Origin of the sequence: Roseovarius sp. MMSF_3298, from assembly GCF_030733705.1 — a bacterium.
Classification (GTDB): domain Bacteria; phylum Pseudomonadota; class Alphaproteobacteria; order Rhodobacterales; family Rhodobacteraceae; genus Roseovarius; species Roseovarius confluentis.
This window is the reverse complement of the sequence record NZ_JASHIN010000010.1, coordinates 56,201-148,198: the sequence shown is the minus strand read 5'-3', so window position 1 is coordinate 148,198 and position 91,998 is coordinate 56,201. Positions and strand designations below refer to the sequence as shown.

At 64.1% G+C, this 91,998-nt stretch carries 88 protein-coding genes and 1 pseudogene (1 of these 89 running past the window's edge); 50 read left to right on the top strand and 39 right to left on the bottom strand.

Annotated features, from left to right (window positions below; genetic code table 11):
* Positions 1-913 (top strand): glycosyl transferase family protein (locus RBB18_RS11305; RefSeq protein ID WP_306112072.1); only part of this gene is annotated, 913 nt, incomplete at its 5' end.
* Between the two features lie 12 nt (positions 914-925).
* Entirely contained in the window at positions 926-2,371 is a 1,446-nt protein-coding gene (gene cysG, locus RBB18_RS11300; protein WP_306112071.1) for a siroheme synthase CysG, read from the top strand.
* A 171-nt stretch (positions 2,372-2,542) separates the two neighbouring features.
* On the opposite strand, the gene RBB18_RS11295 is transcribed toward cysG, so the two are convergent.
* Positions 2,543-3,376 carry a helix-turn-helix transcriptional regulator gene (locus RBB18_RS11295; RefSeq protein ID WP_103763829.1) on the bottom strand — a complete coding sequence of 278 codons (834 nt, stop codon included), beginning with the start codon at positions 3,374-3,376 and terminating at the stop codon, positions 2,543-2,545.
* 543 nt (positions 3,377-3,919) lie between these two features.
* Between RBB18_RS11295 and RBB18_RS11290 the strand changes: the two genes are divergently transcribed.
* The 9 genes from RBB18_RS11290 to RBB18_RS11250 all read left to right on the top strand — a co-directional run bounded on the left by RBB18_RS11290 (position 3,920) and on the right by RBB18_RS11250 (position 12,483).
* Positions 3,920-4,093, top strand: coding sequence for a Flp family type IVb pilin (locus RBB18_RS11290; RefSeq protein ID WP_170067227.1), 174 nt, complete (start codon positions 3,920-3,922; stop codon positions 4,091-4,093).
* Positions 4,094-4,222: 129 nt separating this feature from the next.
* Complete coding sequence (cpaB, locus tag RBB18_RS11285) at positions 4,223-5,203, top strand: Flp pilus assembly protein CpaB (RefSeq protein ID WP_274593790.1); 981 nt, start codon at positions 4,223-4,225, stop codon at positions 5,201-5,203.
* 10 nt (positions 5,204-5,213) lie between these two features.
* Positions 5,214-6,749, top strand: a complete 1,536-nt coding sequence (locus RBB18_RS11280) for a pilus assembly protein TadG-related protein (RefSeq protein ID WP_103763826.1) — start codon at positions 5,214-5,216, stop codon at positions 6,747-6,749.
* A gap of 14 nt (positions 6,750-6,763) precedes the next feature.
* The gene (locus RBB18_RS11275; RefSeq protein WP_245890500.1) at positions 6,764-7,261 is read left to right on the top strand and encodes a TadE/TadG family type IV pilus assembly protein; all 498 of its coding nucleotides are present in this window, start codon (positions 6,764-6,766) and stop codon (positions 7,259-7,261) included.
* Positions 7,258-7,905, top strand: coding sequence for a TadE/TadG family type IV pilus assembly protein (locus RBB18_RS11270; RefSeq protein ID WP_274593791.1), 648 nt, complete (start codon positions 7,258-7,260; stop codon positions 7,903-7,905). The genes RBB18_RS11275 and RBB18_RS11270 overlap by 4 nt, the downstream gene beginning before the upstream one ends.
* Positions 7,902-9,119, top strand: coding sequence for an AAA family ATPase (locus tag RBB18_RS11265; RefSeq protein ID WP_274593792.1), 1,218 nt, complete (start codon positions 7,902-7,904; stop codon positions 9,117-9,119). Before RBB18_RS11270 ends, RBB18_RS11265 begins: the two co-directional genes overlap by 4 nt.
* Before the next feature lie 11 nt (positions 9,120-9,130).
* Positions 9,131-10,510 carry a CpaF family protein gene (locus RBB18_RS11260; RefSeq protein WP_274593793.1) on the top strand — a complete coding sequence of 460 codons (1,380 nt, stop codon included), beginning with the start codon at positions 9,131-9,133 and terminating at the stop codon, positions 10,508-10,510.
* Positions 10,511-10,512: 2 nt separating this feature from the next.
* Positions 10,513-11,481 (top strand): type II secretion system F family protein, encoded by a 969-nt coding sequence (locus RBB18_RS11255; protein WP_306112070.1) that lies wholly within the window; start codon positions 10,513-10,515, stop codon positions 11,479-11,481.
* 123 nt (positions 11,482-11,604) lie between these two features.
* The gene (locus RBB18_RS11250) at positions 11,605-12,483 is read left to right on the top strand and encodes a type II secretion system F family protein (RefSeq protein WP_306112069.1); all 879 of its coding nucleotides are present in this window, start codon (positions 11,605-11,607) and stop codon (positions 12,481-12,483) included.
* 336 nt (positions 12,484-12,819) lie between these two features.
* Here the strand turns inward: RBB18_RS11250 and RBB18_RS11245 are convergent, their stop codons facing one another.
* Together RBB18_RS11245 and RBB18_RS11240 are read right to left on the bottom strand one after the other, a co-directional pair.
* Complete coding sequence (locus RBB18_RS11245; protein ID WP_306112068.1) at positions 12,820-13,881, bottom strand: extracellular solute-binding protein; 1,062 nt, start codon at positions 13,879-13,881, stop codon at positions 12,820-12,822.
* Positions 13,868-15,601 carry a chloride channel protein gene (locus RBB18_RS11240; protein WP_306112067.1) on the bottom strand — a complete coding sequence of 578 codons (1,734 nt, stop codon included), beginning with the start codon at positions 15,599-15,601 and terminating at the stop codon, positions 13,868-13,870. Before RBB18_RS11240 ends, RBB18_RS11245 begins: the two co-directional genes overlap by 14 nt.
* Positions 15,602-16,248: 647 nt before the next feature.
* On the opposite strand from RBB18_RS11240, the gene RBB18_RS11230 reads away from it, so the two are divergent.
* Positions 16,249-17,145, top strand: coding sequence for a LysR family transcriptional regulator (locus RBB18_RS11230; RefSeq protein WP_306112065.1), 897 nt, complete (start codon positions 16,249-16,251; stop codon positions 17,143-17,145).
* A 77-nt stretch (positions 17,146-17,222) separates the two neighbouring features.
* Here the strand turns inward: RBB18_RS11230 and RBB18_RS11225 are convergent, their stop codons facing one another.
* Positions 17,223-18,338, bottom strand: a complete 1,116-nt coding sequence (locus tag RBB18_RS11225; RefSeq protein WP_306112064.1) for a 2Fe-2S iron-sulfur cluster-binding protein — start codon at positions 18,336-18,338, stop codon at positions 17,223-17,225.
* Positions 18,326-18,526 carry a hypothetical protein gene (locus RBB18_RS11220; RefSeq protein ID WP_306112063.1) on the bottom strand — a complete coding sequence of 67 codons (201 nt, stop codon included), beginning with the start codon at positions 18,524-18,526 and terminating at the stop codon, positions 18,326-18,328. The genes RBB18_RS11225 and RBB18_RS11220 overlap by 13 nt, the downstream gene beginning before the upstream one ends.
* Before the next feature lie 136 nt (positions 18,527-18,662).
* Here RBB18_RS11220 and RBB18_RS11215 point away from each other — a divergent pair, with 136 nt between their 5' ends.
* Positions 18,663-20,606, top strand: coding sequence for a TonB-dependent receptor domain-containing protein (locus tag RBB18_RS11215; protein WP_306112062.1), 1,944 nt, complete (start codon positions 18,663-18,665; stop codon positions 20,604-20,606).
* 468 nt (positions 20,607-21,074) lie between these two features.
* Here RBB18_RS11215 and RBB18_RS11210 read toward each other — a convergent pair whose 3' ends face one another.
* Positions 21,075-21,362: a DUF2218 domain-containing protein gene (locus RBB18_RS11210; protein ID WP_306112061.1), complete on the bottom strand. Its 288-nt coding sequence runs from the start codon at positions 21,360-21,362 to the stop codon at positions 21,075-21,077.
* 125 nt (positions 21,363-21,487) lie between these two features.
* Between RBB18_RS11210 and RBB18_RS11205 the strand changes: the two genes are divergently transcribed.
* The 5 genes from RBB18_RS11205 (at position 21,488) to RBB18_RS11185 (ending at position 27,134) form a co-directional block, all read left to right on the top strand.
* On the top strand, positions 21,488-22,375 hold the full coding sequence (locus tag RBB18_RS11205; protein ID WP_274593801.1) for a siderophore ABC transporter substrate-binding protein: 888 nt from the start codon (positions 21,488-21,490) through the stop codon (positions 22,373-22,375).
* A gap of 24 nt (positions 22,376-22,399) precedes the next feature.
* On the top strand, positions 22,400-23,332 hold the full coding sequence (locus RBB18_RS11200) for an ABC transporter permease (protein ID WP_306112073.1): 933 nt from the start codon (positions 22,400-22,402) through the stop codon (positions 23,330-23,332).
* A complete protein-coding gene (locus RBB18_RS11195) occupies positions 23,322-24,266 on the top strand; it encodes an iron chelate uptake ABC transporter family permease subunit (RefSeq protein ID WP_103763814.1) in 945 nt (314 codons plus the stop codon). The genes RBB18_RS11200 and RBB18_RS11195 overlap by 11 nt, the downstream gene beginning before the upstream one ends.
* Entirely contained in the window at positions 24,263-25,015 is a 753-nt protein-coding gene (locus RBB18_RS11190; RefSeq protein ID WP_306112060.1) for an ABC transporter ATP-binding protein, read from the top strand. The genes RBB18_RS11195 and RBB18_RS11190 overlap by 4 nt, the downstream gene beginning before the upstream one ends.
* Before the next feature lie 163 nt (positions 25,016-25,178).
* A complete protein-coding gene (locus RBB18_RS11185) occupies positions 25,179-27,134 on the top strand; it encodes a TonB-dependent receptor domain-containing protein (RefSeq protein WP_306112059.1) in 1,956 nt (651 codons plus the stop codon).
* Positions 27,135-27,349: 215 nt separating this feature from the next.
* Here the strand turns inward: RBB18_RS11185 and RBB18_RS11180 are convergent, their stop codons facing one another.
* The 5 genes from RBB18_RS11180 to RBB18_RS11160 form a co-directional block, all read right to left on the bottom strand.
* The gene (locus tag RBB18_RS11180; protein WP_306112058.1) at positions 27,350-28,405 is read right to left on the bottom strand and encodes a siderophore-interacting protein; all 1,056 of its coding nucleotides are present in this window, start codon (positions 28,403-28,405) and stop codon (positions 27,350-27,352) included.
* Positions 28,402-29,622: an MFS transporter gene (locus RBB18_RS11175; protein WP_306112057.1), complete on the bottom strand. Its 1,221-nt coding sequence runs from the start codon at positions 29,620-29,622 to the stop codon at positions 28,402-28,404. Before RBB18_RS11175 ends, RBB18_RS11180 begins: the two co-directional genes overlap by 4 nt.
* 3 nt (positions 29,623-29,625) lie before the next feature.
* Positions 29,626-31,719 (bottom strand): TonB-dependent siderophore receptor, encoded by a 2,094-nt coding sequence (locus tag RBB18_RS11170; RefSeq protein ID WP_306112056.1) that lies wholly within the window; start codon positions 31,717-31,719, stop codon positions 29,626-29,628.
* A gap of 263 nt (positions 31,720-31,982) precedes the next feature.
* Entirely contained in the window at positions 31,983-32,696 is a 714-nt protein-coding gene (locus RBB18_RS11165) for an anti-sigma factor (RefSeq protein WP_306112055.1), read from the bottom strand.
* Entirely contained in the window at positions 32,693-33,217 is a 525-nt protein-coding gene (locus RBB18_RS11160; protein ID WP_103763807.1) for an RNA polymerase sigma factor, read from the bottom strand. The genes RBB18_RS11165 and RBB18_RS11160 overlap by 4 nt, the downstream gene beginning before the upstream one ends.
* 182 nt (positions 33,218-33,399) lie before the next feature.
* Here RBB18_RS11160 and RBB18_RS11155 point away from each other — a divergent pair, with 182 nt between their 5' ends.
* From RBB18_RS11155 to RBB18_RS11140, 4 genes and pseudogenes are all read left to right on the top strand, one after another.
* The gene (locus RBB18_RS11155; protein WP_306112054.1) at positions 33,400-34,740 is read left to right on the top strand and encodes a S8 family serine peptidase; all 1,341 of its coding nucleotides are present in this window, start codon (positions 33,400-33,402) and stop codon (positions 34,738-34,740) included.
* A 71-nt stretch (positions 34,741-34,811) separates the two neighbouring features.
* Positions 34,812-35,156, top strand: coding sequence for a hypothetical protein (locus RBB18_RS11150; RefSeq protein ID WP_274593810.1), 345 nt, complete (start codon positions 34,812-34,814; stop codon positions 35,154-35,156).
* A gap of 132 nt (positions 35,157-35,288) precedes the next feature.
* Positions 35,289-36,431 carry a PqqD family protein gene (locus RBB18_RS11145; protein ID WP_306112053.1) on the top strand — a complete coding sequence of 381 codons (1,143 nt, stop codon included), beginning with the start codon at positions 35,289-35,291 and terminating at the stop codon, positions 36,429-36,431.
* Positions 36,432-36,445: 14 nt separating this feature from the next.
* Positions 36,446-36,559: pseudogene (locus RBB18_RS11140) on the top strand (IS3 family transposase); the annotation flags it as partial.
* A 96-nt stretch (positions 36,560-36,655) separates the two neighbouring features.
* Here RBB18_RS11140 and RBB18_RS11135 read toward each other — a convergent pair.
* The 3 genes from RBB18_RS11135 to RBB18_RS11125 form a co-directional block, all read right to left on the bottom strand.
* Positions 36,656-37,792: an ABC transporter substrate-binding protein gene (locus RBB18_RS11135; RefSeq protein ID WP_306112052.1), complete on the bottom strand. Its 1,137-nt coding sequence runs from the start codon at positions 37,790-37,792 to the stop codon at positions 36,656-36,658.
* Positions 37,793-37,814: 22 nt separating this feature from the next.
* Positions 37,815-38,051: an Lrp/AsnC ligand binding domain-containing protein gene (locus RBB18_RS11130; RefSeq protein WP_103763804.1), complete on the bottom strand. Its 237-nt coding sequence runs from the start codon at positions 38,049-38,051 to the stop codon at positions 37,815-37,817.
* 85 nt (positions 38,052-38,136) lie between these two features.
* Positions 38,137-38,562 carry a tellurite resistance TerB family protein gene (locus RBB18_RS11125; protein WP_103763803.1) on the bottom strand — a complete coding sequence of 142 codons (426 nt, stop codon included), beginning with the start codon at positions 38,560-38,562 and terminating at the stop codon, positions 38,137-38,139.
* A gap of 113 nt (positions 38,563-38,675) precedes the next feature.
* On the opposite strand from RBB18_RS11125, the gene RBB18_RS11120 reads away from it, so the two are divergent.
* On the top strand, positions 38,676-40,250 hold the full coding sequence (locus tag RBB18_RS11120; RefSeq protein ID WP_306112051.1) for a lysine--tRNA ligase: 1,575 nt from the start codon (positions 38,676-38,678) through the stop codon (positions 40,248-40,250).
* 61 nt (positions 40,251-40,311) lie between these two features.
* Entirely contained in the window at positions 40,312-40,710 is a 399-nt protein-coding gene (locus RBB18_RS11115; protein ID WP_306112050.1) for a cytochrome c, read from the top strand.
* Here RBB18_RS11115 and RBB18_RS11110 read toward each other — a convergent pair.
* The 5 genes from RBB18_RS11110 to RBB18_RS11090 form a co-directional block, all read right to left on the bottom strand.
* Positions 40,707-41,390: a hypothetical protein gene (locus RBB18_RS11110; protein WP_306112049.1), complete on the bottom strand. Its 684-nt coding sequence runs from the start codon at positions 41,388-41,390 to the stop codon at positions 40,707-40,709. The two genes, RBB18_RS11115 and RBB18_RS11110, sit on opposite strands and share 4 nt — an antisense overlap.
* Positions 41,391-41,811: 421 nt before the next feature.
* Complete coding sequence (locus tag RBB18_RS11105) at positions 41,812-42,297, bottom strand: hypothetical protein (protein WP_306112048.1); 486 nt, start codon at positions 42,295-42,297, stop codon at positions 41,812-41,814.
* The gene (parE, locus tag RBB18_RS11100) at positions 42,294-44,252 is read right to left on the bottom strand and encodes a DNA topoisomerase IV subunit B (protein ID WP_306112047.1); all 1,959 of its coding nucleotides are present in this window, start codon (positions 44,250-44,252) and stop codon (positions 42,294-42,296) included. The genes RBB18_RS11105 and parE overlap by 4 nt, the downstream gene beginning before the upstream one ends.
* Before the next feature lie 75 nt (positions 44,253-44,327).
* On the bottom strand, positions 44,328-45,239 hold the full coding sequence (locus tag RBB18_RS11095; protein ID WP_306112046.1) for a glucokinase: 912 nt from the start codon (positions 45,237-45,239) through the stop codon (positions 44,328-44,330).
* Positions 45,239-46,006 carry an HpcH/HpaI aldolase/citrate lyase family protein gene (locus RBB18_RS11090; RefSeq protein ID WP_274593819.1) on the bottom strand — a complete coding sequence of 256 codons (768 nt, stop codon included), beginning with the start codon at positions 46,004-46,006 and terminating at the stop codon, positions 45,239-45,241. The genes RBB18_RS11095 and RBB18_RS11090 overlap by 1 nt, the downstream gene beginning before the upstream one ends.
* Positions 46,007-46,142: 136 nt before the next feature.
* Between RBB18_RS11090 and RBB18_RS11085 the strand changes: the two genes are divergently transcribed.
* On the top strand, positions 46,143-46,742 hold the full coding sequence (locus tag RBB18_RS11085) for an HdeD family acid-resistance protein (protein ID WP_306112045.1): 600 nt from the start codon (positions 46,143-46,145) through the stop codon (positions 46,740-46,742).
* A 139-nt stretch (positions 46,743-46,881) separates the two neighbouring features.
* On the top strand, positions 46,882-47,439 hold the full coding sequence (locus tag RBB18_RS11080) for a DUF2585 family protein (protein WP_306112044.1): 558 nt from the start codon (positions 46,882-46,884) through the stop codon (positions 47,437-47,439).
* Positions 47,440-47,789: 350 nt separating this feature from the next.
* On the opposite strand, the gene RBB18_RS11075 is transcribed toward RBB18_RS11080, so the two are convergent.
* Complete coding sequence (locus RBB18_RS11075; protein ID WP_306112043.1) at positions 47,790-48,710, bottom strand: manganese-dependent inorganic pyrophosphatase; 921 nt, start codon at positions 48,708-48,710, stop codon at positions 47,790-47,792.
* A gap of 25 nt (positions 48,711-48,735) precedes the next feature.
* On the opposite strand from RBB18_RS11075, the gene RBB18_RS11070 reads away from it, so the two are divergent.
* Genes RBB18_RS11070 through RBB18_RS11060 form a run of 3 tightly spaced genes read left to right on the top strand, consistent with a single transcriptional unit; the run spans position 48,736 to position 51,024 of the window.
* The gene (locus RBB18_RS11070; protein ID WP_338020429.1) at positions 48,736-49,476 is read left to right on the top strand and encodes a DUF2161 family putative PD-(D/E)XK-type phosphodiesterase; all 741 of its coding nucleotides are present in this window, start codon (positions 48,736-48,738) and stop codon (positions 49,474-49,476) included.
* Positions 49,469-50,167, top strand: coding sequence for an SGNH/GDSL hydrolase family protein (locus RBB18_RS11065; protein WP_306112042.1), 699 nt, complete (start codon positions 49,469-49,471; stop codon positions 50,165-50,167). The genes RBB18_RS11070 and RBB18_RS11065 overlap by 8 nt, the downstream gene beginning before the upstream one ends.
* Before the next feature lie 5 nt (positions 50,168-50,172).
* Positions 50,173-51,024, top strand: coding sequence for an MBL fold metallo-hydrolase (locus RBB18_RS11060; protein ID WP_306112041.1), 852 nt, complete (start codon positions 50,173-50,175; stop codon positions 51,022-51,024).
* Positions 51,025-51,211: 187 nt separating this feature from the next.
* Here the strand turns inward: RBB18_RS11060 and deoD are convergent, their stop codons facing one another.
* A complete protein-coding gene (gene deoD / locus RBB18_RS11055) occupies positions 51,212-51,916 on the bottom strand; it encodes a purine-nucleoside phosphorylase (RefSeq protein WP_306112040.1) in 705 nt (234 codons plus the stop codon).
* Between the two features lie 73 nt (positions 51,917-51,989).
* Between deoD and RBB18_RS11050 the strand changes: the two genes are divergently transcribed.
* Positions 51,990-52,517, top strand: a complete 528-nt coding sequence (locus RBB18_RS11050) for a DUF4329 domain-containing protein (RefSeq protein ID WP_306112039.1) — start codon at positions 51,990-51,992, stop codon at positions 52,515-52,517.
* A gap of 15 nt (positions 52,518-52,532) precedes the next feature.
* On the opposite strand, the gene RBB18_RS11045 is transcribed toward RBB18_RS11050, so the two are convergent.
* The gene (locus RBB18_RS11045; RefSeq protein WP_306112038.1) at positions 52,533-52,973 is read right to left on the bottom strand and encodes a GNAT family N-acetyltransferase; all 441 of its coding nucleotides are present in this window, start codon (positions 52,971-52,973) and stop codon (positions 52,533-52,535) included.
* A 148-nt stretch (positions 52,974-53,121) separates the two neighbouring features.
* On the opposite strand from RBB18_RS11045, the gene RBB18_RS11040 reads away from it, so the two are divergent.
* Positions 53,122-53,658, top strand: coding sequence for a DUF4168 domain-containing protein (locus RBB18_RS11040; RefSeq protein WP_306112037.1), 537 nt, complete (start codon positions 53,122-53,124; stop codon positions 53,656-53,658).
* 75 nt (positions 53,659-53,733) lie between these two features.
* Here RBB18_RS11040 and RBB18_RS11035 read toward each other — a convergent pair whose 3' ends face one another.
* Positions 53,734-54,120 (bottom strand): nuclear transport factor 2 family protein, encoded by a 387-nt coding sequence (locus RBB18_RS11035; RefSeq protein ID WP_306112036.1) that lies wholly within the window; start codon positions 54,118-54,120, stop codon positions 53,734-53,736.
* On the bottom strand, positions 54,117-56,096 hold the full coding sequence (locus RBB18_RS11030; protein WP_306112035.1) for a protein meaA: 1,980 nt from the start codon (positions 56,094-56,096) through the stop codon (positions 54,117-54,119). The genes RBB18_RS11035 and RBB18_RS11030 overlap by 4 nt, the downstream gene beginning before the upstream one ends.
* A 291-nt stretch (positions 56,097-56,387) precedes the next feature.
* Here RBB18_RS11030 and RBB18_RS11025 point away from each other — a divergent pair, with 291 nt between their 5' ends.
* The 8 genes from RBB18_RS11025 (at position 56,388) to RBB18_RS10990 (ending at position 65,142) form a co-directional block, all read left to right on the top strand.
* Positions 56,388-57,764: a 1-acyl-sn-glycerol-3-phosphate acyltransferase gene (locus RBB18_RS11025; protein ID WP_306111416.1), complete on the top strand. Its 1,377-nt coding sequence runs from the start codon at positions 56,388-56,390 to the stop codon at positions 57,762-57,764.
* 133 nt (positions 57,765-57,897) lie between these two features.
* The gene (ccrA, locus tag RBB18_RS11020) at positions 57,898-59,190 is read left to right on the top strand and encodes a crotonyl-CoA carboxylase/reductase (RefSeq protein ID WP_306111415.1); all 1,293 of its coding nucleotides are present in this window, start codon (positions 57,898-57,900) and stop codon (positions 59,188-59,190) included.
* Between the two features lie 382 nt (positions 59,191-59,572).
* Positions 59,573-60,298 (top strand): autoinducer binding domain-containing protein, encoded by a 726-nt coding sequence (locus tag RBB18_RS11015; RefSeq protein ID WP_103763785.1) that lies wholly within the window; start codon positions 59,573-59,575, stop codon positions 60,296-60,298.
* 95 nt (positions 60,299-60,393) lie between these two features.
* Entirely contained in the window at positions 60,394-61,029 is a 636-nt protein-coding gene (locus RBB18_RS11010) for an acyl-homoserine-lactone synthase (protein WP_306111414.1), read from the top strand.
* Positions 61,030-61,150: 121 nt separating this feature from the next.
* Positions 61,151-62,686, top strand: a complete 1,536-nt coding sequence (locus RBB18_RS11005) for an AAA family ATPase (protein ID WP_103763783.1) — start codon at positions 61,151-61,153, stop codon at positions 62,684-62,686.
* Entirely contained in the window at positions 62,683-63,393 is a 711-nt protein-coding gene (locus tag RBB18_RS11000; RefSeq protein ID WP_103763782.1) for an SDR family oxidoreductase, read from the top strand. The genes RBB18_RS11005 and RBB18_RS11000 overlap by 4 nt, the downstream gene beginning before the upstream one ends.
* Positions 63,394-63,647: 254 nt before the next feature.
* The gene (locus RBB18_RS10995) at positions 63,648-63,992 is read left to right on the top strand and encodes a DUF2794 domain-containing protein (RefSeq protein WP_103763781.1); all 345 of its coding nucleotides are present in this window, start codon (positions 63,648-63,650) and stop codon (positions 63,990-63,992) included.
* An 85-nt stretch (positions 63,993-64,077) separates the two neighbouring features.
* Positions 64,078-65,142, top strand: coding sequence for a pyridoxal phosphate-dependent aminotransferase (locus tag RBB18_RS10990; protein ID WP_306111413.1), 1,065 nt, complete (start codon positions 64,078-64,080; stop codon positions 65,140-65,142).
* A 37-nt stretch (positions 65,143-65,179) separates the two neighbouring features.
* On the opposite strand, the gene RBB18_RS10985 is transcribed toward RBB18_RS10990, so the two are convergent.
* The 8 genes from RBB18_RS10985 to RBB18_RS10950 all read right to left on the bottom strand — a co-directional run bounded on the left by RBB18_RS10985 (position 65,180) and on the right by RBB18_RS10950 (position 73,038).
* A complete protein-coding gene (locus RBB18_RS10985; RefSeq protein WP_306111412.1) occupies positions 65,180-65,635 on the bottom strand; it encodes a GNAT family N-acetyltransferase in 456 nt (151 codons plus the stop codon).
* Positions 65,636-65,702: 67 nt separating this feature from the next.
* Positions 65,703-67,049, bottom strand: coding sequence for a S41 family peptidase (locus tag RBB18_RS10980; RefSeq protein ID WP_306111411.1), 1,347 nt, complete (start codon positions 67,047-67,049; stop codon positions 65,703-65,705).
* Positions 67,050-67,057: 8 nt separating this feature from the next.
* Positions 67,058-68,185 (bottom strand): murein hydrolase activator EnvC, encoded by a 1,128-nt coding sequence (locus RBB18_RS10975; RefSeq protein ID WP_306111410.1) that lies wholly within the window; start codon positions 68,183-68,185, stop codon positions 67,058-67,060.
* Complete coding sequence (gene gpmI / locus RBB18_RS10970) at positions 68,182-69,699, bottom strand: 2,3-bisphosphoglycerate-independent phosphoglycerate mutase (RefSeq protein ID WP_306111409.1); 1,518 nt, start codon at positions 69,697-69,699, stop codon at positions 68,182-68,184. The genes RBB18_RS10975 and gpmI overlap by 4 nt, the downstream gene beginning before the upstream one ends.
* Positions 69,700-69,854: 155 nt before the next feature.
* Positions 69,855-70,325 (bottom strand): 23S rRNA (pseudouridine(1915)-N(3))-methyltransferase RlmH, encoded by a 471-nt coding sequence (rlmH, locus tag RBB18_RS10965; protein WP_103763776.1) that lies wholly within the window; start codon positions 70,323-70,325, stop codon positions 69,855-69,857.
* Complete coding sequence (gene rsfS, locus RBB18_RS10960) at positions 70,326-70,697, bottom strand: ribosome silencing factor (protein WP_245890497.1); 372 nt, start codon at positions 70,695-70,697, stop codon at positions 70,326-70,328.
* Between the two features lie 229 nt (positions 70,698-70,926).
* The gene (locus RBB18_RS10955; protein WP_274593840.1) at positions 70,927-71,595 is read right to left on the bottom strand and encodes an FAD-binding oxidoreductase; all 669 of its coding nucleotides are present in this window, start codon (positions 71,593-71,595) and stop codon (positions 70,927-70,929) included.
* Positions 71,596-71,628: 33 nt separating this feature from the next.
* A complete protein-coding gene (locus RBB18_RS10950; protein ID WP_103763879.1) occupies positions 71,629-73,038 on the bottom strand; it encodes a mechanosensitive ion channel family protein in 1,410 nt (469 codons plus the stop codon).
* Between the two features lie 181 nt (positions 73,039-73,219).
* Between RBB18_RS10950 and RBB18_RS10945 the strand changes: the two genes are divergently transcribed.
* Entirely contained in the window at positions 73,220-74,146 is a 927-nt protein-coding gene (locus tag RBB18_RS10945; protein ID WP_103763773.1) for a histone deacetylase family protein, read from the top strand.
* A gap of 135 nt (positions 74,147-74,281) precedes the next feature.
* The gene (locus tag RBB18_RS10940) at positions 74,282-74,854 is read left to right on the top strand and encodes a GNAT family N-acetyltransferase (RefSeq protein WP_170067218.1); all 573 of its coding nucleotides are present in this window, start codon (positions 74,282-74,284) and stop codon (positions 74,852-74,854) included.
* An 84-nt stretch (positions 74,855-74,938) separates the two neighbouring features.
* Here the strand turns inward: RBB18_RS10940 and RBB18_RS10935 are convergent, their stop codons facing one another.
* Positions 74,939-75,868, bottom strand: coding sequence for a LysR substrate-binding domain-containing protein (locus tag RBB18_RS10935; RefSeq protein ID WP_103763771.1), 930 nt, complete (start codon positions 75,866-75,868; stop codon positions 74,939-74,941).
* Positions 75,869-76,071: 203 nt separating this feature from the next.
* On the opposite strand from RBB18_RS10935, the gene RBB18_RS10930 reads away from it, so the two are divergent.
* The 4 genes from RBB18_RS10930 (at position 76,072) to RBB18_RS10915 (ending at position 82,547) form a co-directional block, all read left to right on the top strand.
* Complete coding sequence (locus RBB18_RS10930; protein WP_371931634.1) at positions 76,072-77,013, top strand: ABC transporter substrate-binding protein; 942 nt, start codon at positions 76,072-76,074, stop codon at positions 77,011-77,013.
* A 91-nt stretch (positions 77,014-77,104) separates the two neighbouring features.
* Positions 77,105-78,142 carry a glycine betaine/L-proline ABC transporter ATP-binding protein gene (locus RBB18_RS10925; RefSeq protein ID WP_306111407.1) on the top strand — a complete coding sequence of 346 codons (1,038 nt, stop codon included), beginning with the start codon at positions 77,105-77,107 and terminating at the stop codon, positions 78,140-78,142.
* Positions 78,135-80,141, top strand: a complete 2,007-nt coding sequence (locus RBB18_RS10920; RefSeq protein ID WP_274593843.1) for a proline/glycine betaine ABC transporter permease — start codon at positions 78,135-78,137, stop codon at positions 80,139-80,141. Before RBB18_RS10925 ends, RBB18_RS10920 begins: the two co-directional genes overlap by 8 nt.
* A gap of 33 nt (positions 80,142-80,174) precedes the next feature.
* Positions 80,175-82,547: a DUF1989 domain-containing protein gene (locus RBB18_RS10915; RefSeq protein ID WP_103763767.1), complete on the top strand. Its 2,373-nt coding sequence runs from the start codon at positions 80,175-80,177 to the stop codon at positions 82,545-82,547.
* A gap of 470 nt (positions 82,548-83,017) precedes the next feature.
* Here the strand turns inward: RBB18_RS10915 and RBB18_RS10910 are convergent, their stop codons facing one another.
* Complete coding sequence (locus RBB18_RS10910) at positions 83,018-84,679, bottom strand: DUF6504 family protein (RefSeq protein ID WP_306111406.1); 1,662 nt, start codon at positions 84,677-84,679, stop codon at positions 83,018-83,020.
* A gap of 145 nt (positions 84,680-84,824) precedes the next feature.
* Between RBB18_RS10910 and RBB18_RS10905 the strand changes: the two genes are divergently transcribed.
* Genes RBB18_RS10905 through RBB18_RS10895 form a run of 3 tightly spaced genes read left to right on the top strand, consistent with a single transcriptional unit; the run spans position 84,825 to position 86,792 of the window.
* Positions 84,825-85,154, top strand: coding sequence for a metalloregulator ArsR/SmtB family transcription factor (locus RBB18_RS10905; RefSeq protein WP_057793175.1), 330 nt, complete (start codon positions 84,825-84,827; stop codon positions 85,152-85,154).
* Positions 85,144-86,136 carry a DUF563 domain-containing protein gene (locus RBB18_RS10900; RefSeq protein ID WP_306111405.1) on the top strand — a complete coding sequence of 331 codons (993 nt, stop codon included), beginning with the start codon at positions 85,144-85,146 and terminating at the stop codon, positions 86,134-86,136. The genes RBB18_RS10905 and RBB18_RS10900 overlap by 11 nt, the downstream gene beginning before the upstream one ends.
* A gap of 20 nt (positions 86,137-86,156) precedes the next feature.
* Positions 86,157-86,792, top strand: a complete 636-nt coding sequence (locus tag RBB18_RS10895; protein ID WP_306111404.1) for a hypothetical protein — start codon at positions 86,157-86,159, stop codon at positions 86,790-86,792.
* Here RBB18_RS10895 and RBB18_RS10890 read toward each other — a convergent pair whose 3' ends face one another.
* From RBB18_RS10890 to RBB18_RS10880, 3 genes are all read right to left on the bottom strand, one after another.
* Positions 86,793-87,671, bottom strand: a complete 879-nt coding sequence (locus tag RBB18_RS10890) for a DMT family transporter (protein WP_306111403.1) — start codon at positions 87,669-87,671, stop codon at positions 86,793-86,795. It abuts the gene before it with no gap.
* A complete protein-coding gene (locus tag RBB18_RS10885) occupies positions 87,668-88,549 on the bottom strand; it encodes a LysR family transcriptional regulator (protein ID WP_306111402.1) in 882 nt (293 codons plus the stop codon). Before RBB18_RS10885 ends, RBB18_RS10890 begins: the two co-directional genes overlap by 4 nt.
* Positions 88,550-88,681: 132 nt before the next feature.
* A complete protein-coding gene (locus RBB18_RS10880; RefSeq protein WP_211286156.1) occupies positions 88,682-88,969 on the bottom strand; it encodes an I78 family peptidase inhibitor in 288 nt (95 codons plus the stop codon).
* 202 nt (positions 88,970-89,171) lie between these two features.
* On the opposite strand from RBB18_RS10880, the gene yghU reads away from it, so the two are divergent.
* Together yghU and RBB18_RS10870 are read left to right on the top strand one after the other, a co-directional pair.
* Entirely contained in the window at positions 89,172-90,041 is an 870-nt protein-coding gene (gene yghU, locus RBB18_RS10875; protein ID WP_306111401.1) for a glutathione-dependent disulfide-bond oxidoreductase, read from the top strand.
* Positions 90,042-90,106: 65 nt separating this feature from the next.
* Entirely contained in the window at positions 90,107-90,823 is a 717-nt protein-coding gene (locus RBB18_RS10870) for an NYN domain-containing protein (RefSeq protein WP_103763759.1), read from the top strand.
* 45 nt (positions 90,824-90,868) lie between these two features.
* Here RBB18_RS10870 and RBB18_RS10865 read toward each other — a convergent pair whose 3' ends face one another.
* Both RBB18_RS10865 and dapA read right to left on the bottom strand, forming a co-directional pair.
* A complete protein-coding gene (locus tag RBB18_RS10865; protein ID WP_306111400.1) occupies positions 90,869-91,354 on the bottom strand; it encodes a flavodoxin family protein in 486 nt (161 codons plus the stop codon).
* Between the two features lie 10 nt (positions 91,355-91,364).
* A protein-coding gene (gene dapA, locus RBB18_RS10860) for a 4-hydroxy-tetrahydrodipicolinate synthase (RefSeq protein ID WP_306111399.1) crosses the window boundary here: on the bottom strand, positions 91,365-91,998 show its 3' portion. The gene runs 242 nt beyond the window's last position; the window shows 634 of its 876 coding nt (coding positions 243-876); its start codon lies beyond the right edge, outside the window — the gene reads right to left on this strand; its stop codon occupies positions 91,365-91,367.

The window sequence follows — 91,998 nt, the reverse complement described above, 5'->3', positions numbered from 1 at the left end:
CCCGGGCCGCGCACGCAGCCTGACAAAGGACGAGTCGCGTGAGGCCATGACGCTCATGCTGTCTGGTGATGCTGCGCCGGAAGCAGTGGGTGCCCTGCTTATGCTCTTGCGCATGAAAGGGGAGACCGCGGAGGAAATCGCAGGCTTTGCCGAGGCGGCGGCCAGCTCTGCGCTTGCATTGCCGCCTGTCGATCTCGACTGGCCAAGCTATGCCGCCGGACGGACACGGGGCCAGCCTTGGTTCCTGCTGTCTGCGCGCCTTGTGGCGGATGCGGGGCATCGGATCTTGCTGCATGGCTGGAACGGGCCGGACAGAAAGGTACGTGACGGACTTGCAGAGGCGGGGATCGGACTCGCAGAGGACCCGGAGGAGGCCGCCCGCCTGCTGGACCGTGATCGCATTGCCTACATGCCGCTGGACTCCCTTCATCCGGGCCTGTTTCGCCTTCTGAACCTGCGGGACGTTCTAGGTCTGCGCTCCTGCGTCAATACGGTTTGCCGGATGCTCAACCCCGCCCGCGCCGCGGCCAGCGTTCAGGGCGTTTTTCACCCCTCCTACCGCCAGCTTCAGGCGGACGCCGCGATACATCTCGGCTGGCAGGCATTGAGCATCATCAAGGGGGCCGGTGGAGAATTCGAGAGCAATCCGGCCAAGGACATTGCCGCTTTCGGGCTTCGGCAAGGGCGCCCCTGGCAGGAAACGCGGCCTGCGTTGCGCGATGAAACCCGCAAGCTCAATGCCGAAGGCGACCTTGCGTTGTGCGACCTCTGGCAGGGCCGCCGCCGCCCGCCTTTTGAGACCGACCTCGTTGTCACCACCACCGCCCTCGCCCTCGATACGCTTGGCCATGCCAATCCGGTGCGGCAGGCAGACTTGCTCTGGCAGAACCGCGCCCGACTTTGCGCCGCCTGAAAGGAGACCCGGATGAAGGCATTTCCCATGTTCATACGTACCACCGGGCGCCGGATCGTCGTCGTCGGTGGCGGCGAGCAGGCGGCGCAAAAGGCGCGTCTGATGCTGAAGACAGATGCCAGCCTGGTTCTCGTCGCTGACAGCCTGGAAGATGAACTGCGCATGCTGGTCGACGACGGCCGCGCCACGCATGAGACGCAGCTCTCGGCCTCTGTCTTCGAGGGGGCGGCCATGGCGCTGATCGGTACCGGTTGCCCGGGGCTTGATGCGGCCGCCCATGCGCTGGCGAAATCCGTGCGCTGTCCGGTCAATGTGGTCGACCAGCCCGACCTCTGCGACTTGACCACGCCGGCGATCGTTGATCGTGATCCAATCGTCGTGGCCATCGGCAGCGAAGGCACGGCGCCGGTCCTGACCCGCGACATCAAGACCCGCCTGGAACAGATGCTGCCGCAAACGCTCGGCGGCTTGGCGGCGCTGGCAGGGCGCTTGCGCCCGGCGGTTGAACGGCAGGTGCCCCGTGCAAATAGACGTGCGCTCTGGGCCTGGGTTTTCAAAGGGGCGCCCCGCGGCGCCTGGATCCGTGGCGCGGAACGCGACGCCGCGCGTGTGATCAAAACCGCCATCGAGGCAGGCGGCGCGCCAGAGGGGGCCGGTTCCGGGCAGATCAGCCTCGTCGGGGCTGGCCCCGGGGCGCGCGACCTGCTTACGCTTCGCGCAGTAGAACGCCTCCAAGAGGCCGATATCATCTTCTACGACCGTCTCGTGGATGCGGAGGTGCTCGAACTGGCCCGCCGCGACGCGGAACGCGTCTTCGTTGGCAAACATGTGGGTGCCCATGCCTGGCCCCAGGAGCGGATCAACCAAGTGATCGTGGCGGCCGCGGCCAAGGGGCAACGCGTCGTTCGCCTGAAATCCGGTGATCCCGGCATATTCGGCCGCGCAACAGAGGAAATCGAGGCCGCTCGCGCCGCCGGGATCCCCGTTGAGCTTGTGCCGGGCGTGACGGCGGCCTCTGCGGCCGGCGCGATGTTGTGCCAGAGCCTGACGGAAAGAAACGTCGCCGACACCCTTGTCCTGACAACGGGGTCCGGCTGTGCCGACGATCCTGTGCCCGATAGCACGCGTCACTCAGGCCCGGGGACGACGACGGCTTTCTACATGGCGGTGCGTCATGCCGGACGCCTCGCCGACGACCTAATGAAAAAGGGGTTGCCAGCAGACGCTCCAGTCGACATCGCCTGCGACGTTTCCAAGCCGGATCAGCGACACATCACAACCACCATCGGGGCGATCGAAAGAACCTTGGACAGCAACAAAGTGCATGGTTGCGCCGTGCTGCTGGTAACCTGGCCAAAGCGATGTGCTGAACAGTCGGCCAACGGCCCGGTTCTGGCCAGACTTGCACCAATGGCGGAAAGGACTGTGATTTCCCTGCAGGACTCGAAGGTCGGATAGTCTTTTATAGACATTCGGAAAACCAACGGATGCTGCTCGTGCAAGACAAATTGTCCGGTTATGAGGAAATACGCGAAACTCGGCGGACAAACCGATGGGGCAAATGATCCATATCGACGAAGCGCGCATTCGCGATCAATAATGATGTAAGAGCGAGCATACGCGCTTTGCCTAGATAGAGCGCCGGTTCGCCACTTCGGCGAACAATGCTTTCTGTCTGTTAAGCTTGTGCAGCAGTTCAACCTGATTGGAGGTTCCCGTCTTGGAAAAGACAGAACTGAGATGCGTGCGGACCGTAGCTGGCGCAATCGACAAGGACTCAGCAATTGCGCAAACCGTCATTCCTTCTTTCAACAGGGTGCAGACACGGAATTCGGACCTACTCAAATGTGCCGGGTTCTCGCAGTCCAGCAAGGGAACATCGCTGTCGTATGGCGCCTCGACGCAACTCAGTTTCCGTCCCCGCACCAGCGTTTTTGCAATTACGCCGGAGACCCTGCTGCCCCAGCATGACGAGAGTGTTCCGATCAGAGTCACGACCAGATCAAGATCGTGCTGCGCCGGACTATGCAGGTACTGCAGCTCGAGAACATCGACACTGGCATGCCCCTTCCACAAGGGGATCGCGATGATTTCCGCGAACTTGCCCGCCTGCGGTTCCCGGTGGCCATGCAGGCTTGCGCCTTCGCGGCCTTCAGCCTCCGACAGCTTCCAGATCGATCCGGTCCTGGCCATACGCAAGCAGTCGCCCAAAAGGTCGACGGTAAAAGCGCGTGGTTGAGTCGGCCAGACCTCGCCCTTGCGAAGAGTGCAGCGTGCGATGTACCTGCTTTTCGAATCTTTCAGGCAAATGCGGGTGATCAGCGCGGCATCGGCCCGGACCAGCCGCATCAATTGCTCAAGACATTCGGCAAGATCGCCATTGCCGTTCAGAGCATTCGCCCACCCTGCCACCAATCCGAAACTTTCAGACGAGCGATCACGACCATAAAAATTGGTCCCCATTACTCCAACCCCTTTCCAACCCCAAAATGCAGGCCGGAAAAAATATCCCCAAAACGTCGTTAATATTCTGGGGATAAGGTTCAAATGGCAAGAAATATGGCGGGATTACGGCAACTTCTGTTCCGAGATCGCCATCAAGAAAGGCGCAACATACTGAATTATATGCACTTTTATTAACTGGCGCAGTTCTTGAAAATTTGCTTCAGAATTTGTCTTGGTTTTTCCGGATGTGGATAAAACCTTAAAATCGCCGTGATTGGAGACAATTTATGTCCCAAAGCAAAATGGCCACGCACCCGATTTGAACGCCAACCGATTCGTGCTCAAGAATCCGCCGGGTCCCACGGCGTATGAACTTATCGCGCGGAACAAGAAGCTAGCCAAAAAATCACTACCTTAAGCGGAATTTACACGCCGTTTGATGGAAGCGTAGCCAATACTCATTCCTATACGCTGGATTTCGAGCTGAGGCAGAGCCTTGCCAAGCTTGCGCCCCGGCATGTCGCCAGGGGTTAATTTCAAAAAATCCTTATGGGGGATAACATGATCAAACTCTTCAAGAAATTCGCCAAAGACGAAAGCGGCGCAGCCATGGTGGAATACGGCGTCGCGCTTATGGTGATCGCGGCCATTGGCACCACGGCCATGACAGCTTTGGGTGACGGTGTCGAAGCCAACGTTTCAACTGCCTGCTCAGCAATTGGCACGACGTGCTGAAGCTAGAAGCTTTCTAAGAAACAAAAAATCTGCGCCACGCTCAAATGCGTTGGCGCAGATATAACAGCCGCCGGAAAATCTGACGATGTCCCGGCCTTCGTTCAAAGAAACATATTTTTGGAGACGACCATGCGTGCCAAGCCGATACTAACGACGCTATTTGGAATTGCGATCGCGGGCGGGTCCGTTTTCGTGGCCAAGGATCAGCTTCTGAATGGAGCTCGTAACACGACCACATCACCGAACACCGAACTGGTCGAGATCTATGTCGCACGCTCGGAAATCGCGTTCGGCCAGGAAATCGAAAGCCATCTCGTCACCCTGCACAAATGGCCACGCGAAGCCCTGCCATCAGGGGCGTTCTTCGATCTTGTCAATCTTGTGCCCAACGACCGCGTGCAGCTGCGCCGCGCGAAGGGCCGGTTCTTTCCGGGCGAAGTGATGCTGGCCTCAAAGGTGTCTGCCTTCGGCGAAAGGGTGACACTGGTCCAGAAGCTGGGTGAAAACACCCGCGCAATGGCGATCAAGGTCGACGCGGTGACTGCCGTCGGCGGTTTCGTCACGCCCGGCGACTTTGTCGATATCGTTTTGACGCAAGGTGCCCAGATGGAATTGCGGGCCGTAACCATTCTGCAAAACATCCGTGTGATCGGCGTCGACCAGCAATCCGAGGAGCTCAATGACACGCCCGAGGTTGCGCGCACGATCACGGTCGAGGTCACGGCCGAACAAGGCCAACGCCTCGCACTGGCCCAAAAGGCCGGAACGCTCAACCTGACGCTTCGAACCCTGGACGGGGTCGAGGACAAACCGATGGAAATGGTGCGCCTGCGCGACCTGCTGCAAGAGGAGGGTCCGGCGGAAAAGGTCGAGAAGCAACCGACGATACGGGTGCGTCGCGGGACTGTATCCGAGGTTGTCACCATTCCACGCAGCAGTCTGGAGTTGGTACCAGCGGCAGAACCTTCGGTGACGCTGGATCCGGTGCAGCCCATCGCACCGGCCGTGGAATCCGAGACCCCGACAACCCGCGATACCGATGATATCGAACGTTCGCCCGTGACGACCGAAAACGGCAACGTCGATGTCACGCAAGTGATCGGGCAATAGGATCCATCCCATGCGGCCCCATCGCATCATAGCAAGGTTTTCCCAAGACCAGGACGGCACGGTCGCCGTTTTATGGGGCACGTCGCTGATCGCCTTCCTGGGGTTTCTTGCGATCACGCTCGATATTGGCCGGCTGGGCTCCACCCAGGCAGAGATGCAGGCCTTCGCCGACCACGTCGCCTTGGCAGCGGCCGGCGAACTCGATGGCCGCAGCGATGCTATCACCCGCTCGACGAACGCGGCGGCGAATATGATCAGCGACAGCCAGACATTCACCACCGGGTCAGGCACGTTGTCCGGCGCTGCCGACTACACGCTGACCTTTCACTCTTCCCTCCCTGCATCGGACCTTACACCGCTTGGCGCGGATGCCACGACAGATCCCAACAAGGCCAAGTTCGTCCAGGTGGTCCTGACGCCGAAATCCCTCAGTATGACCCTCGCTTCAGCACTCGACAAACTGCTGGGCGGAAACGGTTTTGCCACGACGGACCTGTCGGCCGAGGCTGTGGCCGGCTTCACGCAGGCGGCCTGTGATATCTCACCCCTGATGTTCTGCCTGCCTTCCGACTGGGAGACGTCCCTCGATATCGGAGACCAGATCCTGCTGCGCAGCGGCGGAAACGGCTCGGCCTGGGGCCCCGGCAATTTCGGTTTCATCGACCTCGCCGCTTTCGAAGACAGCTCGGGGGTCTGTGCCGACGAAGGCGGCAACAAGCTGGCCTGTCTGATCGCCGCGCAAAAGCAGATCACCCAGTGCATTCTGACCAACGGCATAGATACCGAGCCCGGCCAGAAGGTCGGCATCACAAACGCGGCGTTCAATGTGCGGTTCGACATCTACCGCTCCGTACTGAACGGAGAAAAGAGCAACGAGGATTTTGCCCCGGCGCCGAACGTCATCAAGGGGATCAAGAAGAACGGCGGTGGTGCTTGCATCCAGGGCAATGAAGAGCCGACCGGCGACACGACGGCCTTGGGGCGCGACCTGTGCATGACCACGGGAAGCTGTGGCGGAAACAACAGGTTCGGGGACGGCACGTGGGACCGTGCCGGATATCTTAACAAGAACCACGACCTCGCCGACGGCATCGCGGACGGCATCGGTAGCGACACCCACCTGCCTGCCCTTACCGGGACGAACACGCAATATGCCGGCACACGCTTTGGCATGTACCTGCGCGAGATCGCGTATGGAAATGAGAATCCGCACGGTCCCGGCTCGAACGCCATACTTGATCCTTCCCTGTCCGAAACCGGGCGCCCGATATGCTCGACCGCGTCGCCGGGCGGCCCCGAGCGGCGGGTCATCACGGCCGCCGGCGTCGATTGCGGTAAGACTGCCATCTCGGGCGCCACGAGCGGCGTGCCTGTGTCGAAATTCGTTAGCGTCTTCCTGACCGAACCGGTTGGGGATGACGGCGGTTCACCGCCCAGTTTCGACATTCACGGCGAGATTGTGAGCTTTCCCGATACCGTTGGCGCCGGTGCAGGCACCGATGGTTTCGGCGGCATCTTCCGCGACGTCGTTCAGTTGTATCGATAGCGAGGATTGGACCAGTGAACTTTCGGCCAACCCTTTGGATAAAGCGCTTCACGTCGGGCGAACACGGCGCCGTGCTCGTGGAATTCGCGATTGTCCTGCCGATCATGCTTCTGTTTTTTGCGCTGACCACCGAAGCGGCCCGCATGATGTGGTCCTACCAGACCGTAATCGCAGGCGTCAGGGATGCCGGGCGGTACATGGCCCGGGTGGTCCCCGCGGATATTTGCGACGCGGGTGGCAGCGTCACTGCCCTGTCTACAACACTCAAGGACATCGTCGAGAAGGATATCGGCGGCGCATCCCTCTTCCCGTCAAAGGTCACCGTCAACTCGGTGACCCCAAGCTTTTCGTGCGTCTCGGGAACCTACCGCGTCAGCCCGGCACCGGTCGGCCGTGTCACCGCCAACGTGACGATCCAGTTTCCGATGGGCGGGGTCCTCGATCTTTTCGGCAGCGCGCTCTCTTCCGTGACAACCGACGTCGCGGACAACGCCCGGATATTCGGCCAATGACGCGGCGGTGGCATACGGCCCGGGCCGCGGCCCGACGCGCGATCGGGTTCTCGCAGGACCAGTCGGGTGGCGTTCTTGTCGAGTTCGCAGTCGTGATTGCGCTCTTCCTGTTTATCTTCATGGGCCTGCTAGATTTCGGACGGCTTTCCTATAGCGGCGTGACCGCGCAAAGCGCGTCTCAGATCGCGGCACGGATCGCCATCGTTCGCCCTCCGGCCTGCGCGGGTGTTCCACAAGTCCACGTCCGCGGTAGCGCCTCGCCCCCACCCCGCTTCGGAACCTCGTGCAGCGCAGCCAGCGGGGTGTGCGCCTCCGTCGCGACGGTCACGTGCCAGGGCTCCGCTTCGAACGCGACCGCATCGGAAATCTGGGCGCGTATCAGTCCACTTCTGCCGCCGGGCACAAATATCGACGCGCTTCGGTTTTCCTACGCGTTTGATCCCAAACTGGGATTCCTCGGGGGCCCCTACACGCCCATGCTGACCGTCGAGTTGGCCCTCGACGATTTTCAATTCGTCTCGCCGCTGGCCAGCCTTGCCAACGCAGCGGGTTCAGGCGGCAGCGGCATCGAATCTTCTGTGACGTATTCCAGTTTCAGCGTCTCGCTGCCCGCAGAGGATCTTGCATCAGGAGAGTCAGGATGAAGACACAATCGCACTCCAGATCACTGTTGGTCGTGTCGGCCAGGGAAGCCTTTGTCGAGGTTATCAGCGAAGTGTTCCCCGCATCGGAGAACCACAAGGTCACGAGTTCCAGCGAAACATTCGCGGCCATGAACGGACGTGCCGTGAACCTGGTATTCAACCACGACGTGGTCATCATCGAGGCGGATCCCGATGATGAGACCGAAGTGAACGCCATCAAGGAACTGATGTCGGAACGTGAAGGCGACACCGTGTTCCTGGCGATAACGCACTCTGACGTGTCGATCTCCAAGGCGCGCAAGCTCCGCGATATCGGCATGGACGAGGTGCTGCCGATTTCGATCGACAGCGAAAGCCTGAAGGCCGTCGTCGACGAACAGTTGAGCCGGCGCCAGGTCCCCGCGCAATCCGTGCATGACGGGCCTGCAGCCCTCGGCAAAATAATCCCCGTTACCCAGGCCCACGGCGGCGCCGGTGCGACGACCGTTGCAGTCAATCTGGCCTGTGCGCTCGCGTCCGACCGGTCCACCTTCTTCAGAAAGGCCGAAAGCAACCGCGTCGTGCTGCTCGATTTCGATCTGCAATTCGGCAATGCCAACGTATTCGTCGACCTTGAGGATAACGGGGGCTTTCTCCAGTTAATCGGGTCGGCGGAGGAGCCCGACGACCACTTCCTGATGTCAACGCTGCAAAGGCATGCGCAAGGGTTCGATGTACTGTGCGCGCCGACACCCATCGTTCCGCTTCACTCGCTTCGCGCCGAAATTGTCGAGACCATGATCGCCCTGCTCAAAAGGCGCTATGATTACATCGTCATCGATCTACCCCGCGCGGTCGTCGAGTGGGTAGAACCGATATTGAAGCAGGCGACCCAACTCGTCCTTGTTGCCGATACAAGCGTGCCGAGCATCCGCCAGGCGCGTCGTCTGATCGACCTTTACCGCGAAGAAAATGTCGGGCTGCCGGTCGAGATCGTGATCAATCGCGACCAGAAACCGCTCATCAAGTCCGAACACATGCGAGAGGCCGAAAAGGTCCTCGAAACGCGGCTTCTGCACTGGTTGCCGTACAATCCAAAGGTGGCACGAAGCGCCGTGAATCTAGGGCGCCCTGTTGTCGAGATGAAACCGCGCTCCGACCTGGGCAAGGCCCTTGCAAGGGTGTCGGCCGAGATCTCAGCCAAAGAACAAGTCAAAAGAAAAATCAGCCGATAAGGGGAATTGCCGTGTTCAAGGAATATCGCTCGCGGCGTGCGGAGGCACAGCCAAACGTGCTCAAGCTCGAACGCAAAAACGAGGCTCCGAAAGATGCAGAAGCTCCCTCGGAGGATCTGGAGCTTAAAGCGCATCTCGATCTGAAGAACCGCCTGCATGGCGAACTGCTGGACCGGCTGAATCTGACCATGATCGACAAGGTCGAGCGGTCGGAACTCAAGCGCCAGATTGCATCGCTCGTCACCAGCCTGATCGAGGCCGAAGGCGTCTATATGCGTTCCGAAGCTTTTTCGTCGTTGGTCGAGGAACTGATCCACGAGGTAATGGGCCTCGGCCCTCTGGAACCTCTGCTCGAAGACCCCACCATCAACGACATTCTCGTGAACTCCTTCGACAAGGTCTATGTCGAACGCCACGGCCTTCTGGAAAAGTCGAAGGTTCGCTTCCGCGACGAACGGCACCTGCTGCGTGTCATTGACAAGATCGTCAGCAAGGTTGGACGTCGGATCGACGAGTCGCAGCCCTGGGTCGACGCCCGCCTCGAGGATGGCAGTCGCGTAAATGCGATCATCCGCCCCTGCTCGGTGGATGGCCCAGCGCTTTCGATCCGTAAGTTCTCACGCGTGCCCCTGACGCTGCAACGGCTAGTCGAACAGGGCGCGCTGAACCAGCAGGCGGCAGGCCTGCTCAAGGCGCTGGTCGACGCGCGCCTCAATATCCTTATCTCCGGCGGAACCGGCTCGGGCAAGACGACCCTGCTGAATGCCGTCTCGTCCTTCATTGATACCCGACATCGCATCGTCACGATCGAGGACGCGGCCGAGCTACAACTGCAACAGGAACACGTGGTCCGGCTGGAAACGCGCCCCCCCAACGCCGAAGGAGAAGGCACTATCTCTCAGCGCGACCTAGTGCGCAACGCTCTTCGCATGCGCCCCGACCGCATCATCGTTGGCGAGGTTCGTGGCGCCGAATGTTTCGACATGCTGCAATCGATGAACACAGGCCACGACGGTTCGATGACGACGGTGCACGCTAACTCCGCGCGAGATGCCCTGGGTCGGATCGAACAGATGGTAACGATGATGGGCGCCGAACTCCCGCTAAAGACGATCCGATCGCAGATCGCCTCGGCCATTCATATCGTCGTGCAACTCAGTCGGATGAGCGACGGAAGCCGCCGCATCCTCAGCATCTCGGAGATCACGGGGATGGAGAATGACACGATCACCATGCAGGACATCTTCGTCTACAAGCGCCGCGGCAGGGCCGAAACGGGCGCCGTCATGGGCGATTTCGTGCCGACCGGCATCCGTCCCCACTGCTTTGATCAACTCGTGGCAGCCGGCGTCGATGTGAATGCCGACTTGTTCAAGCGCCTGGAGGTGTAACGATGTTCGAGCTTCAACCCCATACCATCGATATCATACTCTATGTCTGCATCTTCCTCGGTGTTCTGGTGGCTTACGATGGCGTGCAACAACTCCTGTTCCGCCGCGAGACGCAATCGGAGGCGCGTAACCGGCGGATGCGTGTCATCCAGCAAGGTGGCTCGACAGAGGACACCCTGAAACTGCTGCGCGACTCGGCCCTGCTCGGCCCCGATAAGAAGGGCGGCGTGTACGTGCGATTACGCAGGTTGCTGGTCCAGGCCGGCGTTTCCGTCAGGCCCTTCTGGGTGTTCCTTTGCATGGCGCTGATCGGAATGGTCGCTTATGCCGCGACCACGCGCTTCGTGCCACCGGGTATGGCTGTCGGATCGAGTGCCGGCATTGCGATCGGCCTCCCTCTTCTGGTCCTGATGCAGATGAAACGCGACCGGGTCAAGAAGCTGAACGCGCAATTGCCGGATGCCCTCGATCTCATGTCGCGGGGGCTGAAGGTTGGCCATCCTGTCGCCGTCACTGTCGGCAAAGTTGCGACCGACATGCCCGATCCGGTCGGTTCGGAGTTCGGCATCATCGCAGACCAGATCAACTTCGGCGATGATCTGGGCACCGCTTTCCACGACTTTGCCAAGCGCGCGGCGACCGAGGACGCCAGGTATCTGGCCGTGGCCATAAGCATCCAGCACGGCACGGGCGGCAATCTCTCGCGGATCCTCAATGTTCTGTCCCAGGTCATCCGTGACCGGCACATGATGCAAAAGAAGATCAGGGCGGTTTCCGCCGAAGGACGCCTCAGTGCGGTCATCCTTACCTGCCTGCCGGTGCTCATTTATCTCTCGATCGAGTTTACGACGCCGACATTCTACGGTGACGTGCGCGGCGACCCGAGGTTTCAGTATTTCGCCATCGCCATCATTAGCCTTGTTGTATTGCAGGGTCTTATCCTGAACCGGCTTGTGAAGTTCAAATTTTGAACGGGAGTGATTTCCATGGACATCCTGAACAACATCCTGAGCGACCTGGCCACCTCGCCGGACTACCTTGTCCTTGCGGGGATCGGTCTCAGCGCCTTCGCGATCGTCTACGGCCTTATCGGGATGTTTGCCGCAGAGGCGCCCGAGACGCTGCGCATGCGCGCGGGCTCGCTAAGCCGTGCCCGTGGCGAGGATTTCGACCTAATCCAGGGCGACGACAGCGATCCGCACGGATTACTGCAAGCCTTCGTGCCCTCCTCCAAGGAGGAGCGGTCGAAAATCGGAAGTCAACTGAAGCGCGCAGGTATCAAGCGGCCGAACGCGGTCAAAAGCTTTTATGCGTTCCGCGCGATCGTCGGGATAACACTGCCTGCCCTTTTTATCGCGATCATGGCGCTTTCGCCTGAAAATCAGGCGAGATTGCATGTCGACCGGATCATGATGAATCTGACTTGGCTGCATGCGGTGCAAATCGTGACCGCTCTTTTGGTCGTCGGGTTTTACGGCCCGATTCTGTGGCTGCGGGCCCGGATCAGGAAACGAACCAAGGCGATCGAACACAGCCTGCCAAATGCGCTGGACCTTTTGCAGGTCGCCATTGAAGCGGGCCTCGGGTTCGATGCCGCGATGGTGCGGGTCTCGCATGAACTTGCCTATGCCGCACCGGAAATTTCACAGGAATTCATGATCCTTCAGCTGGAGCTTCAGGCGGGCAAGGAGCGGCAGGCGGCCCTTCTCGACATGGCCGAACGCGCAGGCGTGAGCGAACTTGCCTCATTTGCCAATGTCCTGCTTCAGTCGAACCAATTCGGGACAAGCGTGTCGACCGCACTGGAGCGGTTTTCCAAGGACATGCGTGTAGACCGAGAGTTGCGTGCGCAGGAAAAAGCCAATCGACTTCCTGTACAAATGTCTGCAATCATGGCTCTTTTTATGATGCCGGTGCTCTTGATGATTTGTCTTTCACCAGTGCTTATCCGATGGATGGACATGTTCGGATAAGATTGGCTCCGCTATGAAAAGGCGGCCAATGGGCATCATATTGGCTCACGGCGATTTGGTGAGGCTGGGTGCGCCGCTCGGAGGTTTTGCGGAGTTCGCGGGGATAAAGTGCAGTAGAACCATGGATGGAACGCCGCGCCGCGGCCCGTCGATGCGCGGCAACAACGAACACCCGTCTACTCTGTCCGCAGTTCGGTCATAGTCCCGTTTTTCGTCAAGGTCTGCTTGCTCGGTCGAAGCCGCCGTTGGCAAATCTCGTTCAGGCTATCGGCCGTGACAATTCTGGCAAGGTCACCATGGATTGTCACGGCGATTCCGTCTCGGGCGTTGCCCGGCTCAGTCGTCATCGCCAAGCCAGTCGCGAAATCGGCGTTGGCGCAGGTCCTCGGTATTCGCGTACCAGCCGCTGTCGCGCACGAGCGCCCGGCCCACGTGTTGCGGAGCGTTCGGCAGATGGGCGCGCATCGGCACGCCCAGGTCCCGGTTGATCCCGATCCTGTCGAAGGCCGAGCGACGGGTCGGGCCATATGGGATTTGCGTCGCAAGGCGTGCCATCGTGGCCGGGTCCGCCGCGTGCTGCACAAAGGCCCTTGCGGCGTCAGGCGCGTCGGTATCGGCGGCGATGGCCCAGACCTCGATCCCGATGACGCGACCGTCCCAGACGATGTCGATCTGTGCGCGCTCACGCTGCGCCATGTCGAAGAACCGGCCGTTGAACCCCGCCGCCATCACGGCGCGGCCGTCCGCCAGCATCTCGGCCGGTGTCGCCGGGTCCTGCCACCAGACGATGTCGTCGCGGATGGTGTCGAGCTTTCTGAAGGCCAGGCGCAGGCCGCGGTCGGTGCTGAGCAGGCCATAGACCTGTTCCGGGGGGACGCCTTCGGCCAGCAAGGCCCATTCCAGGATCCCGTCCGGGCTGCGCTGAACGGCGCGAGGGCCGGGAAAGCGGTCGGTGTCGAAGAAATCCTCGATCCGGGTCGGTTTCACCCCCGAAAACGCGCGGTCGTCAAAGGCCATGACGCGGGCGTAGGCGTTTTGCGGCACAGCGCACCCATTCGGCGCGAAGGGCGTGAAATCCGCCAAGGCCTCGGGCGCAAACAGCGCGCCAGGGTCGGTCTTCAGCAGCAGACCCTGCGCGCAAGCGACACGGGCCTGATCGGCCAGCATGTCGATCACGTCCCAGCCCTCGGGCACGCCGCGCTCGGCCAGGGCCGTCCAACTTCCATCGTAGACGACCACCTCGACATCGAGGCCGGTCTCCGCGGCGAAAGGCGCGATGACGGCCTGGTTTTGCGCGGTTTCGTAAGCACCACCCCAGGACACGATCGTCAGATCGTCGGCGCGGGCCGGGGCCGCGATCATCGCGACCATCAGAAGGACGAGATCAGATCGACGCATTTTCTTCCTTTCGCAGCCGCGCGCCTTCGTCCAGCCAGGCCGAGACCAGATCCGCTTCCGACACCGCGCCGAGGTAGCGCCCCGTTTCGCCGCAGACAACCGGCACCGCGTCGCCGACGAAACCGCGCAGCCGCTCCATCGCGTCGGCGAGGTCGGTCTCGTCATCAAAGACCAGTCGGGCCGGGGCAAGGCCTTGCGCCAACCGGGGCGGATCCTCTTGGGCGCCGGGGCTGAACACACCCAGAAGCCGGCCCTCGGCGTCGAGCACGAACGCCTCGCGCCAGCCCTGCGCGCGCAGACGCTCGGCCACGTCCGCGGGCCTGTCATCGGCCGTGGCGGTCACCGCCTGCGGTTGCAGGAAATCGACGACCTTCAGCGCCGCGAAATGCGCCCGGTCCCGTCCGAGGGAAAAGTCGATGCCCCGGCGGGCGAGTTGCACGTCGAAGAGCGACCGGCCAAAGGTGCGATGGGACACGAGGTTGGAAAAGACCACGGCCACCATCGCGGCAATGGTGACGTCGTAATTGCGGGTCAGTTCAAACACGATCAGGATGCAGGTCAGCGGCGCGCCGATGACGGCGCTGGCAAAGGCCATCATACCCCCGATCGCGTAGATCGCCGCGCCCGAAGTCGGCACGCCCGCCAGGCCCGAGACGAGCGTCCAGAAAAGGACGCCGATCAGGCTCCCGATCAGGAGCGACGGGCTGAACGCGCCGCCCGAGAACCCTGCGCCGATGCACAGCGCGGTCAGGAATATCTTGGCGGCGATCAGCACGATCAGTTCGCCAAGCCCGAAGGCGCCGTCGATGGTGGCGAAGCGCAGGGTCGAGGTGCCGATCCCCAGCACGTCGGGCAGCACGAGCGCCGTCAGCCCGACCGCCAGGCCCGCCATTGCCGTGCGCGCCTCTGGCCACCGGATGCGCTGCGCGAGGGCCGGTCCGATGGCCAGCAGCAGGCGCATGAACACGATTGCCGCCAATGCTACGAAAAGGCCGAGAATGGCAACGAGGCCAAACTCGTAGCCATGGGCGACGCCCGGAAACTCGATCCTGAACAAGGCGGGCCGTTCAAAGATCACGTTGGCGATGACATAGCCCGCGACCGACGCGACCGTCACCGGCGCAAAGGCCCGGGTGGCGTAGTGGCGCAGGACGACCTCGTGCGCGAAGAGCACGCCGGCGATCGGCGCGTTGAACGCGGTCGAGATCGCGGCGGCCACGCCGCAGCTGACGGCGATGCTTGCCAGATTCGGCACGCCCAGGCGCAGCCGATGCGCAAATCCGCCGAAGATCGCGCCGAGATAGACCATAGGCCCGTATTGGCCGACCGAGGCCCCGGTGCCCAGCGACAGCGCTGCGGTCAGGGTCGAGACCAGCCCGCTGCGCAGCTCGGGAAGCGGTTTGTGGAACTGCACCGCCTCGATCACGTCGGGCGGGCCAAGCGGCCGTCCGGCCGGTGACAAGTGCCGGTGGATGAGTCCGACGATCAGACCGCCGAGCGTGGGCACGAGGATCGTCATCACGGCCACCAGGCCCGGAACGCTTTCCCATTGCACCCGCGCCCTGGGTTCGACCAGCAGAACCGTATTCAAAAGTGCAACAAGGTCGACAAGCGCAATCGCCGCCATCGACGCCGCCCCGCCGACAGTCAGGGCGATGCCGGTGAGAATGAGCATTCGCAAGGGCGCAGGCGCCGTGTCGCTTTGCGGTCCGAGGGTCATTTCCGTGGATCATCGACCGGATCAGCGCATGACGCAACAGCGAGGACAGGGGCAGCGGCGCCCGCTCATGACGCGGTCACGCAGTTTGGCGTCGGCATTGCAAGTAAGAAAGCCTGACGCGACATGCGCAAGGACTCGTCTGCCGCACGACCATTTCTGCGGGTTCTGGGGAAAACGTCCGTTTGAACGCGTGCCGGGTCAGACCGCACCTATTACCGAATGGTAGCTTTGAATGTGCGCCGACCGACTCGGCGTATGCAAACAATCCGCCCTGTCAGCCTTGATTTGATCGCATTTCTGGAGCTCGCTTTTTGATTGTATTGAGCAGTCATGGCTTCGCTGCCGGGACAGAGGGGCAAAGTCATGAAGTGGTCCGGCGTTGTCCATCGTCGATACGTGTGACCCATCCTCGGCCGGATCGAGGCCCGAGCGATTGGGATCGCGTGTCATGACGGTATGGCCTTTATATCTCAGCCGGGCCTCGGCAAGGCGCGTAAGGGCGCCGATAAATGATTGCGGCTCCGGATGCGCATGAACAATGTGGGTGTGCATCTGTAAAGCGTTCCTTGTTTCTACGTCGTGGGCCTAACGCTGAGTTTTCAAACCTGTTATTTCACGGGGCAATTTGGAAACTTGGAATTGCACGGATGAACAGCAAGCTTGACTGGAGCGACTACCAGACGGTCCTTCGGATCGCCGAGGCGGGCTCTCTTTCCGGGGCGGCGCATCGGGTCGGCGCGAGTCATCCGACCATGTTTCGCAGGATCAATGCCGTGGAGGAAAAGCTCGGTGTGCGGCTCTTCGAACGATTTCGCACCGGCTATCGGCTCACGGCCGCGGGGGAAGAGGTCGTGGCGACCGCGCGCGAGATGGAGGAACTCACGAACGAGACAGAAAGACGCGTGTCTGGGCGCGATCTGAAGCCTTCGGGTGTTGTGCGGGTCGCGACGACGGACACGCTGCTCTGTGGCCTGCTGGCCCCCGAGGTCGCCCGCTTCAGGCTCGCGGAACCCGGCATCACACTCGAGTTTGTCATTTCGAACGAGATATCTGACCTGGCCTTCCGCGAAGCGGACATCGCAATCCGCCCAGCGACGGCACCCGAAGAACACCTTGTCGGACGGCGGCTGGGCCGCATAGAGCAGGCTGCCTATGCGCTACGGGCACTCGATCTCGGCCGCGACGACCGACCGGAATGGGCGACGCTTCCGTGGATCGGCCCGAGCCCTTCCATGACCTATCCCCAGCTTCACGCGTGGTTGCGCGATGTCGGGTGCGAATGCGCCTGCGTCTGCACGATGAACAGTGTCCTGAGTATGCACGCCGCGGTTCTTGCCGGTATCGGCGTCGCAGTCCTGCCCTGCTACCTGGCCGAGTCCGATGGTGAATTGCAACGCCTTGGACCGGCAATCGAAGAGCTGGCCGTCGACCTATGGTTGCTCACGCATCCCGACCTGCGCCACACCGCCCGCGTGCGCGCAGTTCTGGAGTACTTTGGGAGCAAGCGGAAGATGTTGTTGCCGACAGCGAACGGCACCAAGTAGTCCCGTCCTGCTTGTTCCAATGGTCTTCAGACGTCTACTGAAACCTTGCCGATAGGGTGCGAACAGCAGGCAAGTATCTAGCCTTCCGCGATGTCGTCCTCGGAAATGCCACCGTTATGCACCATGTGCACCTCGCCAGCGCTCTTGCGCACCTTGCAGGTGCCGCACACGAAGGTGCAGCCCGACGGGATGTTCAGGCCGTTGGCCCGCGCTGCCGACAGGATGGTGTCGGTTTCCGTGACATTCGCGCTGACGCCGGAAAGGGCGAACTCGACCTCTGCCTGTGCGGCCTCATCGGGGACGACATCTTCGATATCGGGGATCTCGGCCTCGGTGGCCGCCGACGCGTGAAAGCTTTCCTGGTGGTAATGTGCCATGTCAAAGCCGAGACCTTGAAGCGCTTCGCGCACCGCCTGCATGAAGGGCTCGGGGCCACAGCAGAACACCTCGCGTTCCAGGTAATCCTGGGCCATCAGTCCCAGCATCAACTGGTTGAACGTGCCGCGGTAGCCGGTCCAGGGTGCATAGCGGTGAGGGGCTTCGACCACCCAGTGCAGGTCGATGCCCGGCACGCGGCTGGACATGTGTTCCAGCCGTTCGCGAAAGATGATCTCGCCGGGGCGACGGGCGCAGTTGATGAAGACGATATCGGGTTCCGTTCCGAGGTCGAACATCCATGTCGTCATCGACATCATCGGCGTGATGCCGGAGCCAGCCGAGATGAACAGGTACTTCTCGGCGGGGTGATCGAAATGGGTGAAGAGGCCCGAAGGCCCTAGGGTCTTGATCCGAACGCCGGGCACGAGGTTGTCGAGCATCCAGCGCGTGCCCGCCGTGTCGTCCCTGACCCGACCCAGCCATTTCGACACAGCCGGCTTGAGGTCCATGGTGAAGCTCTTGGCACCGGGCAGCAGCGGCATCCGCGCGAGGCGGTATTGCATGTCGTCCGACATGCGGAACCGCGACGGGACGCCCTGTGCCTCCAGCCGGTCGAAATGCGCCTGAAGATGCGGCGGGGTGACGCCGTCCTCGATGCCGGTCACGGTGGGGTCGTCGGTGAACGACCAGCAGAGGCCGGGATGGTTGCCGCCGCAGTGATAGCACTTGCGGTTGTTCTCCGACACGAGTTTCCAGTTGCCGTTCTCGACGATGGAGGTCTCGAAGGCGACCTTGGCTTCGGTCAGGTCATGCACCTGCAGGTAGGGGGGGGCAACTCGGCGAATGCGTCGAATTCGGGGGCGTCATCGGCCAGGCAGATATAGACCAGCCCTCTGAGGATGCGGCAATGCACCGGCTTCAGCCCATGTTTGGTGGGGTCAAAGTCGGGGCCCATTTCGCGCGCCCACAGAAGCCGCCCGTCCAGTTCGTAGGAACGACACAAGGCATCTGTGCTTCCCCTGGTCTCGGTGCGCCGCGCGCCGTTCTGAATTGCAATTCTGACCGACATGTGAAATGGGTCAGAGATAGGCAGCCGATGATCCGCTACCCAGAAAAACCAAATCTACTGGGGAATGGATATGCGCACTGTCACGCCGTTTGCGTCGGCTATTTTCATTATCGGCACCGGAAGCGCGTTCGCGCAAGCTCCCGAGCCCTTCGTTCTGGGCACGATCTATATCGGGTCGGATGCCACCACCTCCATCGGGATCGACAACGAGGACCTGACGCGCACGACGCCGAAGGACCTGCAGGAAGTCTTCAAGTCCGAGCCGTCGGTGTCGGTGGGAAGCTCGCTGCCGATCTCGCAGAAGATATTTGTGAACGGCGTCGAGGAGAATAACCTGAACGTCACCATCGATGGCGCGCGGCAGAACAACCGGATCTTTCACCACAGCGCTACGACCTATATCGACCCCGAACTACTGAAGGCGGTACGGGTGGACCCCGGCGTGGGCCCGGCGGATGCGGGGCCGGGGGCGATGGCCGGTGCGATCGCGTTCGAGACGAAGGACGTGCAGGACCTCTTGGAGGAAGGACGCACGTTCGGCGGGCGCTTCATCACCGAGTACCAAAGCAATGGTGATGTCTTTACCAACAGCCTGGCGCTCTTCGGCGTGTCGGGGCGGTTCGAATACCTGGCCTTCGGGAAATACGCCGACGGGGGCCTCCGCGAGGACGGCTCCGGCATGGATATCACCGGATCGGGCACGGGGCTGACCAGTGGCCTGGCCAAGGTGGCATTCAACGCCGACAATGGCGGGCGGCTGGAATTGGGATACGAGATCGTGCGCGACGATGCGCAGCGGCCCCTGCGGGCGGATTTCGCGGGCTTGCGTGGTGTGTTGGCGACGCGGACCTATACGCTGGAGCGCCAGAACCTGGTACTGTCCTACGAGTTCGGAAATACCACCGCGATGTGGAACCCTTCTGTGCAGATCGCCTACAACTCGACCGATCTATATACCGGGCCAATGCCGGGCGCGACCGACGCCTATTCGGGCGAGACCACGAGTTTCACAGGCAAGATCCAGAACGAATTCCAGGTGGCGAACGGCACCGTCAACGCGGGTCTCGATTTCTACAGCGACGTGGCGGATATCAACGGCGAAGGCACGGCCGTGTTCTTTGCCGAGGAGAAGGCCACCAATATCGGCCTCTTCGTGCAGGCCGAGTTGGACCTGACGGAGCGGTTCCGCCTGTCCACGGGCGCGCGCTATGATTTCCAGGAGTTCGAGGGCGTCGACGGCACGACCTATGACAATGACGGGCTGTCGGCGAACATCGCCGGGGATTTCGACGTGACCGATGCGATCACGGTCAGCGCCGGGGCCTCGCGCGTGTGGGGCGGTATCGCGCTGGCGGAAAGCTTTCTGTTCGATCCGGCCTGGGCCTATCCGGCGTCGATCGAGCCGGTAACGTCCGAGAATTACTACCTCGGGGCCAATTACCGGGTCGGGAACTGGGATTTCAAAGCAAAGCTGTTCAAGACCGATATCGACAACGCGCGCACTTTGCTGGACCCGACCACGGGTCTTTTCAATGGCGGGCCGGGGCAGGTTTCGGATCTCGACACTGAAGGGTACGAGATCGGCGCGGCCTACACGTGGTCGAGCGGGTTCGCCCGGATCGCCTATGCCGATATAGATACCAAGATCAACGGCGGCCCCGCCGACAGCTACACCGGGCGCTACCTGACCACGCCTTTGGGCGACAATCTTGTGTTCGAGGTGGCCAACACCTGGGATCGGCTGGGCCTGACGCTGGGTGCGGATGCGCAGATCGTGTTCGACAAGTCGGCGGCGGGCGCGCCGGGTGGCGAGATCGACGGCTTCGAGGTGGTCAACGCCTTTGCCGAGTATACGCCGCGCCGGATGGAGAACCTGACCGTGCGCGCCGAGATCGACAACATCTTCGACGAGACCTACACCGAGCGGGCGACCTATGGTCAGGAATTCGCGACCGTGACGCCGCTGCGGGAACCGGGCCGGTCTTTCAACCTGCGGGCCACGCTGCGGTTCTGAACGTGGTTCTGCCCTTGTGGGCGGTGTCCGTGAAAGGCGTGTTGATGATCGCGACCGTAAGGGTCGCGGTCATCGAAGGGCGAAGGTTTGGTTGGAGGCCTTTGCGAGACAACGGCGTCGAGTCCCCAGCCGGTTAACAGCCGCGAAGCGGCCCGGCCATCGTCAGCCCCTCCCTTGGGCTGGCGATTTGGCTGGGGCTGGGCGCAACGATCATTCTGAGGATGAATTTGGCAGGCATAAAGGGCTTCAGAATTGCCGTCGGATCGCCACCCCAGGGGCTGACGCCGGCCTCCGGCGTGAACGTGAGCAAAGTTCAACTGAGCGAACAGCCGCGTAAAAAGCAGCACCGCAAGTTTCTGCGTGGCCATTGGCCTATCCAGGCCAGATTATCCTTGGCGTAAGCCGAACTTCCCTACGCTTCCAAGAAGGGCCTGCGCGGACCGATGGGGTCGGGCTGCCGCACCAGGATCAGGTCGTGGCCCATTCCATGCCTTCGATCTTTTCGCGGTGGGCGAAGGTCACGAGGTGGCTGTCGATGACGCCCTTGGCAGCGGGCACGTTTTCGTCCTTGTCCACTTCGAAGCGGATTGTGAGCCCCTGGGGGTCCGATTCCATGATCGCCGGGCCGAAGACGAAATCGGCGCGGCCGTGGTTGCCCTCGCAGGTGGCGTCGATCTTGTGGGCGAAGTGCTTGCAAAGCTGGGTAAGGTATTTCGCGCCGTGTTCGGTTTCGATGCGTCCGATGAGGGTGGGCATGGCTGCTTCCTTTTCGCGATATGTTGGGCGTAGACTCTTCTTTTCCCTGCGGTTAAGCACAGCGGAGCAGCGCCTGCAAAGCCAGACTTCCCAGCCATGCAGGTTTTTCAAGACAGAGGGAAGACATGCTCCGAAAATTCGCTTTTGCGCTTTGCCTTGCGGCAGGGCCGGTCAGTGCGCAGGATGTGACCGTCGAGACGTTTCGCGGTGCTGTGACCGTTGCGCAGTCTCCGGAAACCGTCGCCGTATACGACATGGCCGCGCTCGACACGCTGGAGGCGCTGGGCGTCGAGGTGGATGGTACGATTTCCAACGTCTACCTGGACTACCTGGAAGACGTGGCGGACGGTGCGGCGCGGATCGGAACGCTGTTCGAGCCGGACATGGAGGCGCTTTACGCGTTGCAGCCGGACCTGATTGTCGCAGGGGGGCGCAGCTATGACAAGGTCCCTGACCTTGCCAAGATTGCGCCGACGATCGACATGACGATCCATGTCGAGACGCTGGCGACGGGGCTGAAGCGGTTGGAGGCCTATGGCGCGATTTTCGGCAGGCAGGACGAGGCGGCAGCACTGGCCGACGCGTTGACGCGCAAGCAGGCCGAGGTGACAGAGGCCGCCGCAGGCGCGGGCCGGACACTGATCGTTATGACGAACGGGCCAAAGGTTTCGGCCTACGGCCCGTCAGGACGGTTTGGTTGGCTGCACACGGCCTTCGGGCTGGAGGTCGCTGCCGAAGAGGTGGCGGGCTCGGATCACGGCGAGGCGATCAGTTTCGAATTCATCCGGCAGGTCGATCCCGATGTGATCCTGGTGATCGACCGCAGCGCCGCGATCGGCGATGTCGAGACGGCGACATCGACGCTGGACAATGTGCTGGTGCGCGAGACGAAGGCGTGGCGCAACGGCAAGGTCATCACCCTCGACAGTGCGCCCATCTACATCGCGGCGGGCGGGGTTCAGGCCCTCAATGCCACCATGGACCAGTTGCTCGACGCGTTTTCCGGAAGCTGAACCGTGGGCAAGATTGTCCTCGGGATGGTGGCGCTGCTGGCGCTGTCGGGCGTGTCGCTGTTCATCGGCGTGATCGACCTGCGCCCGACTGCGCTGTTGCAGGACCCCGCAGCACTGCAACTGATCGCGGTGAGCCGGGCACCACGCTTGTTCGCGGTGCTGATCACAGGGGCGTCGCTGGCGGTGGCGGGGACGGTCCTGCAAATGCTGGTGCGCAACCGTTTCGTCGAGCCGATGACGGTGGGCAGCGGTGAAGGCGCGGCGCTGGGCATCCTGCTGGTCACGCTTTACGCGCCGGCGGCATCGCTGCTTGCAAAGATCGCCATGGCGTCGGCGACGGCGTTCGCCTCGACCGCCGGTTTCTTGGCCATTGCCCGGCGGCTGCCGCCGACGCAACCCTACATGGTCGCCCTCGTGGGGTTGGTCTATGGCGGGGTGATCGGGGCCGGCGTGACCTTCGTGGCCTACCAGAACGACCTGTTGCAGATGATCGGCGTCTGGGTGACCGGAGAGTTCTCTGGCGTGTTGCAGGGCCGGTACGAGACATTGTGGCTGGCCGCCCTGGCGGCGGTGCTGTGCTTCGTGGCCGCCGACCAGTTTTCGATCCTGGGGCTGGGACACGCGGCCAGCATCAACCTTGGGCTCAATTACCGGCAGGTGATGCTGTTCGGGCTTCTGGCCGTGTCGCTGGTCAGTGCGCTGACCGTGGTGAGCGTGGGGATCATCCCCTTTGTCGGGCTGATCGTGCCCAACATCGTGTCGCGCATGATGGGCGACAACCTGCGCCGCACGCTGCCGGTGATCGCGATGATGGGTGCGGGGCTGGTGCTGGTGGCGGATATCGTGGCCCGTGTGCTGCGGTATCCGTTCGAGATGCCCTCGGCCACGGTGTTGGGGGTGGTGGGTGCGATAGTGTTCATCTGGCTGCTCTACCGTCCGGCGCGTCATGCACCGTAGGCGGCTGATCGTTCTTGCGGTGCTGTTCGTGGCGTCGGCGGTGGCCTACATGACGATCGGCGCGCGCGGCAACTGGGGCTTCGTGCTGGAGTTTCGCGGCGCAAAGCTGGCGGCGCTGTGCCTTGTGGCGGTGGCGCTGTCGACCTCGACGGTTCTGTTTCAGACGATCACGCAGAACCGCATCCTGACGCCGTCGATCATGGGGTTCGACGAGCTTTTCGTGCTGATCGTGGCGATGGGCGTCTTCGTTTTCGGCATGACGGATTATCTTGTCGTCACATCGTGGATCCAGTTCGGCGTGTCGCTGGTGCTGATGACCGGCGCGTCGCTGCTGCTGTTCGGGACGCTGTTGTTGCAGGAGCGCCCCGACCTGATGCGGATGATCCTGACCGGGCTGGTACTGACCGTGCTGTTCCGGTCGCTGCGCACCCTGCTGGTGCGGATGCTGGACCCGAACGAGTTCAGCGTGGTGCAGGTGTCGTCCTATGCCCGGTTCCACCAGATCGAGACCGGCCTGCTGGCCATTGCGGCGGTGACCATCGGCGCGGCGTTGGTCGGCGCATGGGCCATGCGGCACCGGCTGGACGTGCTGTCGCTGGGGCGCGAGGCGGCGATAAACCTGGGCGAGGACGTGCGGCGCGGCACGTTGCAGGTTTTGGTCCTGATCGGCATTCTGGTGTCGGTGGCGACCGCGCTGGTCGGGCCGACGGCGTTCCTGGGGCTGCTGGTGGTCAGCATCGCCCATGCGGTGACACCAACCGGGCGGCACGCGGTATTGCTGGTCTCTGCCGCGTTGATTTCGGGCACGACGCTGGTCGGGGGGCAGGCCCTGCTGGAGCGCGTGTTCGGGCTGGTGACGCCACTGACCGTGGTGATCGACCTTGCGGGCGGCGTGCTGTTCCTGGTGCTGGTGATGAAAGGATTGAAGCGATGATTTCCGTGATGGACGTGAGCCACGACCTTGGCGGCAGCACGGTGCTGCACGATATCGAGCTGGAGATTCCCAAGGGCAAGGTCACTGCGTTGATCGGGCCCAACGGGGCGGGCAAGAGCACGCTACTGTCGCTGATCGCGCGGCTGGCGCGGCACCGCACGGGGCGGATCATGGTGGACGAGTTGGAGGTGGGCGTCTGCGCGTCGAACACGCTGGCGCGGCGGCTGGCGATCCTGCCGCAAAGTTCCGAAATTGCGCCGCGACTGACCATCGAAGAACTTGTGGCGTTCGGGCGCTACCCGCACCACCTGGGGCGGCCGGGCAAGCACGACCGAGAAAAGATCGCCGAGGCGCTGACCCTGTTCGACCTGGATCCGCTGGCGCAGCGCACGCTGGACACGGTTTCGGGCGGGCAGCGGCAGCGGGCACTGCTGGCGATGATCTTTGCGCAGGACACGGATTACATGCTGCTCGACGAGCCACTGAACAACCTCGACATTGCGGCGTCGCGGTCGCTGATGGCGCTTTTGCAAAGGCTGGCGCGGGCGCACGCGCGCACGGTGGTGATCGTGCTGCACGACATCAACTATGCCTGTGCCTATGCCGACCATATCGTGACCATGAAAGGCGGAAAAATTGGCCCGCAGGGCGATGCCGAAACGCTGGTGGACGGCAAGCTGATGCACGAGGTTTTCGAAACCGACGCGGTGGTGCACAGGATCGGCGGGCGGACCTTCGTGGCGGTCTGAGCCTTCGGCACGGCGGCAATTATGCAAAAATGCCAGCCGGCCCGTACTTTGCACGGGATGGTGCTTGCACATTGCGCGCAGGGGCTTAAACGTCTCCGGATGACCGCCAGGGAAGCATGACCGCACGTACCCAGCTTCGACACGACTGAAATGGGACACAGCCATGAACCTCTCTCGGCTCGGCATTCTGCTGATCACGACCGCTTTCCTTCCCGTGCCTGCCGCCTTGGCGCAGGACGCCGAAGCCGCCACTTTCCTCGGGACGATCCGCATCGGCTCGCCGGAAGCGCAAGCGCTTCTGGGCAATGACGAGATCTCGGAAGAAGAGATCGAACAGCGCAATCCGCAATCCATCCGCGACGTGTTCGACGGGGAAACCTCGGTCAACACCAGCGGCGGGGCGGCGATTGCCAACAAGGTGTTCGTCAACGGTGTCGAGGAAAGCCTGCTGTCGGTCACCATCGACGGCGCGCGGCAGAACAAGTCGGCGTTTCACCATACCGGTAACGTGCTGATCGACCCTGCGCTGCTGAAATCTGTCGAGGTCAGCAAGGGGCTGGCGCCGGCGGATGCGGGACCGAACGCGTTGGCCGGGTCTCTGGCCTACGAGACCAAGGACGCCGCCGACCTGCTGCAGGATGGCGACAATTTCGGCGGCATGACCACGCTGACCTTCGGCACGAACGAGGACCGGATCCGCGCCGGGCTGACGGTGTTCGGGCGCAGCGGCGGGTTCGAATACCTGCTGAGCGGCACGCGGTCGGACAGTGGCAGCTACGAGGATGGCAGCGGCGTGACCGTTCCCGGCTCGGAGGCGGATCTGACCAGCTACCTTGGCAAATTCGCCTATACTTCACCCACGGGTCACCGGCTGGAATTCGCGGCGTCCCAGACCGAGGACACGGGCCTGCGGGCCGGGCAGGCGGGGCCGGGCGGCATCATCTTCATCCGGCCGGACTTTGCCGGCGTCACCGGACGACCCAGCGTGCTGGTGCCGGCCCTGTCAAAGCGCACGTCCTACACACTGACCTACACCAAGGACAGCGCCACGGACTGGTTCGATCCGTTCTTCCAGCTGAGCTATAACGAACAGGAGATCGACGCCTCGGGTGTCTTCGGCAAAAACGAAAGCTTCAGCGGGACGTTCAAGAACCGCTTTGCCATCGCCGGCGGGGACCTGTCGGTGGGTGTCGATTTCTTCGACGAGTCCGCCTCGGGATTCGGCCGTGGTCCGGGCCCGTTCGGCAGTTCCGGGCGCGAGGATCACTGGAACATCGGGATATTCGCGCAGGCGCGGCAGGATGTCGGCGAGCGCGTGTCGGTGTCGTATGGTGCGCGCTATGACTGGCAGGAGTTCAAGGCCGCCAGCGGCCAGACCTTCAAGGATGACGGGTTCAGCGCCAACGGGTCGGTCGATTACAAGATCACCGATTCGCTGACCCTGAACGCGGGCTACGCCCATAGCTGGGGCGGGTACGAGCTGGGCGAGGCGGCGCTGATCAATTTCGGGGCGCCGTGGACCTATGCCGGGTTCACCACCTCGCGCTCGGATGCGGGCCGGATCGGTCTGCGCTACGAGCGGGGTCCGTGGCAGCTGAGCGGTGCGTATTTCGAGACCTATGTGAACGACATCAACGCCGTGCTGCCCTCCGGCGGAGACCGGGGCGCGATTGCCGACCTGTCCTCGAAGGGGTGGGAAGCGTCGGTCGGGTACAGCCGGGCCAACGGGTTCATCCGGGTCAACTATACCGATGCGGATGTCGACCTGAACAGCACGACGATCGGCTCGACCGCCTATTACCTTGGCCGCCCGGTCGGCAAGGCGATCGCGCTGGAAGGCGCGGTCGATGTCACCGACGAGTGGACCTTCGGCGGCACGGCAGAGATTGCATTCAAGAACCGCGACACGCCGGTGCCGCTGTCGGGCTACGAGGTCGCCAACCTTTACGCGACCTACACGCCAAGCAAATTCGACCGGTTGCAGATGCGGCTGGACGTGCGCAATATCTTTGACGCGACCTACACGAGCCGCTCGTCAGACGGGGTCGGGCTGGGTAACGTGATCGCGTTGACGGAGCCGGGGCGCTCGGTCAGCCTGACGGCAAACCTGACCTTCTGAAGCGTCTCGAAAGCACCTGAATTTCCGTGTTTCGGAAAAGACGGTTTCGTGAGGCAGACAGCCCCGAGTTTCTGTAAAAGAAAGCCACCGACGCGCGCGGTGGCTATCCCGGCGAGTATCAAGAACGCCAATTCTTCCCTAGGCACCGGCTTGAGTATTGCGCGTCGGGCCGACGCTATTGTCAGTCCGCCAAAGGTTCAGGTCGCCGATGCGCCTCACGAGGCCCAGAATGCGGCTATGTGGAGCTTGGTGCCCGGAACACCCATGGTCTTTGCGGCACTGCGCAGACGGCGTGCGTCCTTCTTTTCACCGGCGAACCAGATCGCCGACGTCGGATGTCCCGGCAAGGCTTCGAGAGCAGCGTCAGCGATACCCTCACCCGTCCGGCGCGAGAGCCAGCGGACCGAAACGCCCTCATGCGCCGGGATCGGATAGGCGGTTTCGGCCCCGTCTGCGGTTTCAAGGATCATCTCGGCGGTGGCCCCTGCGTGCAGTCCTTCGATCAGTCGCGCAACGGCAGGAAACCCTGTCTCGTCCGAGGCAATCAGAAGGCTCTGCGCATCGACCAACCCGCCGCCGCCAGGGCCCACAATGCCGACACGGCTGCGCCGCATGTCTCCGGCATGTAATTCCTCGCACCACTCTGTCACGCGCCCACCGTCATGACGGAACACGTCCATAAACAGAACATTCGACGCCCGATCCAGGCTGCGCACGGTGTAAACCGGAATATGTGGCGCGCCGGGACCTTTGGGCCATCGCGTCGAACCGTTGGGTGCCACCGCGGGCCAGTCCGGTGTCATGCCCCTTGGCGGCAGAACCAGCCTGAAATGGATCGACTCGTCGCCGAATATGGAGACGTCTTCCACCTTCAAGGTTACGCGCAGAAAGGCGTCACCCAGCCGCGCGACCCGCGTGACCTGTCCGAATTGAAAGTTCGGGGGAAAGCCACCGATTTCGGCACTGTCGGACCAGCGCATGGCCTCGGCCAAATCGGGCAAGACTGTACGCAGATGTTCGACCATGGCGTTTTTCATCACGAAAAGGTTCCGGGAGTCGGACGCGGCGACCATGCCAGCCACCGGCGTGTCGACGCCTTCGCGCAGCCCAATCAGGCCATAGCCCGTTTCCACCGTCACCTGCCCCGGTTCGTCTTCCTGCAGGGTCAGCCCGTGCTCATCGACTTCGAGCAAAAGCATCTTGCGGATCGAGTCGAAGGCCACGCCCGGCAAATCTGCGCGGGCTTCCTCTCTGTAGTGTTTGCGCGTCATGTCTGAACCTCCGCAGCATCGACCCTTCGTCCGGATGCGGCCCACAGGATCAGCGGAACCGTCGATACGGACACCACGCTGGCGATGCAGAAAAAGATGCCGTAGCCCAACCACTCCGCGATCACGCCCGCAACCAGTCCGGCCAGCATGCTCATGGCGGCGTCCATGCACTGCAAAAGCGTGAAGTCGACGCCGCCTTGCCGGGGGTCGGACCACCTCATGAATTGCGCGTATAGCGCCACGAAGCCAAGCGCCATAACGGCGCTACTGGCGACCATGGCAAAGGGCGCCACCTGCGCCGGCGCTACCAGCCCGGTGCCAGCGGCGACCGAGACGAGCGCCAGCAGCGAGGCCTGCGCCAGAACGGCCCCGACCAGCACGAGGCGGCTACCGAAGCGGCGGACCACGGCCCCGCCTGTCAGAGCGCCCAACAGTCCCAGCGATACGCTGCCAAGCCCGGACAGAAGGCCCAGTTCCCCGAGGCTGTAGCCCGCGTCGATAAAAAAGGGACCGAAAAGCCCCATCGCTGTCTTCTGGGCAACCACGTATAGTGCTGCAATCACCAACCCACGGCGAAGGTCGGGCCGGATCAGCGCGGACCGCAGGCTGGGCACATGCGCCCGTGTCACCGGCTTCGCCGCGCGGCGTGCCAGGAAAACGAAGGGCAGGCAGATCACCGCGATCACGCCCGCCATGCTCCAGGTTCCCACGGCCCAGCCGGCGCGATCCACCAGGATCAGGAAAGCCCCGCCGCCAATGGCCGAACCGATATACGCGCCGCCCACCTGCGCCGCGTTCCCCCAGCCGTAACGGGTCTGCGACAGGGCGGCCACGGCGTAGCCGTCCACCGCGATGTCGACCGTCGCCGTGGCGGTGGCGGCCACCAGCAGAACGCCAAGCACGGCCAGCACCGGCACCGGCCCGATCGCACCGACCAGCGCCAGCATGGCGACGACAACCGCGATACCGGCCACCACCAGCTCCGCCGAGCGGTCCCTGCCCACCGCGGGCAATCGCAGCCGCTCGAAGGCCGGCGCCCACAGGAACTTCAGCGCCCAGGGCAGCACGATCAGCGAGACGAGCCCGATATGGTCCAGCGGCAATCCCTGGTCCCGCAGCACGCCGGGCAGCCCGCTCCAGGTCAGCCCACCCAGCACGCTTTGCGCCACGTAGATCCCGCCGATCGCGCCGACGATCCTGCGTTGCCCTGACGCCATTCCCTAGAACCGGCGCTGCACGGCGAAGGTCGCGGTCCGCCCCTGGTGACGATAACAATTACCGGCGCTGCACGTCTGTCCGTCCTCGTCGAAGACGTTGCGAAAATTGGCCTGCACTTCCAGGCCTTCATAGCCCTGCTTGGCGAAGTCATAGGTCATGGCAAGGTCGACGAAGACCCGATCGCGGTTCTTGTAGGTGTTCTGGTCGTCGCCGTAGCTTTCGCCGACATAGCGCAGGCCACCGCCAATGCCGAAGCCTTCCATCATACCGTTTTGCGGCTCATAGAATGCCCAGAGCGCGGCCTGGTGCTTGGGGGTTCCCGACAACTGGTTGCCGACCGTTCCGGTGGTCCCGGCTTCGATCTCGACATCGAGATAGGTGTAGCTTCCGGTCATCCTCAGCCCGTTGCCCAGGTTGAACTTCCCTTCCAACTCGAGCCCCTGAGAACGCAGGTCATAGGGCACCTGGACCTGGTTCAACCCGCCGAAGACGGCGCTGTTGACCGGCTGAAAGACGACACCGTCCTCCTGCTGGATGTCGAAGATCGACGCGGTAACCAGGCTGTCGGTTCCGGGCAGTTCATACTTGAAGCCAAGCTCGGTCTGCACCGCCTCTGTCGGTGCGGCAGGCGCGTCGCTGGCAGGGTCGGTCGGGTCGGAATAGGTCACGCCCGTGTTGGGCACGAACGTGCTGGAGAAATTGGCAAAGGGCGTCATTCCGTTCGCCATGGCGTAAGAGATGCCGATGCGGCCGGTAAGGGCGTCATCCGTCGTTCTCGTGCCTGCCCGCGTGGCATCAAAGCTGGTCGTTTCGACAAAATCGTACCGGCCGCTGACGAAAACGTTGAGCGCGCCATTGGTGATCTGGTCGTGGACATAAATGCCTGTCTGCTCGATGTCCTGCCCTTGGCTGTAGGGAGCTGGAGTGGCTTCGACAGCGGCGGCCGACGCGAAACCGAATGTGGAGAACGCATCGAATTCGGACCTCGTGTAGTCCAGTCCTGCAACGAACTGATGCGTCAGGGCCCCGGTTTCCAACTCCGCCTCGATGGTGTTGTCGACGCTAAAGTTCGACTGGTTCTCGAGGTACTTTCCCCAACCGCGCCCGATGGCGCCGCCACCGAAATCGTAAAGCCCGCTATAGCGCAATTCGCTGTCCACCTCGGAATAGCGCATCTTCTGGCGCAGGGTCACTGTGTCGGTCAGTTCATGTGCGATTTCGTAACCGATGCGATACTGCTCGTTGTCGAACGTGTTGTAGGCCGGATCGCCGTTATAGGTCTCCGACGCCACGCCCGGTGCCGGATTGAAATAGGCCGCGGTCGCCCCGACGGTCGAATCCGAGTATTCCGTCAAAAGCGTGATGCGCGTGCGCTCCGTCAGATCATAGGTCAGCGACGGCGCAATCAGAATCTTGTCGTCCTTGTACCCCGGCAGGGGCGTGTCGGCGTCCCGCACAAGACCGGTCAGCCGGTACAGGAGCCGCCCATCCTCGTCCACCGGACCGGTAAAGTCGAACGCCAGTTCCGCCCGGTTGTCGGTGCCCGTCGTGAAGCGCAACTCGTTGAACGGCTCCGCCTTCGGGCGCTTGGACACCACGTTCACCAGACCGCCCGGACCGCTGACACCATATAGCGAGGAGGACGGCCCCTTCAGGATGGCAATGCCTTCCAGCGTGTAGGGATCGTTGACGTACCATGCCGATGGCCCGTTGACCTGCCGCAGCCCGTCCCGGAAGAACCCGTTGTTGAACGCCGGGAAGCCGCGCAGGTAAAACGCGTCATACCGGCTGTCGAACCCGAAGGTGCTGGTGGTCGTCCCTGCCGAGAATTCCAGCGCCTCCAGAAGCTGGCGGGGCTTGCGGTCCTCTATCTCGTCCTGCGTGACCGTTCCGATCGACTGCGGAATATTCGCGATCCGGCTCTCCAGCTTGGTCGCCTGCCGCCCGGATTGCGCGACATATCCATTCTGCTGCAGCGTTTCGTCGCTCTCGGATTCCAGTTCGATCGTTCCGAGCTGATACGGGGACCCGCCCTGCGCATAGGCCGAAAGGCTTGTTGTCAGTAAGGCGATTGCGGTCAGGCTGAGATACTTCATACCGTCCTTGATTTGTCTGAGGTTTTCGTGGTCGCACGCCACGTAGAGAGGACGCGGGCCGAAGAGTCAAACTATTTTTGTCAGGTATTTGGCCCGCTGCTTGCAATAGCCGATCCACGACCGAAAGCCGAGCCTTCAGCAGTTTGAAGCCCTCAGATCAGCGTGCAGAAAGCGTCTAAGTTTTCATTGAAGCGGCGCGGAGAAGCCCGATTGCCGACCCTACGACATATCGTTGCGGAACTCCGAGTTGTTGCCGTCCTTCGCTATTTCAACGCTTTCGCCTCGCTTGACGCGTCAAGGGCCGGGCCCGCGCCGATCGTATCCAGATACAGATCCAACATCTCGGTTGCCGCGTCGTTTGCCGGCGAGAAACCGTCGCGCGAACCGTCCGCGACACTCACCACAACAGCCCACTCGGACGCGTTTCGGCACGCCAGGAACCTTCGGGGCATGGTGCCTGCCGGTTGCACCGAAATGAGGCGGCAAAGTCCTTGTTGAGTCTCGTAGCTGCCAAGCGCCCGCGCCGGGCCAACTCCGCCAACATCCCGGGTCTGCCCTGTCGGCACGTCCGAAAGGGCCGCGGCTACATCTTCAAGTGGTGCCGCACCGGCCGGAGCAAACCGTTCCTGCAAGGTCCACCCGACTCCGACACCGATAACCAGCGAGGCCGCAAGTGCCAGAGGCCACGCGCGGCGGTGGCGCAAGGGGACGACTGCGGACACGGGCCGATCCTGCGTCTGGCCGTCGTCGGTAGGAGTCTCACGAACAGTTTCGACAAGGTGCTCGGGAACGGCCCCTTGGGCAAAGGCCGCGCGCAGGGTCGTGGCGGTCTCGGCAAACAAGGCGTAGCGCGCCGCGAGATCTGGATCCTGTTCGATCCTTTGGCTCAGATCTTCGGCCGTTGCGCCATCAAGTTCGCCGTCGGCAAGGGCCATCAGCATCTCGTCACTTACCTCTACCTTGTTTGGCGTGCTCATCGCGCTTCTCCTTTCTTGGGTGCGGTTTCGGGCTGCATGCCCAAGTCCGAAGCAAGCGTGGCGCGGGCGCGTGCCAGCCGGCTCATGACCGTCCCGACGGGAATATCCAGCGCGTCCGCGGCCTCGCGGTAGCGCAGCCCTTCCACGCAGACCAACATCAACACCTCTCGTTGCTCCTGAGGCAGGGCGTCCATCGCCCCACGCACGCGCGCCAATTCCAGCCGCGCCTCGGTGACCCGGCGACCGTCTGTGCCCACCAATTGCCGTGCCCCGTCCGCCTGGTCGATCTCGACCACATCGCGCGTGGCGCGATACTGGTCGATCCAGGCGTTGCGCATGATCCGGAAAAGCCAGCTGTCCAGCCGGGTGCCTTTGGTGAAGCCCGAAAGATTGCGCAAACCTTTCTCGACCGTCACCTGCACGAGATCGTCCGCCTGATCCCAACTCGGCGCGAGGGACCGCGCGAAAGCCCGCAGCCTGGGAAGCAGGTCGATGATTTGCTGTCTGACATCGTCCGTCATGCGGCGGAGTCCTGTGGGCGTGTGCGGTTGCAGGACGTATTACATCGGTAAAACGGACCATGGCGGGATTTATTCCGTCCCGGCGACCAAAAAAAGCTATAGTCACGCTGGAATAAACAGTCTGTGCTGTACGTTATCCCTTTTGTGCTGCCACCGAGCCGTTGAACAGGAGCTTTTAGCCGATGACTGACGACGACCGCCCCGACCTGGCCCGCCGCCGCCTGCTGAAACGCATCGGGCTTGCCGGCGCCACGGCCTATACCGCACCTGCGTTGACGCATCTTGGCATGGCGCATGCCTCCGGCGGATCGGGCGGCGGGAGCGGCGCAGGCAGTGGTGGAAGCGGCGGCAGGGAATCCTGGCGACCGGCCCGACGCCAGACACGGCCAAGGCCAAACCGGCCGCGTGCGGCTCAACCCCGGCAGGCTCCGCCCCCGCCGCCGGAAATCCTGCTGCTCTTGCCGGCAGGCACGAGCGTCACGCCTGCGATCGACGCGGGCTACGAAGTGCGCGCCACGGCCTCGAATGATCTGCTCGATGGCAGGTTGTATCGGCTGGATCTACCGGCCGGACGTTCCATCGAAGACGGGCTGGCCGACCTGGCCGGCTTGCTTCCCGGGGCCCTGATGGACGAAAACCACTTCTACACGCCGGACGCCTTTCTGTGTGACTCCGAGGGGTGCGATGCGCATGAAATGATCGGCTGGTCCGGTTGGCCCAGCATCTATGCCCCCCGGCTGGGAATGATCGATACCGGCATCAACCAGGATCACCCGGCGCTCAGCGGCCAGAAGCTTACAATCCACCAAGCCGACCTGGGTGCACGGGCAGAGGCAGGGCGCAAGCATGGCACGGCGATTGCCGCCATGCTGATCGGCCGGTTGGACTATCGCGTGCCGGGGCTGCTGCCCAACGCCGAACTGGTTGCGGTCGAAGCATTCCACCGCGGGCATCTCGGCGAACAGGCTGATGCATTTTCCCTCGCATCAGCGATGGATCTTCTGATGGCGGCCGATGTCGATGTTATCAACATGAGCTTCTCCGGCCCGTACAACCCGATCCTCGAGGAAATGATCATTCGGGCAACCGAACGCGAAACAGCGGTGGTTGCCGCCGCCGGCAACGGCGGCCCGGGCGCCGAGCCCGCTTACCCGGCTGCCTTCGATGCAGTCATCGCCGTGACGGCGATCGACCGAGAAGAGGGCATTTACCGTCAGGCCAACCAAGGTCCCTATATCAATTTCGCGGCGCCGGGCGTGCGGGTCTGGGCGGCCGCGTCAGTATCAGGCGGGCGGCTCAAGTCCGGGACCTCCTATGCCGCGCCTTTCGTCACCGCCTCGCTTGCGGTGCAACGCGTACGCGCACCATCGGTCCCGCTGGATCAGACGGTCGCGGAAATGGTGCGGTGCGCCAAGGATCTTGGTGCTCCGGGCCGTGACAGCGTGTTCGGCGATGGGTTGGTCGCAGCCCCCGGGCAATGTTTCGCCGGTGACACCGAGTTTTTGCCGGTCTCCGGGGAATAAAACCCGGTGCCTTCCGTTTTCCTTGTATGGCCGCAGCGAGTGGCCGACGGAAAACGCAAAGGAGAGAAACCATGGCAGATCAAGAGAACGCCAATATTTCGCGCCGGCGGATGCTCACACGCCTTGGGCTGGCCACGGGTGCAGCCTACGTCGCCCCCGTGATGATGCATCTAAGCGCCGCGCATGCCTCCGGCGGCGGCAGTGGTGGTGGTGCCGGTGGATCTGGTGGCGGCAGGGGCGGCTCCGGTGGGTCCGGTGGCGGCTTTGGCGGCGGATCTCGGGGCTCCGGTGGATTTGGTGGAAGCCGCGGCAGCCGGGGCAGCCGTGGATCGGGACCGTCCGGAGGGCGTCGTTCGGGCCGGGGCACAGGTTTCGGCCGGGCAGTACGCGGAGCTCTGCGCGATCTCGGTCTTTAGACCCCGATGGGCGGACGCTACGACAAGCAGGCAAGAACTGGGGCGCGTGGCGTGTGCGCCCCAGACTCATTCGTGTCACGCATACTGTTCCCCGCGGCGTCTCATGTCGTTGAGCTGCCGGAATGCCCATCCGTGCGCGATGACATCTGCAGTGTCATGCCGGATTGGGAGGTCGTCTCTGCAGCCGATACAAAAACAGCCACCACGGTCCTGCGCCGCGACGAAGACGGCACGTTCCAGTTCCAGTCATGGTGGTCCGACACCCCGTTGACAAAACTTGGTCGTGCCGGCGCGACCTGCGGCGCCGTTGCCGATATACTGCAAGGTTATCTTGACTCGCGGCCGGGTTTTTTCGGCTTTCACTGCGGGGCCGTTCAGGTCAACGGTCATCTTTTGGCCTTCACCGGCCCCTACCGGGCCGGAAAGACAACTCTTGTCTCCAGGCTCGGGACCGAGCCGGATTGCGCGCTTTTCTGCGACGACATCCTGCCGATCGATGGCGACGGCGTTGCGACGGCGCTTGGTGTGCAGCCGCGGCTTCGCCTGCCGTTGCCGAACGGGCTGAGCGGCGCTTTCAAAAGCTATGTCGCCGCCAACCTGACTTTCAGCGACACTCGCTACGGGTTCCTTGATCTTTCGAACCAGGCGTCTCTTGGCACCCGCGCACCATTGGCCGCAATGATCGTGCTGTGCCGACAAGAGGGCGCGCGTGCCCGATTTCACGAACTTTCGACCGAGGATGCAGCCGGGTTTCTGATCCGTCAGAACATTGCCGACCCCGGAGATGCCGGATCGCACTACGATCGCGTCGCTGCGATGGCGGAGGACCTTGTCTGTCTCACACTCGTTTATTCCGACCTGGAGGACGCTGTATCCCTGATCAGAGAGGCGTTCGGAGCAGCCGACATCCCGCGTTTGAAAGCGCCGTTGGGGCCGGCTTTGCCGCTGAGAGATCCTGATGCCGAGGCCCCTCCGGCAGACCTGTCGCTGCGCCTTGTACGAGCTTCTGATGTGGTGACCCGGCAGATCGGCGAGGATACGTTTCTGTGGCAGATGGCGGATCGAAACTTCTTCAGGCTCAATGCCATCGGGGGCGCGATCTGGATGCTTCTCGAACAGCAACAGACCGGCAATTGCATCGTGCGCGCGCTCCACGATGCCTTTCCGGCAACATCGGAGCAAAAGATACGACGGGATGTCGCCATGCTGCTTGGCCAATTGATCCAGAGGGGTTTGGCGGCGATGTGCCCAGGCGCTTCTCCTGATGAGATGTGATTGCGGATGGAGAAGCAGCATGGCGCGACGACTGCAATCACCACCGGCCGCATTCGAGCCTCGGCGGGCGCACAAAGCGGGAGTATCACCAACGGCCGGAAGAGGACCAAACCCTGATCAAAGCCAACTTTTGGACTCGGACACCAAGGGGGTGTGGTCACACCCGCTGCACAAAAAAAGCCGCCCAGAGGGGCGGCTTTCGCGTTTCAACTCGGTGGCCGACCTTACATCTCGCACTCTTCGACGTAGACGTTGGAGTGATCCTCCAGCGCAGTGCCGATGATCTTGTTGGTGTAGATGTCGCCTTCCTTGATCACCTCGCGGACATAGATGTCCTGTACGGGGTGGTTGTTGGACGAAAACTCGAAATCGCCCCGGGTCGAGGCGAAATCGGCCTCTTTCAGCGCGGCACGGAAGGCGTCGGCGTCGGTCACGTCAGCTTTAGACATCGCGGACAAAAGCAGGTTCGCGGTGTCATAGCCTTGCGATGCGTAAAGCGAGGGCAGGCGGCCGTATTCTTCCTGGAAGGCGGCGACAAATTCGACGTTCGCCTCGTTGTCGAGGTCCTTGTTCCACTGGCTGGTGTTCTTGACGCCAATCGCCGCGTCGCCCACGGCCTGCAGGATGCCCTGATCAAAGCTGAAGGCAGGACCAACCACGGGCAGGTCCACGCCGCTGTCGGCATATTGCTTGAGGAACGAGATACCCATCCCGCCCGGCAGGAAGAAGAACACGCTGTCGGCGCCCGAGGCGCGGATCTGGGCGATCTCGGCGGCATAGTCGGTCTGGCCCAGCTGGGTAAAGACCTCGCCGGCCAGCTCGCCCTCGTAGATGCGCTTGTAGCCGGTCAGCGCGTCCTGACCCGCGGGATAGTTGGGCGCGAGGATGAAGCTGTTCTGGAACCCGGCAGAGTTGGCATAGCCGCCCGCGGCCTCGTGCAGGTTGTCGTTCTGCCACGCGACGTTGAAATAGTTGGGGTTGCAACCCTTGCCGGCCAGCGCCGAGGGGCCCGCGTTCGGCGACAGGTAGAACTTGCCTTGCGCCACCGCGGCGGGCACCACGGCCATGGCGAGGTTCGACCAGATGATGCCGGTCAGAACGTCGACCTTTTCGGACTGGATCATCTTGTCGGCCAGTTGCACGGCGATATCGGGCTTGCGCTGGTCATCCTCGACCACGACCTCGATATCGGAATTGCCGGACATCTTGACCGCCAGCAGAAAGCCGTCGCGCACGTCGATGCCAAGCCCCGCACCGCCGCCCGAAAGCGTGGTGATCATGCCGACCTTCACGCCCTCGGCATGGGCCATCGCGCCAAGCGCGGTCATGGCCGTCGCGGCCAGGATGGATTTCAGTTTCATGGTTTCCTCTCCCTTGGAAGTGTCAGAACGCCTTGAACGTCAGCGTCGTCTCGGTGCGTTCGATATTGTCGATTGTCGCGAGGTTCTCGTTGATGAATTTGCCCACGTCTTCGCCGTCGGGGACATACAGCTTCAAGAGCAGGTCAAACGGCCCGGAGGTGGAGTAAAGCTCGGAATGGATTTCGCGCAGGGCGATGTCCTCGGCCACCTGGTAGGAGGTGCCGGGGCGGCAGCGGATATTCACGAAGAGTGGGCGCATGTGATGGGTCTCCCGATCGGCTGGGGCCTATTTAGAGCGGTTTTCGGTGCGGATGAAAATGGCGAATTTCGTGCGCCGTTTCGGATCACTCCGGCACATGCCGCGCGCGCGCGCCGCGCTCGATGGCCGCCGCGTGCAGACGGTCAATGTTCAGCTGGTACCGGATCTCGCCCAGAAAGCGCAGTTCCGTCTCGTCCAGCAGGCCATCGGAGGCGGCCACGTCACAGGCAAGCGCATAGGCGGTCTCGAAGAGGCGCTCGGGCAGGTTGTCGGTGACGAGGCCGAAAAGCGCGTCCAGCCCGTCCTCTTCGGCAAAGAGGTCGAACACCATCTGCGACACGGTCTTCATCCGGTCGGCATCGTAGGTGGCAAAGATCGGCAGGTTGTCGATGGCGCTTTCGATCTTGACCAGTTCGGCGGTGCGGATCTCTTCATCCGAGGCCGACACGGCGATCATGACCGCCACGAGGCAGTCCTGCGGGGTGAGCGGGTGAGAATCCTGGTCGGTCATGCGCTGTCCTTAAAGGGGTTTGTTGCGGCGCAGATTATTGACTGTCCGGGGGCGGAGCAATAGGAACCGAGGCGGCCCGCCATTCGTGCGGGCCTTAACCTCTGGAGACCGACATGTCCGAACTGCGCGACGCCGCGATGAGTGCGAAAGCCTGGCCCTTTGAAGAAGCGCGCCGGCTGCTCAAACGGTATGAAAAGGCGCCGCCCGAGAAGGGATATGTTCTGTTCGAGACCGGCTATGGCCCCAGCGGCCTGCCGCATATCGGAACCTTCGGCGAGGTTCTGCGCACGACGATGATCCGCCATGCGTTTCAGCAGATCAGCGATATTCCCACGCGGCTGTTCTGTTTCTCGGACGACCTCGACGGGATGCGCAAGGTGCCGGGCAACGTGCCCAACCAGGAGATGCTGCAAGAGCACCTGCAAAAGCCGCTGACCAGCGTGCCGGACCCGTTTGGCGAGTTCGAGAGCTTCGGGCACCACAACAACGCCATGCTGCGCCGGTTCCTCGATACCTTCGGGTTCGAGTACGAGTTCTATTCCGCGACCGATTTCTACAAGTCGGGCCAGTTCGACACGACGCTGCTGCGCGCGGCCGAGCGATATGACGACATCATGAAGGTCATGCTGAAATCCCTGCGCGAGGAACGGCAGCAGACCTATTCGATCTTCCTGCCGCTGCACCCCGAGACGGGGCGTGTCCTGTACGTGCCGATGAAGAACGTGGATGCCGCCAAGGGCGAAATCACGTTCGATGACGAGGAGGGCCGCGAGTGGACCCTGCCGGTGACCGGCGGTAACGTGAAGCTGCAGTGGAAGCCGGATTTCGGCGCGCGCTGGGCCGCGCTGGGCGTGGATTTCGAGATGTACGGCAAGGACCATTCCACCAACACGCCGATCTATGACAAGATCTGCGAGATCCTGGGCACGCCCGCGCCGGAGCATTTCACCTATGAGCTGTTTCTCGACGACAAGGGGCAGAAGATCTCCAAGTCGTCGGGCAACGGGATCAGCATCGACGAATGGCTGAGCTATGCCAGCAGCGAGAGCCTGTCCTATTTCATGTACCAGAAACCGAAGACCGCCAAGCGGCTGTTCTTTGACGTGATCCCGCGCGCGGTGGACGAGTATCACCAGCAATTGCGCGCCTATCCGGGGCAGGATGCGGCGGGCAAGCTGAACAATCCGGTGCATCACATCCACAACGGCGACGTGCCGGAAAGCCGGATGGTGGTGTCCTTTGCCATGCTGCTGAACCTCGCCTCGGTCGCCTCGGCGCAGGACAAGGAAACGCTCTGGGGCTTCATCAACCGCTATGCGCCCGATGCCAGCCCCGCCACGCATCCCGACCTCGATGCCGCGGCAGGCTCGGCGGTGAAGTACTACGAGGATTTCGTCGCACCGACGAAGACCTATCGCGCACCCACGGACCTGGAGCGCGAGGCGCTGACCGACCTGCGCGACCAGCTGGCCGCCTATGACGGCCCGGTCGAGGACGAGGTCCTGCAATCCATCGTCTATGCCGTGGGCCGTGACCGGTTCGATCCGCTGCGCGACTGGTTCAAGGCGATCTACGAGACGCTGCTGGGCGCAAGCCAGGGGCCGCGGTTCGGCGGGTTCATCGCACTCTACGGTGTTGACGAAACCGTGGCGTTAATCGACCGTGCGTTGGCGGGCGAGCTGGCTTGATCCACGTCAATGCTGGCCGTTCGCGGCCCGCTAGACTGGGCAAAAGACAGGGAGCAGGACCATGATCAGATCAATCACCCTCGTTGCGTGCCTCTTGGCCGGGGCGGCGACCGCGCAGGAGTCGATGCCCGAGCCCGACGAGGGGCGCGCGATCTTCGAGGACAACTGCGCCGTCTGCCACGGCAGCCGCGGCATGGGCAACGGGCCGTGGGCGGGCTCTTACAACCCACCCCCTGCCGACCTGACGGCGCTGAAGGAAGACGGCGTGTTTTCCCGCACGCGGGTCCTGTCGGTGATCGACGGCTATGACCGCACCGGCCTGCCGGGGCACGAGATGCCGGAATTCGGCCTGCTGTTGCAGGGCGACACGGTGCCGGTGGACGTGGGCGACGGGGTGATGACGCCGACGCCGCGCCCGCTGGCGGCGCTCTTGATCTACATCGAAAGCATCCAGGACTAGACGCGGCAGATCCCGTTCAGCTCGACCCCGTCCCACGGCAGCACGACCTTGTCGGGGATGGTCAGCCGGCCCAGCGGGAACGCGCCTTCGAGCAATGATTCCAATCGCTTGGTGCGTGGCGCCCCGGGGTCCAGCGTGGCGCAGCAGACGTATTCCTCGACGATCGAGGCCTGCTGTTCATAGCCGAAGTCGAGGAACCGCGTCTGGGTGTCGATGTCGAAAAGGTAGGGGTCGTCACTGACCTGATGCTCGCGCACGGCCTTGAGCGGGCTATAGCCCGTCTGGCGGCGGTTCTGCCATTGCCAGACATGGGTCATCTCGTGGGCAAAGAGCATCGCCTCGACCAGGTAGAACCGCTCGTCATAGTCGGGCAGGTAATCCTTCAGGTACCAGTCTTTCGAATAGAAAACCTTGCTGAACAGAACGAAGGCGGCGGGGCTGACGGTGACTTCCTTGGTCTCCTCGGCCTGGGGCGGAAAGATGCGCTCGCGGCAGGCGAGGCGGGGGCGTTTCTTGCGGGTATAGGTGGTCTTGCCGATCAGGGCGCCCTCGACCAGCCGGATACGGGCCGTGTCGATGGAGGACCCGTGGATCTGCTTGGTGAAGGCTTTCTCGGTGTCCGTCAGGGGACGGCCACAGGAGATCAGGACGGCGAGAGAGAGCAGGAAAAGCCAGCGCATGTCCGGCAGGTTAACGGGGGATGAATGGACCGGATAGAGGGAATGTTAACCACGGCCCGAATCGCGTCGAATCGTCTTGGTTAACAAGGGGATTGGGGGCAATTTGGAACGTCGGTATCGCGTCGGTATCCGAGTGGTATCGCGACGGTGCGGTTTTCGGGATTTGCCGGGTTAACGGGGCGTGCGGTGGTTTTGGTGGCGGGGAGGTCCCGGATCAAGTCCGGGACTGCGTTGTGTGGCTGAGGCCGCGCGAGGGCCAGACCGCGGGGTGGCGATCCGACGGGTGTTCAGGGCACTTTATGGGTGCGGTGTCCGCATGACCTTTGATCGGGGGGCTTGCGTCAGCCAATCGCCAGCCCGGGGGGCGGTCTGGCGATCGCGCGGCGGCGCAGCGTGCTGCGCCTTGATTCCGCGCGAAGACTTAAAAACCTTCAGCGAATTCCGTACAAAATTCGCTCAAACTGCGCGCAATTGCGTCAGCATGTGCGAGCATTTCATCTATGCTCTCTTCTTCGATAACAGCAACTACATCTTCTTGAGCCTTTTTATCGAAATACTTTACCTGCAAATGCTCGTTAAAGAATACGACGCCATGAACGGCTCTGTGCCTGTTATCAACGAATTGGTGTAAGTATGGGCGTAGTTCTTGAAAGAACGTTGCAAATCTATGGCTTTTTGGAAGGGCTTTGGTGACGGAATTAAGCGAAGATATAAGCTTTGTGGTGGGCAACATAGAAAGCTCTGCGACGCGCTTCTTTCGGTCATCACCCTCTAGGTTTTCAACGGTTACAACGGCAATGATTATCAGCTTCTCGATGCGGGCGCATAGTTGCACATACTTTCCAATTTCTTTGATAATATTGTCCGGCAATGCGTAATCGACAATTGTAGTGCGTTCATCACTCAAACATCCAACTCCTCCACGAACCTCGCGTTCTCCTGGATGTACTGGAACCGCAATTCGGGCTTCTTGCCCATCAGGCGCTCCACCAGGTCGCCGGTCTCGCCGGGTTCGTCCTCGTCGATGGTCACGCGGATCAGCTTGCGCGTCGCGGGGTCCATCGTGGTTTCCTTCAGGTCCTTGGCGTCCATCTCGCCCAGGCCCTTGAAGCGGGAAACGTCGATCTTGCCCTTGCCGCCAAGGCCCTTTTCCAGCCACAGGTCCCGCTCGGCCTCGTCGAGGCAGTAGGTCCGCTTGGCGCCCTGGGTCAGGCGGTACAAAGGCGGGCAGGCGAGGTAGAGGTGGCCCGCGTCGATCATGGGGCGCATCTGGGTGAAGAAGAAGGTCATCAGCAGCGAGGCGATATGGGCGCCGTCCACGTCGGCGTCGGTCATGATGATGATCTTGTCATAGCGCAGGTCGTCGATGTTGAACCGCGATCCCAGCCCCACGCCAAGCGCCTGCGTGAGGTCGTTGATCTCGGCGTTCGAGCCCAGTTTCGAGCTGGCCGCGCCCAGCACGTTCAGGATCTTGCCGCGCAGGGGCAGCAGGGCCTGGGTCTTGCGGTCCCGGCCCATTTTCGCCGACCCGCCGGCGGAATCGCCCTCGACAATGAACAATTCGGTGCCGTCGCGGGTTGACGACGAGCAATCCACCAATTTGCCGGGGAGGCGAAGTTTTTTCGTGGCGGATTTGCGTTGTGTCTCCTTCTCGGCGCGCCTGCGCAGGCGTTCCTCGGCCCGCAGGACGAGGAAGTCGAGGATGGCCCCCGCCGACTTGGTGTCGGCCGCCAGCCAGTTGTCGAAATGGTCGCGGACGGCGTTTTCCACCAGCCGCTGCGCCTCGGTCGTGGCAAGGCGGTCCTTGGTCTGGCCGACGAATTCCGGCTCGCGGATGAAGCATGAGACCAGCGCGCAGCCGCCGGTCATCAGGTCGTCGCGGGTGATGTTGGCGGCCTTCTTGTTGTTGACCAGCTCGCCATAGGCCTTGATGCCCTTGACGATCGCGGCCCAGAAGCCGGCGACGTGCGTGCCGCCCTCGGGCGTGGGGACGGTGTTACAGTAGCTTTGCAGGAAGCCGTCGCGGCTGGGCGTCCAGTTGATCGCCCACTCCACCTTGCCCGGCGTGCCGAAGCGTTCCTGGAAATCGACGGTGCCGGCAAAGGGATTCTCGGCATAGGTCGAGGCGGTGCCCATCGTCTCGCGCAAGTAATCGGCCAGACCGCCGGGGAAGTGGAACGTGGCCTCCTGCGGGGTGTCGCCGTCGGCAATGGCGGATTTCCAGCGGATCTCGACCCCCGAAAAGAGGTAGGCCTTGGAGCGGATCGAGCTGAAGAGCCGGGCGGGCTTGAAGCGATGCGAGCCGAAGATCTCCTCGTCGGCGTGGAAGGTGACGGTGGTGCCGCGGCGGTTGGGGGCGGCGCCGACCTCCTGCACCGGGCCGAGCGGCTTGCCGCGGGAGAAGCGCTGTTCGTGGAGTTTGCGGTCGCGGGCCACCTGGACGACCATCGAATCCGACAGCGCGTTCACCACCGAGGCGCCCACGCCATGCAGACCGCCCGAGGTCTGGTAGGCCTTGCCCGAGAACTTGCCGCCCGCGTGCAGGGTGCAGAGGATCACCTCGAGCGCGGATTTGCCGGGGAACTTTGGATGTTCGTCCACCGGCATGCCGCGGCCGTTGTCGCGGATGGTGATGGAATAATCGTCGTGGAGCTCGACCTCGATCCGGTTGGCATGGCCGGCCACGGCCTCGTCCATGGAGTTGTCGAGGATCTCGGCCACCAGGTGATGCAGCGCCCGTTCATCCGTGCCGCCGATATACATGCCGGGGCGTTTGCGGACAGGCTCCAGCCCCTCCAGCACCTCGATCGAGGAGGCGTCGTAATCGCCAGAGTCAGTCGGTGAGAGAAGGTCGTCGGCCATGTGCGCTGCTCTTTGTTTTATGAGTTGGGGCGCAGTATGGCAGAGGGCAGGCGGTGGGGGAAGTGGGATCGGGCCTTATTCCGAGGGGTATTGTGCGAGGTATCGGGCGCAGCCGCGCAGGGCGGCGTTGTCGTCGGCGATGAGGGTCACGCGAATGGCGCGCAGGATATCTGTGTAGGGTCCGCGCGGATGGAACGTGTCGGTGAATCCCAGCGGCACAAGATACGGCGCGACGGCCCGGGCGGTGCCGCCAATGAGGTAAAGCCCCCCGGTGGCCATGTGCGACAGGCACAGGTTCGAGGCGGCGAGCCCCAGCAGTGAGACGAAGGCTTGCAGGGTTTTGCGGGGCTCCTGCGCGATGATCTCGGTCGGGGTCAGTGTCTCGCCCGTATAGAAGGCGTGCAGGCGGCTGAGGCCGGGGCCGGAGAGGGCGGTCTCGATGGGTAGGTGTGATGCCTCGCCGCGCAGGTGATCGTAGAGCGCGCGAAAGCCCGGCGCGTCGGGCAGGGTGGTGTGGCCGGATTCGGACGGCGGCACGAAGAGGCCGTCGCCCACGCGGTGCGCGACCGCGATGTTGCAGCCGGTTCCCAGCCCAAGCACCATGCGCGGACCTTCGGGATCGGGCGTGCCGGGGATCAGCGGCGTGAGGCTGTCCGCGTCCAGATCGTCGAGCGCATAGGTCTGCGCCTGAAGATCGTTCATCAGGTGCACTTGGTCGGCGCCGGTGGCGCGGGCCAGCGCGTCGGCCTCGATGTGCCAGGCGTGATTGGTGAGCTGCGCCGCGCCGCGCCGCACCGGCCCGGCGACCCCCGCGCAAATCGCACTGACCGCGCCGGGGCGCATCGCATGCAGATAGGCGGCCAGCAGGTCGGCGAGGCTGGTATGATCGGCATTGGCAAAGCTGTGGGCGGTGTCGGGCAACAGGCCCGCCCCAGTCGCCAGCCCGACGCGGCAGGAGGTGCCGCCCAGATCGACCAGAAGGCGCATCACGCCTGCCAATTGCGCGCCAGCGCGCGGGCGGCATTGGCAAAGAGCAGGACGTCGATGCCGACGCCCAGCATCTGCGCACCCCAGTCGCGGTAGGTGCGCGTCGTCTGCGCGTCGATCCCAAGGATGCCGGGCGCCTTGCCCGCCGCGCGAATGCGGGCCAGCGCGTCCTGCATGGCGGCGCGCACCTCGGGGTGGTTCGCGTCGCCGCGATACCCCATGTCATTGGCCAGGTCCGACGGCCCGATAAAGGCCGCGTCGACGCCGTCGACCGCGCAGATCGCATCGAGATTGTCCAGCGCGGCCACGCTTTCGATCTGGACCACGAGGCACATCTGGTCATTGGCCGTGGCGATATAGTCGGGCACCGCGCCAAAGCCCGAGGCCCGCCCCAGCGCCGCGCCGGAGCCGCGCACGCCCTCGGGCGGGTAGCGCATGGCGCGCACGATCCGCTCGGCGTCGGCCGCGGTGTCGACCATCGGCGCCAGCAGCGTCTGTGCGCCCGCGTCCAGCACCTGCTTGATGATCCAGTCCTCGGCCACGGGCACGCGCACGATGGCCTCGCTGCTGGAGGCTTGCAGGATGCCGATCTGGGCCGACAGGGTCTGGAGCGTGTTGGGCGCATGTTCGCCGTCGAGGATCAGCCAGTCGAACCCAGCCGTGCCAAGGATCTCGGTGGCATAGGCGTCGGCGAACCCGGCCCAGCAGCCGACAAGGGGCTGGCCGGCGGCAAGGGCGGTCTTGAAACGGTTGACGGGGGCGGACATGGGTGGGCCTCGTGTGTCTTGGTGTCGAGGGCCAGTTAAACGCGGCGATGGGGAGACGTCCAGCGACGCAGGGCGGGAACCGGCGGTGCGGGTTGCGCGTTGTCCGCGTGAAACCACCCCGAAGGTGACACACGCAATGACATTCACCGAAGCCGTAGACCGCACCGCGCGGCACAGATCGACCGGGCGGACCGAACGCGAACCGGGCCGCATCGGGCTGACGATCCTCGGGATCGTCATGCTGGTGGGCGGGATGCTGGCGTTTTTCAACCCGTTTGCCGCATCGCTGACCGTCACCGCCGTCGCGGGTGCCGCGTTCCTGCTGGCCGGTCTGACGCAGCTTTGGCTGGCCTTCAGTGATCACGGCGACGCGCTGGGCGGCCGGGTGATCGGAGGGCTGATCGGGCTGGCCTTCGTGCTCTTCGCGGTATCGCTGTTGCTGAATCCGGTTGCCGGGCTGATCACGCTGACGCTGGCGGTTGCGGGGCTGTTTGCCGTGCTGGGGCTGTTGCGTCTGGTCTATGCCGTCCGGATGCGCCCGCGGCACGGCTGGGGCTGGATCGCCGGGGCCGGGCTGATGTCGCTGGCGCTGGCCGGGATGATCGTGCTGGGCCTGCCGGGCGCCGCCGCCGACGTGCTTGGATTGTTCCTCGGCGTCGACCTGACGCTGTCGGGGATCGCGACGCTGGCGCTGGCGTGGCACAAGCCCAAGGCATCCGGCCAGGACGCTTCATAAACGGTAGACTTTCCCAATGTGCAGGGGGGCGCGGTCCATCCGGGGCGCGCCCGATTTCTGCGCGAATGGTCGATGCACGGACTGGTTTCCGGACCGCTTTGCGATGGACAGGACCGTGGCGCTGTGATTCCGTGGCCAGATGACGGACAGGCGCATTCCCATTCGCATTGCGGCCATGCTGGGCCTTGCCACGCTGGTGGTGCTGCTTCTGATGGGGCGCAATCCGACGTGCCCCTGTGGCTGGGTGGACCTGTGGGGCACCGTGGGCACCAGCGAGGGCAGCCAGCAGGTGTTCGACTGGTACTGGCCCAGCCACCTGTTGCACGGGGTCCTGTTCTACGCGCTTTTGTGGCTGGTGGCGCGCCGGGTCGATCTGGGCTGGCGGCTGGTGATCGCGACGGCGGTGGAATGCGCGTGGGAGATCGTGGAGAACACCAACGCGGTGATCGAGCGCTACCGCGAGGTGACGATCTCGCTGGATTACTACGGCGACAGCGTGCTGAACTCGGCCTCGGATATCGTGGCGATGTGGCTTGGCTTCTGGCTGGCGCGGCGGTTGCCGGTCTGGGCCAGCGTGGCCGTGGTGGTGGGGTTCGAGCTGCTGACGCTTTGGGTCATCCGGGATAACCTGACGCTGAACGTGGTGATGCTGCTATACCCCGTCGATGCGATTGCCGACTGGCAGGCGGGCGGCTGAGGCCGCTTAGTCGTCGTCGCGCCGGTCCTTGCCGCGCCGCGTGCCGCGGCCGATGCCGATGAAGGATATCACGACAACGGCGACAAGAAGGAGGACGACAAGGCCCATGCGGTGCGACTCCGGCAAATGTTTCCATTGTCAGGCCTACAATTTGCGGCGCGGGGTCACAAGGCGCACCCCGTCCCGGGCTTGATCCGGGACCTCCTGCGGCGGGAGATCCCGGATCAAGCCCGGGATGGGAGCGAGAAAATACCGGCGCGCGGCGTCATCGTCACGGGGCGGGCGGGGTACGAAAAACGCCCCCGCAAATCTTGCGGAGGCGTTCGGAATGCAAGCGATAGCGAGGAGCGTCAGACCGCCAGGTTGGGAATGATCTGCTTCTTGCGGCTCATCACGCCGGGCAGGACCACGGTATCGCCCGACACGGACGCGCCAAAGCTTTTCTCGGCCACGCCTTTCACCAGGTCGTTGGGCACCAGCAGGGTCGCTTCCTCGTTCAGGATGTCCACGACGAAGAGCAGTACCTGGTCGACGTCGTCTTCCTTGGCTACGTCGGCCATGGAGGCCATCAGGCTGTCCTTGCGCTCCAGCACCGAGGCGGGCGCGGTGGTTTCCAGAACCGAGACGCGGAACTTGGTGCCGCCGACGTCGTATTCCTTGCTGTCCATGTGGAGGAGTTCGGCGTCAGAGAATGCCGAGACGTCGGACTTGGCCGCGAACATCTCGGCGGCGTAATCCGAAATGCTGACGCCGAGGCCGCTGGCCAGTTTCTCGGCCGTGGCGCGATCATGGTCGGTGGTGGTGGGACTGCGGAATTCCAGCGTGTCGGACAAGATGCAGGTCAGGGCCGCGCCCTTGGCCCAGTCGGGCATCTTTTCGGCGTCCTCGCCCATCAAGTCGATCATGATCGTGGCGGTGCAGGCCAGCGGGCGCACGGTGATGTCGATCGGGCCGGCGGTTTCCAGACCGCCCACCAGCTTGTGGTGGTCGATGATGCCCTGCACGTCGGCGCCGTTGATGTTGGTCGGCAGCTCGGCGGGGTTGTTGGTGTCCACCACGATGCAGGGCTGGCCGTCATCCACGTTGGAGATGATGCGCGGCTTGGGCAGGTCCCACTTTTCCAGCATGAAGGCGGCCTCGGTGTTGGGCTCGCCCAGAAGGACGGCCTCGGCGTCGCCGCCTTTCACTTCGTTCAGGTACCACGCCCAGAGGATGGGCGAGCCGGTGCTGTCGGTGTCGGGGGATTTATGGCCAAATACGAGCGTGGTCATCGGATATGTCGTCCTCGGGGCTGAAATGAGTTTGTTCGCGCGCCTTATAGGGCTGTGCGAAGGGCTTGTCACCCATGCAACCTGCGGCCAAATTGCCGGGATGCATGATGCCCGCGAAACCCTGTTATACGCCCCGGTCAAGACCTGGCTGGAGGCGCTGGGCTATGCCGTGAAATCCGAGGTCGGGCCGGCGGACGTGGTGGGCCTGCGCGCGGATGCCGAGCCGGTGGTGGTGGAGCTGAAGACCGGGTTTTCGTTGACCCTTCTGCAACAGGCGGTGGCGCGGCAGGCGGTGACCGAGCAGGTCTACGTGGCCGTGCCGCGCTGGAAGGGCAAGGCGGGGTGGCGCGCGTTCAAGGGCAACATCGGCCTTTGCAAGCGGCTGGGGCTGGGCGTGTTGAGCGTCGCGCTGGACGAAGGCACGGTGCAGGTGCACTGCGATCCCGCGCCGTTCCAGCCGCGCCGGTCCAAGGTCAAGCGCGCGCGGCTGTTGAAGGAGTTCAACGCCCGGCGGGGCGATCCGAACGAGGGCGGCACACGCGGTCAGATCGAAACGTCCTACAAGCAGGATGTGCGGGCCTGCGTGGCCTACCTGTCCGAGCATGGGCCGTCCTCTGGCGCGGTGATCGCCAGGGCCACCGGCGTGGCGCGGGCGACGCGGATCATGGCGGATAATCATTCCGGCTGGTTCTACCGGGTCGAGCGCGGGGTCTATGCCCTGAGCGACACCGGCATGGCGTTCGGTGAAAGCGAGACCGATGCGTGATGCGCTCCGCGCGGCGCTGATGGCGCCGGTGCTGGTGCCACAGGTGGCCTGGGTCGTGCTGCGGGCGGCACACCTGCCCGAGGCGGCGGGCCCGCGCGACGGCGTGGCGGGCGCAGGCCCGGACCTGCGGTTGCTGATCGTCGGCGACAGTTCCGGCGCGGGCGTGGGCGTCGAGACGCAGGAGGACGCGCTGGCCGGGCGACTTGTGGCGCATCTTGCGCCGCATTTCCGCGTGCACTGGCGGCTGGAGGCGCGGGGCGGCGCGACCACGGCAACCGCCTTGGCCGATCTGGCGCAGATGCCGGAGCAGCCCTTCGACGTGGCGGTGATCGCGCTGGGCGTGAATGACGCCAAGAACGGGATGCGCCGGGTGCGGTGGCGGCGCAACTACCGCGACCTCGCGGCCCGTCTGCAAGAGCGGTTCGGCGTGACCCGGATCGTCGCCTCGGGCGTGCCGCCGCTGGGGGTGTTCCCGCTGCTGCCGCGCCCCTTGCGCGGGGTTCTCGGGCGGCGCGCGGCGGCCTTGGATGGCGAGCTACGCAACCTTGTGGCGCAAAACCCCGCGCTGCGCTACGTTTCGATGGATTTCCCGATGGACCGGGGCCTGATGGCCGCAGACGGGTTTCATCCTGCCGCCCCGCTTTATGACATGTGGGCGGGCCGGGTGGCGGAGCAGATCAGGGAGGGCTGAGCGCCATGTTGTGTCGGATCGGTGAGGTGGAGGTGTGGCGCATCCTGGAGATCGACGCGCCGTTTCTTGTACCCGAAGAGATGTTCCCGGGCGCCGGCCCGGATGTGGGCCGCATCATCGCCGAAAAAGTGCCGGGCGGGCTGTGCCGCCGGACGGGCCGCGTGATGCTGCCGATCCAGGGCTTTCTGCTGAAGACGCCCGATCACGTGATCCTCGTCGATACTTGTGTCGGCAACCACAAGACCGCGCCGAGCTTTCCGGACTGGCACCAGCGCGACACGCCGCGTTTTCTCGATGCGCTTAGCGGGGCTGGCGTAGGGGTGGAGGATATCGACTACGTGCTGTGCACCCATCTGCACGTGGATCACATCGGCTGGAACACGCGGCTGCTCGACGGGCGCTGGGTGCCGACGTTCCCCAACGCGCGCTACCTGCTGCCGAAGGCGGACGAGGCGTTCTATGCCGAGAAGGCGAAGGGCATGTATGACGAGAGCCTCCTGCCGGTGATCGAGGCCGGGCAGGCGGAACTGGTCGAGGGCGCGCACGGGATCGGTGATCATGTGACGCTGATGCCGACGCCGGGGCATACCGGGGGGCATGTGTCGGTCGTGGTGCGCTGTGGCGAAGCCGAGGCGATGATCACCGGGGATGCCATCCACAGCGCGGCGCAATGCTGGCACCCCGAGTGGCACTTTACCTTCGATCAGGACGCCGAGCGGGCCGTGCTGTCGCGCCGGGCGTTGCTGGAGCATGCGGTGGATCGGGATGCGCGGGTGCTGGGCACGCATTTCCGGCTGCCGTCGCTGGGCCGGGTGCGTGTCGAGGGGGATGCGTTCGCGTTTCTGGAGGACATGTAGGGTGCGCCATCGCCGCCCCCTTGGGTGCGGGTCGTCGGTGGCGCGGCGGCCTACGGCCTTTATTCCGCGCGCAAATGTGTCACGGGTGAGACGTATGCGTTTCCGGAGATTGCGTAGGGTGCGTTTTCAACGCACCACGCGCCCATGCCAGGTGTCCAGCCCGGGAAAGGTGCGTCGAAAACGCACCTTACGCAAACGCGGCCTCCAGCGCGATTTCGACCATGTCGCCGAAGCTGGCCTCGCGGTCTTCGCTGGGCAGGGCCTCGCCGGTTTGCAGATGGTCGGACACGGTCAGCACCGACAGCGTCCGCGCGCCGTGCCGTGCGGCCAGCGTGTACATCTCGGCGGTCTCCATTTCGACGGCGAGGATGCCGTGGCGGGTCATCTGCTCGTTGAGGTCGGGCCGCTCGTCATAGAACGTGTCGGACGAATAGATGCCCCCCACATGATGCGGCACACCCCGCGCCTCGGTCGCGGCAACGGCGGCCCGCAACAGGCCCCAATCGGCGCAGGGGGCATAATTCAGTTCGCGGAAGATGGTCGAGGAGGGCGTGCCGACGCTGCTGGCGGTCATGGCGATTATCACGTCGCGCAGGCCCACATGCGGCTGCATCGCGCCGGTGGAGCCGATGCGGATCAGCGTCCTTGCCCCAAAGTCGCGCAACAGCTCGTTGGCATAGATCGACAGGCTCGCCATGCCCATCCCGCTGCCGTGGATCGTCACCGGATGCCCGCGCCACGTGCCGGTAAAGCCCAGCATCCCGCGCACCGCGTTGACCTGGCGCGGCGCATCGAGGAACCGCTCGGCGGCCCACTTGGCGCGCATCGGGTCGCCGGGCATCAGGACGGTTTCGGCAATGTCGCCGGGTGCGGCGCCGATATGGATTGTCATGGGGCTCCCCTCTGTTGCTCGATCGCGTTACGGTAACGTCTGGACCCGCTGCTGCAAGAGAGGACACACGCCGATGCGGATCATTGCGCTACTGGCCCTGCTGGGGACGGCGCCCGCCGCCGCGCCCGCGCAGACCGCGGACGAGATCGGCGTCGCAAGGCATGTTCTGTCGCAGGCGCAGGCCCGGTCGGTGGCCGAGAACCGGGAATATTGCGGCTATATCGGCTATACCGCCTCGGGCCAGCTGGCCACGACGCGGCCCCGGCGCGGGTACCTGAACTATTGCCAGCCCAGTTGGCCCGAGAGGTTGCGCGTTGTGGCGTCCTGGCACACGCACGGGGCGTATGACGAGGACGCCTGGTCCGAGATGCCCACCGTCAACGACCTCCGCGCTGACAAGGGCGAAGGCATCAACGGCTATGTCGGCACGCCCGCCGGGCGGCTGTGGTTTCTCGACACGCGCCGCATGGAGGTGCGTCAGGTCTGTGGTCCGGGCTGCATCCCGGCCGATCCGCGCCACGTGATGGGAGCGGAAGGGCCGATCGCGCGATCCTATACCCTGCGCGCGTTGATGCGGCGCGAGGCGGCGCAGTTTCCCTGAACGGAACGCCTCCTATCAGCGGGTATACTTGATGAACGGCGTCAGCTGGCCGATCCGGTCGTAAAGCTGCCGTGCCTGTGTGTTGAAATCCTGCGTCATCCAGTAGACCGAAGGTGTGCCGTTGGCATCGGCGGCGGCATAGACCGCCTCGATCAGCTTTCGGCCCACGCCGGTGCCGCGCACCGATGGATCGGCGTAGAGGTCCTGTAGATAGCAGGTCTTCTCGACCCGCCAGTTATGCGGGTGAAAGATATAGTGCACCAACCCCACCGGCGTCTCGCCGTCGAGCGCCAGCAGGCCGTTCTGGTCGGTCACCTCGGGGGCGCAGATCCGGGCGAAGGTGGTCTGGTAGACCTCCTCGCTGACGCTGCTTTCGTAGAACTCCAGGTAGGCGGTCCAGAGTCTGCGCCAGTCGGCTTCGTCCTGGGGGGCGATGGGGCGGATGGAAAGGGTCATGCGGCGTGTCCTTCTGGCGCATTCGGCAGTCTGTCGCGTCCGTCCTGCCGATTCCAGCGTTTTTTCGCCGAACGGATTGCAAGACGGCAGGGGACTGGCCATGTGTCACTCAACCGCAAACCAAGACAATCCCGTCGAGGAGACCATAATGATTTCACGTATCGCAATCGCCACCGCATCCGCACTGGCGCTGGGCACTACCGGCTTCGCACAGGAAGCCACGCAAGACACCCAGACCGAAGGCGCGGCCACCGAGACGACCAAGCAGGAGCCGACCAAGTCGCTGGCAAAGATCGAGCCGGCCGAAGGCATCAGCAACGATACGCTGAGCGACGAGAAAGTCGCGTCCTTCGTGCAGGCGCTGGCGGCGGTCAACACCGTGGCCCAGCACTTCGTGCCCCGGATCGAGGCCGAGTCGGATGGCGAGAAGCGCGCCGAGCTGATGGCCTATGCCAACGACTCGATCGTCAACTCGATCGAAGTGATTGCCGACATCACCCCGGCAGAGTTCAAGGCGATCGATATCGCGGCGCAGGAAGATCAGGAACTCAACGACCGGATCATGGCCCAGCTCAAGACCGCCGCTGCTGAAGGCAAGGCGGCGCAGGAAAACGCGGACGATGCCGGTGCCGCGACCGAAGGCGCCGAGGGTGCTGCCGAAACCGAAGAAGAGACCACCGAGTAAGCGCGCCGGTCATCCGGCACGCCGCATGCGTTCCGGGGTCGCGCTCAATCCCTCCGCGGACGACCCCGGGACGCGTCAGAACAGTCCGTTATCGTTGGCTGACTGGCCGGTGATGACCTGCAGGACATCCCAGTGTTCGACGATCTTGCCGTTCTCGTCGAAGCGGAAAATGTCCATCCCCGCGTAATCGTCGCTGCCCGGCCATGTCTGGTGGCAATGCAGCACCACCAGGTCGCCCTCCGCCACGGCGCGGACAAAACGCACATGCTTGCCCGGGTAGTCCCGCGCCATGCGTTTGAAATAGTCGACAAAGGCGTCCTTGCCGTCGGCGACGTGCGGATTGTGCTGTATATAGACGTCGCCCGCAAAACGCGCGATGGCGTCGCGCGGGCGGCATTGATTGAACATCAGATCGTAAAAGGCCATCGCGTTGGCCTTGTTGCGATCCGTCTGATCGGTCATTCCGCCGCGACGGCCTTGGGATCGGCCAGCGTGACGATATCCATCATGATCGTGTTCAGCTCGAAATCCTTCGGCGTATAGACCCGCGCCACGCCCATCTCCAGCAGGCGCTTGGCGTCCTCTTCGGGGATGATTCCGCCGACGATCAGCGGCACATGGCCCAGCCCCGCCTCGCGCATCCGGTTCAGCAGATCCTCGACCAGCGGCATGTGGCTGCCCGACAGGATCGACAGGCCGATCACATGCGCCTCGTCATCGAGCGCGGCGGTGACGATTTCCTCGGGTGTCAGGCGGATGCCTTCATACGCGATATCCATGCCGCAGTCGCGGGCGCGGAAGGCGATCTGCTCGGCGCCGTTGGAATGCCCGTCAAGGCCCGGCTTGCCCATCAGGAATTTCAGGCGGCGGCCCAGCTTGTCGCTGACCGCATCGACCGCGTCGCGGATGTCGTCAAGGCCCTCGGTGCGGTTCGACGGGCTGCCGGAGACGCCGGTGGGGCCGCGATACTGGCCATGGATCTGGCGCATCTGTTCGGCCCATTCGCCTGTCGTGACACCCGCCTTGGCCGCCGCGATGGAGGCGGGCATGATGTTCTCGTTCTTCGAGGCCGCCTCGCGCAGCGCGGCCAGCGCGGTTTTCACCGCGTCGTCGTCGCGTTCCTCGCGCCAGGCGTTCAGGCGGTCGATCTGTTCGGCCTCGGTCGCCGGGTCGACGCGCATGATGCCGCCATCCTCGGATTGCAGCGGACTCGGCTCGGAGGTGGTGAACTTGTTGACGCCCACCACGGTCGTCTCGCCCGCCTCGATCCGGCCAAGACGGTCGGCGTTGCTGTCGACCAGCCGCGCCTTCATGTGTTCGATCGCCCCGATGGCGCCGCCCATGCTGTCGAGCGTCTCAAGCTCCTGCCGGGCGCTTTCCTTCAGCTGCTCGACGCGGGCGTCGACGGCGGGGTTGCCATCGAACAGGTCCTCGTATTCCAGGAGGTCCGTCTCGTAGGCCAGGATCTGTTGCATCCGCATCGACCATTGCTGATCCCACGGGCGGGGCAGGCCAAGCGCCTCGTTCCAAGCGGGCAGCTGCACCGCGCGGGCGCGGGCCTTTTTCGAAAGCGTCACCGCCAGCATCTCGATCAGGATGCGGTAGACGTTGTTTTCCGGCTGCTGCTCGGTCAGGCCCAGCGAGTTGACCTGAACGCCATAGCGGAAGCGGCGGAACTTGGGGTTCTCGACGCCATAGCGGGTTTGCAGGATCTCGTCCCACAGGTCGACGAAGGCACGCATCTTGCACATCTCGGTGACGAAGCGGATGCCCGCGTTGACGAAAAAGCTGATGCGCCCCGCCAGCGCCGGGAAATCCTCCTCGGGCACGCGCGGTTTCAACTCGTCCAGCACGGCACAGGCGGTGGCCAGCGCAAAGGCCAGCTCCTGCTGCGGTGTCGCGCCGGCCTCCTGCAGGTGATAGGAACACACGTTCATCGGGTTCCACTTGGGGATATGGGTGTAGCAGTATTCGGCCACGTCCCCGATCATTTTGAGGCTGGGCTTGGGCGGGCAGATATAGGTGCCGCGGCTGAGGTATTCCTTGATCAGGTCGTTCTGCACCGTGCCTTGCAGGGCGCTGACATCCGCGCCCTGTTCCTCGGCCACGGCGATATAGAGCGCCAGAAGCCACGGCGCGGTGGCGTTGATCGTCATCGAGGTGTTCATCTGATCCAACGGGATCTGGTCGAAAAGCGTGCGCATGTCGCCCAGGTGACAGACCGGCACGCCAACCTTGCCGACCTCGCCCTTGCTGAGGACGTGATCGCTGTCATAGCCCGTCTGCGTGGGCAGGTCGAACGCCACGCTGAGGCCCGTCTGGCCCTTGGCGAGGTTGCCGCGATAGAGCGCGTTCGAGGCCTTGGCGGTGGAGTGGCCCGCATAGGTGCGGATCAACCACGGACGATCCTTGGGGGTGTCATTCTGCATCTGCGACATCAGGCGGCCTCTTGAATCGGTTTGCGCAACTTTCTTTCAACAGGGGCAAACTATTCGGAATTATGTGACGCTGTCAATTCGCTGCGTTGCGGCAATTCGGGGCGGGGTGGGTTACGGTGACCAAATCGCCGTACCGTTTTGAGCCTTGAGCGGTGTCGGTCATCTTATACCGCGCGGAATCAAGGCCGAAGGCCGCCGCGGGATCGCCAGCCCGTCCGGGCGGTCTGGCGATCGCGCGACGTGCGGCGTTTTCCTTTGTACCCCCTCACGCGGGCTGGCATGGTGCGCTGGATGACGCAAACGGTTGAACTTCCCCTCTGGCTGCTGGTGCTGATCCTGCTGTTTGCGGCGGTCACCTTTGCCTCGCATTTCCTGTTCCCCTCGGTGCGCTGGTTTTTCCGCCGCCGGATGGAGCGGGTGGTGAACCGCCTGAACCAGCGGCTGGAACGCAAGATCGAGCCGTTCAAGCTGGCGCGCCGCTATGACATGATCCAGCGGCTGATCTACGACCCCGAGGTCAGCAAGGCCATCGCCGAACACGCGCACGAAAACGGCATCCCCGAGAACGTCGCCTTCGAGAAGGCCAAGAGGTATGCGCGGGAGATCGTGCCCAGCTTTTCCGCGACCGCCTATTTCGGCATCGCGATCCGGCTGGCCAAGTTCTTGAGCACGGCGCTTTACCGCGTGCGCATGGGCCGGTTCGACGAAGAGGGGATCGGCAAGATCAACCCCGACGCCACCGTGATCTTCGTGATGAACCATCGGTCGAACATGGATTACGTGCTGGTCACATGGCTGGCCGCCGAGCAGTCGGCGCTCAGCTATGCCGTGGGCGAGTGGGCGCGGGTCTGGCCGCTCAGCCGGCTGATCCGGACGATGGGCGCCTATTTCATACGGCGCCGGTCGCTCAATGCGCTCTATCGCCGGGTACTGGCGCGCTATGTCGGCATGGCCACCGATGGCGGGGTGACGCAGGCCGTGTTCCCCGAGGGCGGGCTGAGCCTTGACGGGGCGCTGGCCAAGCCCAAGCTTGGCATCCTGAAATACATCATCGAGGAGCGCGAGCCGGACGGGCGCGACGTGGTCTTCGTGCCGGTCGCCGTGAATTATGACCGGGTGTTCGAGGACCGCATCCTGGTGGCCGCGAACAAGGCGGGCAAGCGCCGCTTTGGCGCGCGGATCAGCGTGGTGGGGGGCTTCGTTCTGAAGCAGTTCTGGCTGTGGATCACGCGGCGCTATCACCGCCACGGCTATGCCGCGGTCAGTTTCGGCGCGCCGGTGTCCCTGTCGGCGTTTCAGCGCGAACACCCCGATGCCCCGGTCGAAACCCTGGGCGAGCGCCTTATGGCGCGGATCGGGGAAGAGGTGCCGGTGCTGCCGGTGCCGATGGTCGCCCACGCCCTGCTGGAGGCCGGAACGCCGCTGCCCGAGGCGGAGCTGAAAGAGGTGCTGGCCAGGATGACCGACAGCCTGGGCCAGGCGCATATTCATATCCCGCGCGAGGATCTTGGCTATTCGCTCGAGGCGGGGCTGCGCATCCTGCGCAAGAGGGGGCTCGTCCGCGACACCGCGCAGGGTATCGAGATCGTCCCCGAAGAGTGCGACCTGCTGGTCTATTACGCCAATTCCATCCGACAGTTTTTCGCAGATGCGGCGCAAAAACTCTGATCTTTCTGCACCTGCTGGGTTATAAAATTTCAAAAATACACAAGTCGGCATTGCATTGTTGCGCGATGAAAGTTATTTCAGTGCGGACAGGCGCGATTCTGCATCGCGGCAAACGCATATGAAGGAGGCCCCGATGGCTCTGGACACCGAAACCGGAATTGCGCCCTACGACGCGCCCGAGAAAGACCTCTACGAGATCGGCGAACTGCCGCCCCTGGGGTACGTGCCCAAGCAGATGTACGCCTGGGCCATTCGGCGAGAGCGGCATGGCGAGCCCGACAAGTCCTTCCAGGTCGAGGTGGTGGACACGCCGGCGCTGGACAGCAACGAGGTGCTGGTGCTGGTGATGGCCGCGGGCGTGAACTACAACGGCATCTGGGCCGGCCTGGGCGAGCCGATCAGCCCCTTTGACGGGCATGGCGCGGATTACCACATCGCCGGCTCCGACGCCTCGGGTGTCGTGTGGGCCGTGGGTGACAAGGTGAAGAACTGGAAAGTGGGCGACGAGGTCGTGATCCACTGCAACCAGGACGACGGCAACGACATCCACTGCAACGGCGGCGACCCGATGTTCTCGCCCACGCAGCGGATCTGGGGCTACGAGACGCCCGACGGCTCCTTCGCGCAGTTCACCAACGTGCAGGCGCAACAGCTGATGCCGCGCCCCAAGCACCTCAGCTGGGAGGAAAGCGCCTGCTACACGCTGACGCTGGCCACCGCCTACCGGATGCTTTTCGGCCACCACCCGCACGAGCTGAAGCCCGGTCAGAACGTGCTTGTCTGGGGCGCTTCGGGGGGCCTGGGGTCTTTCGCGATCCAGTTGGCCAACACCGTGGGCGCCAACGCGATCGGCGTGATCTCGGATGAGGACAAGCGCGATTTCGTGATGTCGCTGGGGGCCAAGGGCGTCATCAACCGCAAGGATTTCAACTGCTGGGGCGAACTGCCCAAGGTGAACAGCCCCGAATACAAGGAATGGTTCACCGAGGCGCGCAAGTTCGGCAAGGCGATCTGGGACATCACCGGCAAGGGCAACAATGTCGACGTGGTGTTCGAGCACCCCGGCCAGGCGACCTTTCCGGTCTCGACCCTGGTCTGCAAGAAGGGCGGCATGGTCGTGATCTGCGCCGGCACGACCGGGTTCAACTGTACGTTCGACGTGCGGTACATGTGGATGCACCAGAAGCGCCTGCAGGGCAGCCACTTTGCCCACCTGCAACAGGCCTCGTCGGCCAACCAGCTGGTGGTCGAGCGCCGTATCGACCCCTGCATGTCCGAGGTCTTCCCCTGGGACGAGATCCCGGGCGCGCACATGAAGATGCTGCGCAACGAGCACAAGCCGGGCAACATGGCAGTGCTGGTGCAATCCCCGCGGACGGGTCTGCGCACGGTCGAGGACGTGCTGGACGCCGGTAAGAAAGGTTAACGATTTCTCCCTGACGGGCCGGTTCGGCCCGCATCTGGCCTGCGAATCGGTGCCCCGGTTCGCAGGCTTTTTTCTGCCCCGGAAGCGGAGTTAACGATTCCAGGCGCTTGAAGATCGTGACCTCGCTACATTCGGGGAGGGAAAAAGCGCGAATTCGGCGAAAAAGTTCAACATGCTAAGGTTGAGTTAACCTTTCGTTAACTACTCCCGAAGGAGGCTATTATGCAGAACGAGTGGATACTGGATGTCCTGGCGGATCTCAGAACCTTCGCTCGGCAAAATGGCCTTGGGGTTCTTGCCGAACAGATCGACGACACGAGACTCGTCGCGGCGGCGGAACTGACGTCGAAGGGGACGTCGCCGCGGGAGGGAATGACTGGGTATGAACGTGCAACCGCCACGGCGGCTCGAACCGATTCTCGAAGATCTTGAACATGCCCGCGAACCGGCGGACCTTCAGCAAGTCGCCATGCGCCTGCGCGATCACTTCCGGATCGATCATCTTGTCTATCACTGGGTCAGCGCCGCGGGCGACCAGTATGGGTGCGGCACTTATGATCCGGCCTGGGTCGAGCGCTATGTCGAAAAGGATTACCTGCGCGTCGATCCGGTCATAAAGGGCTGTTACCAGCGGTTTCACCCCGTCGAGTGGAAGCGGCTGGACTGGTCCGGCAAGCCCGCGCAGGCTTTCCTCAAGGAAGCGCAGGATCACGGCCTGGGCAACCAGGGCTACTCGATCCCGTTGCGGGGGCCGAACGGGCAATTCGCGCTCTTCACCGTGAACCACCGATGTGACGACGACGCCTGGGCGGAATTCACCGAGGCGCATCGTCGGGAGTTGATCCTGTGCGCGCATACCTTCAACCAGAAGGCGCTGGAATTCGAGCCTGACCGCGCGCCCGCGCCCGCCCGCCAGCTTTCCCCGCGCGAGGTCGATGCGCTGACGCTGCTGGCGCTGGGCTATGGCCGGGCGCAGGTGGCCGACACGCTGTCGATCTCCGAACACACGCTGCGGGTCTATATCGAATCCGCGCGGTTCAAGCTGGGGGCGATCAACACGGTTCACGCGGTCGCCCGCGCCATCAGCCAGGGTTTGATCGTGATCTGACCTTGCCGGTGTGCGCAACGCGCGGTGCTCCTACAGGCGTTTAAAGATTTGGCGAGAATTTTCCTCTTGTCGTACTGACAGAGGGGAATTCGACCATGCTACGCTATGTTTACGCCGACCAACTTCACCGTTTCACCAAGCTGGCCGACGGTATGTTCCGCGACCGGGCCGACCAGTTCAAGACCCGGCTCGGCTGGGACGTGGCGGTCGATGACAAGGGGTTGGAGCGGGATCAATATGACGACCTCAACCCGCTCTACGTGATCTGGGAAGGGTCTGACGGGCGCCACAAGGGCTCGATGCGGTTCCTGCCCACCACCGGGCGGACGATGATCAACGAGCATTTCACCGATATCCTTGGCGGCAGTACGATCCAAAGCCCGCATATCTGGGAATGCACGCGGTTCTGCCTGGCGCGCGGCGCCGAAAGCCGGGTCGCCGCTGCGCTGATGCTGGGCGGCGGCGAGTTGATGCGCCACTTCGGGGTGCAGCATTTCGCCGGCGTGTTCGACGCGCGGATGGTGCGGATCTATCGCACGATCGGCTCCTCGCCCGAGGTGCTGGGCAGCATGGGTGCAGGCCGCGACCGGATCAGCGTGGGCCTGTGGGAGTTCACCGACGCCGCCCGCGCCCAAGTGGCCTGCCGCGCCGGTATCACCCCGCAACTGAGCGAGCAATGGTTCCGCCGCAGCTTCGGCGACGAGCGCCAGCCTTTCGCACAATCGGCCTGAGCGGGGCGCACCGGAATTTTCGAAAATTCCGGGCCGGAAAATTGCAATTTTCCGATCCGATTTCTTGCAAGAAATCGGCCCCGCGCTGGTGCAGGCCAAGGCGCGGCTGTAGGGTCGCGCCATGTCCCAGACCGCGCTTACATACTCTGACGACCAGGCCGAGGCCCATGACCGCATCGCCGCCGCGCTGCGAGAGGCTGGCGTGGACCTTGACGAGGGGATGCTGACCCCGCCGCGCGAAGGAAAGTCCGGGGTGATGGCCGTTGTCGGCAAGGCCGGATCGGGCAAGACCCTGCTGCTGGCCGCACTCTACCGCGCGCTGGAAGAGGCCGGCGTCGACGTGGTCTCGGGCGACTGGGAGGGCCGCCGCCGCAAGGATCGGCGCACGCTGGCTATCCTTGCCCCCACCAACAAGGCCGCCAGCGTATTGCGAATGCGCGGCGTGCCCGCCACCACGATTCACCGCATCCTGTATACCCCGGTTTACGATCCCGAATACGAGCGCATCGCCGAATGGCTGGCAGGCAACGGCGAGAAGCCCGAGATCGAGGGCCTGACCGAGGAGGCGCTGGAACGTGCGCGGCTGTTCTACGGCACGCACAAGTCCATCCCCGGCGCGCTGGCCGCCGCGGGGCTGCGCGGCAGCGATTTCATCACCGGCTGGAAGCGCCGCGAGGAGCCTTTGGATATCGGCTTCATCGACGAGGCCTCGATGCTGGATGAAAAGCAGTACGAGGATCTGCAGGAGATCTTTCCGACGTTGCTGCTTTTCGGCGATCCCGCGCAGCTTGCCCCCGTGAACCAGTCCGGCTCGATGGTCTTCGACGGGCTGCCCGCGCCCGCCAAGCTGACGCTGAACCGCATCCACCGGCAGGACGCCGACAACCCGATCCTCGACCTGGCGCACGCCTTGGGCGACCCCGAGGTCGGGTTTCAGGATTTCGAGCGGCTGGTCGAACAGAAGGCGGCGCAGGACGACCGCGTGCAATGGGCGCAAAGGGTCGAGGTGGACCTGATGGCGCGCTCGCCCGTCCTTGTCTGGCGCAACGCCACCCGCATCCGCCTGATCAACGCCTTCCGCGCCGTGCATGGCGCGCCCGAGACCGAGTTGCTGGAAGGGGAACCGCTCATTTGCGACGGGCTGGAACTGCCGCTCAAGCACCGCAAGAAACGGCTGGACCTCGAGGCGCGGGGCCTGATCAAGGGAGCGCAGGTGATCTATCTGGGCGCGGGCCGCAAGCCGGGCTTTTCCCGGCTGCACGTCATGGGCGCCGAGGACCCGCGCGTCAGTGCCGCCAGCATCGTCAAGATCGAGAAGCCGGACGAGGAAGAGCCCTTCATCCCCTTCGCCGCCCGCATGGGCGCCACGTTTCTGCATGGCGCGGCGGTGACGATCCACAAGGCGCAGGGCAGCCAATGGCCCGACGTGCAGGTCTTTGCCCCCGACATCTACGCCGCCGCCCGCATGGGCCGCACCGAGGCGGGGCAGCCCTTGTGGAAACGGCTGGCCTACGTCGCCATCACCCGCGCGGAGGAGCGTCTGCACTGGGTGGTGCGCAACCGGCTGTCGAAACCCACCGGCGCCCTGCGCATCGACGACCTGCGGGCGGCGCCCGCGCCGCTGGAACTGGAAATGGAGGCAGAGACAGAGCTATGAAATCCATCCTGATCACCGGCGCCAGCTCCGGCATTGGCCGTGCGACGGCGGAGGCGTTCCTCGACGCCGGGTGGCGCGTGGGGCTGGTGGCCCGCCGCGCCGACCGGCTGAACGAACTGGCGCAGGGGCGCGAGGCGGTGGTTCTGCCAGCAGACGTGACCGATGCGCAGGCCATGGAACGCGCCTTCGAGGCATTTCTGGGAGAGGCAGGGCGTCTGGATGCGGTGTTCAACAACGCCGGCACGTTCGGCCCCTCGACAACGCCGGACGCGGTGACCGTCGAAGAGTTCGACGAGGTCATCGCCGTCAACCTGCGCGGCATGTTCATCACGGCAAGGCTGGCCTTTGCAGCGATGCGCGCGCAGGACCCGCAGGGCGGGCGGATCATCAACAACGGCTCGCTGTCGGCTTATGTGCCGCGGCCCGGTTCGATCTGCTACACCACGTCCAAGCATGCGATCACCGGCATGACCCGCTCACTGTCGCTGGATGGCCGGCCCTTCGATATCGCCTGCGGGCAGATCGACATCGGTAATGCCGAAAGCGAGCTCGTGGCCGGGCTGAAACAGGCCAACCCCGAAATGCACACGATGGACGTGGACAACGCGGCGCGGTCGGTGTTGCACATGGCCGAGATGCCGCCCGAGGCGAACGTGCAGTTCATGACGGTGATGGCGACGAAGATGCCCTACATCGGCCGGGGTTAGGGGGCCACCTTGTTGATCGAGGGCCTATCGCCCCGCGAGATCCCGGATCGGGTTCGGGATGACATGGTTCTTGCAGTTCGACGCCGCGCGTCCGGCCTTTCCCGTGCGCCGTCATCCTCGGGCCGGACCCGAGGATCTCTCGCCCCCCAAGACCCCGGCTCACCTCCGGGATGACAGCGGCACCGCACAGCCGTCACACCCCGCCCCGTCACAAATTCCTTGCCTCGCCACCCTTTTACCGCAACTCTGGTGGCATGACATTCCAACCCACCTCTCCGTTCCCGCCGCAAGGCAGCGCGCAACAGGTGGCCTTCCACCGCACCGAGCTTGCCGCGATCCTGTCGGTCTATGGCCGCATGGTGGCTGCGGGCGAATGGCGCGACTACGGGATTTCCAGCCTGCGCGACGTGGCGATCTTCTCGGTCTTTCGGCGCACCGCCGAAAACCCGCTCTACCGGATCGAGAAACGCCCCAAGCTGCGCGCACGGCAGGGGCAGTACGCGGTGATCGGCATGGACGGGCAGGTGCTGAAACGCGGCCATGATCTGCGCACGGTCTTGCGCGTGCTGGAACGCAAGCTTATCCGCGCGGTGGATTGAGCTTACAGGACAACCCATTACGACCCTGCCCGATTTCCGGCTGGAAACCCATTTCGCCAAGTGGGAATTCAAGGCCCGCCACCACATGACCGCCTCGGACGCCGAGAGCATGTCCCTTCCAGAGCTTCTGGCCATGGCCAGCCCCGAAGACCGGGACGGTTTCGAGCAGATGTGGCTGGGCTATACCGAGACCTTCGGCGCGCCCGACCTGCGCGCGGCCATCGCGGCGACCTACGCGGGGCGGTCCGCCGACAATGTGCTATGTTTTGCGGGGGCAAGCGAAGGCATTTTCGCGGCCAACAATGTGCTGCTGGACAAGGACAGTCACGCCATCGTGGTGACCCCCAACTACCAGTCGCACGAAAGCCTCCCCCTGGCGATCTGCGAAGCGACGGGCGTGCCGCTCGACCCCGACGACAACTGGTCGCTGGATATCGACCGGGTGCGCGACGCGATCCGCCCCAATACCCGCCTGCTGACGATCAACTTTCCGCACAATCCCACGGGCGCAATCCTGCCGCATGACCGGTACGAAGCACTGATCGAGCTTTGCCGCCACCACGGCATCTGGATTTTGCATGACGAGATTTTCAACGGTCTTGGCCCCTCGGACGCCCAGCATCTGCCCTTCATCGCAGATGTCTACGAACGCGGGCTGTCGCTGGGCGTGATGTCGAAATCCTATGGCCTGCCGGGGCTGCGGGTGGGGTGGATCGCGTGCCAGGACCGCGACGTGCTTTCCAAGATGGAGCGGATGAAGCACTACCTGTCGATCTGCAATTCCGGCCCCAGCGAGCGGCTGGCGCTGATCGCCTTGAAGAACCGCGACGCCATCCTTACGCGCAACTGCGCCATCGTGGATGAAAACCTGCCGAAATGGGATGCCTTCTTTGCCCGCCATCCCGACCTCTTCGAGTGGCAGCGGCCCGATGGTGCCTGCATGGGCTTTCCGCGGTATCTGGGTGCCGACGGCGTCGAGGAATTCGCCCGCAAGCTGGTGGAAGAGGCGGGCGTTCTGCTGTTGCCCAGCACGATCTACCGCTCCGACCTTGGGTCGACGCCCACCGACCGCTTCCGGCTTGGGTTCGGGCGGCGCGGGCTGGACGCCAGGCTGGCGGCGATGGAGGCGCACCTGGCGCGCACCGGCTGATCGGCGCCCCACAAAGTTCGTACGAATTTTGTGGGGCCTACCGCAAATCGTACACCAGGCGTGGCAGCATCCGGTCCGGCATCGCCTCGGACGGGGCGCTGCCTGCCGCGCGGCAGCCCATGGCGGAAAAGAACGGCACCGCGCCGGGATCCGACTCGATGATCATTTCCGTGGCCCCCATGTCGCGGGCCTTTTGGACCGCCCATGTGAACAGCCGCCGCCCCGTGCCCTTACCCATATGCGCGGGGTCGACGAAGAGCTTTTGCAGGTAACAGCCTTCTCGCCTGTTCGAAACCTGTACCATGCCCAGAAGTGTTCCACCCTCGACCTCGGTGATCGTCGAAGTGCCCTGCAAATCCGCCGCGGTCAGCGTCAGGACGGGAACGCAGGCGGCCAGGAACTCCGAGTCATACCCCCAATAGGCCTTGGACCGCAGACAAAGCACCGTCAGGTCGTCGAGGTCTCGCGAGGAAGGGCGGCGCAATTCAGGCATGATGCAGTATATACCAAAAACGGGCGGGAACCATCCCGCCCGTTCATCAAAGTCATGCCCAACCGGCTCACTCGTATTGCGGACCCAGCGCCGTCAGGCCCTTGAGGATGTCGATGGCATAGGCCAGCTGGTAGTCTTCCTCGCGCAGCTTGGCGGCTTCCTCGGCCTTCTCGCGGTCTTCCTCGATCTGGCGGACCTCGTCCTCGCTCAGGCTGTCATTGTCCAGCCGCCCGCGCAAATCGGCCTCGGAGCGGTCGAAGCGGTTGGCCGCGCCATCCTCTTCTTCCTCTTCGGTCTCCTCGGCACGGCGGGGCTGTTCCACCACGATGTCCGGGCTGACGCCGAGCGCTTGGATCGAGCGGCCCGACGGCGTGTAGTACCGCGCCGTGGTCAGGCGCATCGCGCCGTCGCCGCGCAGGGGCATCACGGTCTGAACCGAGCCCTTGCCGAAGCTCTTGGTGCCGACGACGATGGCGCGGCGATGGTCCTGCAGCGCGCCGGCAACGATTTCCGACGCCGAGGCCGAACCGCCGTTGATCAGCACCACGATGGGCTTGCCCTCGGCCAGATCGCCCGGCTTGGCATTGAACCGTTCGCCATCCTCGGGCGCGCGGCCACGGGTGCTGACGATCTCGCCCTTCTCCAGGAACGCGTCCGATACCTGGATCGCCTGGTTCAGCAGGCCGCCGGGGTTGTTGCGCAGGTCCAGAACGATGCCGCTGATATTGTCGATGCCGCCGGCTTCTTCGATCTGTTCGGCCAGCCCGCTTTCGAGATTGCGGAAGGTCTGGTCGTTGAAGGTGGTCACCCGCAGAACGACGCTCTGCTGCTCGGTCCGCACCCGCACGGCGGTCAGCTTGATCGTGTCGCGCACGATGGACACGTCGAACGGTTCCGCCTCGCCTTCGCGGACCACGGTGATGACGATCTCGCTGCCGACCGGGCCGCGCATCATTTCCACGGCTTCGTCCAGGGTCAGGCCCAGCACGCTTTCGCTGTCCACGTGCGTGATGAAATCGCCGGCCTCGATGCCCGCGGTTTCCGCCGGGGTGCCGTCGATGGGTGACACCACCTTCACGAATCCGTCTTCCTGGGTCACCTCGATGCCAAGCCCGCCGAACTCGCCGCGGGTCTGGACGCGCATGTCGGCGGCATCATCGGGGCTGAGGTAGCTGGAATGCGGGTCGAGCGAGGTCAGCATGCCGTTGATGGCCGCCTCGATCAGCTCGCTTTCGTCCACTTCCTCGACATATTGCGAGCGGATGCGCTCGAAAATATCGCCAAAGAGATCAAGCTGTTCGTAGACATTCGTGGTCTTGGCCGCTTCCTGCGCCAGCAGGGGTGCCGCGACTTGCGTCGTCACCACGGCGCCGGTCAGGCTGCCGACGAGGGCGGCGATCAGAAACTTCTTCATCGGGTTGCTCATCCTTCGCTTGTCTGGAACCAGGTCTCCGGATCGACGGGTTCGTTGTCTTCTCGCACTTCTATATAAAGTGTTTGGGTTCGGGACGCACCCGCATCTTTGCCATTCTCGATCAACAGCGCGTTAGTGTCACGCCCGTCGCCGCCCATCATCCCGACAGGGCTGTTTCCCGGTAGAACCTCGCCGATGTCACCGTAGACCACGTCGAGCCCCGCGATGACAAGCAAAAGGCCCGCCTGAGGCTCGAGGATCACCACGTTGCCGTAATCGAGAAGTTCCCCGCGATAGCGCAGTGTGGCGGGCACGGGCGTCGTCACCAGCGCGCGGGGCCGGGTGGCCATGACGATGCCGGGCCGGACGATCCCGGCGGCGTCGGCCTCTCCGGCGCGGCGCAGGATGCGGCCCTCGACCGGCAGGCGCAGGCTGCCCTTGCGCGCGTCGATCCCGGGCAGCGATCCGGCCACTTCGTCCACCGCGATCTGGCTCAGCCCGCTGGCAAACCCCTCCAGCGTTTCGGTCGAGGCCACCAGCAGCGCGGTCCTGACCGGATCCTCGGTAAAGCGGCGGGGCAGGTCGGTGCGGTCGGCAATCGCCTGGCTCAGCGCGGTGCGGGCGTCCTGTGCGCCCTTCAGCCCGTCGCGCAGGGTATCGAGCGCGCTTTCCTGCAGGGTGCGCAGAACGGTGACGTCCTCCAGTTCCGCCCGCAGCGCGGCGGCGCGGGTTTCCAGCGCCGGTGTCACGTCGGATATGATCATGCCGGACCGCGCCGTGCCGATCGGGCCGGAGGGATGCAACAGCAGAACCGGCCCCTCTGACTGCGCCATGCTCTGCAACACGCCCAGCAGGCTGGCGATCTCGTCCTCGCGCGATTGCAGGCGGCGCGTCAGGGTCTCCTCCTGGATGGCGGCGCGGCGCAGGCCCTCGCGCATCGCTTCGAGCCCGTCCTCGTAGGCGCCCACCACCTCGGTCAGCGCCTTCACGCGGTTGGCCGCGCCCTCGGCCGCTTCCATCAAGGCGGCGGCGCGGTTCAGGCGGTCCGACGCGGCCCGCGCCTCGGCGCCGGGGTCCTGTGCCGTGGCGGGCGCGGCGGCGACAAGTGCCAGTGAAAGAAGCGCCGCGCGGATCATTTCAGCAGGCTCTTGCCTGTCATCTCGTCCGGTTGCGGCAGCTCCATCAGCTCCAGCACCGTCGGCGCGAGATCGGCCAGCCGCCCGTCGCGCAGGCGCGCGCCCTCGGGCCCACCCTTGAGGATCACCGGCACCGGATTGGTAGTGTGCGCGGTATGCGGGCCGCCGGTCACCGGGTCCACCATGGTTTCGCAGTTGCCGTGATCGGCGGTGACGATGATGGCGCCGCCCGCATCGTCCAGCGCCTCCAGCACGCGGCCCAGCCCCGCATCGACCGCTTCGCAGGCGCGGATCGCGGCGCCCAGATCGCCGGTGTGGCCAACCATGTCGGGATTGGCGTAGTTCACCACGATGAAATCATACCCTTCGGCAATGGCATCCACCAGGTGATCGGTCACCTCCTCCGCCGACATCTCGGGTTGCAGGTCATATGTGGCCACCTTGGGCGAGGCGGCCATGTACCGCGCCTCGCCGTCCTCGGGCGTCTCGCGCCCGCCGGCCAGGAAGAAGGTGACGTGCGGGTATTTCTCGGTCTCGGCGGTGTGGAACTGTCGCTTGCCATGCTGTGCCAGCCACGCGCTCAGCGTGTTGACCGGCTGCTCGTCGGGAAAGATGGAATCCATGTAGGCGCTGTGGCGGCGCGAATACTCGGTAAAGCCGCTCACGGCCGAAAAGGCCGGGCGCTGGCCGGTCTCGAAATCGTCGAACTCCGGGTCGGCGAAGGCGGCCAGGATCTCGCGCGCCCGGTCGGCGCGGAAGTTCAGGCACAAAAGGCCGTCGCCGTCCTTCATGCCCTGGTAATCGCCCAGCACGCGCGGCTTGATGAACTCGTCGGTACGGCCCTTGGCATAGGCGTCGTCGATGCCGGTTGCGGCGGTCTCGGCGGTGTAGCCTTCGCCACGTGCCAGCGCCTCGTAGGCCAGTTGCACACGGTCCCAGCGATTGTCGCGGTCCATCGCGTAATACCGGCCCGAAACGGTGGCGATGACCGCGCCCATGGGCAGCGCCGCGCGCAGGGCTTCGAGATACACCTTGGCCGAGGTCGGTGCCACGTCGCGCCCGTCGGTAAAGGCGTGAATGGCGACCGGCACGCCGCGCGCGGTCAGCGCGTTGGCGGCGGCGATCATGTGCCCGATATGGCTGTGCACGCCGCCATCCGACAGCACGCCCAGCAGGTGCGCGGTACCGCCCGCGGCCTCGACCTTGTCGGCAAAACGAACGAAGCCGGGCAGCGCACCGAAGGTGCCGGTCTCGATCGCACGGTCGATGCGCCGCAGATCCATCTCGATCACGCGACCGGCCCCGATATTCAGGTGCCCGACCTCGGAATTGCCCATCTGCCCCTCGGGCAGGCCGACATCATGGCCATGCGTGATCAGCGTGGCATTCGGACAGGTTTCCATCAGCTGGTCGAAATGCGGCGTCGCGGCCAGCGCGGGCGCGTTCGCCTCCCGCTCCTCGCTCAGCCCCCAACCGTCGAGAATACACAGAACTACCGGTCTTGGCGCGCTCAATCCTGCCTCCTGAATCCTTGGCCGCTTCTAACCCGTCTGAACCGGGTCGTGAACCGCTTTCTTGTCCGCTTACTCTGGCCGGAAATATCCCGGGGAGTTTGAGGAGCAGCGCCCCTCATCGAACCAACAGAGCGTTGCGCAGCCACTCCGTCGGATCACGCCCGATGATAGGGCGCGCCCGCCAGGATCGAGGCGGCGCGGTAAAGCTGTTCGGACAGCATCACCCGGGCCAGCATGTGTGGCCAGACCATCTTGCCGAAGGAAAGCCTGAACTCCGCCCGGTCCCGCAGCGCGGGCGCGATCCCGTCGGCGCCGCCGATCACGAAGGCCACGTCGCCGCGCCCCGTGTCGCGCCAGCCGGCCAGCTTGTCGGAAAAGTCCGGAGAGGAGAGCAGCTTGCCACGCTCGTCCAGTGCCACGATGACGGCCCCCTTGGGCAAGGCGCGGTCAAGCAATTGCGCCTCGGCGTCCATCCCGCCGCCCTTGCGGTCCTCGACCTCGTGCATCTGCGCCGGGCCAAGCCCAAGGGCGCGCCCGGTCCGGTCGAAGCGGGACATGTAATCATCGAGCAAAGCGCGTTCCGGGCCGGGTTTCATCCGGCCCACCGCGCAGATATGGACACGCATTCAGCTCTTGGCGGCCTGGGTAGCCTCGTGGCCTTGCAGCCACATCTTCTCAAGCTGGTAGAACTCGCGCACTTCGGGGCGGAACACATGGACGATCACGTCGCCCGTGTCGATCAGCACCCAGTCGCCCGCGTCCTTGCCCTCGACCTTGGTCAGCACGCCCATCTCGGATTTCAGCCGCTCCGAAAGCTTTTCGGCAATGGCCGTCACCTGGCGCGAGGACCGGCCCGAGCAGATGATCATGTAATCGCCGATCGCGGATTTGCCGCGAAGGTCGATCTGCACGATCTCTTCGGCCTTGTCTTCTTCGAGAGCGGAAAGGATACGCGCAAGCTGTGCGTCACTGCTTGTCGCCATGTCGGACGCGCTCAAGGCTGCGCCCCGTTCAGCGGCAGGGGCCGCGTCGATTGTAAGAGACAGGACATTGTCCTCCTTCTACTACGCACCGATCCGCCCCGGTGCCGGGCATGGTTCCAAAATAGCAACCCGTCTGTCACAATTCAATGAAGGCTTTCGCCAATCGGCGGCTCTTGTCCGCTGGTGCCTCGAAAAGCGCCGCTATTCCGGCGCGGCCTGTGTCTGACCGCACCGGAAAGACCGCTTACCAGCCGTCCTCGGTATGAATGCGGTCGCCCGGAACGCCCAGTGCCTTCACCGCGTCGCGCATCGCGTCGACATAGCCTTGCGGCCCGCAGATATAGACCTGCCCGGACAGCTTCGCGTGGCGTTCGAGGAACGTCTTGTCGACCTTGCCGTAATGCAGGTCCGGCACGTCTTCCTCGGACAGGACATGATCGACCTTCAGGCCCTGCATCCGCGCCCATTCCTCGCGCAGGATGATGTCGCCCTCGGTCTCGTTGGAAAAGATCAACTGGCAGCCGTCCAGGTCGCCCTCTTTCGCCCGCTTGCGCAGGATCGCGATGAAGGGCGTGACCCCGGCGCCCGCGGCCAGGAACAGGCCCGCACCTTCGTCGGTGATCGCACCAAAGGGACCGTCCAGCGTGACCTCCTCGCCCGGCTTCAGCCCGGGCAACTGCTCGGTCACGCCGTCATGCGACGGATAGCTCTTGATCGTGAACTCCAGGTGTTTGTCCGCGGGCAGCGAGGTGAAGGTGAAAGGACGCCCCTCGTCCTTCCAGCCGTCGCGGCACATCGCCAGTTCGGCGGCCTGCCCGGGCTTGAAATCAAAGCCTTCGGGACGGTCGAACACGTAGCGATGCGTGTCGTGGGTGACGCTCTCCTGTGATTGCAGGGTCAGTGTATGGGCCATGCGAATACTCCTTTTCGCCAGCCAACGCCGCGATCAGGGGCCGTGTTCCTCTGCCGCCCCGCCCTGCGGCGCTTTGCCCGGGTCGCCCCGGTCCAGCGTCCGCGTACCCAGCTCCGAGCCTTCCAGCACGGTGACCTCGCGCTGCGGGAAGGGAATGGAAATGCCGTGTTCCTGGAATGCGTCCCACAGCGCCAGGTAGACATTGCCGCGGATGTTCGTCAGGCCCGCGGTCGGGTCGCTGATCCAGAAGCGCAGGATGTAATCCACGCTGCTGTCGCCGAAGCCCACGATGTGGCAGACCGGCGCCTTGAAGGCCAGCACGCGCTCCACCGCCTTGGCGGCGTCGATGGCCACCTTGCGCACCAGGTGCGGGTCATCGCCATAGGCGGTGCCGAAATAGATATCCAGCCGCACGAATTCGTTGGAATGCGACCAGTTCACCACCTGGCCGGTGATCAGGTCCTCGTTCGGGATGAGGTACTCCTTGCCGTCCCGGGTGGTGATCGAGATATAGCGGGCGCCCAGCGAATTGATCCAGCCGAAGGTCTCGCCCAGGCTGATCACGTCACCCGGCTTGATCGACTTGTCCAGCAGGATGATCACCCCCGACACAAGGTTCGACACCACCTTCTGCAGACCAAAACCAAGACCGACACCGATCGCGCCCGACAGCACCGCGAGGCCGGTCAGGTCCACCCCGACGGCCCGCAGCCCGATGAAGAACGCCGCACCGTAGAGCAGGATCTGGATGACCTTCACCGCCAGCACCTGCATCGACGGCGAGATGTCCTTGTTCGACCGGATGCGCGAAGCCGAGGTGGTCGACACGAACCGCGCCAGGAACATCAGGAGCGCGATCATCGCGATGGCCTGAAGCACCAGCCAGACCGACAGGCGCATCTCGCCCACGTTGACCGCCGCACTGTCCAGAACCTGGATCGTCTCGTCGGTCAGCCCGATGATCGACAGGGTGACCCATGTCCAGGCGGCATAGCGCACCATGCCGCGCAGAAAGGCGTTGCCGATCAGGCGCGTGATGATCGCAATGAACAGCCACGCCGTGGCAAGGCTCGCCATCACGCCGATCAGGTAGGACCGGCTGGGCCAGGTCATCTCCTGCATGACCCAGTAGACCGGCCAGATCAGCAGAACCATGAAGATCAGCCGCAGCCGCCTGTGCATCATCACCAGAAAGCGCATGCGCCACTTGGGCCAGCCTTCGCGCGTGCGCATCCAGTTGTGCAAATGCGGGCCGAAGACACGTGCCAGGATCGTCGCGGCAACCCACAGTCCCAGAATGATGCCGACCTGGTAAAGGCTCCAGGGCCTCAGCAGTCCGACGATGAACAGTTGCGCCTGTTCCCACAGCCCGATGGCGATGGTCTGCGCCTGCTCGATCGCGTCGTTGGCAACGTCCGGCGTCGCCTCGGCGGGCGAGCTCATCCCGGCCTCCTCGCCGGTCGGGGCGCTTGTGGCATCCTCTTCCATAAGCTCAAGTTTACACGCCCGCTGCTTGTGGACAAGTCGCGCTGGACAGTCGGCGCATGGTCTTTAAGTTGTGGCACCTGCGCGGTGGCGACCCTTCGCCGCCGTGACAAGGCATTGCACAGGAGGAGCCGCGCCCATGTCCACCCTACTAGTCACCCACGAGGATGGCCTGAACCACGTTACGCCCGACGGTCATCCTGAACGCGTGGCACGGCTGGAACACCTGTGGCCCGCGCTCGAGGGCAAGGACGTTGTGCGCGCCGAGGCGCCGCTGGCCGAGGACGCCGACCTGACGCTGTGTCATCCGCAGGATTACGTGACGATGATCCGCGAGGCGATCCCGGCGCAGGGGTTCAACCAGCTGGATGGCGACACCTGGCTGTCCCCCGGGTCGTATAACTGCGCGTCGCGGGCCGTGGGCGGCGCGATGCTGGCCGTGGACAAGGTGATGGCGGGCGAGGTCGGCAATGCCTTCGTCGCCATGCGCCCGCCGGGCCACCACGCCGAGACGGCGACGCCAATGGGCTTTTGCCTCTTTGGCACGGTGGCGATTGCCGCCAAACACGCGCTGGAACGGCACGGATTGTCCCGCGTCGCGGTGGTGGATTTCGACGTGCATCACGGCAACGGCTCGCAGGACCTTTTGCGCGGTGAGGCGCGCGCGCTTTTCATCTCATCCCACCAGATGCCGCTCTGGCCCGGCTCGGGCGGGGCGCACGAAACCGGCGATCACAACAACGTGCTGAACGTGCCGCTGGCACCGGGGACGGCCGGGCAGGGGTTCCGGCAGGAATACGAAGGCCAGGTCTTTCCCCGGCTGGAAGAGTTCAAGCCGGAACTGATCCTGATCTCGGCGGGGTTCGATGCCCATGCCGACGACCCGCTGGCCAACCTGAACCTGCGCGAGGACGATTTCGCCTGGGTCACCCGCCGCCTGTGCGAAATAGCGGCGGAGCAGTGCGACGGGCGCGTGGTCTCAAGCCTCGAAGGCGGCTATGACCTGCGCGCGCTGGCCGCCAGCGGGGCGGTGCATCTGGATGAGCTGATCCGCGCCGGTGGCTGAGCGGGACGGCGCCCTGCCGTAACGTAAGTTAACCGTTTCATCGAAAACTCATGGAAAATGCCGCGCTGCGGCATTATCTTGGCGTCAGGGAGGGCACCTCTGCGCGGAATGGCCCGCGCCAAGGAGTCCATGACCATGAATGCCGATATCAATCGTGACAAGATCCTGATAAGACCGGACATTCGCCGCCTCTGGCCGGCGGACAAGGCTGCTTTGCTGGCCCATTTTGCCCGGCTCGACCCGGAAATGCGGCGCCTGCGCTTCGGCGCCAGTGTGACCGAAGACTACGTCACCGACTACGCCGACTCCATCCTGAGCCTCGACAGTGTCGTTCACGGCGCCTTTGTCGATGGGGATCTGCACGGCGTGGGCGAGCTGCGGATGTTGCTGAACAGTTGGCCGGTGCGGGCCGAGATCGCGCTCAGCGTCGACCCCGACTGGCAGCACGAGGGCATTGGCGACGCGCTTTTCGTGCGAATGCTGGCCGCGGCGCAAAACCGGGGCGTGCGCTCACTTTACATGATGTGCCTGCCCGAGAACGAGCGGATGCAGCGCCTGGCCCGCCGGCACGAGGCCACGCTGACCTTCGATATCGGCGAGGTCGAGGCCACGCTCGACCCGCCCTGGCCCACGGCCCTGTCGCTGGCCGAAGAGATGATGGGCGAAACCCGCACCTACCTGCACGCGGTCCTGCGCCCGCCTTTCTGAGAAATGGGTACAGCCCCAGAAAATTCGTACGAATTTTCTGGGGCGCAGATTATTCGCAGAATAATCTGCAAGACGCCCCGTGTTTCACTCCGCCGCGTATCTCTGGCGTGCGGCACTTTCCTGCAGCAGCCAATGCGCCACGATGGCGCTTTCGTTGCGCGGCTCGACCCCCTGCCGTCGCAACAGGTAATAGCCCGAGCGCGTGCGCACATGCTCGCCCCCCATGGGCCGGATCAGGTCGCCTGATTGCAGGTGGTGATCCACCAGATGCCCCCAGCCCAGCGCGACGCCCAGGCCATCCCGCGCCGCCTGGATCGCCAGCGGATAGGTATTGACCGACGCCGACGGGCGCACCGAGTCCGGGTCCGCGCCTTTCCGGTCCAGCCAGGTGCGCCAGTTCAGCCATTCGGTGTGGTTGTTGCTGACCTCGATCAGGTCATGCTGGCGCAGCGCCTCGATACTGTCGATCCGCGCCTGCCCCTGCAGGTAGCCCGGCGCACAGACCGGAAACACCGTCTCGCCGAAAAGCTGCGTCGCCTCGAACCCGGGCCAGTCGCCCTCGCCGCGCAGGATCGCAAGGTCCATGCCCTCGGCCAGGCACTCTTCGTCCACGTCCGATGACGTGAGTGCGATGGTGATGTTGCAATTCGCCTCGTGAAAGGCCCGCAGCCGCGGCATCAGCCACAGCGACGAGACCGAGTTGGTCGCCGCCAGCCGCACCGTGCTTTTCTCGAGGTCCGCGCACATGTCCTCGGACACCCGCACCAGCGTCTTCAGCGCCGGCGTGATCCCCGAAAGCAGCTTGCGCCCCATATCCGTCAGCTGCACCGAGCGGTGCCCCCGCACGAAGAGCGCGCATTGGTAATGCTGCTCCAGCAGCCGGATCTTGCGGCTGATGGCGGTTTCCGAGACGTTCAGTTCCTTGCCCGCCGCGGCAAAGCTTTCCAGGTCCGCCGCCACCTCGAAGGCCAGCAGGTACTCAAGGCGCGGCAACACGGCGCGATTGCGCAGCATCCTTCTCACTCCTCAAACTCGGGACAATGACCCGAGCCTAGCCACGCCCACCTCTCATTGCCAAACATTTTTAGAGGCATGGCACAAAAAGTTTATAATCAGAATTTTGTCGCACCTGCGCGATACTTCCCACTCCAACAAAGGGCCGGCACTCAGAATCAGGCCCATGCAACCGACTGGGAGTTAACATGAAAATCCATTCAATGATGTCCGTGGCAGCCGTCGCGCTGGCCTCCGCATCGGCCGGTTTCGCCGCCGAGGACAGTTCCGAACCGATCGTCATCCCGATTCACAACTGGTCCAGCCAGATCGTGATGAGCCACGTCGTGGGCCAGATCTACGAGGAAATGGGCAACAACGTCGAATTCGTCACCACCGACAGCCAAGCCGTGTACGAATCGGTCCGCCTGGGCGACGTGACGCTGGAACTGGAAGTCTGGGAAGGTGCCTTCGGCGCGTCCTTCCGCGAGGCGCTGGAAAAGGGCGGCCTGCATGACGCGGGCGATCACGACGCCGTCACGCGCGAGGATTGGTGGTACCCGATGTGGACCAAGGACGCCTGCCCGGGCCTGCCCGACTGGAAGGCGCTGAACGACTGTGCCGAGCTGTTCGCCACGCCCGAAACCGGCGACAAGGGCCTGTTCCTCGACGGTCCGGTCGACTGGCTCAAGCACGGCAAGGAACGGGCCGAGGCGCTGGACCTGAACTATGTCGTGAAAAACGCGGGCTCCGCCGCGGCGCTCTGGGCGCATATCGCCTCCGCCGAGGAAGACAAGACACCGATCCTGGTCTTCAACTGGACCCCCAACTTTGCCGAGGCCGTCTGGCCCGGTGAATTCGTCGAGTTCCCGGCCTGGGAAGACGGCTGCGACACTGATCCTTCGGTTGGCCCGAATCCCGACGCGCTTTACGACTGCGGCAACCCCGCCGACGGCTACCTGAAAAAGGCCGCGTGGGACGGCATGGAGGAAAAATGGCCCAATGCCTACGAGGTGCTGACCAAGATCTCCTTTACCAACGCGCAGATCGCCGAAATGGCCAAGCTGGTGGATGTCGAGGATTACGAGCCCGAGGAAGCCGCCGAGATCTGGCTGGAAGACAACGAGGACGTCTGGAAGGGCTGGCTGCCCGGCGGCGACACCTGATCTCTTCGCCTTTCCCTGTCCGGTGACGCACCGGGCAGGGCCTTGCCGGCGGCTCGTACCGCCGGCGTTTCATCAAGGACCTGCGCCCCTCATGACCTCGGACAGCCCCGTCATTTCCTGCCGCAACGCGTGGAAGCTTTTCGGCCCCAACCCGCGCCAATACCTCAAATCCATGCCCGCCGGGCACAGTTACGAGGATATCCGCGCCGATGGTTATATCGCCGGGGTCAAGGATGTGTCGGTCGAGGTCGCCAAGGGCGAGATGCTGGTCATCATGGGGCTTTCCGGCTCCGGCAAGTCCACGCTGGTGCGCTGTTTTTCGCGCCTGCACGACATCACCGGCGGCACGATCGAGGTCGAGGGCCAGGACATCATGGCCCTGCCCGAGAAAGAGCTGATCGAGTTGCGCCGCTCCAAGATGGGGATGGTGTTTCAGTCCTTCGGCCTGTTGCCGCACCGCACGGTTCTGGAAAACGTGGCGTTCCCGCTGGAAATGCGCGGGCAGGACCGGCACGCGCGCCGCGAACGCGCTTTGGAGGTTATCAAGCTGGTGGGGCTTGAAGGACGCGAGGAATATTTCCCGCGCGAATTGTCCGGCGGCCAGCAACAGCGCGTCGGCATCGCCCGCAGCCTCGCCATCGAGCCCGATATCTGGTTTCTCGACGAGCCGTTCTCGGCCCTCGACCCGCTGATCCGGCGCGAGATGCAGGACGAGTTCCTGCGCCTTCAGGCGATGCTGGGCAAGACCATCGTTTTCATTACCCACGATTTCGACGAGGCGCTGCGCCTGGCCGACCGTATCGCCATCATGAAGGACGGCGCGATCGAGCAATGCGACACGCCCGACCAGATCGTGCTGGACCCGCAGACCGAATATGTCCGCAAGTTCACCGAGGATATCGACAAGGCGCATGTCGTTCATGCCAGCGTTCTGGCCAAACCCGTCAACGGACACGCCGTCGAAGGTGACGCAATCGACGGCGACCGCACCATTCACCAGATCGCGCGCCAGCTTGTCAGCGACCCGCGCGAGCATCTGCCGGTGGCGGGCAAGGACGGCGAGGTGATGGGCGTGATGGCCCGGCAAGAGGCGCTGGAGGTGCTTCTGGGGGACAGCGCCAATGGCTGATGTCGCCACGAACGCCACCCGCACCTCCCTGTCGATGCGCCAGCCCGGGGCCACCCGCGACCCCGTGCTGGTGGCGCTTTTACTGGCCGCGATCTTGCTGTGCGCGGCCAAGCCCATCCTGCCGGATTTCCTCGTCCGCCTGCCCGAGGCGTGGATCCCGCCGCTGGCGCAGTGGCTCGATGCGTTCTTCGACTTCATCACCGGCGACATGCAGGAAGGGCGCTTTGGCCTGATCTACATCACCCGCTGGTTCGCCGAAGGCCCGCTGGATTTCCTGCTGGGCGTCACCGCCAACCTGCTGGAAGGCAAGTACCGCTGGCCCTACATGGCCGACCCCATCCCCTGGGCCGCCGTGGCGGGGCTGGCCGCCGTGATCGGCTATTACCTCGGCGGCTGGAAACTGTCGCTCCTGGCCGGTGGCACCTTTGTCTGGACCGCCTTCATGGGTCAGTGGGAACTGACGATGCAGACGCTTTCCGTGCTGCTGGTCGCGGCCCCCCTGGGCTTTTTCGTGGGCCTCGTCATCGGTATCGCGGCTTGGAAATACAAGTGGTTCGACAACGCGATCAAGCCGCTGCTGGCCGTCATGCAGACGCTGCCCTTCTACACCTACCTTCTGCCTGCCGTGATCTTCTTCAAGGTCGGCCCCACCGCGGGGGCCATTGCCACCACGATCTATGCCACCCCGCCGATGATCCTGATGACGACCGTGGGTCTGAAAAAGGTCTCGCCCGAAATCGTCGAGGCCGGCAAGATGTCGGGCGCCTCGCGCTGGCAGATGCTGACCAAGGTGTTCATCCCCTCGGCCCGTACCGAAATCCTCGTCGGCGTGAACCAGGTCATCATGCTCTGCCTCGCCATGGTCGTTCTGACGGCCTTCATCGGGATGCCGGGGCTTGGCGGCAAGCTGCTGGCGATGATGAACAGCCTGAAACTGGGCCGCTCCTTCGAGATCGGGATCACCATCGTGCTCGTCGCGATCACCCTCGACCGACTGTCAAAGGCGTGGGTGCGCAAGCTGCCCGAGCATCACCCCAAGGACACGCCGTTCTACATTCGCTACAAGTACACCGTCCTGTCCGTGGTGGTCTTCGCCGGGCTGTACCTTCTGGCGCAACCGATCGAGATCCTGAACGAGGTCGGCCGCCGCCAATCGCTGTCCATGGGGCGCGAGATCGACGGCGTGTTCGAGACCTTCCTCAACCTCGATTCCGTCGAGGCGATCACCGGCACCATCCGCTATGTGCTGAACGTCTGGGTCCTGATCCCCTTCCGCGACGCGCTTCTGTGGATTCCAACCTCGGCCTTCATCCTGCTGGTGGTGGCCTTCGCCTACGGCGTGGGCGGCAAGAAACCGGCGATCTACGCCGCGATCTTCTTCTCCATCGTCGCCTTCTCCGGCTGGTGGGACCGGTCGGTCATCACGCTCTACTCGGTGCTGTCGGCCATGGCGATCTCGATGATGATCGGCATTCCCATCGGCATCCTCGCCGCGCGGTCCGAAAAATGGTCAGAACGGATGCTGCTGGCCTGCGACACCGCGCAGACATTCCCAAGCTTCATCTACCTTCTGCCCGCGATCATGCTCTTCGGGATCACCGACACCACCGTGGTGCTGTCCATCGTGATCTTCACCATGGTCCCGCTCACCCGCTACACCATCGAGGGGCTGCGCAGCGTGCCCCCCGAACTGACCGAGGCCGCCGACATGGCCGGCTGCTCGCGCTGGCAGAAACTGACCTCGGTGCAATTGCCGCTGGCCATGCCCACCATGGCCGTCGGCTTCAACCAGGGCATCATGTTCGCCTTCTTCATGGTCATCATCGCGGCCTTCATCGGCACGCAGGACCTTGGGCAGGAGCTTCAGCGCACGCTGGCGGGCACGGACCTGGGGAAAAACTTCGTCCTCGGGATCAATGTCTCGCTCATGGCGTTGACCTTCGACATGGCGATCCTCAGCTGGGCCAACCGCCGCAAGAAGGCGCTGGGCCTCGATTGATGCCATAAATCACGAGTGATAAGGGGCGCACCCATGACCGTTAAACCTGTTTTCGAAACCCCCTATGAACGCGCCGGCGTCATCACGCCCGGCCTGCCCATCCTGCCCCACGGAACGGAACGACACCCCATCCCCGGCGGCGGATCGCGCGCCGTGCCGATCTATCGCGGAGACGAGGTGTCGGTGCTGGATTTCCAGGGGCTGCAACCGGGCGAGATGGTCTTCTTTACCCCCGACGGCAAGTCCGACCCCGGCCGCCTCGGCGCTTCCAGCCACGGCCGCCCGGACGGCGTTCTGTCGGTCCTGGACAATGGCTCGGTCTCGGGCCGCCGCGTGGCCTCGGCGCTCGACCGCGCCGGGTTCAAGCTGGGCGACGCGCAGTGCATCAAGGTGTTCTCCGAAGGCTCCCGCGCCGGTGAGATGGCGACATTCCAGGCCGACAGCGACGGGTTACTGATCGTCGCCGCCCCCGGCGGCCCGATGGACCCGGGCACGCAGGCCCCGCCCACCGACCTTATCCTCTATATCCGCCGCGCCGATCCCGGCGTCGCCAAGGGCGGACACATGCCGCCCGACCCGCTGGCCGACCCGATCCACGACATCAACATCCAGCCGGGCGAGGCGAAATCCTATCACGTGCAGAAGGGCCAGTTCATCCAGGTCCTCGACGTGCAAGGCCGCGAATGCTCGGACTTCCAGGCGTTCTCGCTGCGCTCGCTCGACAAGGGCCTCGACCGCGAGATCGACCCGACCACGACCCGCACCCTGATGGGCTCGCTCTACCCCCAGCCGGGTATCTTCGCGAAATACTGGAACGTCGACCAGGAACCGCTGGTCGAGATCGTGCAGGACACCTGCGGGCGGCACGATACGTTCGGCCTCGCCTGCACCGCGCGGTATTACGAGGAACTGGGTTATCCCGGTCACGTCAACTGTTCCGAGAACATGAACAAGGATCTCGAACAATACGGCGTGCGCCCCCGCGCCGGCTGGCCCGCGATCAACTTCTTCTTCAACACCATGCTGGACGAGACCAACACGCTGGGCATGGACGACCCGTGGTCGCGCCCGGGCGATTACGTGCTTTTGCGCGCGCTGACCGATCTGGTCTGCATTTCCACCGCCTGTCCCTGCGACGTGGACGAGGCGAACGGCTGGAACCCCACCGATATCCAGGTCCGCACCTATGGTGAGACCAACAGCTTCAGCCGCTCAATCGGCTACAGAAAATCAGCGGAGGCGCCTTTGGAACACACCAAGGAAACCGGGTTCCACAACTGCTTTGCCAAGCACACGCGGGACTTTGTCGAGTATAACGGGTACTGGCTGCCGAACAGCTTCCCGTCGGTTGGCACGATCGGCGAATACTGGGCCTGCCGCGAGAAGGCGGCGATCATGGACCTGTCGCCCCTGCGCAAGTACGAGGTCACAGGCCCCGACGCCGAGGAACTGATGCAGTATTGCGTCACCCGCAACGTCAAGAAGCTGGCCGTGGGGCAACTGGTCTATACCGCCATCTGCTATGAACACGGCGGCATGATCGACGACGGCACGCTGTTTCGCATGGGCGAGAATGCCTTCCGCTGGATCGGCGGCAACGACACGTCGGGTCTGTGGATCCGTGAACAGGCCGAGAAACTGGGCCTGAACGCCTGGGTCCGCAATTCCACCGATCAGCTGCATAACGTGGCCGTGCAGGGGCCTCTGTCGCGGGATATCCTGAAACAGATCATCTGGACCGCGCCCGCGAATCCGACGTTGGAGGAATTGGGCATGTTCCGCTTCACCCCCGCGCGCCTGAACGATTTCGACGGCACGGCGATCGTGGTGGGCCGGGCGGGGTATTCCGGCGAGTTGGGCTACGAGATCTTTTGCCACCCCAAGGACGCCGAAGAGGTGTTCGACACGATCTGGACCGTCGGCGAGCCGATGGGACTGAAGCCGCTTGGCCTCGCCGCGCTCGACATGATCCGGATCGAGGCGGGGCTGATCTTTGCGGGCAGTGAGTTCGACGACCAGACCGACCCGTTCGAGGCCGGCATCGGTTTCGCGGTGCCGCTCAAGTCCAAGAACGACGATTTCATCGGGCGCGCCGCACTGGAAGAACGCAAGGCCCACCCGCATCGCAAGATGGTCGGGCTGGAACTGGAAGGCGGCCGTGTCGCCAGCCCCGGCGATTGCGTTCGCATCGGCAAGGCGCAGGTGGGCGAGGTGACCTCCGCCGTCAAATCCCCCATCCTCGGCAAGAACATCGCGCTGGCTCGCGTGGACGTCACCCATGCCGAGCCGGGCACCGATATCGAGGTGGGCCAGCTCGATGGCTTGCAGAAACGCCTGAAGGCCAAGGTCGTGCCCTACCCGCATTTCGATCCCACCAAGGAACGGGTGAAGGGCAACTACGGCTGAACCCGTTTCCGTCATCCTTGGGCCTGACCCGAGAGATCCCGGATCAAGTCCGGGATGACGGCTTGTCTCTCGTCTCGCGCGGTACAAAGGCGCGGCCCTGCCGCGCCGCCGCGCGACCGTCAGACCGCCCCCCGGTCTGGCGGTTGGCTGACGTCGGCTCTTCGATTTGAACACCAACGGACTTGGCTGCCATAAAGCGCCCTGAACATCCGTCAGTCCGCCAGCCCGCGGTCTGACGGTCGCCCGGCCATGCCAGGAAATATCCCGGCCTGCGCCCACCCCGTCCCGGGCTCGACCCGGTCCCTCCTCCCCATCCGCGATCCCGCGTAGGGTGGGTGAAAACCCACGCGCCCCGAACGCCCGGTTAATTCCGGCCCCCGGGGCACCGCACCGTCGCGATACCACCCGGATACCGACGCGATACCGACATCGGATTTCCCACGATCCACCCCGTTAACCTTTTGATTCGCCTACGCAAACCGCCCCTGGCAGAACCATCCCGATGACATCGTCCCACCATGGGCATAATACAGCCACAACCGCTCCCCCCGGCCGGTGACCACCTGCCAGTAATCCCGCACGCCAGACCGCCAGTTCGGATCGTCCAGCCACCATTCGGGCGCGATCCGCTCCGGGCCCTTCGCCTCGGCCAGGTCATGCGCCCGCCCGCGCCATCGGAAGGTGGCGGGCAGGTGTGGCTCGTCCGGGGCGTTCACCGGCTCGGGGCCCCAGATCAGCAAGGGGCGCGGCGTGGCGGGCCGGGGCCACTCCGCTGCCGGCTCGGACCATGCGGCGGCCAGGATTTGTGACGTTTTTTCAGGGATATGGCTGCTTGCCGGATGCAGGCGGGTGATCGCCTCCAGCCCGATCCGCCCGCCGATCCGACCGATCAGATCCTCCACGCCCGTATCCCGCGCCAGCCGGTCTCGGGCGGCGACGGTGGCATCCAGGTGACCCGCGGCGGTGCGGTGCTGTATGGGCTCGCTCACGGCCGCGATCAGGCGCAACGTGTCGATGCCAAAGCCTGCGTCGATCTCATCCAGGCGCATGGCCAGCAGGGGGCGGATGCGGTCGGGCTCGTCCGTCGCCCGCGCCAGCCCCGCCTCGATCCAGCCCATGGTGCCATCGGCCCGCCACGCCTCCAGCCGGACCTTGCGCACGCCTTCTCCCTGGTCCGCCAGAAGCTGGCACAGCCGCGGCACCAGCCGGTCCAGCCCGGCCTGCAAATCGTCAATCAAACCAATGGGTTCTGGCAGGGTCAGCCGTGTCGCCAGCCGCGGCTTCACCCGCGCGGGCGACACCGGCTCGGGCGCCGCGCCGATCGCCTGATCCATCCGCAAGAGCAGCCCCCGGCCAAAGCGCCGCGCCAGCGGCCCGCGCGGCTGATTCAGCAGGTCACCGATCTTGCGCAGGCCCAGCCGGTTCAGGGCGGCGACTTGCTCTTCTTCCAGCCGCAGGGCGGCGATGGGCAGGGGGGAGAGGAAGGTGCGCGCTTTTCCCGGTGGCGCGATGGAAAACGGCCTTTGATTCGAACGGCTTACGCCCGCCACCGGCGCTGCGCCGCCCTTTTCCCAATGCCGCCGCTTTGCCGCGCGGGAGCGGGTCGCGCGGGCCTCCTGGTCGATGGCGTCGCCGCTGCGATGCGCGCCCGGCACGGCCCCGGCATAGCGCGCCAGCGCCCAGGCCGCGCCCACGGTTCCGGCCAGCCCGCAGCGCGTGGTCAGCCCGAAAATCGCCGCCTCCTCAATGACCTGCCGCGCCATCGCCTCTTCCCCGCCAAAGAGGTGGGCACAGCCCGTGATGTCCAGCAGCAGCGCATCGGGCGGCTGCGTCGCCACCCACGGGCTCAGCCGTTCGGCCCACCGCCCGAGGCTGGCCAAGAACGCCGCCTCCTGATGCGGGTTCTGCAGCTTGGTGACCAGCGTCGCACACATCGCATGAGCATCGCGCAAGGGCTGGCCCCCCCGCAGCCCCGCCGCCTCGGCCGCCTCGGACAGCGAGCACAGCACCTGCATCTGCCCGGTGTCGCGCACCACGGCAAAAGGCACGTCCGCATCCAGCCCGGTCCGCCGCAGCAGCCGTTCGGCCCCCAGCCGGGGGAACCAGACAGAAAGGATACGCCGTTCGGGCATGGCAGCGGGACCGGGGCAGCAGCGGGCAGATGTTCTTGATATGTTCCAAATTAGGGCGTGCCGCGACCGGAGTCGAGTCCGCAATGCCCGGGAAAGGGCCAAGAGAGTTGACGCGGCCAGCCCGGCAAGGCTTAAACGGTGCACCATGGCCCAATCGCTCGACACCGTATTTGCCGCACTGGCCGACCCGACCCGCCGCAGGATCCTGTCGATGCTGCTCGAGGATGACATGGCCGTCACGGACGTGGCCGAGCCGTTCGAGATGTCGCTGGCGGCCGTGTCGAAGCACCTTGGCATCCTGACGCGCGCGGGCCTGATCAGCCAGGAACGGCGGGGCCGGGTCGTGTGGTGCAAGCTGGAGCCCGATGCCCTGCGCGATGCCAGCATCTGGATGCAGAGTTTCGGCCAGTTCGAGGCGGTGCACCTGGATGCGTTCGAGCAGTTCCTGGCGAAAGAGTTTCGCGATGATGGATGACGCGGCGTCCGGTGCGGGGCTGGATCCGCGCATTTTGCCGGAGCCGCGTATCGAGACGGTGGAGCAGGCGCTGGTGGCGCCGATGCCGGAGGGGCGGGAGTTGGCCTGCGGGGTGTTTCGCGCTGACCGGAGCTTCGTGGAGCAGTCGCGGACGCTTTATTCCTCCAATCGTTTCACCGCGCAGCCGGATTTTCCGGAGGCGGCGGAGAGCCTGCCGGGGCGGCACCTGTTCATCGGCATCGGGCGGCATCATTTCGGGCATTTCCTGTTGGAATGCATCTCGCGGCTGTGGCCGCTGTCGGATGGCGGCTATGACGGGCTGGTCCTGATCCCGATGCATGGCATTGATTTCGGGGCAGTGTTCCAGCGGCGACTGAAAGCGTTCGTGGACCTTCTGAGCGATGGCCTGCCGGTGCATTTCGTGCAGTCACCTGTGCGGATCGAGGAACTGGACGTGCCGACGCAGGGCATGGGACACCGCGACTGGATTTCCGGCACACCGGAGTTTCGCCGGTTCATTCGCGGACGGCTTCAGGCCGTGGTGACACCGGAGGGGGATGAGAAGATCTACCTGTCGCGGTCGCTGCTGAAACGCGCGGGCCAGATGGTGGACCAGGAAGAGCGGATCGAGCGGCTGATGCGCAAGGCGGGTTACACGATCCTGCATCCGCAGCGCCACAGCCTGCCGGAGCAATGCGCCCGCTATGCCGCCGCGCGGCAGATTGTGGGGCCCGATGGTTCGGCGTTTCACCTGGCGCCTTTCGTGATGCGGCCCGGCACAAAGGTGGGCCTGATCCAGCGGCGTTGGCGGCAGGGGGCGTTCGATGCGCTGGTCAACCAGATCGACGCGTTCTGTGATGTGGACCTTGTGAAAATGAACCCGTTGTTGCGCCCCGACGACGGACAGGTGTCAGAGGACGTTCCGCCGCCCTTGGATTATCGGCGCCTTGTGCGGAAACTGGAGGCGGGCGGGTTTCTCTGACCAAACGGAGGAGTAGCGCCATGAAGACATCTGCCCTGACCTTGATACTGGCCATTTGGGCCGCGCCTGGGCTGGCCCAGAACGCTTGTGTCGCGCCGCCGCCTGTAGGCGACCCCTGCATGATCGGACATTGGGTTGGTGAGAACACGGCGCCTGCGCGCATCCGGGACGCGTTGCAGGGGATGGTGCCTGACCGCGTGATCCGTGAAATCGCGGCGGGCGCGTCGCCCGCGTTGGGGATCTCGATCTACGAGGACGGGTTCTATCACACGCTGCCTTTTCACCATGCCACGGAGTTCACCGATACCTTTGTCGAGACCGGCGATGTCGTGGACGTGCGGCTTGACCTTGCCGCGCCGACACAGGTGGGGTTCATCAATGGCGAGGCCGGACGGATCACGTTCTGCGACGCAGGCTCCGCCCCCGCGCTGTTTTCGATGACGGCCAATGGGGATGGCATGACCGCACCGGTGATGGGCGGGGCTGGGTACGAGCCGACAATCACCTATGCTTGCGCCGGCAACACGATGACGATGGATGTGCAACTGCCGGCGCCGATCGGCACGGTGGAGTATTTCCTGCGCAGTGTTCCCGAGGATTCGCTCGGCGAAGAATTCCGGCGGCTCTACGAGGCGGCGCGAGACCTGGCGGAGTAGCTATTCGTCCTTCAACAGCAGCACCAGCGCCACAATGGTCAGCCCGACGCCCACAAGGATCAGGGGCGGGGGCAGGCCGTGGCCAAGTGCGGCCTGCCAGCAGATCACCCATGTGGGCGTGAGGTAGGTGTAGGCCATGACCTTGGCGCTGGGCAGGCGCAGCGAGGCGTATTGCAGCAGGACAAAGGTGATCGCCGTCGCCGCGACGGCGGTATAGATGATGGTGATCCATACGATGGCGGGCAGGCCGGGCCAGTCGGTGCTGCGCATGTCGGACCAGCCCGCCAGCGCGATCAGACCGGCGGCGGCGACCATGGCGCCGAAGGAAAAGACGATGGGCCGCTCTCCCCGGTTCAGCTTGCGCACCAGCGGGGTATAAAACGCGTGCGCGATGCAGCCGAAGAAGAAGATCACCTCGCCCCGGCCCATTTCGAACCGCAAGAGCGCCTGCAGGTCAGCGTCGAAGATCACCCAGAGCGCGCCCGCCGCGCCGATGGCCAGCGCCACGCCCATGCGCGGGGTCATCACCTGCCGCAGAAGGATATAGCCGAAAAGCCCGGACATGATGGGTGTCAGGGTAAAGACCGCCGCCGCGCTGACCGGGGCGGCGGTTTTCAGCGCCTCGAACATCATCACGAAGTAAAGCCCCATCGACCCGCCCAGCAGCAGATAGCGCCAGGGCGCCTGCCACGTGGTGCGCGGAATGCCGACGGTGGCCCAGGCCGCGCTGCCCAGAAGGACCGAGGCGAGGATGAACCGCACGGCGTTGAGCGCGGTGGGCGCGATATGCGGGGCCGCCATGGAGCCAAGGGCGAAGGACCCGGCGATCAGCCCGGAGAAGGCCAGCATCGCGGCATGGCCGCGCAGCCGGTCGGTCATTCGACCTCCCACGCCTTGGCGCGATCCTTGAGGAACCGCAGGAAGGCCTGAACCTTGGTCGTGCGGTGCAGGTCCATGTGTGTGACCAGCCAGATCGGCGCGGACCATTCGTCGCGCGCGGGCATGACCTCGGTCAGGTTACCGAGCTGGTTGGCGAGAACCTTGCTGAGAAACCCGATACCCGCGCCCTCGGTGATCGCGCGGCGTTGGGCGTGCACGTCCTGGCTGCGGAAGATGATGCGCTCGTCGGGCGCTGTCTGCCGCAGCCACTGGTTGAAGGGCGCGCGGTTCTTTGGATCGTCGGCGCTGACGAACCAGTGCTGGTCGAACTCGTCCTCGGAGGCGGGCAGGCCGTGCTTGTCGACATAGGATTGCGCGGCGTAGAGCGTGTGGGCCTGCTTGTAGAAGGGTTGGACCACGTTGTCCGGCTGATCGGGGGCGCGGCCCGCGCGGATGGCGACATGCGCCTCGCCGTATTCAAGGCGAAACAGGCGGTCGCCAGTCAGGTAGCGCAGGATGATGTCGGGGTATTCCTTCCGGAATTCCGTCAGCACCGGTACCAAAAGGTGGCTGAACCCGCCTAGCGAGGTGATGACGAGCTCCCCGGACACATCGTTGCCGCGGCCCTTGATCCGGCCTGCAAGCTGGCTGAACTGGTCGTCGGTGGCCTGGGCCACGCGCAGCAGGTCCTCGCCGGCCTCGGTGGTGGAATAGCCGCGGGCGTGGCGCTGGAAGAGCTTGACGCCCAGCCGCTCCTCGAGCGCGTCGATATGGCGGATGACGGTGGCGTGGTGAACAGCCAGCGCTTCGGCGGCGCCGCTGACCGTTCCCACGCGCGCCACGTGAAAGGCTGTGCGGACTTCATCCCAGCTGTCCATGAGGGGCCTCGCTTATCTGTGCGAAATCAAACATTACTAACAACGCAGTATCAACTGCGTTGAAATAAGCGCAAGACAAGAATTGCCCTCGGGCCGGGACGCCTGGGTGGGATCAGGCGTCAGGACGCGGCCTTAGCCGCACCAGAAGCGCACGATGTTGTCGCTGCTGTCCAAGTCGACGTTCAGGCGCTTGGGATTGTATTCCATCGTGACGATGCCGCCGGGCGGTATGATGCGCACGGGCTGGTCCAGCGCGGACTGGTCGAAAGCCGCGATCGGCTGGCCCACAAGGTCGGCGTGGTTGGCGGCCTTGCAGATGTCGGGGCCTTCCTCTTCGGCGCGCGAGGGCACGCCGTTATCCGTCACGGCCGGCCCGCAGGCCGCCACGGTTGCCAGTGTCGCTATTGCCCACCACCGCATCATCAAGTCTCCTTCGCGCGTTCCAAGGCAGCATTGGCCAAAGCATGCCGGCTGTGCAACCCTTAACGCCGACAGATTTGAAAACCGTTGTGTTCTCTTGGGTTGACCGCATCGCACAGAAATCTGTGCAGGGCTGCACCTTGCATTGCCGGCGCTGTCGGTTAGCTGTTCTCATGAACAAAGGACAAAGCGAGAGCCGTACATGACCGACGATACCTACACCCCGCCCGAAGTCTGGACCTGGGACGCCGAAAGCGGCGGCACCTTCGCCTCGACCAACCGGCCGATCGCCGGGGCAACCCATGACAAGGAGCTGCCTGTGGGCGAGCATCCGTTCCAGCTTTACTCCATGGGCACGCCCAACGGGGTGAAGGTGACGGTGATGTTCGAGGAGCTTCTGGCGGCGGGCCATGACGCGGAATATGACGCCTGGCTGATCCGCATCGGCGATGGCGACCAGTTCGGGTCGGGTTTTGTCGAGGTGAACCCCAATTCCAAGATCCCCGCGATGGTGGACCGGTCGGGGCCCGAGCCGATCGACGTGTTCGAATCCGGGTCGATCCTGATCCACCTGGCGGAAAAGTTCGGGGCTTTCCTGCCTGCATCAGGCCCGCAACGCGCCGAGGTGATGAACTGGCTGATGTGGCAAATGGGCAGTGCGCCGTATCTTGGCGGCGGCTTTGGGCATTTCTATGCCTATGCGCCCGAGAAATACGAGTACCCGATCAATCGCTTCGCCATGGAGACCAAGCGGCAGCTGGACGTGCTGGACAAGCGACTGGCAGACCGGCCCTTTATCGCAGGGCAAGAGTACAGCATCGCCGACATGGCGATCTGGCCCTGGTACGGCAACCTGGCGCTGGGGCGGCAGTACAATGCCGGCAAGTTCCTGAGCGTGCACGAATACAAGAACGTGGTGGCCTGGGCCGAAAAAGTTCTCGATCGGGATGCGGTGCAGCGCGGGCGCATGGTAAACCGCACCTTTGGCGAGCCGCACGAGCAGTTGCTTGAGCGGCACGACGCTTCGGATTTCGAGACCAAGACGCAGGACAAAATCGGCGACAAGGGCTGAGCGCCAAGTATCGGCTTTCGCCGCGTTGACGGATAGGGCAGGGTGCATCCTGAGAAGGAGTTTCCATGCCCGACCGTTCCCACCTGCTTGCCGTGCTGATCGACGCCGACAACGTGCCCTCCAAATACGCCGAGGCCATCCTGAAGGAGGTCACCAGCTATGGCGAGCCGGGCCTGCGGCGGGTCTATGGCGACTGGTCCAGCCAGCAGCTGAGCGGGTGGACCAAGACGGCGCAGAACCTCGGGCTGGTCCAGCACCAGCAGACGGCGAATACCAAGGGCAAGAACGCGTCGGATATCGGGCTGGTGATCGACGCGATGGACATCCTGCACGCAGGTCATTTCGACGGGTTCGTGCTCGTCTCGTCGGACAGCGATTTCACCCGGCTGGCCAGCCGCATCCGCGAACAGGGCCTGACGGTGATCGGCATCGGCGAGGCCAAGGCGCCCGACGCGCTGAAGAATGCGTGCAACCGGTTCGTGGCGATCGAGAACATCTACCAGGAGGCCGGATCATCCGCGCGCACCAAGGCCAAGGCGGGGCTCGATTCGAAATCCGCCTCCAATGCCCGTAACCTGATTTTCGACGCGATGGAGAAGATCGATCAAGAGGGCGAGTGGTACCCGCTGGGCCGGATCGGGCAGCAGATCCAGGCGGACAAGCCGGATTTCGACACGCGGACCTATGGCGAGAAGAAGCTGAGCGACCTTGTGGGCAAGCTGAAGGTCTTCGAGACCAAGTCGGGCCCGGGCAACCAGATGCTGGTGCGCCGGGTCGACTAACACGTTTCGCGACAAACCTGAATCACAGCTTACCCGCGAAACGCTTTAGAACGCGCCCATTTCCAGCCCCGCCCCGAGCGCCTGACCCAGCTCGCGGCAGGGGGCAAGGTCACCCTCTGACAGGTGTTTCTCGGCCAGGATCTGGTCCTGCGTCTGGGCGTGGGTGCAGATGATGAATGGCTCCTGCACCGCTTTCAACCGCCAGCCTTGCGCGATGCGGGCGATCTGTTGCTGGGCGTTGGTGCCGTCGGACCCGGCACAGATCATCTGGGCATAGGGGCGCCCCTCGATCCGGCCCAGCACCGGGTAATAACAGCGGTCGAAGAAGTCCTTCATAACACCCGCGATGGCGGCGAGGTTTTCCGGCGCGCAGAAGATATAGCCGTCGGCGCGCAGAAGGTCATCGGGGCCGGTGTCTTCGGCGGTCTGGAGCGTCGTGGTCGTCTCATCCCGCGCGGCCTCGGCGGCGGCCTGTGCCATCTGGCGGCTGCCGCCGGTCTTGGAATGATAAACGATCAGAAGCTCGGCCATGGGCCGTGCCCTAGTTCATCAGCCCGGCATGGCGCAAGCCGTGATCGACCATCGCCTTGGTCTCGTCGCTGAGGTCGGTCAGAGGCGAGCGTACCTCGTCGCTGCACAGGCCCAGCCGCGACAGGGCATATTTCGCACCCACGAGGCCCGGTTCGGTGAAAATCGCCTTGTGCAGCGGCATCAGCCGGTCCTGGATTTCCAGCGCCTTGGCGTAATCCCCCGCCAGCGTGGCGTTCTGTACTTCGGCCACCATGCGGGGGGCGACATTGCCCGTGACGGTGATGACACCAACGCCGCCCTGGGCGTTGAAGCCGTGCGCCGTCGCGTCCTCGCCGGAGATCTGGCAGAACTCCTTGCCGCAGGTCATGCGCTGGTGGCTGACGCGGGCCAGGTCGCCGGTGGCGTCCTTGACGCCGACGATGCGCGGCAGCTTGGCCAGTTCGCCCATCGTGTCGGGCATCATGTCCACGGCGGACCGCCCGGGAATGTTGTAGATGATGATCGGCAGGTTGCAGCAGTCGTGCAGCGCGGTGAAATGCGCGATCAGGCCGCGCTGCGTGGGCTTGTTGTAATAAGGCGTCACCACCAGAGCCGCATCGGCGCCGACCTCTTCGGCGTGCTGGAGGAAGCGAATCGATTCGAGC

Bases quoted from the DNA above. Each gene is read 5' to 3' on its own strand.
- RBB18_RS11200 (WP_306112073.1), top strand. From the start codon at position 22,400: ATGGTGGCGCTGCTGGCGCTGTCGGGCGTGTCGCTGTTCATCGGCGTG.
- RBB18_RS11215 (WP_306112062.1), top strand. From the start codon at position 18,663: ATGCGCACTGTCACGCCGTTTGCGTCGGCTATTTTCATTATCGGCACC.
- RBB18_RS11190 (WP_306112060.1), top strand. From the start codon at position 24,263: ATGATTTCCGTGATGGACGTGAGCCACGACCTTGGCGGCAGCACGGTG.
- RBB18_RS11000 (WP_103763782.1), top strand. From the start codon at position 62,683: ATGAAATCCATCCTGATCACCGGCGCCAGCTCCGGCATTGGCCGTGCG.
- RBB18_RS11195 (WP_103763814.1), top strand. From the start codon at position 23,322: ATGCACCGTAGGCGGCTGATCGTTCTTGCGGTGCTGTTCGTGGCGTCG.
- yghU (WP_306111401.1), top strand. From the start codon at position 89,172: ATGACCGACGATACCTACACCCCGCCCGAAGTCTGGACCTGGGACGCC.
- RBB18_RS10945 (WP_103763773.1), top strand. From the start codon at position 73,220: ATGTCCACCCTACTAGTCACCCACGAGGATGGCCTGAACCACGTTACG.
- RBB18_RS11030 (WP_306112035.1), bottom strand. From the start codon at position 56,096: ATGTCGCAGATGCAGAATGACACCCCCAAGGATCGTCCGTGGTTGATC.
- RBB18_RS11290 (WP_170067227.1), top strand. From the start codon at position 3,920: ATGATCAAACTCTTCAAGAAATTCGCCAAAGACGAAAGCGGCGCAGCC.
- RBB18_RS11035 (WP_306112036.1), bottom strand. From the start codon at position 54,120: ATGACCGATCAGACGGATCGCAACAAGGCCAACGCGATGGCCTTTTAC.
- RBB18_RS10940 (WP_170067218.1), top strand. From the start codon at position 74,282: ATGAATGCCGATATCAATCGTGACAAGATCCTGATAAGACCGGACATT.
- RBB18_RS11065 (WP_306112042.1), top strand. From the start codon at position 49,469: ATGCGTGATGCGCTCCGCGCGGCGCTGATGGCGCCGGTGCTGGTGCCA.
- RBB18_RS11060 (WP_306112041.1), top strand. From the start codon at position 50,173: ATGTTGTGTCGGATCGGTGAGGTGGAGGTGTGGCGCATCCTGGAGATC.
- RBB18_RS10920 (WP_274593843.1), top strand. From the start codon at position 78,135: ATGGCTGATGTCGCCACGAACGCCACCCGCACCTCCCTGTCGATGCGC.
- RBB18_RS11010 (WP_306111414.1), top strand. From the start codon at position 60,394: ATGCTACGCTATGTTTACGCCGACCAACTTCACCGTTTCACCAAGCTG.
- RBB18_RS11165 (WP_306112055.1), bottom strand. From the start codon at position 32,696: ATGAGCACGCCAAACAAGGTAGAGGTAAGTGACGAGATGCTGATGGCC.
- RBB18_RS11210 (WP_306112061.1), bottom strand. From the start codon at position 21,362: ATGCCCACCCTCATCGGACGCATCGAAACCGAACACGGCGCGAAATAC.
- RBB18_RS11045 (WP_306112038.1), bottom strand. From the start codon at position 52,973: ATGACCCTTTCCATCCGCCCCATCGCCCCCCAGGACGAAGCCGACTGG.
- RBB18_RS11095 (WP_306112046.1), bottom strand. From the start codon at position 45,239: ATGCGCCTTCTGGTCGATCTGGGCGGCACCTCCTGCCGCGTCGGGCTG.
- RBB18_RS11185 (WP_306112059.1), top strand. From the start codon at position 25,179: ATGAACCTCTCTCGGCTCGGCATTCTGCTGATCACGACCGCTTTCCTT.
- RBB18_RS10975 (WP_306111410.1), bottom strand. From the start codon at position 68,185: ATGATCCGCGCGGCGCTTCTTTCACTGGCACTTGTCGCCGCCGCGCCC.
- RBB18_RS10905 (WP_057793175.1), top strand. From the start codon at position 84,825: ATGGCCCAATCGCTCGACACCGTATTTGCCGCACTGGCCGACCCGACC.
- RBB18_RS11230 (WP_306112065.1), top strand. From the start codon at position 16,249: ATGAACAGCAAGCTTGACTGGAGCGACTACCAGACGGTCCTTCGGATC.
- RBB18_RS10890 (WP_306111403.1), bottom strand. From the start codon at position 87,671: ATGACCGACCGGCTGCGCGGCCATGCCGCGATGCTGGCCTTCTCCGGG.
- RBB18_RS11050 (WP_306112039.1), top strand. From the start codon at position 51,990: ATGCGGATCATTGCGCTACTGGCCCTGCTGGGGACGGCGCCCGCCGCC.
- RBB18_RS11180 (WP_306112058.1), bottom strand. From the start codon at position 28,405: ATGACGCGCAAACACTACAGAGAGGAAGCCCGCGCAGATTTGCCGGGC.
- RBB18_RS10870 (WP_103763759.1), top strand. From the start codon at position 90,107: ATGCCCGACCGTTCCCACCTGCTTGCCGTGCTGATCGACGCCGACAAC.
- RBB18_RS10925 (WP_306111407.1), top strand. From the start codon at position 77,105: ATGACCTCGGACAGCCCCGTCATTTCCTGCCGCAACGCGTGGAAGCTT.
- RBB18_RS10955 (WP_274593840.1), bottom strand. From the start codon at position 71,595: ATGGCCCATACACTGACCCTGCAATCACAGGAGAGCGTCACCCACGAC.
- RBB18_RS11135 (WP_306112052.1), bottom strand. From the start codon at position 37,792: ATGAAACTGAAATCCATCCTGGCCGCGACGGCCATGACCGCGCTTGGC.
- RBB18_RS11150 (WP_274593810.1), top strand. From the start codon at position 34,812: ATGGCAGATCAAGAGAACGCCAATATTTCGCGCCGGCGGATGCTCACA.
- RBB18_RS11005 (WP_103763783.1), top strand. From the start codon at position 61,151: ATGTCCCAGACCGCGCTTACATACTCTGACGACCAGGCCGAGGCCCAT.
- RBB18_RS11080 (WP_306112044.1), top strand. From the start codon at position 46,882: ATGACGGACAGGCGCATTCCCATTCGCATTGCGGCCATGCTGGGCCTT.
- RBB18_RS11205 (WP_274593801.1), top strand. From the start codon at position 21,488: ATGCTCCGAAAATTCGCTTTTGCGCTTTGCCTTGCGGCAGGGCCGGTC.
- cpaB (WP_274593790.1), top strand. From the start codon at position 4,223: ATGCGTGCCAAGCCGATACTAACGACGCTATTTGGAATTGCGATCGCG.
- RBB18_RS11245 (WP_306112068.1), bottom strand. From the start codon at position 13,881: ATGCGTCGATCTGATCTCGTCCTTCTGATGGTCGCGATGATCGCGGCC.
- RBB18_RS11160 (WP_103763807.1), bottom strand. From the start codon at position 33,217: ATGACGGACGATGTCAGACAGCAAATCATCGACCTGCTTCCCAGGCTG.
- RBB18_RS10915 (WP_103763767.1), top strand. From the start codon at position 80,175: ATGACCGTTAAACCTGTTTTCGAAACCCCCTATGAACGCGCCGGCGTC.
- RBB18_RS11125 (WP_103763803.1), bottom strand. From the start codon at position 38,562: ATGACCGACCAGGATTCTCACCCGCTCACCCCGCAGGACTGCCTCGTG.
- deoD (WP_306112040.1), bottom strand. From the start codon at position 51,916: ATGACAATCCATATCGGCGCCGCACCCGGCGACATTGCCGAAACCGTC.
- RBB18_RS10895 (WP_306111404.1), top strand. From the start codon at position 86,157: ATGAAGACATCTGCCCTGACCTTGATACTGGCCATTTGGGCCGCGCCT.
- rlmH (WP_103763776.1), bottom strand. From the start codon at position 70,325: ATGCGTGTCCATATCTGCGCGGTGGGCCGGATGAAACCCGGCCCGGAA.
- parE (WP_306112047.1), bottom strand. From the start codon at position 44,252: ATGGCCGACGACCTTCTCTCACCGACTGACTCTGGCGATTACGACGCC.
- RBB18_RS11255 (WP_306112070.1), top strand. From the start codon at position 10,513: ATGTTCGAGCTTCAACCCCATACCATCGATATCATACTCTATGTCTGC.
- RBB18_RS10910 (WP_306111406.1), bottom strand. From the start codon at position 84,679: ATGCCCGAACGGCGTATCCTTTCTGTCTGGTTCCCCCGGCTGGGGGCC.
- RBB18_RS11090 (WP_274593819.1), bottom strand. From the start codon at position 46,006: ATGTCCGCCCCCGTCAACCGTTTCAAGACCGCCCTTGCCGCCGGCCAG.
- RBB18_RS11265 (WP_274593792.1), top strand. From the start codon at position 7,902: ATGAAGACACAATCGCACTCCAGATCACTGTTGGTCGTGTCGGCCAGG.
- RBB18_RS11110 (WP_306112049.1), bottom strand. From the start codon at position 41,390: ATGCGCTGGCTTTTCCTGCTCTCTCTCGCCGTCCTGATCTCCTGTGGC.
- RBB18_RS11155 (WP_306112054.1), top strand. From the start codon at position 33,400: ATGACTGACGACGACCGCCCCGACCTGGCCCGCCGCCGCCTGCTGAAA.
- RBB18_RS11070 (WP_338020429.1), top strand. From the start codon at position 48,736: ATGAGTTTGTTCGCGCGCCTTATAGGGCTGTGCGAAGGGCTTGTCACC.
- RBB18_RS10935 (WP_103763771.1), bottom strand. From the start codon at position 75,868: ATGCTGCGCAATCGCGCCGTGTTGCCGCGCCTTGAGTACCTGCTGGCC.
- RBB18_RS10995 (WP_103763781.1), top strand. From the start codon at position 63,648: ATGACATTCCAACCCACCTCTCCGTTCCCGCCGCAAGGCAGCGCGCAA.
- RBB18_RS11115 (WP_306112050.1), top strand. From the start codon at position 40,312: ATGATCAGATCAATCACCCTCGTTGCGTGCCTCTTGGCCGGGGCGGCG.
- RBB18_RS10980 (WP_306111411.1), bottom strand. From the start codon at position 67,049: ATGAAGAAGTTTCTGATCGCCGCCCTCGTCGGCAGCCTGACCGGCGCC.
- RBB18_RS10865 (WP_306111400.1), bottom strand. From the start codon at position 91,354: ATGGCCGAGCTTCTGATCGTTTATCATTCCAAGACCGGCGGCAGCCGC.
- ccrA (WP_306111415.1), top strand. From the start codon at position 57,898: ATGGCTCTGGACACCGAAACCGGAATTGCGCCCTACGACGCGCCCGAG.
- RBB18_RS11025 (WP_306111416.1), top strand. From the start codon at position 56,388: ATGACGCAAACGGTTGAACTTCCCCTCTGGCTGCTGGTGCTGATCCTG.
- RBB18_RS10985 (WP_306111412.1), bottom strand. From the start codon at position 65,635: ATGCCTGAATTGCGCCGCCCTTCCTCGCGAGACCTCGACGACCTGACG.
- RBB18_RS10990 (WP_306111413.1), top strand. From the start codon at position 64,078: ATGACCGCCTCGGACGCCGAGAGCATGTCCCTTCCAGAGCTTCTGGCC.
- RBB18_RS10880 (WP_211286156.1), bottom strand. From the start codon at position 88,969: ATGCGGTGGTGGGCAATAGCGACACTGGCAACCGTGGCGGCCTGCGGG.
- RBB18_RS10900 (WP_306111405.1), top strand. From the start codon at position 85,144: ATGATGGATGACGCGGCGTCCGGTGCGGGGCTGGATCCGCGCATTTTG.
- RBB18_RS11120 (WP_306112051.1), top strand. From the start codon at position 38,676: ATGTCCGAACTGCGCGACGCCGCGATGAGTGCGAAAGCCTGGCCCTTT.
- RBB18_RS11075 (WP_306112043.1), bottom strand. From the start codon at position 48,710: ATGACCACGCTCGTATTTGGCCATAAATCCCCCGACACCGACAGCACC.
- RBB18_RS11280 (WP_103763826.1), top strand. From the start codon at position 5,214: ATGCGGCCCCATCGCATCATAGCAAGGTTTTCCCAAGACCAGGACGGC.
- RBB18_RS10930 (WP_371931634.1), top strand. From the start codon at position 76,072: ATGATGTCCGTGGCAGCCGTCGCGCTGGCCTCCGCATCGGCCGGTTTC.
- RBB18_RS11250 (WP_306112069.1), top strand. From the start codon at position 11,605: ATGTTTGCCGCAGAGGCGCCCGAGACGCTGCGCATGCGCGCGGGCTCG.
- RBB18_RS11270 (WP_274593791.1), top strand. From the start codon at position 7,258: ATGACGCGGCGGTGGCATACGGCCCGGGCCGCGGCCCGACGCGCGATC.
- RBB18_RS11040 (WP_306112037.1), top strand. From the start codon at position 53,122: ATGATTTCACGTATCGCAATCGCCACCGCATCCGCACTGGCGCTGGGC.
- RBB18_RS11015 (WP_103763785.1), top strand. From the start codon at position 59,573: ATGAACGTGCAACCGCCACGGCGGCTCGAACCGATTCTCGAAGATCTT.
- RBB18_RS11295 (WP_103763829.1), bottom strand. From the start codon at position 3,376: ATGGGGACCAATTTTTATGGTCGTGATCGCTCGTCTGAAAGTTTCGGA.
- RBB18_RS11170 (WP_306112056.1), bottom strand. From the start codon at position 31,719: ATGAAGTATCTCAGCCTGACCGCAATCGCCTTACTGACAACAAGCCTT.
- RBB18_RS10885 (WP_306111402.1), bottom strand. From the start codon at position 88,549: ATGGACAGCTGGGATGAAGTCCGCACAGCCTTTCACGTGGCGCGCGTG.
- RBB18_RS11240 (WP_306112067.1), bottom strand. From the start codon at position 15,601: ATGACCCTCGGACCGCAAAGCGACACGGCGCCTGCGCCCTTGCGAATG.
- RBB18_RS10950 (WP_103763879.1), bottom strand. From the start codon at position 73,038: ATGAGCTCGCCCGCCGAGGCGACGCCGGACGTTGCCAACGACGCGATC.
- cysG (WP_306112071.1), top strand. From the start codon at position 926: ATGAAGGCATTTCCCATGTTCATACGTACCACCGGGCGCCGGATCGTC.
- RBB18_RS11175 (WP_306112057.1), bottom strand. From the start codon at position 29,622: ATGGCGTCAGGGCAACGCAGGATCGTCGGCGCGATCGGCGGGATCTAC.
- RBB18_RS11130 (WP_103763804.1), bottom strand. From the start codon at position 38,051: ATGCGCCCACTCTTCGTGAATATCCGCTGCCGCCCCGGCACCTCCTAC.
- RBB18_RS11085 (WP_306112045.1), top strand. From the start codon at position 46,143: ATGACATTCACCGAAGCCGTAGACCGCACCGCGCGGCACAGATCGACC.